This is a genomic window from Streptomyces sp. NBC_01431, assembly GCF_036231355.1.
Classification (GTDB): domain Bacteria; phylum Actinomycetota; class Actinomycetes; order Streptomycetales; family Streptomycetaceae; genus Streptomyces.
Genome location: NZ_CP109496.1, coordinates 2,295,243 through 2,410,585 on the forward strand (window position 1 = coordinate 2,295,243; position 115,343 = coordinate 2,410,585).

General features: G+C 70.3%; 94 protein-coding genes and 2 rRNA genes (2 of these 96 cut by a window edge). 35 read left to right on the forward strand and 61 right to left on the reverse strand.

Annotated features, from left to right (window positions below; translation table 11 throughout):
• The 5 genes from OG522_RS10490 to thyX form a co-directional block, all read right to left on the reverse strand.
• Nucleotides 1–2,895 (reverse strand): 23S ribosomal RNA (locus tag OG522_RS10490); it reaches 230 nt to the left of the window's first position.
• Nucleotides 2,896–3,200: 305 nt separating this feature from the next.
• Nucleotides 3,201–4,726, reverse strand: a 16S ribosomal RNA gene (locus OG522_RS10495).
• The 16S and 23S rRNA genes sit together here, the layout of an rRNA operon.
• A 534-nt stretch (nt 4,727–5,260) precedes the next feature.
• The gene (locus tag OG522_RS10500; RefSeq protein WP_329462688.1) at nt 5,261–6,946 is read right to left on the reverse strand and encodes a ribonuclease J; all 1,686 of its coding nucleotides are present in this window, start codon (nt 6,944–6,946) and stop codon (nt 5,261–5,263) included.
• A 126-nt stretch (nt 6,947–7,072) separates the two neighbouring features.
• A complete protein-coding gene (dapA, locus tag OG522_RS10505) occupies nt 7,073–7,972 on the reverse strand; it encodes a 4-hydroxy-tetrahydrodipicolinate synthase (protein WP_329462689.1) in 900 nt (299 codons plus the stop codon).
• A gap of 212 nt (nt 7,973–8,184) precedes the next feature.
• The gene (thyX, locus tag OG522_RS10510) at nt 8,185–8,925 is read right to left on the reverse strand and encodes an FAD-dependent thymidylate synthase (RefSeq protein WP_329462690.1); all 741 of its coding nucleotides are present in this window, start codon (nt 8,923–8,925) and stop codon (nt 8,185–8,187) included.
• 199 nt (nt 8,926–9,124) lie between these two features.
• On the opposite strand from thyX, the gene OG522_RS10515 reads away from it, so the two are divergent.
• Nucleotides 9,125–9,364 (forward strand): hypothetical protein, encoded by a 240-nt coding sequence (locus tag OG522_RS10515; RefSeq protein WP_329462691.1) that lies wholly within the window; start codon nt 9,125–9,127, stop codon nt 9,362–9,364.
• 127 nt (nt 9,365–9,491) lie between these two features.
• Nucleotides 9,492–10,052, forward strand: a complete 561-nt coding sequence (locus OG522_RS10520) for a hypothetical protein (protein WP_329462692.1) — start codon at nt 9,492–9,494, stop codon at nt 10,050–10,052.
• An 84-nt stretch (nt 10,053–10,136) separates the two neighbouring features.
• On the opposite strand, the gene OG522_RS10525 is transcribed toward OG522_RS10520, so the two are convergent.
• The 6 genes from OG522_RS10525 to eccD all read right to left on the reverse strand — a co-directional run bounded on the left by OG522_RS10525 (nt 10,137) and on the right by eccD (nt 17,402).
• Nucleotides 10,137–10,589 (reverse strand): hypothetical protein, encoded by a 453-nt coding sequence (locus OG522_RS10525; protein ID WP_329462693.1) that lies wholly within the window; start codon nt 10,587–10,589, stop codon nt 10,137–10,139.
• Between the two features lie 17 nt (nt 10,590–10,606).
• A complete protein-coding gene (gene dapB, locus OG522_RS10530) occupies nt 10,607–11,359 on the reverse strand; it encodes a 4-hydroxy-tetrahydrodipicolinate reductase (protein WP_329462694.1) in 753 nt (250 codons plus the stop codon).
• A 37-nt stretch (nt 11,360–11,396) separates the two neighbouring features.
• Entirely contained in the window at nt 11,397–12,776 is a 1,380-nt protein-coding gene (locus OG522_RS10535; RefSeq protein WP_329462695.1) for a M16 family metallopeptidase, read from the reverse strand.
• Complete coding sequence (locus tag OG522_RS10540) at nt 12,773–14,992, reverse strand: polyribonucleotide nucleotidyltransferase (RefSeq protein ID WP_329467535.1); 2,220 nt, start codon at nt 14,990–14,992, stop codon at nt 12,773–12,775. The genes OG522_RS10535 and OG522_RS10540 overlap by 4 nt, the downstream gene beginning before the upstream one ends.
• 340 nt (nt 14,993–15,332) lie before the next feature.
• Nucleotides 15,333–15,623, reverse strand: coding sequence for a 30S ribosomal protein S15 (gene rpsO, locus OG522_RS10545; RefSeq protein ID WP_267056737.1), 291 nt, complete (start codon nt 15,621–15,623; stop codon nt 15,333–15,335).
• Between the two features lie 195 nt (nt 15,624–15,818).
• Entirely contained in the window at nt 15,819–17,402 is a 1,584-nt protein-coding gene (eccD, locus tag OG522_RS10550) for a type VII secretion integral membrane protein EccD (protein ID WP_443074682.1), read from the reverse strand.
• A 167-nt stretch (nt 17,403–17,569) separates the two neighbouring features.
• Here eccD and eccCa point away from each other — a divergent pair, with 167 nt between their 5' ends.
• The 3 genes from eccCa (at nt 17,570) to OG522_RS10565 (ending at nt 22,337) form a co-directional block, all read left to right on the forward strand.
• Nucleotides 17,570–21,535, forward strand: coding sequence for a type VII secretion protein EccCa (eccCa, locus tag OG522_RS10555; RefSeq protein WP_329462697.1), 3,966 nt, complete (start codon nt 17,570–17,572; stop codon nt 21,533–21,535).
• 2 nt (nt 21,536–21,537) lie between these two features.
• Complete coding sequence (locus OG522_RS10560; RefSeq protein ID WP_329462698.1) at nt 21,538–21,723, forward strand: hypothetical protein; 186 nt, start codon at nt 21,538–21,540, stop codon at nt 21,721–21,723.
• Nucleotides 21,724–21,803: 80 nt separating this feature from the next.
• A complete protein-coding gene (locus OG522_RS10565; protein WP_329462699.1) occupies nt 21,804–22,337 on the forward strand; it encodes a hypothetical protein in 534 nt (177 codons plus the stop codon).
• Nucleotides 22,338–22,373: 36 nt separating this feature from the next.
• Here OG522_RS10565 and OG522_RS10570 read toward each other — a convergent pair whose 3' ends face one another.
• A complete protein-coding gene (locus OG522_RS10570; RefSeq protein ID WP_329462700.1) occupies nt 22,374–22,853 on the reverse strand; it encodes a hypothetical protein in 480 nt (159 codons plus the stop codon).
• A gap of 318 nt (nt 22,854–23,171) precedes the next feature.
• Between OG522_RS10570 and OG522_RS10575 the strand changes: the two genes are divergently transcribed.
• Entirely contained in the window at nt 23,172–23,744 is a 573-nt protein-coding gene (locus tag OG522_RS10575) for an ATP-binding protein (protein WP_329462701.1), read from the forward strand.
• 401 nt (nt 23,745–24,145) lie between these two features.
• Nucleotides 24,146–24,439 (forward strand): DUF397 domain-containing protein, encoded by a 294-nt coding sequence (locus OG522_RS10580; RefSeq protein ID WP_329462702.1) that lies wholly within the window; start codon nt 24,146–24,148, stop codon nt 24,437–24,439.
• Nucleotides 24,440–24,519: 80 nt separating this feature from the next.
• On the opposite strand, the gene OG522_RS10585 is transcribed toward OG522_RS10580, so the two are convergent.
• The 3 genes from OG522_RS10585 to OG522_RS10595 all read right to left on the reverse strand — a co-directional run bounded on the left by OG522_RS10585 (nt 24,520) and on the right by OG522_RS10595 (nt 26,463).
• Nucleotides 24,520–24,822, reverse strand: coding sequence for a WXG100 family type VII secretion target (locus OG522_RS10585; RefSeq protein WP_329462703.1), 303 nt, complete (start codon nt 24,820–24,822; stop codon nt 24,520–24,522).
• 72 nt (nt 24,823–24,894) lie between these two features.
• On the reverse strand, nt 24,895–25,260 hold the full coding sequence (locus tag OG522_RS10590; RefSeq protein WP_329462704.1) for a WXG100 family type VII secretion target: 366 nt from the start codon (nt 25,258–25,260) through the stop codon (nt 24,895–24,897).
• Nucleotides 25,261–25,362: 102 nt separating this feature from the next.
• Nucleotides 25,363–26,463 (reverse strand): S8 family serine peptidase, encoded by a 1,101-nt coding sequence (locus OG522_RS10595; RefSeq protein ID WP_329462705.1) that lies wholly within the window; start codon nt 26,461–26,463, stop codon nt 25,363–25,365.
• A 1,343-nt stretch (nt 26,464–27,806) separates the two neighbouring features.
• Here OG522_RS10595 and OG522_RS10600 point away from each other — a divergent pair.
• Together OG522_RS10600 and OG522_RS10605 are read left to right on the forward strand one after the other, a co-directional pair.
• Nucleotides 27,807–27,980 (forward strand): hypothetical protein, encoded by a 174-nt coding sequence (locus tag OG522_RS10600; protein WP_329462706.1) that lies wholly within the window; start codon nt 27,807–27,809, stop codon nt 27,978–27,980.
• 95 nt (nt 27,981–28,075) lie between these two features.
• Nucleotides 28,076–28,369, forward strand: a complete 294-nt coding sequence (locus tag OG522_RS10605; protein ID WP_329462707.1) for a hypothetical protein — start codon at nt 28,076–28,078, stop codon at nt 28,367–28,369.
• A 26-nt stretch (nt 28,370–28,395) separates the two neighbouring features.
• On the opposite strand, the gene OG522_RS10610 is transcribed toward OG522_RS10605, so the two are convergent.
• From OG522_RS10610 to eccB, 3 genes are all read right to left on the reverse strand, one after another.
• Nucleotides 28,396–28,824 (reverse strand): hypothetical protein, encoded by a 429-nt coding sequence (locus OG522_RS10610; RefSeq protein WP_329462708.1) that lies wholly within the window; start codon nt 28,822–28,824, stop codon nt 28,396–28,398.
• 326 nt (nt 28,825–29,150) lie between these two features.
• Entirely contained in the window at nt 29,151–30,404 is a 1,254-nt protein-coding gene (mycP, locus tag OG522_RS10615; protein WP_329462709.1) for a type VII secretion-associated serine protease mycosin, read from the reverse strand.
• 14 nt (nt 30,405–30,418) lie between these two features.
• A complete protein-coding gene (eccB, locus tag OG522_RS10620) occupies nt 30,419–31,945 on the reverse strand; it encodes a type VII secretion protein EccB (protein ID WP_329462710.1) in 1,527 nt (508 codons plus the stop codon).
• A 183-nt stretch (nt 31,946–32,128) separates the two neighbouring features.
• On the opposite strand from eccB, the gene eccE reads away from it, so the two are divergent.
• The 8 genes from eccE to OG522_RS10660 all read left to right on the forward strand — a co-directional run bounded on the left by eccE (nt 32,129) and on the right by OG522_RS10660 (nt 44,731).
• The gene (gene eccE / locus OG522_RS10625) at nt 32,129–33,490 is read left to right on the forward strand and encodes a type VII secretion protein EccE (protein WP_329462711.1); all 1,362 of its coding nucleotides are present in this window, start codon (nt 32,129–32,131) and stop codon (nt 33,488–33,490) included.
• Nucleotides 33,490–34,218, forward strand: a complete 729-nt coding sequence (locus OG522_RS10630; protein ID WP_329462712.1) for a hypothetical protein — start codon at nt 33,490–33,492, stop codon at nt 34,216–34,218. The genes eccE and OG522_RS10630 overlap by 1 nt, the downstream gene beginning before the upstream one ends.
• A gap of 370 nt (nt 34,219–34,588) precedes the next feature.
• Nucleotides 34,589–38,653 (forward strand): SCO5717 family growth-regulating ATPase, encoded by a 4,065-nt coding sequence (locus tag OG522_RS10635; RefSeq protein ID WP_329462713.1) that lies wholly within the window; start codon nt 34,589–34,591, stop codon nt 38,651–38,653.
• A 273-nt stretch (nt 38,654–38,926) separates the two neighbouring features.
• On the forward strand, nt 38,927–40,774 hold the full coding sequence (locus OG522_RS10640; RefSeq protein WP_329462714.1) for an ABC transporter substrate-binding protein: 1,848 nt from the start codon (nt 38,927–38,929) through the stop codon (nt 40,772–40,774).
• 3 nt (nt 40,775–40,777) lie between these two features.
• Nucleotides 40,778–41,842, forward strand: coding sequence for an ABC transporter permease (locus OG522_RS10645; protein ID WP_329462715.1), 1,065 nt, complete (start codon nt 40,778–40,780; stop codon nt 41,840–41,842).
• A complete protein-coding gene (locus OG522_RS10650; protein ID WP_329462716.1) occupies nt 41,839–42,747 on the forward strand; it encodes an ABC transporter permease in 909 nt (302 codons plus the stop codon). The genes OG522_RS10645 and OG522_RS10650 overlap by 4 nt, the downstream gene beginning before the upstream one ends.
• Nucleotides 42,744–43,691 carry an ABC transporter ATP-binding protein gene (locus OG522_RS10655; RefSeq protein WP_329462717.1) on the forward strand — a complete coding sequence of 316 codons (948 nt, stop codon included), beginning with the start codon at nt 42,744–42,746 and terminating at the stop codon, nt 43,689–43,691. The genes OG522_RS10650 and OG522_RS10655 overlap by 4 nt, the downstream gene beginning before the upstream one ends.
• Nucleotides 43,692–43,735: 44 nt before the next feature.
• Nucleotides 43,736–44,731, forward strand: coding sequence for an ABC transporter ATP-binding protein (locus OG522_RS10660; RefSeq protein WP_329462718.1), 996 nt, complete (start codon nt 43,736–43,738; stop codon nt 44,729–44,731).
• 44 nt (nt 44,732–44,775) lie between these two features.
• Here the strand turns inward: OG522_RS10660 and OG522_RS10665 are convergent, their stop codons facing one another.
• From OG522_RS10665 to rimP, 9 genes are all read right to left on the reverse strand, one after another.
• Nucleotides 44,776–45,735 carry a bifunctional riboflavin kinase/FAD synthetase gene (locus OG522_RS10665; RefSeq protein WP_329462719.1) on the reverse strand — a complete coding sequence of 320 codons (960 nt, stop codon included), beginning with the start codon at nt 45,733–45,735 and terminating at the stop codon, nt 44,776–44,778.
• A 44-nt stretch (nt 45,736–45,779) separates the two neighbouring features.
• The gene (locus OG522_RS10670) at nt 45,780–49,352 is read right to left on the reverse strand and encodes a serine protease (protein ID WP_329462720.1); all 3,573 of its coding nucleotides are present in this window, start codon (nt 49,350–49,352) and stop codon (nt 45,780–45,782) included.
• Nucleotides 49,353–49,541: 189 nt separating this feature from the next.
• Nucleotides 49,542–50,447 carry a tRNA pseudouridine(55) synthase TruB gene (gene truB / locus OG522_RS10675; RefSeq protein ID WP_329462721.1) on the reverse strand — a complete coding sequence of 302 codons (906 nt, stop codon included), beginning with the start codon at nt 50,445–50,447 and terminating at the stop codon, nt 49,542–49,544.
• Complete coding sequence (gene rbfA / locus OG522_RS10680) at nt 50,444–50,887, reverse strand: 30S ribosome-binding factor RbfA (RefSeq protein WP_329462722.1); 444 nt, start codon at nt 50,885–50,887, stop codon at nt 50,444–50,446. The genes truB and rbfA overlap by 4 nt, the downstream gene beginning before the upstream one ends.
• Nucleotides 50,888–50,920: 33 nt before the next feature.
• Nucleotides 50,921–51,214: a DUF503 domain-containing protein gene (locus OG522_RS10685; RefSeq protein ID WP_329462723.1), complete on the reverse strand. Its 294-nt coding sequence runs from the start codon at nt 51,212–51,214 to the stop codon at nt 50,921–50,923.
• Between the two features lie 153 nt (nt 51,215–51,367).
• Nucleotides 51,368–54,529, reverse strand: coding sequence for a translation initiation factor IF-2 (gene infB, locus OG522_RS10690; RefSeq protein WP_329462724.1), 3,162 nt, complete (start codon nt 54,527–54,529; stop codon nt 51,368–51,370).
• A gap of 148 nt (nt 54,530–54,677) precedes the next feature.
• Nucleotides 54,678–54,956 (reverse strand): YlxR family protein, encoded by a 279-nt coding sequence (locus OG522_RS10695; RefSeq protein WP_329462725.1) that lies wholly within the window; start codon nt 54,954–54,956, stop codon nt 54,678–54,680.
• 107 nt (nt 54,957–55,063) lie between these two features.
• A complete protein-coding gene (nusA, locus tag OG522_RS10700) occupies nt 55,064–56,062 on the reverse strand; it encodes a transcription termination factor NusA (RefSeq protein WP_329462726.1) in 999 nt (332 codons plus the stop codon).
• A 2-nt stretch (nt 56,063–56,064) separates the two neighbouring features.
• On the reverse strand, nt 56,065–56,583 hold the full coding sequence (rimP, locus tag OG522_RS10705) for a ribosome maturation factor RimP (RefSeq protein WP_329462727.1): 519 nt from the start codon (nt 56,581–56,583) through the stop codon (nt 56,065–56,067).
• Between the two features lie 191 nt (nt 56,584–56,774).
• Between rimP and OG522_RS10710 the strand changes: the two genes are divergently transcribed.
• From OG522_RS10710 to OG522_RS10720, 3 genes are read left to right on the forward strand one after another with little or no spacing between them, the layout of a single operon-like run.
• Nucleotides 56,775–57,284, forward strand: coding sequence for a hypothetical protein (locus OG522_RS10710; RefSeq protein ID WP_329462728.1), 510 nt, complete (start codon nt 56,775–56,777; stop codon nt 57,282–57,284).
• Nucleotides 57,281–57,730, forward strand: a complete 450-nt coding sequence (locus OG522_RS10715; RefSeq protein ID WP_329462729.1) for a ferritin-like domain-containing protein — start codon at nt 57,281–57,283, stop codon at nt 57,728–57,730. The genes OG522_RS10710 and OG522_RS10715 overlap by 4 nt, the downstream gene beginning before the upstream one ends.
• 18 nt (nt 57,731–57,748) lie before the next feature.
• On the forward strand, nt 57,749–58,648 hold the full coding sequence (locus OG522_RS10720) for an aminoglycoside phosphotransferase family protein (RefSeq protein WP_329462730.1): 900 nt from the start codon (nt 57,749–57,751) through the stop codon (nt 58,646–58,648).
• 55 nt (nt 58,649–58,703) lie between these two features.
• Here the strand turns inward: OG522_RS10720 and OG522_RS10725 are convergent, their stop codons facing one another.
• From OG522_RS10725 to OG522_RS10770, 10 genes are all read right to left on the reverse strand, one after another.
• Nucleotides 58,704–60,404: a proline--tRNA ligase gene (locus OG522_RS10725; protein ID WP_329462731.1), complete on the reverse strand. Its 1,701-nt coding sequence runs from the start codon at nt 60,402–60,404 to the stop codon at nt 58,704–58,706.
• 87 nt (nt 60,405–60,491) lie between these two features.
• On the reverse strand, nt 60,492–61,040 hold the full coding sequence (locus OG522_RS10730) for a GNAT family N-acetyltransferase (RefSeq protein WP_329462732.1): 549 nt from the start codon (nt 61,038–61,040) through the stop codon (nt 60,492–60,494).
• 15 nt (nt 61,041–61,055) lie between these two features.
• The gene (locus OG522_RS10735) at nt 61,056–61,898 is read right to left on the reverse strand and encodes a GNAT family N-acetyltransferase (RefSeq protein WP_329467536.1); all 843 of its coding nucleotides are present in this window, start codon (nt 61,896–61,898) and stop codon (nt 61,056–61,058) included.
• 168 nt (nt 61,899–62,066) lie between these two features.
• On the reverse strand, nt 62,067–63,224 hold the full coding sequence (gene ispG / locus OG522_RS10740; protein ID WP_329462733.1) for a flavodoxin-dependent (E)-4-hydroxy-3-methylbut-2-enyl-diphosphate synthase: 1,158 nt from the start codon (nt 63,222–63,224) through the stop codon (nt 62,067–62,069).
• A 210-nt stretch (nt 63,225–63,434) separates the two neighbouring features.
• On the reverse strand, nt 63,435–64,736 hold the full coding sequence (locus tag OG522_RS10745) for a M50 family metallopeptidase (RefSeq protein WP_329462734.1): 1,302 nt from the start codon (nt 64,734–64,736) through the stop codon (nt 63,435–63,437).
• A complete protein-coding gene (gene dxr, locus OG522_RS10750) occupies nt 64,733–65,983 on the reverse strand; it encodes a 1-deoxy-D-xylulose-5-phosphate reductoisomerase (RefSeq protein ID WP_329462735.1) in 1,251 nt (416 codons plus the stop codon). Before dxr ends, OG522_RS10745 begins: the two co-directional genes overlap by 4 nt.
• 230 nt (nt 65,984–66,213) lie before the next feature.
• Complete coding sequence (locus OG522_RS10755; RefSeq protein ID WP_329462736.1) at nt 66,214–68,136, reverse strand: acyl-CoA dehydrogenase family protein; 1,923 nt, start codon at nt 68,134–68,136, stop codon at nt 66,214–66,216.
• Nucleotides 68,137–68,317: 181 nt separating this feature from the next.
• On the reverse strand, nt 68,318–69,763 hold the full coding sequence (locus tag OG522_RS10760) for an aldehyde dehydrogenase family protein (protein WP_329462737.1): 1,446 nt from the start codon (nt 69,761–69,763) through the stop codon (nt 68,318–68,320).
• A 78-nt stretch (nt 69,764–69,841) separates the two neighbouring features.
• Nucleotides 69,842–71,389: a PucR family transcriptional regulator gene (locus tag OG522_RS10765; protein WP_329462738.1), complete on the reverse strand. Its 1,548-nt coding sequence runs from the start codon at nt 71,387–71,389 to the stop codon at nt 69,842–69,844.
• A gap of 112 nt (nt 71,390–71,501) precedes the next feature.
• A complete protein-coding gene (locus OG522_RS10770; RefSeq protein ID WP_329462739.1) occupies nt 71,502–73,856 on the reverse strand; it encodes an ATP/GTP-binding protein in 2,355 nt (784 codons plus the stop codon).
• A 257-nt stretch (nt 73,857–74,113) separates the two neighbouring features.
• On the opposite strand from OG522_RS10770, the gene gabT reads away from it, so the two are divergent.
• Nucleotides 74,114–75,448, forward strand: a complete 1,335-nt coding sequence (gene gabT, locus OG522_RS10775; RefSeq protein WP_329462740.1) for a 4-aminobutyrate--2-oxoglutarate transaminase — start codon at nt 74,114–74,116, stop codon at nt 75,446–75,448.
• Nucleotides 75,449–75,551: 103 nt separating this feature from the next.
• Nucleotides 75,552–76,349 carry a phosphatase PAP2 family protein gene (locus tag OG522_RS10780; protein WP_329462741.1) on the forward strand — a complete coding sequence of 266 codons (798 nt, stop codon included), beginning with the start codon at nt 75,552–75,554 and terminating at the stop codon, nt 76,347–76,349.
• Nucleotides 76,350–76,371: 22 nt separating this feature from the next.
• Here OG522_RS10780 and OG522_RS10785 read toward each other — a convergent pair whose 3' ends face one another.
• From OG522_RS10785 to OG522_RS10815, 7 genes are all read right to left on the reverse strand, one after another.
• Nucleotides 76,372–76,881: a hypothetical protein gene (locus OG522_RS10785; RefSeq protein WP_329462742.1), complete on the reverse strand. Its 510-nt coding sequence runs from the start codon at nt 76,879–76,881 to the stop codon at nt 76,372–76,374.
• Between the two features lie 188 nt (nt 76,882–77,069).
• Nucleotides 77,070–78,491, reverse strand: a complete 1,422-nt coding sequence (locus tag OG522_RS10790; protein ID WP_329462743.1) for an NAD(P)/FAD-dependent oxidoreductase — start codon at nt 78,489–78,491, stop codon at nt 77,070–77,072.
• Between the two features lie 29 nt (nt 78,492–78,520).
• Nucleotides 78,521–79,324 carry an ABC transporter permease gene (locus OG522_RS10795; RefSeq protein WP_329462744.1) on the reverse strand — a complete coding sequence of 268 codons (804 nt, stop codon included), beginning with the start codon at nt 79,322–79,324 and terminating at the stop codon, nt 78,521–78,523.
• Nucleotides 79,324–80,238 (reverse strand): ABC transporter permease, encoded by a 915-nt coding sequence (locus tag OG522_RS10800; RefSeq protein ID WP_329462745.1) that lies wholly within the window; start codon nt 80,236–80,238, stop codon nt 79,324–79,326. Before OG522_RS10800 ends, OG522_RS10795 begins: the two co-directional genes overlap by 1 nt.
• The gene (locus OG522_RS10805) at nt 80,235–81,386 is read right to left on the reverse strand and encodes an ABC transporter ATP-binding protein (RefSeq protein WP_329462746.1); all 1,152 of its coding nucleotides are present in this window, start codon (nt 81,384–81,386) and stop codon (nt 80,235–80,237) included. The genes OG522_RS10800 and OG522_RS10805 overlap by 4 nt, the downstream gene beginning before the upstream one ends.
• Before the next feature lie 149 nt (nt 81,387–81,535).
• Nucleotides 81,536–82,825, reverse strand: coding sequence for an ABC transporter substrate-binding protein (locus tag OG522_RS10810; RefSeq protein ID WP_443074683.1), 1,290 nt, complete (start codon nt 82,823–82,825; stop codon nt 81,536–81,538).
• A 53-nt stretch (nt 82,826–82,878) separates the two neighbouring features.
• Nucleotides 82,879–84,402: a gamma-aminobutyraldehyde dehydrogenase gene (locus tag OG522_RS10815; protein WP_329462747.1), complete on the reverse strand. Its 1,524-nt coding sequence runs from the start codon at nt 84,400–84,402 to the stop codon at nt 82,879–82,881.
• 181 nt (nt 84,403–84,583) lie between these two features.
• Between OG522_RS10815 and OG522_RS10820 the strand changes: the two genes are divergently transcribed.
• Nucleotides 84,584–85,147 (forward strand): NADAR family protein, encoded by a 564-nt coding sequence (locus OG522_RS10820; RefSeq protein WP_329462748.1) that lies wholly within the window; start codon nt 84,584–84,586, stop codon nt 85,145–85,147.
• Between the two features lie 75 nt (nt 85,148–85,222).
• Here OG522_RS10820 and OG522_RS10825 read toward each other — a convergent pair whose 3' ends face one another.
• A complete protein-coding gene (locus OG522_RS10825) occupies nt 85,223–85,975 on the reverse strand; it encodes a DUF4190 domain-containing protein (protein WP_329462749.1) in 753 nt (250 codons plus the stop codon).
• Nucleotides 85,976–86,000: 25 nt separating this feature from the next.
• Here OG522_RS10825 and OG522_RS10830 point away from each other — a divergent pair, with 25 nt between their 5' ends.
• The 5 genes from OG522_RS10830 to OG522_RS10850 all read left to right on the forward strand — a co-directional run bounded on the left by OG522_RS10830 (nt 86,001) and on the right by OG522_RS10850 (nt 91,242).
• Nucleotides 86,001–87,149: an adenosine deaminase gene (locus tag OG522_RS10830; protein WP_443074684.1), complete on the forward strand. Its 1,149-nt coding sequence runs from the start codon at nt 86,001–86,003 to the stop codon at nt 87,147–87,149.
• Nucleotides 87,150–87,206: 57 nt separating this feature from the next.
• Nucleotides 87,207–87,890, forward strand: coding sequence for a glycerophosphodiester phosphodiesterase (locus OG522_RS10835; protein WP_329462751.1), 684 nt, complete (start codon nt 87,207–87,209; stop codon nt 87,888–87,890).
• Between the two features lie 42 nt (nt 87,891–87,932).
• Nucleotides 87,933–89,159 carry a sensor histidine kinase gene (locus tag OG522_RS10840; RefSeq protein WP_443074685.1) on the forward strand — a complete coding sequence of 409 codons (1,227 nt, stop codon included), beginning with the start codon at nt 87,933–87,935 and terminating at the stop codon, nt 89,157–89,159.
• Nucleotides 89,156–89,815 carry a response regulator transcription factor gene (locus tag OG522_RS10845; RefSeq protein ID WP_329462752.1) on the forward strand — a complete coding sequence of 220 codons (660 nt, stop codon included), beginning with the start codon at nt 89,156–89,158 and terminating at the stop codon, nt 89,813–89,815. The genes OG522_RS10840 and OG522_RS10845 overlap by 4 nt, the downstream gene beginning before the upstream one ends.
• Nucleotides 89,816–90,030: 215 nt before the next feature.
• On the forward strand, nt 90,031–91,242 hold the full coding sequence (locus tag OG522_RS10850) for a serine hydrolase domain-containing protein (RefSeq protein ID WP_329462753.1): 1,212 nt from the start codon (nt 90,031–90,033) through the stop codon (nt 91,240–91,242).
• A gap of 10 nt (nt 91,243–91,252) precedes the next feature.
• Here OG522_RS10850 and OG522_RS10855 read toward each other — a convergent pair whose 3' ends face one another.
• The 3 genes from OG522_RS10855 to OG522_RS10865 form a co-directional block, all read right to left on the reverse strand.
• On the reverse strand, nt 91,253–91,762 hold the full coding sequence (locus tag OG522_RS10855) for a hypothetical protein (protein ID WP_329462754.1): 510 nt from the start codon (nt 91,760–91,762) through the stop codon (nt 91,253–91,255).
• Nucleotides 91,763–91,807: 45 nt separating this feature from the next.
• Nucleotides 91,808–93,004: a polyamine ABC transporter substrate-binding protein gene (locus OG522_RS10860; protein ID WP_329462755.1), complete on the reverse strand. Its 1,197-nt coding sequence runs from the start codon at nt 93,002–93,004 to the stop codon at nt 91,808–91,810.
• A gap of 150 nt (nt 93,005–93,154) precedes the next feature.
• Nucleotides 93,155–94,594 (reverse strand): gamma-aminobutyraldehyde dehydrogenase, encoded by a 1,440-nt coding sequence (locus OG522_RS10865; RefSeq protein ID WP_329462756.1) that lies wholly within the window; start codon nt 94,592–94,594, stop codon nt 93,155–93,157.
• 181 nt (nt 94,595–94,775) lie between these two features.
• Here OG522_RS10865 and OG522_RS10870 point away from each other — a divergent pair, with 181 nt between their 5' ends.
• The 6 genes from OG522_RS10870 to OG522_RS10895 all read left to right on the forward strand — a co-directional run bounded on the left by OG522_RS10870 (nt 94,776) and on the right by OG522_RS10895 (nt 100,964).
• Entirely contained in the window at nt 94,776–95,267 is a 492-nt protein-coding gene (locus OG522_RS10870; protein WP_329462757.1) for an Lrp/AsnC family transcriptional regulator, read from the forward strand.
• Nucleotides 95,252–96,637 (forward strand): aspartate aminotransferase family protein, encoded by a 1,386-nt coding sequence (locus OG522_RS10875; RefSeq protein ID WP_329462758.1) that lies wholly within the window; start codon nt 95,252–95,254, stop codon nt 96,635–96,637. The genes OG522_RS10870 and OG522_RS10875 overlap by 16 nt, the downstream gene beginning before the upstream one ends.
• Nucleotides 96,638–96,809: 172 nt before the next feature.
• A complete protein-coding gene (locus OG522_RS10880) occupies nt 96,810–97,547 on the forward strand; it encodes an ABC transporter ATP-binding protein (protein ID WP_329462759.1) in 738 nt (245 codons plus the stop codon).
• Nucleotides 97,529–98,686 carry a hypothetical protein gene (locus OG522_RS10885; RefSeq protein WP_329462760.1) on the forward strand — a complete coding sequence of 386 codons (1,158 nt, stop codon included), beginning with the start codon at nt 97,529–97,531 and terminating at the stop codon, nt 98,684–98,686. Before OG522_RS10880 ends, OG522_RS10885 begins: the two co-directional genes overlap by 19 nt.
• Before the next feature lie 103 nt (nt 98,687–98,789).
• Nucleotides 98,790–99,914 (forward strand): LOG family protein, encoded by a 1,125-nt coding sequence (locus OG522_RS10890; RefSeq protein ID WP_329462761.1) that lies wholly within the window; start codon nt 98,790–98,792, stop codon nt 99,912–99,914.
• A gap of 138 nt (nt 99,915–100,052) precedes the next feature.
• Nucleotides 100,053–100,964: a hypothetical protein gene (locus tag OG522_RS10895; protein WP_329462762.1), complete on the forward strand. Its 912-nt coding sequence runs from the start codon at nt 100,053–100,055 to the stop codon at nt 100,962–100,964.
• A 238-nt stretch (nt 100,965–101,202) separates the two neighbouring features.
• On the opposite strand, the gene OG522_RS10900 is transcribed toward OG522_RS10895, so the two are convergent.
• From OG522_RS10900 to rpsB, 9 genes are all read right to left on the reverse strand, one after another.
• Entirely contained in the window at nt 101,203–102,225 is a 1,023-nt protein-coding gene (locus OG522_RS10900) for an ABC transporter ATP-binding protein (RefSeq protein ID WP_329462763.1), read from the reverse strand.
• Complete coding sequence (locus OG522_RS10905; protein ID WP_329467539.1) at nt 102,225–103,838, reverse strand: ABC transporter permease; 1,614 nt, start codon at nt 103,836–103,838, stop codon at nt 102,225–102,227. The genes OG522_RS10900 and OG522_RS10905 overlap by 1 nt, the downstream gene beginning before the upstream one ends.
• Before the next feature lie 38 nt (nt 103,839–103,876).
• On the reverse strand, nt 103,877–104,968 hold the full coding sequence (locus OG522_RS10910) for a thiamine ABC transporter substrate-binding protein (RefSeq protein ID WP_329462764.1): 1,092 nt from the start codon (nt 104,966–104,968) through the stop codon (nt 103,877–103,879).
• Nucleotides 104,969–105,234: 266 nt separating this feature from the next.
• Nucleotides 105,235–106,341, reverse strand: coding sequence for a 23S rRNA (adenine(2503)-C(2))-methyltransferase RlmN (gene rlmN / locus OG522_RS10915; RefSeq protein ID WP_329462765.1), 1,107 nt, complete (start codon nt 106,339–106,341; stop codon nt 105,235–105,237).
• Nucleotides 106,342–106,431: 90 nt separating this feature from the next.
• Nucleotides 106,432–107,541, reverse strand: a complete 1,110-nt coding sequence (locus tag OG522_RS10920) for a phosphatidate cytidylyltransferase (RefSeq protein WP_329462766.1) — start codon at nt 107,539–107,541, stop codon at nt 106,432–106,434.
• Complete coding sequence (gene frr, locus OG522_RS10925; protein ID WP_329462767.1) at nt 107,541–108,098, reverse strand: ribosome recycling factor; 558 nt, start codon at nt 108,096–108,098, stop codon at nt 107,541–107,543. Before frr ends, OG522_RS10920 begins: the two co-directional genes overlap by 1 nt.
• Before the next feature lie 125 nt (nt 108,099–108,223).
• Entirely contained in the window at nt 108,224–109,012 is a 789-nt protein-coding gene (gene pyrH / locus OG522_RS10930; RefSeq protein ID WP_329462768.1) for a UMP kinase, read from the reverse strand.
• A gap of 160 nt (nt 109,013–109,172) precedes the next feature.
• The gene (gene tsf / locus OG522_RS10935; protein WP_329462769.1) at nt 109,173–110,009 is read right to left on the reverse strand and encodes a translation elongation factor Ts; all 837 of its coding nucleotides are present in this window, start codon (nt 110,007–110,009) and stop codon (nt 109,173–109,175) included.
• A gap of 120 nt (nt 110,010–110,129) precedes the next feature.
• Nucleotides 110,130–111,044, reverse strand: a complete 915-nt coding sequence (rpsB, locus tag OG522_RS10940; RefSeq protein WP_329462770.1) for a 30S ribosomal protein S2 — start codon at nt 111,042–111,044, stop codon at nt 110,130–110,132.
• A 294-nt stretch (nt 111,045–111,338) separates the two neighbouring features.
• Between rpsB and OG522_RS10945 the strand changes: the two genes are divergently transcribed.
• On the forward strand, nt 111,339–111,806 hold the full coding sequence (locus OG522_RS10945) for a M23 family metallopeptidase (protein WP_329462771.1): 468 nt from the start codon (nt 111,339–111,341) through the stop codon (nt 111,804–111,806).
• A gap of 46 nt (nt 111,807–111,852) precedes the next feature.
• On the opposite strand, the gene OG522_RS10950 is transcribed toward OG522_RS10945, so the two are convergent.
• The 4 genes from OG522_RS10950 to OG522_RS10965 form a co-directional block, all read right to left on the reverse strand.
• Nucleotides 111,853–112,410, reverse strand: a complete 558-nt coding sequence (locus tag OG522_RS10950; protein ID WP_329467540.1) for a TetR/AcrR family transcriptional regulator — start codon at nt 112,408–112,410, stop codon at nt 111,853–111,855.
• Nucleotides 112,411–112,493: 83 nt separating this feature from the next.
• Nucleotides 112,494–113,336, reverse strand: coding sequence for an RNA polymerase sigma factor WhiG (gene whiG, locus OG522_RS10955; RefSeq protein ID WP_329462772.1), 843 nt, complete (start codon nt 113,334–113,336; stop codon nt 112,494–112,496).
• Nucleotides 113,337–113,685: 349 nt separating this feature from the next.
• Nucleotides 113,686–114,852: a DNA-processing protein DprA gene (gene dprA / locus OG522_RS10960; protein WP_329462773.1), complete on the reverse strand. Its 1,167-nt coding sequence runs from the start codon at nt 114,850–114,852 to the stop codon at nt 113,686–113,688.
• Nucleotides 114,849–115,343, reverse strand: the 3' portion of a protein-coding gene (locus OG522_RS10965; protein ID WP_329462774.1) for a YifB family Mg chelatase-like AAA ATPase. 1,122 nt of this gene lie beyond the right edge of the window; 495 of the gene's 1,617 nt are visible here — the last part of the coding sequence; its start codon lies beyond the right edge, outside the window — the gene reads right to left on this strand; its stop codon occupies nt 114,849–114,851. The genes dprA and OG522_RS10965 overlap by 4 nt, the downstream gene beginning before the upstream one ends.

The window sequence follows — 115,343 nt, forward strand, 5'->3', positions numbered from 1 at the left end:
CCCGGTCCTCTCGTACTAGGGACAGCCCTTCTCAATGTTCCTGCGCGCGCAGCGGATAGGGACCGAACTGTCTCACGACGTTCTAAACCCAGCTCGCGTACCGCTTTAATGGGCGAACAGCCCAACCCTTGGGACCGACTCCAGCCCCAGGATGCGACGAGCCGACATCGAGGTGCCAAACCATCCCGTCGATATGGACTCTTGGGGAAGATCAGCCTGTTATCCCCGGGGTACCTTTTATCCGTTGAGCGACGGCGCTTCCACAAGCCACCGCCGGATCACTAGTCCCGACTTTCGTCCCTGCTCGACCCGTCGGTCTCACAGTCAAGCTCCCTTGTGCACTTACACTCAACACCTGATTGCCAACCAGGCTGAGGGAACCTTTGGGCGCCTCCGTTACTCTTTAGGAGGCAACCGCCCCAGTTAAACTACCCATCAGACACTGTCCCTGATCCGGATCACGGACCGAGGTTAGACATCCAGCACGACCAGAGTGGTATTTCAACGACGACTCCACAACCACTGGCGTGGCCGCTTCAAAGTCTCCCACCTATCCTACACAAGCCGAACCGAACACCAATATCAAACTGTAGTAAAGGTCCCGGGGTCTTTCCGTCCTGCTGCGCGAAACGAGCATCTTTACTCGTAGTGCAATTTCACCGGGCCTATGGTTGAGACAGTCGAGAAGTCGTTACGCCATTCGTGCAGGTCGGAACTTACCCGACAAGGAATTTCGCTACCTTAGGATGGTTATAGTTACCACCGCCGTTTACTGGCGCTTAAGTTCTCAGCTTCGCAACCCCGAAAGATCACTAACCGGTCCCCTTAACGTTCCAGCACCGGGCAGGCGTCAGTCCGTATACATCGCCTTACGGCTTCGCACGGACCTGTGTTTTTAGTAAACAGTCGCTTCTCGCTGGTCTCTGCGGCCACCCCCAGCTCACCGAGTAAATCGGATCACCAGTGATGGCCCCCCTTCTCCCGAAGTTACGGGGGCATTTTGCCGAGTTCCTTAACCATAGTTCACCCGAACGCCTCGGTATTCTCTACCTGACCACCTGAGTCGGTTTAGGGTACGGGCCGCCATGAAACTCGCTAGAGGCTTTTCTCGACAGCATAGGATCATCCACTTCACCACAATCGGCTCGGCATCAGGTCTCAGACTATGTGTTGTCCGGATTTGCCTAGACAACGTCCTACACCCTTACCCCGGGACAACCACCGCCCGGGCTGGACTACCTTCCTGCGTCACCCCATCGCTTACCTACTACAGATCCGGGTCACCGGCTCCACCACTCCCCTCAACTCCGAAGAGATCAGGGCGGCTTCACGGGCTTAGCATCGTCTGATTCGATATTGGGCGTTTCAAAGCGGGTACCGGAATATCAACCGGTTGTCCATCGACTACGCCTGTCGGCCTCGCCTTAGGTCCCGACTTACCCTGGGCAGATCAGCTTGACCCAGGAACCCTTAGTCAATCGGCGCACACGTTTCTCACGTGTGTATCGCTACTCATGCCTGCATTCTCACTCGTGAACCGTCCACCACTAGCTTCCGCTGCAGCTTCACCCGGCACACGACGCTCCCCTACCCATCCATACAGGCGTTGGCCCTATACGTATGAATGACACGACTTCGGCGGTACGCTTGAGCCCCGCTACATTGTCGGCGCGGAATCACTTGACCAGTGAGCTATTACGCACTCTTTCAAGGGTGGCTGCTTCTAAGCCAACCTCCTGGTTGTCTCTGCGACTCCACATCCTTTCCCACTTAGCGTACGCTTAGGGGCCTTAGTCGATGCTCTGGGCTGTTTCCCTCTCGACCATGGAGCTTATCCCCCACAGTCTCACTGCCGCGCTCTCACTTACCGGCATTCGGAGTTTGGCTAAGGTCAGTAACCCGGTAGGGCCCATCGCCTATCCAGTGCTCTACCTCCGGCAAGAAACACACGACGCTGCACCTAAATGCATTTCGGGGAGAACCAGCTATCACGGAGTTTGATTGGCCTTTCACCCCTAACCACAGGTCATCCCCCAGGTTTTCAACCCTGGTGGGTTCGGTCCTCCACGACCTCTTACAGCCGCTTCAACCTGCCCATGGCTAGATCACTCCGCTTCGGGTCTAGAGCGTGCAACTCAAACGCCCTATTCGGACTCGCTTTCGCTACGGCTTCCCCACACGGGTTAACCTCGCTACACACCGCTAACTCGCAGGCTCATTCTTCAAAAGGCACGCAGTCACGACTGACAGCACAAGTGCTGCCAGCGACGCTCCCACGGCTTGTAGGCACACGGTTTCAGGTACTATTTCACTCCGCTCCCGCGGTACTTTTCACCATTCCCTCACGGTACTATCCGCTATCGGTCACCAGGGAATATTTAGGCTTAGCGGGTGGTCCCGCCAGATTCACACGGGATTTCTCGGGCCCCGTGCTACTTGGGTGTCTCTCAAACGAGCCGTTGATGTTTCAGCTACGGGGGTCTTACCCTCTACGCCGGACCTTTCGCATGTCCTTCGCCTACACCAACGGTTTCTGACTCGCCTCACAGCCGGCAGACTGTGAAAGAGAGATCCCACAACCCCGCATGCGCAACCCCTGCCGGGTATCACACGCATACGGTTTGGCCTCATCCGGTTTCGCTCGCCACTACTCCCGGAATCACGGTTGTTTTCTCTTCCTGAGGGTACTGAGATGTTTCACTTCCCCTCGTTCCCTCCACATACCCTATGTGTTCAGGTATGGGTGACAGCCCATGACGACTGCCGGGTTTCCCCATTCGGAAACCCCCGGATCAAAGCCTGGTTGACGGCTCCCCGGGGACTATCGTGGCCTCCCACGTCCTTCATCGGTTCCTGGTGCCAAGGCATCCACCGTGCGCCCTTAAAAACTTGGCCACAGATGCTCGCGTCCACTGTGCAGTTCTCAAACAACGACCAGCCACCCATCACCCCGAACCAACCGGTTCGAGTGCACTGGGGCCGGCGACCGAAGACCAACAGGCAAAGCCCGTGCCTTCAGATACCCAACAGCGTGCCCGGCCCGACCGATCCATCCCCCACGTTCCACGCCGAAGCAGTACTAGTGAAGAACAACCAATCGTGCCGAATAGTCAACGTTCCACCCATGAGCGAGCCACCGCCGGACGTTTGCCGACGAAATGGCCTCTGACCAGGCGAACCTGGTAAGAAATGCTCCTTAGAAAGGAGGTGATCCAGCCGCACCTTCCGGTACGGCTACCTTGTTACGACTTCGTCCCAATCGCCAGTCCCACCTTCGACAGCTCCCTCCCACAAGGGGTTGGGCCACCGGCTTCGGGTGTTACCGACTTTCGTGACGTGACGGGCGGTGTGTACAAGGCCCGGGAACGTATTCACCGCAGCAATGCTGATCTGCGATTACTAGCAACTCCGACTTCATGGGGTCGAGTTGCAGACCCCAATCCGAACTGAGACCGGCTTTTTGAGATTCGCTCCGCCTCACGGCATCGCAGCTCTTTGTACCGGCCATTGTAGCACGTGTGCAGCCCAAGACATAAGGGGCATGATGACTTGACGTCGTCCCCACCTTCCTCCGAGTTGACCCCGGCAGTCTCCTGTGAGTCCCCATCACCCCGAAGGGCATGCTGGCAACACAGAACAAGGGTTGCGCTCGTTGCGGGACTTAACCCAACATCTCACGACACGAGCTGACGACAGCCATGCACCACCTGTATACCGACCACAAGGGGGCGACTATCTCTAGCCGTTTCCGGTATATGTCAAGCCTTGGTAAGGTTCTTCGCGTTGCGTCGAATTAAGCCACATGCTCCGCTGCTTGTGCGGGCCCCCGTCAATTCCTTTGAGTTTTAGCCTTGCGGCCGTACTCCCCAGGCGGGGAACTTAATGCGTTAGCTGCGGCACCGACGACGTGGAATGTCGCCAACACCTAGTTCCCAACGTTTACGGCGTGGACTACCAGGGTATCTAATCCTGTTCGCTCCCCACGCTTTCGCTCCTCAGCGTCAGTAATGGCCCAGAGATCCGCCTTCGCCACCGGTGTTCCTCCTGATATCTGCGCATTTCACCGCTACACCAGGAATTCCGATCTCCCCTACCACACTCTAGCTAGCCCGTATCGAATGCAGACCCGGGGTTAAGCCCCGGGCTTTCACATCCGACGTGACAAGCCGCCTACGAGCTCTTTACGCCCAATAATTCCGGACAACGCTTGCGCCCTACGTATTACCGCGGCTGCTGGCACGTAGTTAGCCGGCGCTTCTTCTGCAGGTACCGTCACTTTCGCTTCTTCCCTGCTGAAAGAGGTTTACAACCCGAAGGCCGTCATCCCTCACGCGGCGTCGCTGCATCAGGCTTTCGCCCATTGTGCAATATTCCCCACTGCTGCCTCCCGTAGGAGTCTGGGCCGTGTCTCAGTCCCAGTGTGGCCGGTCGCCCTCTCAGGCCGGCTACCCGTCGTCGCCTTGGTAGGCCATCACCCCACCAACAAGCTGATAGGCCGCGGGCTCATCCTTCACCGCCGGAGCTTTTAACCCCCCAAGATGCCCTGAGGAGTGTTATCCGGTATTAGACCCCGTTTCCAGGGCTTGTCCCAGAGTGAAGGGCAGATTGCCCACGTGTTACTCACCCGTTCGCCACTAATCCACCCCGAAGGGCTTCATCGTTCGACTTGCATGTGTTAAGCACGCCGCCAGCGTTCGTCCTGAGCCAGGATCAAACTCTCCATGAATGTTTACCCGATATCGGGTGCACACATCACGTAAGAGCGGGACGACCAAGCCGGAATAAGGCCGGTCGTCCACAGCGTCCTCGCTGTGTTGTTGCCTGCCCACCACAAGAGCGGAACAGGACTTTTCAAAGGAACCTCGATCCGCCGAAACGGATACGGGGTTGTCAATCTGGCGTTGACTTTTGGCACGCTGTTGAGTTCTCAAGGAACGGACGCTTCCTTTGTACTCACCCTCTCGGGCTTTCCTCCGGGCGCTTCCCTTCGGTATTTCGTGTTCCCGACTCTATCAGACGCTTTCGTGTCCGATTCCCCGCCGGAACTGGGGTTTGCTTCGAGTTCTTCGCTTTCGCGTTTCCCTTTCGGCGGACCCGACTTTATCAGAGATTCTGAGTCGGATTTCCCGCCCCGTCCGGGCGTCCCGTACGCACACGAGTGTGCCGGGTTCCCGTTCAGGCGGAGGCATAAACGTACTGGAGCGGGGCGCCCCGATGCAAATCGGGGCGCCCCGCTCCGGGCGTACCACTGCGGTGGGCGTCAGACCTCGACGACCACGGGCAGGATCATCGGGCGCCTGCGGTACGTGTCCGAGACCCACTTGCCCACCGAGCGGCGGATCAGCTGCTGGAGCTGGTGCGGCTCGACCACGCCGTCCTGGGCGGACCGGTTCAGCGCTTCCTCGATCTTCCCGACCACGGGGCCGAACGCCGAATCTTCGATGCCGGAACCGCGCGCCTGGATGTGCGGGCCACTGGTGATCTTGCCGCTGCTGGAGTCAACCACCACGTACACCGAGATGATGCCCTCGTCACCGAGGATGCGGCGGTCCTTCAGGGAGGACTCCGTCACGTCGCCGACCGAGAGGCCGTCGACGTACACGTAGCCCGCCTGGACCTTGCCGACGATCCGCGCGGTGCCGTCGACCAGGTCGACCACCACGCCGTCCTCGGCGATGACGATGTGGTTCTTCGGCACGCCCGTGAGGGCTCCGAGCTCCGCGTTCGCCCGCAGGTGGCGCCATTCGCCGTGGACCGGCATCAGGTTCTTCGGCTTGCAGATGTTGTAGAAGTACAGCAGCTCGCCGGCCGAGGCGTGACCCGAGACGTGCACCTTGGCGTTGCCCTTGTGGACGACGTTGGCGCCCCAGCGGGTCAGGCCGTTGATGACGCGGTAGACCGCGTTCTCGTTGCCCGGGATGAGGGACGACGCGAGGATCACGGTGTCGCCCTGGACGATCCGGATCTGGTGGTCGCGGTTGGCCATCCGGGACAGCGCGGCCATGGGCTCGCCCTGCGAACCCGTGCAGACCAGTACGACCTCGTCGTCCGGCAGGTCGTCCAGCGTCTTGACGTCGACGACGAGGCCGGCCGGGACCTTCAGGTAGCCGAGGTCGCGCGCGATGCCCATGTTGCGGACCATCGAACGGCCGACGAAGGCGACCCGGCGGCCGTACTCGTGCGCTGCGTCCAGGATCTGCTGGATGCGGTGCACGTGGCTGGCGAAGCTGGCCACGATGATGCGCTTGTCGGCGTTGGCGAAGACGGTGCGCAGGACGTTGGAGATGTCCCGCTCCGGCGGCACGAAGCCGGGGACCTCGGCGTTCGTCGAGTCGGAGAGGAGGAGGTCGATGCCCTCCTCGCTCAGCCGCGCGAAGGCGTGCAGGTCGGTGAGACGGCCGTCGAGCGGGAGCTGGTCCATCTTGAAGTCGCCGGTCGCGACGGCCATGCCCGCGGGGGTGCGGATGGCGACCGCGAGGGCGTCCGGGATGGAGTGGTTGACCGCGACGAACTCGCAGTCGAAGGGGCCCAGGCGCTCGCGGTCGCCCTCGGCGACCTCCAGCGTGTACGGGCGGATGCGGTGCTCCTGGAGCTTGGCCTCGATGAGCGCGAGGGTCAGCTTGGAGCCGATCAGCGGGATGTCCGGCTTCTCGCGGAGCAGGTACGGGACGCCGCCGATGTGGTCCTCGTGGCCGTGCGTCAGCACGATGCCCTCGATGTCGTCGAGGCGGTCCCGGATGGAGCTGAAGTCCGGCAGGATCAGGTCGATGCCGGGCTGCTCCTCCTCGGGGAAGAGGACGCCGCAGTCGACGATGAGCAGGCGGCCGCCGAACTCGAAGACGGTCATGTTCCGGCCGATTTCGCCGAGACCGCCGAGCGGTGTGACGCGCAGGCCGTTCTTGGGAAGCTTCGGCGGGGTGCCGAGTTCAGGATGCGGATGACTCAAAAGACTCTCCTCACCACACGCGCCACGTACCTATAGGGCACGTGGCGCGTATGTCATTCGTGCACTTGCTGTTGTGTATGGGTTTCGCGCGTTCGTCTGGCGCGTATTCAGTTGTGAAGTCTGTGGTTAGAGCTGTACCCCACCGGCCGCCAGATCGAGCGCCAGCTGGCGGGATTCTTCCGCCGTGAGCTCGACCAGGGGCAGGCGCAGCGGTCCGGCCGGCAGGCCCTGGAGGCCAAGGGCGGCCTTGGTGGTGATGACGCCCTGGGTGCGGAACATCCCGGTGTAGACCGGGAGCAGCTGCTGGTGGATCTCGGTGGCCTTGCTTACCTCGCCGGCGAGGTACGCGTCGAGCAGGGCGCGCAGTTCGGGGGTGACCAGGTGGCCGACCACGGAGACGAAGCCGCAGGCGCCGACCGAGAGGAGCGGCAGGTTGAGCATGTCGTCGCCGGAGTACCAGGCGAGGCCGGAGCGAGCGATGGCCCAGCTGGCGCGGCCGAGGTCGCCCTTGGCGTCCTTGTTGGCGACGATCCGGGGGTGCTCGGCGAGCCGGACGAGGGTTTCGGTGTCGATCGGTACGCCGCTGCGGCCGGGGATGTCGTACAGCATCACCGGGAGCTCGGTGGCATCGGCGATGGCCGAGAAGTGCCGGAACAGGCCCTCTTGTGGGGGCTTGTTGTAGTACGGCGTCACGGCGAGCAGGCCGTGGGCACCGGAGCGTTCGGCCGTACGGGCGAGTTCGAGGGTGTGGCGCGTGTCGTTGGTGCCGATTCCGGCCACGACGTGGGCCCGGTCTCCGACGGCTTCCAGTACGGCCCGTACGAGCTGGTCTTTCTCCGCGTCGCTGGTGGTCGGGGACTCGCCGGTGGTGCCGTTGACGATCAGCCCGTCGTTGCCTGCGTCGACCAGATGGGCGGCCAGTCGCTGGGCGCCGTCGAGGTCGAGTGCGCCATCCGCCGTGAAGGGCGTGATCATGGCGGTGAGGACCCGCCCGAAGGGGGTCTGCGGAGTGGAGATCGGAGCCATGGGTAACACGCTACTCGCTGCTCAGCGCCGGGTCCCCCCTCGGGGGCAGGTGGCAAAGGGAGCCCGGCACTGCCTGCTCGGGGGTTCAAGCAGTGCCGGGTCCGTTTGATCAGCCTAGATGAACTTCACGAAACGCCGCAATACGGACACTTTGCGCGGGGTAACCGCACATCTGTGCCGGTATGGTCGCGTCCGGCTGTCAATCCACGCGGCTACGGGGCCACCCTGCCGTTGGTGTTGAAGGCCGCGTAGGTGAGGGGCATCAGCCGGGCCCACTCCCGTTCCATCTTCTCGCCGACCATCTCGATCTCCCGCTGCGGGAAGGACGGGACCTTGGCCAGCTCGTGCTGGGTGCGCAGGCCGAGGAAGTGCATCAGCGAACGCGCGTTGCACGTCGCGTACATGGAGGAGAAGAGGCCGACCGGCAACGTGGCGCGGGCGACTTCGCGGGCGACACCGGCCGCCAGCATCTCCTGGTACGCCTCGTAGGAGCGGCGGTAGGAGTCCTCCATCACGCGCTCGGTCAGCTCCTGCTGGGCCGGCGAACCCTCGGTGAACTCGTACTTGCCGGGGCGGCCCTGCTGGACCAGCTTGCGCTCGGGGCCCGGGACGTAGAAGACCGGCTGGAGCTCCCTGTACCGGCCCGACTCCTCGTTGTACGACCAGCCCACGCGGTGCCGCATGAACTCGCGGAAGACGAAGATCGGGGCGCTGATGAAGAAGGTCATCGAGTTGTGCTCGAAGGGGCTGCCGTGCCGGTCCCGCATCAGGTAGTTGATGAGGCCCTTGGAGCGCTCGGGGTCCTTCTGGAGCTCTTCCAGGGACTGCTCACCCGCCGTGGAGACACGGGCGGCCCACAGCACGTCCGAATCGGACGCCGAGTGCTTCACCAGGTCGACGGTGACGTCGCTGCGGAAGCTGGGCTTGAGCTCTGGGGCGGGGGTGTCGGTCACCGGCGGGTCCTTCCGATTGCGTCGCTCGGGCGGCGCCCACTCTACGGGCCGCCACTGACAACTCTGTCCCTGACGGGTCGTCACCACATTCTTCGGCCAATTCGGCGAATTCGGGCACCAATCGGCAGTGCCGCGCGTCTGTACCAGTAAGCAGCAACAAGTTCGACAGCCCCTCGAGTTTCCAAGGAGATGCGCCCCCATGTTCCGCCGGCGTGAGCCCGTTCCGTTCGCATTCGTCGCCGAGGCCGACCGGTACCGCAGCAACGTCGAGCCACCGCCCCGCGAACGCGCGAGCGCAGGTCAGCTCGTCGGCCGGACCCTGGTCGGGCTCACCGTCATAGCCGGGCTCACCGGTGCGCTGCTCTTCGGGCTGCCCGCCATGGCGAGCCCCCAGTCCCCCGCGCAGAGCCAGCAGTCCGAGGCCTCCACCGGACGCTGACGGCCGTGGACCGGCGCCCCGAACGCGCCGACGCGCGCCCGGACCCCGGAGGTGGCCGCACGGTGACCTCCTGGGTAGCCTCACCCCGCACAGCCCAATCGAGCGTGCTTGTGAGTGAGGATCAGTCGTGCCCCTGCCCTTCCTGACGGCCGACCGCGCAGTTGACGCACCCGGTGAGTACTCCGACGACACCGCGCTGCCCTTCGACGACCACGATCGCTGGCGGCGGCCCTACCGGCCCGGCCCATGGCGGGTCGCCGGGGCGGCCGTCCTGCTGCTCCTCGCCTCGTTCGTCCTGCTCGCCGCCGTGATCATCGCCGCCGCCGGGGAGCCCGTGGGCGGTCTTGTCGTGCTGGGCGTCGCCGTGATCGTGATCGCTTCGTCGCTGCGGCTGCTGCGGGTCGGCGCCTGGGTCAGCCGGGCCGGTCTTCGGCGGGTCGCCTTCTTCTCCACCACCACGGTGGCGTGGCAGCAGATCCGGGGAGTACGGACAGTTCAGCAGCCGGTGCGCTGGCTCGGGCTGCCGCGGACCGTCCAGGGGCAGGCGCTGATCGCCGAGCGGCAGGACGGCCAGTTGTCGGCGCCGCTGCTCACCGATCACAGCGCGGACTTCCTGGCACGGAGCGAGGCCTTCGACCGTGCCGCGGACCTGGTGGAGGCCTGGGGCGACGAGTACCGGCACGCCTGACCGGCGGGCCCGGCTGCCGACAGTCCCCGAAAGCCCGGTTCCGACCTCCCAGACCGAAGGCCGGACCCGAAGGCCGGGTCGCGGCTAAGCCCCGGCCGGCTCGCGCTCGCGCAGGGCGATCGCCCGCTGCATGGCCTTGCGGGCCCGCGGGGTGTCGCGGGCGTCCTGGTAGGCGACCGCGAGCCGGAACCAGCAGCGCCAGTCGTTCGGGGCATCCTCCGTCTCCGCCTTGCGCCGGGCGAAGACGGCATCGGCCGAGTCCCGGTCAATGCGGCCGCCCGCCGTGCGGACCAACTCGTCGACGGGCAGGCCGCCTTCGGCGTCCAGCTCGGCCGCGAGCTTGTTGGCCTTGGTGACGAAGCGGGTGTTCGCCCAGAGGAACCAGATGCCGATCAACGGCAGGATCAGCACCGCCACACCCATGGTGACGGTGATCCAGGTGCCCTGTTCGATGAGCATCACGCCACGGCTGCCGGCCAGGACGAAGTAGAAGACCAGGACGGCGGCCGTGATGAGGTAGGTGATTTTCGCGCGCATGGGACCGACGGTGCCGCTCAGTTGAGGTCGAGGAAGTGTTCCAGGCCGAAGGTGAGGCCCGGAGTGGTCACCACGCGGCGGACGCCGAGCAGGATGCCCGGCATGAAGCTGCTGTGGTGCAGGGAGTCGTGGCGCACGGTGAGGGTCTCGCCCTCCGCGCCGAGCAGCACTTCCTGGTGGGCCAGGAGGCCGCGCAGCCGGACGGCGTGCACCGGGATGCCGTCCACGTCGGCGCCCCGGGCCCCGTCGAGGGCGGTGGCCGTGGCGTCCGGCGCGGGGCCCACGCCCGCCTCGGCGCGGGCCGCCGCGATCAGCTGGGCCGTACGCGTCGCGGTACCGGACGGGGCGTCGACCTTGTTGGGGTGGTGCAGCTCGACGACCTCGACCGACTCGAAGTACGGGGCCGCGAGCTGGGCGAACTTCATGGTCAGGACGGCGCCGATGGAGAAGTTCGGGGCGATGAGCACGCCGGTGGACGGGGAGCCGTCCAGCCAGGTGTTCAGCTGCGCGAGGCGGTCCTCGGTCCAGCCCGTGGTGCCGACGACGGCGTGGATGCCGTGGCGTACACAGAATTCCAGGTTGTCCATCACCGAGGCGGGGGTGGTCAGTTCGACCGCGACCTGGGCGCCCGTCTCGGCGAGCGTCTCCAGCTTGTCGCCGCGGCCGAGGGCCGCGACCAGCTCCATGTCGTCGGCGGCTTCCACGGCGCGTACCGCTTCGGAGCCGATCCGGCCCTTCGCGCCGAGGACCGCCACGCGCAGCTTGCTCATTCGCTTGATTCCTTAGGGGTTGCGAGACCGCTTCGGGTTACGAGACCGCTTCGTGGAGGCGGTCGGCCTGCTTGTCCTTCAGCGGGCCGATGACGGACAGCGAGGGACGCTGCCCCAGGACATCACGTGCCACCTCTCGGACGTCGTCCGGGGTGACCTCCGCTATCCGGGCCAGCATGTCGTCGACCGACATCTGGGAGCCCCAGCACAGCTCGCTCTTGCCGATACGGTTCATCAGCGCCCCGGTGTCCTCCAGGCCGAGGACGGTGGAGCCGGAGAGCTGGCCGACCGCGCGGCCGATCTCGTCGTCGGAAAGGCCCTCGTTCGCCACCCGGTCCAGTTCGTCGCGGCAGATCTTCAGGACGTCGTGGACCTGGCTGGGGCGACAGCCCGCGTACACGCCGAACAGGCCGCAGTCCGCGAAGCCCGAGGTGTACGAGTAGACGCTGTAGGCCAGACCGCGCTTTTCGCGGACCTCCTGGAACAGGCGGGACGACATGCCGCCGCCCAGGGCCGTGTTCAGCACTCCGAGCGCCCAGCGGCGCTCGTCGGTGCGGGCCAGGCCCGGCATGCCGAGGACGACATGCGCCTGTTCCGTGCGGCGGTTGAGCAGTTCCACCCGGCCGACGGTCTTCAGGGCGCGGGCACCGCCGCGCGGGGTGACCGGGACCGCGTCCGTGTGCGAAAGCGCGCCGGCCTTCTCGAAGGCCTTGCGGACCTGGCGTACGACGGTGGCGTGGTCGACGTTTCCGGCGGCCGCGACGACCAGGTGACGCGGATCGTAGTGCTTCTTGTAGAAGCGCGAGATCTGCGCCTGGGTGAGCGAGTTGATCGTGTCGACGGTGCCGAGGACCGGACGGCCGAGGGGGGTGTCGCCGAGCATGGTGTGCGCGAACAGGTCGTGCACGCAGTCGCCCGGGTCGTCCTCGGTCATCGCGATCTCTTCGAGGATCACGCCGCGTTCGGCGTCCACGTCCTCGGCAAGTATCAGCGAGTCCGTCAGCATGTCGCACACCACATCGATCGCCAGCGGCAGATCGGTGTCGAGCACCCGCGCGTAGTAGCAGGTGTACTCCTTCGCCGTGAAGGCGTTCATCTCGCCGCCGACCGCGTCCAGGGCGGAGGAGATGTCGAGGGCACTGCGCTTCTTGGTGCCCTTGAAGAGGAGGTGCTCCAGGTAGTGCGTGGCGCCGTTCAGCGTCGGCGTCTCGTCGCGCGAACCCACCTGGACCCAGATGCCGAAGGTCGCGGACCGGACGGAGGGAAGGGTTTCGGTGACGACCCGCAGGCCGCCGGGGAGGGTCGTACGGCGAACGGTGCCGATGCCGTTGTGACCCTTCAGGAGCGTTTGGGTACGGGCGACGGCCCGCCCCTCCGAAGAGGGGCGGGCCGTCGTCGCGGAACTACGGGACGTCACTTGGCGGCGTCGTCCTTCTCAGCCTCGTCGGCCGTCTCGCCCTCGATCACCGGGACAAGCGAGAGCTTGCCGCGGGAGTCGATCTCGGCGATCTCGACCTGGACCTTGGCGCCCACACCGAGAACGTCCTCGACGTTCTCGACGCGCTTGCCACCGGCGAGCTTGCGGATCTGCGAGATGTGCAGCAGACCGTCCTTGCCCGGCATCAGGGACACGAACGCACCGAAGGTGGTGGTCTTGACGACCGTACCCAGGTAGCGCTCGCCGACCTCCGGCATGGTCGGGTTGGCGATGCTGTTGATCGTGGCGCGGGCGGCCTCCGCCTGCGAGCCGACCTGGGCACCGATGTAGATGGTGCCGTCGTCCTCGATCGTGATCTCGGCGCCGGTGTCCTCCTGGATCTGGTTGATCATCTTGCCCTTGGGGCCGATGACCTCACCGATCTTGTCCACGGGGATCTTGACGGTGATGATCCGCGGGGCGTTGGGGGACATCTCGTCCGGGGTGTCGATCGCTTCCATCATCACGTCGAGGATGTGGAGGCGGGCGTCGCGGGCCTGCTTGAGGGCCGCGGCCAGGACGGAGGCCGGGATGCCGTCCAGCTTGGTGTCGAGCTGGAGCGCGGTGACGAACTCCTTCGTACCGGCGACCTTGAAGTCCATGTCACCGAACGCGTCCTCGGCACCGAGGATGTCCGTGAGGGCGACGTAGTGCGTCTTGCCGTCGATCTCCTGGGAGATCAGGCCCATGGCGATACCGGCGACGGGGGCCTTGAGCGGCACACCGGCGTTCAGCAGCGACATGGTGGAGGCGCAGACCGAGCCCATGGACGTCGAGCCGTTGGAACCGAGGGCCTCGGACACCTGACGGATCGCGTAGGGGAACTCCTCGCGGGTCGGCAGGACCGGCACGATGGCGCGCTCGGCGAGCGCGCCATGGCCGATCTCGCGGCGCTTGGGCGAACCCACGCGGCCGGTCTCGCCGACCGAGTACGGCGGGAAGTTGTAGTTGTGCATGTAGCGCTTGCGGGTCACCGGCGAAAGGGTGTCCAGCTGCTGCTCCATCCGGAGCATGTTGAGGGTGGTGACGCCCAGGATCTGGGTCTCGCCACGCTCGAACAGCGCGGAACCGTGCACGCGCGGGATGGCCTCGACCTCGGCGGCCAGGGTACGGATGTCCGTGATCCCACGGCCGTCGATGCGGACCTTGTCCTTGATGACGCGCTCGCGGACCAGCTTCTTGGTCAGCGCGCGGTACGCGGCGGAGATCTCCTTCTCGCGGCCCTCGAAGGCCGGGAGCAGCTTCTCGGCGGCGATCTCCTTGACGCGGTCCAGCTCGGCCTCGCGGTCCTGCTTGCCCGCGATGGTCAGCGCCTGCGCGAGCTCGCCCTTGACCGCGGCGGCGAGCGCCTCCAGGACGTCGTCCTGGTAGTCGAGGAAGACCGGGAAGTCGCCGGTCGGCTTCGCGGCCTTGGCGGCGAGGTCGGCCTGGGCCTTGCAGAGGACCTTGATGAAGGGCTTCGCGGCGTCCAGACCGGCCGCGACGACCTCCTCGGTCGGCGCCTCGGCGCCGCCCTGGACCAGCTGGATGGTCTTCTCAGTGGCCTCGGCCTCGACCATCATGATCGCGACGTCGCCGTCCTCAAGGGCGCGACCGGCGACGACCATGTCGAAGACGGCGTCCTCAAGCTCGGTGTGCGTCGGGAACGCCACCCACTGGCCGCGGATCAGCGCGACGCGGACGCCGCCGATCGGGCCGGAGAAGGGCAGGCCGGCCAGCTGCGTGGACGCGGACGCGGCGTTGATCGCGACGACGTCGTACAGGTGGTCGGGGTTGAGCGCCATGATCGTCGCGACGACCTGGATCTCGTTGCGCAGGCCCTTCTTGAAGGACGGGCGCAGCGGGCGGTCGATCAGACGGCAGGTGAGGATCGCGTCCTCGGAGGGCCGGCCCTCGCGGCGGAAGAAGGAGCCGGGGATCTTGCCGGCCGCGTACTGCCGCTCCTCGACGTCCACCGTGAGGGGGAAGAAGTCGAGCTGGTCCTTGGGCTTCTTGGAGGCGGTCGTGGCCGACAGCACCATGGTGTCGTCGTCCAGGTACGCCACGGCGGAGCCGGCGGCCTGCTTGGCCAGGCGGCCCGTCTCGAAGCGGATGGTGCGGGTGCCGAAGGAGCCGTTGTCGATGACGGCCTCGGCGTAGTGGGTCTCGTTCTCCACTAGCGTGTTCTCCATTTTGTTGGATGCAATGTCGTCTTTTCGTCCCCGGGCCCGTGTGGCGCGGGGACGGTGGGTGAGCGGCGGAGAAGCGCTCCTGAGGGCGGGCCGGTCTTCGATCGAAGCACCCGGTTTCCGTGCGTTCCGGGGGCCACTACCGAGGACCGGCGGCGGAGGAGGGCTTCTGCTCGCTCTCGCGCGGTGAAGCGCGTTGTGGTGAAGCGTCTTTCGGTGAAGCTTGTTCTGTTGTGCGTACCAGACTACTGAGCGTTCGGTACGTCTCGCATGTACAGCAAAGGGAGCGGCCCCCTAATAGGTGGGAACCGCTCCCTTCACAGCATGCTTACTTGGCGCCGCCGGCCGCACCGCGGCGGATGCCCAGGCGGTCGACCAGCGCACGGAAGCGCTGGATGTCCTTCTTGGCCAGGTACTGCAGAAGGCGGCGGCGCTGGCCGACGAGGATCAGCAGACCACGACGCGAGTGGTGGTCGTGCTTGTGGGTCTTGAGGTGCTCCGTCAGGTCCGAGATGCGGCGGGAGAGCATGGCGACCTGGACCTCGGGGGATCCGGTGTCGCCCTCCTTCTGACCGAACTCGGACATGATCTGCTTCTTCGTAGCGGCGTCGAGCGGCACGCTTACTCCTCAGTATTGTTCGATGCGCCCACGAGTGCCCCTGGTCTTGATCTCAGGGGAGCTTCCGTAACTCGGAGGCGAAGGTCCGATGAGCGCAGCTTCCAGATGAGCGGGGCTCTTCCGGGAGCGCGTACACAAACGGCCGTCACACAGCGTACCAGTGCCCCGGGTGACGGCTGACCCCGGGCGGCGCGGTCAGCTGGTCAGGGCGCGGGCCCTGGCGTACACGTCGAAGACGGCCAGGGTCAGCGGCAGCAGCGTGAGCAGGACGAATCCCTCGGCGATCTCCAGGAAGCGGCCCCAGAACGGGGTCACTCCGCGGCTGGGCACGATCAACGCGATGGCGGTGACCAGGGCCGCTGCGGCGGCGATCGCGGCGACCAGCCACAGGGTACGGATGTCCAGCGCCGCGGTGTCGCCCTTCAGCGCGTCCGCCATCAGGCCGCGCGGCGCCTTGACGCACAGGCCGAGGCCGAGCAGGACGAGGGCGCCGAGACCGGCGGCCAGGGTGGCGGCGACCTGGGCGGTGTAGCGGAAGAGGTGGGCCCGCATGAGCATGGCCACGCCGGTGGCCAGGGCGAGCAGGCGACCCCAGGTGTTGTCACTGAACCCGAGTACCGCGGCGCCGGCGGCCGCCAGGACGGCGCAGCCACCGACCAGACCGACGAGCAGTTCGTGGCCGCGCCGGGCCTGGGCGGCGATGCGCTCGGCGTCGACGGGCTCCTGCGGGGCGGGGTGGTCGCCGAAGTCGCGCTGGGAGGAGTGCGGGGGCTCGAAGCCGATGGGCAGCCGGGCGAAGCGCATGGAGAGACCGGGCAGGAAAGCGAGCGCGCCGACCGCGAGCTGGGTGCAGACCGCGGCGGTCTCGGTCGGCGTCATTCCGGTCAGGATCGCGGTGAACACGAGGAGCACGCCCACCGCGGAGGCCAGCCCGAACGCCACGAAGGGGCCGTCGCCGCGCGGCGAGAGCAGGGTGAGTACGAGCGAGGCGATCAGGACCGCGGCGCAGGCGAGCAGCGCCTGGAGCCGACCGACGCCGTCGTGGGTGGCGAGCGGCAGCAGGCCGGACCCGGCGACCGCGATGTTGGGCAGCGAGCCGAGGCCGAGCGCGACGGCGGAGAGCTGGTCGTCGTAGATCCGGGCACGTACGGCCGCGAGGGTGAGCAGCAGTACTCCGGCGACGGCGGCGAGGATGCCCGGCGCGCCGTGCATGTCGTGGCGCGGGTCGCCCGTCCAGGCGGCGAAGGCGAGCAGGACGAACAGCACGCCGCCGCCGATGAGGCCCGCGGCGCGGGTCAGCCCGGTGTTCCACAGTGTGCGGTCCTGGGTGACCGCGGAGGCGACGGCCTCGGAGACGTCGTCGAAGACGGCGGGCGGCAGCGACTGAGAGAAGGGGCGCAGGGTGAGCAGCTCACCGTCGAGGATCGCCTGGGCGGCGAAGGAGCGGGCGCTGTCGAGGACGGTGCCGTCGCGGCGCACCAGCGAGTAACCGACCGGGGCGCCCTCTTCCGGGCTCTGCTGGGCGAGCCGCAGGATCTCGGGGTAGATGTCGGCGACCGGGATGTCGTCGGGCAGCGCCACGTCGATGCGGCCGTCCGGCGCGACGATCGTCACCCGGCAGAAGCCGAGGCCCGCGCCGGTTGTCTGGCCGGGCCGGTTCGGTTCGGCGGCCGTCGTCGCGGTGGTCGTCGTGGTCACCTTCGGCTTCCCCTTCGCTGGCTTCACTGGTTGCGCTCGCGGTGCCCGGTCGCCCGGTGCCGGGTCGTTCGCCCGTCGCATCAAATGCCCAGATTGCTTCGCTCTGTTCGCGGGTGCTTACGCGAACAGACGGCACCCTATCGCCAGCCGATCACATCGGATGTCAGTAGGATCCCACCGCGGTCGGCGTTCGCCGGACACGGGGCGGCGGGCTGAACTTCTTCGACTGCCAAGAGAATTGGTGCGTTGTGAGCCAAATCATCGTCAAGCGCCTGCCACGGGCTCTGCCGTCCGAGGTGCCGACGGAGGAGGTCGTTCTCCAGCCCCCGCCGGAGCTGCCACGCGGACAGCAGGAGGGTGCGCTGATGCAACTCCTACCCATGCTGGGCATGGGTGGCTCCGTGGTGTTCTTCTTCATGCCGAATTCGCAGCCGTTCATGAAGGTCATGGGCATGGTGATGGTCGCCTCGACGGTGGCCATGTCGGTGGCGATGATCGTGCGCTACCGCAAGGGGTCCCAGGGTCAGTTGGCGGACCTGCGCCGCGACTACCTGCGCTATCTCGGCCAGACCCGGCGCGCGGCCGCCGCGGCCGCGCACAAGCAGCGCGACGCGCAGTACTACCTGCACCCCTCGCCCGAGCAGCTGTGGGCGCTCGTCGCCGAGGGCAGCCGGGTGTGGGAACGCCGGGCGGGCGACGAGGATTTCGGTCAGGTGCGCATCGGGCTCGGCCCCCAGGCACTCGCCACTCCGCTGGTGCCGCCGCAGACCGCGCCCGTCGACCAGCTGGAGCCGTTGACGGCGGGCGCCATGCAGCGATTTCTGGCCACCCACCAGACGGTGGAGGACCTCCCGATGGCGGTCTCGCTGCGCGCCTTCTACCACCTGACGGTCAGCGGGGAGCCGCAGACGGTACGCGCCACGGTGCGCGCCCTGACCGCCTCGCTCACCTCCCTGCACTCTCCGGAGGACCTGGTGATCGCGGTCGCCGCGTCCCCGTCCGCCTCGGCGCACTGGGAGTGGACCAAGTGGCTGCCGCACACCCAGGCCCCCGGTCTCAGTGACGGCGCGGGCAGTCGGCGCCTGATCAGCCGCAGCGCGGCCGAACTCGAAGAGCTGCTCGCACCCCGCCTCACCGGCCGCCCCCGCTTCCACCCGGAGGGCGCGCCGCTGCCGGAGGAGCCGCACATCGTCGTCGTACTCGACGGGGTGTCGCCGCCCCCGATGTCGGTCCTCGCCTCCGCCGAGGGCCTGCAGGGCGTCACGGTCGTCGAGGTGGTTCCCGGTGAACTCACCGGCGCCCGGGGCGATTTGGCGGTGGTCGTACACCCGCGCACACTCCGCCTGGAGTCGAGCCACGGCCTCGTGTACGAGGGCACGCCCGATCTCCTTTCCTACGAGTCGGCCGACGCGCTGGCCCGTCAGCTCGCCCCGCTGCGCATGGCCTCGGGTGGTGATGACGACGAACCGCTGCTGGCCAACCTGGAGTTCACCGATCTGCTGGGCCTGGGCGACGCGGCGGCGGTGGACACCGCGCTCACCTGGCGGCCCCGTTCCGCCTCCGAGCGGCTGCGGGTACCGATCGGCGTCGGCGAGGACGGCCGCCCCGTGATGCTCGACCTGAAGGAGGCCGCGCAGGACGGCATGGGCCCCCACGGCCTGTGCGTCGGCGCGACCGGCTCGGGCAAGTCGGAGCTGCTTCGCACCCTCGTGCTCGGCCTCGCCGTCACCCACTCCTCCGAGACCCTGAACTTCGTCCTCGCCGACTTCAAGGGCGGCGCGACCTTCGCCGGTATGGCGCAGATGCCGCACGTCGCAGCCGTCATCACCAACCTCGCCGACGACCTCACCCTGGTCGACCGCATGGGCGACTCCATCCGCGGCGAACTCAACCGCCGCCAGGAGATGCTGCGCGACGCGGGCAACTACGCCAACATCCACGACTACGAGCGGGCCCGCGTGGCCGGCGCCGCGCTCCAGCCGGTGCCCTCGCTCGTCCTGGTCATCGACGAGTTCAGCGAACTGCTTACCGCCAAACCGGACTTCATCGAGATGTTCGTGCAGATCGGGCGCATCGGCCGCTCGCTCGGCGTGCATCTGCTGCTCGCATCCCAGCGCCTGGAAGAGGGCAGGCTGCGCGGTCTGGAGACGTACCTCTCCTACCGGATCGGTCTGCGCACCTTCTCGGCCGCCGAGTCGCGCGCGGCCCTCGGCGTCCCCGACGCCTACCACTTGCCGAGTGTGCCCGGCTCGGGCTATCTGAAGTTCGGCACCGACGAGATGACCCGCTTCAAGGCGGCGTACGTCTCCGGTGTGTACCGCTCGGGCGGCTACCGGGCCGCGGGCATCGACGGGCCGGTGCCCGTCGACCGGCGGCCGGTGCTGTTCACCGCCGCCGAGGTTCCGGTGACGTACGCCCCGCAGACCGTGCCGGGCCCCCGCGCCGAGGCCGGGCCGCAGACCGACGACGCGCTCGCCGACACGGTGCTCGACGTCATCGTGCGCCGCCTCGAAGCGCGCGGGCCGGCCGCACACCAGGTGTGGCTGCCGCCGCTGGACAGTCCGCCGGCCCTGGACTCGCTGCTGCCGGGCCTCGCCCCGGTGCCGGGGCGCGGTCTCACTCAGCCCGACTACGAGGGTGCCGGACGGCTGGTCGTGCCGCTGGGCCTCGTCGACAAGCCGTACGAGCAGCGCCGCGACCCACTCTGGTGCGACTTCTCCGGCGCGGCGGGCCATCTTCAGATCCTGGGTGGCCCACAGTCCGGCAAGTCGACACTCGTACGCGCCCTGCTCGCGTCGTTCGCGCTCACCCACACCCCGCAGGAAGTGCAGTTCTACGGGCTCGACTTCGGCGGTGGCGGCATGGCCGCGGTCGCCGGTCTCCCGCACGTCGGCGGCGTCGCCTCACGCCTTGACCCGGAGCGGGTGCGGCGCACCGTCGCCGAGGTGTACGGGGTGCTGACCCGCCGCGAGGAGTACTTCCGCTCGGCGGGCATCGCCTCGATCGCCGACTTCCGGACCCGCCGGGCGCGCGGCACCATCTCCGTCGCCGACCAGCCGTGGGGCGACGTGTTCCTCGTCATCGACGGCTGGGGCAACTTCCGTACCGAGTACGAAGGCCTGGAGCAGGTCGTCCTGGACATCGCGGCCCGGGGGCTCGGCTACGGCATCCACCTGGTGCTGACCGCGTCGCGTTCGATGGAGGTCAGGGCCAACCTCAAGGACCACCTCATGAACCGCCTGGAGCTGCGGCTCGGCGACACCATGGACTCGGAGTTCGACCGCAAGGTCGCGGCCAACGTCCCGGTCGGGGTGCCCGGCCGCGGCCAGTCCCCGCAGAAGCAGCACTTCATGGCGGCCGTGCCGCGCATCGACGGCCTCCAGTCCGACACCGACCTCGCCGACGCCACGGCCGCCCTGGCCACCGAGGTCACCCGGCACTGGACGGCCCCTGGCGCCCCCGCGGTCCGCCTCCTCCCCCGCGAACTCCCGGCGGCCCAACTCCCGCCCGGCCACGCCTTCCCGGACCGCGGCGTGGCCTTCGCGCTGGACGAGAACAACCTGGAGCCGGTCTTCGTCGACTTCGAACAGGACCCGTTCTTCCTCATCTTCGGCGAGAGCGAGTCGGGCAAGTCGAACCTGCTGCGCCTCCTGATCACCCAGCTCACGCAGCGGTACGAGGGTGACGTGTGCAAGCTGTTCGTGGTGGACAACCGGCGGACGCTGCTCGATGTGACCCCGCCCTCGCACCTGGCCGAGTACATCCCCATGTCGAACGCCATGGACCACCACATGGACGCCCTGGCCGACCTCATGCAGCGCCGCGCGCCCAGCGCGGATGTGACCGCGCAGCAGCTGCGCGACCGCAGTTGGTGGCGCGGCCCCACGGTGTACGTCGTGGTGGACGACTACGACCTGGTGTCGACGTCCAGCGGCAACCCGCTCGCCAAACTCACCGAACTGCTGCCGTTCGCCCGCGATGTCGGCGTCCGCTTCATCATCGCCCGCTCCACGGCGGGCGCGGGCCGCGCCGCGTACGAGCCGTTCATGCAGCGCGTGAAGGAGCTGGGCGCCCAGGGCGTGGTCCTGGCCGGCGACCCGGCCGAGGGCGACATCCTGGCGGGCGTCCGCCCCCGCCCGATGCCGACGGGCCGCGGCATGTTCGTCTCCCGCAAGCGGGGGAAGCCGCTGGTGCAGACGGGGTTGATGGAGTAGGGGTGGCGACCGATGAGAACAGCAAGACATTCACCGCCCGCGAGAATCAGCTCCAGAGCCTCGCCCAAGTCTGGATGAACGCCAACCCCAGCCATCAAGGGGCCAATTCCTACACGATCACGTCGGAGATCGACGGGGCAGCATTCGACGGCAATGCGCGGGCGAAGGGACTGGCGGGGCAGCAGTGACCGCGACTCGTTCCACCCCGGCATCACGCACCGGGGCTCCGCGCAGTCCCCGGCCTCCACGAAAGAGCTCCGCCTTGACCATGCACAAACCGATCCGGAAGGCCATGCTGGCCACCGCAGCACTGGCACTAGCGGCGGCGGGCTGCGCGGAGTCGCACGACTACGCCATCCCGAAGGAGGCGTGCGGGGTCCCCATCGATTCGGCCCTCCTATCACCCCTGTTGCCGCCGGGGAAGAAGCTCACCCAGGACAAGTACGACGCGGGGGCGGGGAGCCCTCGCTGTCGCTTGGCGGTCGATACGGATCGTGTCGTCTACTTGAACGGGGACGTCATTTCGACCGATACCGACCCCATCAAGCTGGACCCCCGAGGGATGCAGCGCATGGGCCATCCCTCGGCAGTCAATTTGGGCGACGGCGCCCAGGTCGCCGACTGGGGCGCCATCGCCTTCGCCGACTGCACCCACCAGGGCAAGAAGCAACGCTTCGTCGCTCTGGTCCAGTTGGAGAAGCCCGTCCCCGAGAAGGTCTCCGAGCGCAGGGACGCTCTCGTCTCCTTCCTGCGGGCCTACCTCCCCGCGGCAATGAAGGCACAGGGCTGCACACGTCCGTAAGAGGCCGCCGTCGCCGCTCGTCAGGGGCAGGCGCCCTCAGAAAGTGAGGTCTGGCGTGGTCGTGCCTCGCGCGGTGGTCAAGATCTGTTCGTGGAAGTCGCGCGAAGCGGTCTCGCGGGGGTAGCGGGAGCGAAGTCCCTTGTCCAGCTCGTTGGCGACCAAAAGCAGAGACGGAAGCGACTTGCGATCCACTGCAAGGGCCGTGGTCCCCATGCCTACGGCCTCATCGATGTCGCCGGGGTGTGCGGCAGCGACTTCCAGTGTGAGACGGGCCTCTGCGGCGCGCATGGGAGAGATTTCGGTTCCGTCGGGGCCAGTGCTGATGCCGATGACAGATCGAGCGTGGGAGGCGGCGCGTTCATCGTCTCCGAGTAGCCGATACGCGTCCATCTCGTAGAAGTCCCATTTGTCCGGGTCGATGATGAAGTGGTGCTCGGGGTGGTCCGGTCGGGGCAGACGGTCCAGCCTCGCGCGGCCCGCGTCAAGGGAGTCACGGACCAGGCTGGCGTCCCCCATGCGTGCGGCGGCGCGCCTTGTGCGCGTACAGCTGCACGCCGACGGAGTGCGTCTGGTCGGCGACGTGCCCGGCTTCCACAGCGTGGAGCATGTCCTGCCATCGGCACTGAGTGAGCGAACCACGCCTCGATCTCCCACGCCCAAGCCTTGATCTCTCCGTGTTCGGCCTCGCCACCAATGCGAAGTGCGGCGGCCGTACTGAGGTTCGCGGCCTCGTGCTGTCCCCGGTCGTACTGGACGCATGCATTCAGCAGAAACAGCCATCCGGCGTCCACGAGAAACTCTCGGTGCTGGCGCCCAGAGATGGTGGCTTGTGGCATGGATACGAGAAGAGCGGAGCGGCACGAGCACGTGATGAACGAACTGGACGCGTTCGCCCACTGGTACGTCGAGCCCGACCCGTCCTCAGCCGGGAACCTCTTGCAGCTGACTCTCTTCGCAGAGTTCCCCGACACGCTCCGTGTGGCGCGTGACATGGCGACCACGTTCCTTCAGGGCTCGGTTGCGGATGAGACCGTGGCCGATGTCCGGCTGATCGTCTCCGAACTGGTCGGCAATGTGGTGCATCATGCGGTGCCGGACTGCTGCCTGGCTCGTCCTGGTGGGAGTCGGCGCAACGATGTGACCTTCAAGTTGTGGCCGAAGTGGTTGTTCGTCGGGGTCGCGGATGAGGACTCGACGCCTCCTCTGCTTCCTCTGGGAGACACCTTCTCCCTTTCCCTGGGCCTGCTGGGGGAACTGCCGGAAGCAGTGCTACCGGACAGCGGCCGGGGGCTGCTGCTCGTTCAGCGTGTGGCAGCGGCGGTCTGGTGGATGCCGAAGGAGCCGGGCGGCAAGACAGTGTGGTGTCGGTTCGACCTCGACGGCGAAACAGCAGACAGACGGCCTTGACGGTCTCCGGGCCGCCGCCTCCCAACTATTCCCGTGATCGAGAGCGGGCGGCTGGCTCGGGGCCAGAGCCAGCTCTCCGACCAACGGGGCGCTGCCTCTCGACGTCGCGGGCGCCGATTGCGCTCCGGGGGTGCCCCGTGCGCCAGGCGCGGGCACTCTTGCTGTCGATAGCCGGAGGGTGTCGTGTACCGGCCGGGTCGGCGAGCTGCCAGGGCAGACGGCGCTCAGGCCTGCACCGCCTGTGCGGGATTTTTGCCTCAGCCCCCCATGCACTCGATTCCCGCCCGCTCACCCGCGCGCACCTCACGCCGCCAAGTAGGCTGAGCGGACAGCTGGTTGATGTACCTATCGGCTGCGCTTGGCACGTCCGGGTCGGCACGTCTGGAAGGAATCGCTCCGTCATGGCTGAGGAACAGGACAGGGAACTCCAGGAGCGCAAGGAGCGCGAGAAGAACGAGCTGTACGCCCTCGACATCTCGGGGGTCGAGTGGCACAGCGCCCCGGGCACGTCCGAGGACGAGGAGCGCGTCGAGATCGCCTACCTGCCGGCCGGCGCCGTGGCCATGCGGTCCTCCGTGGACCCGGAGACGGTGCTGCGGTACACCGAGGCGGAGTGGCAGGCGTTCGTACTGGGCGCGCGGGACGGGGAGTTCGACCTGGAGCCGTCGGTGCGCAACGGGGGCATCGAGGCGTAGCAGTCACCGCTCCCGCGGACACAGAACGGGGTGGGCACCTCCCGCGCGTGCCCACCCCGTTCGCCGATTCCCGGCACTCCTCACTGGAAGTAGCCGGCCGCCTTGTGGTCCCCGGCGCGGTAGGTCGGGCCGGCCTCGGCTACGGCGTTGGCGATCTGCATCAGCGAGGTCTGAACGCTCTGGGCGGTGTTGTTCCAGTCCCGCTGCTTGGTGGCGTACACCTCGTGGGCCTGGCCGTGCCAGTTGGCGGCGGCCCTGTCGACCAGCTTGCCGATGTCCTCAAGGTCCTGCTGGAGCTTGCCGGCCTGGTTCTTGATGGCTTCGGCCGCCTGGTCCAGGCTGCCGTAGTGGACTCCGAGGACATCGCCGCTGTTGTCAGGCATGACTTCCCCAATCTCTTTGGTGAATAAGGTGGTTGTGGGCTGACGCCGCGAGGCGGGGCGAACCCGGCGCGACTAGTACGTGCTGAGGTTCGAGGTGATCGCGGTCGTGGCCCCCGCGTCACCGCTGTAACCGTCCACGACGTCGATGCCCATGAGGGCCTTGCGGACCTCCTCGTCGGTGTCGCCCTTGAGGGTGCGGGTCGCCTTCATCGCCTCAAGGAAGTCCAGGAGCAGCCGACCCATGTGGACCATCTGGTTGTTGATGTGGGTCTGCTTCTTGTCGAAGGCGTGGGCGCCGATGCCCTCCCAGGCCCCTTCGAGGCTGTTGATCACGTTCTGGAGTTGGTTGACCTGGCCCTTCACCGATTCGAACCGGTCGAGGATCTGCCCCTCCAACTTGGCCATTTCGCTGTCTGATACCCGCTGGTCCTGCGTCATGCCAGGCCTTCCCTTCGTGGTGGCGATGCTGGTGATAGTGGTGGTGCGGATGGCCGTACGTCAGCCGAGCGCCGCGGTGTGCCGGTGCCGGCGCCCCCGCGCTCAGGCGCCGCGGCGCCGCGTCCTGAGCACGGCGAACACGCCGCCCCCGATGACGACGAGCCCGACGAGGACCCCGCCGACGACCCAGGGCGTGCTTCCGCCGCCCTTGGCCCCGCCCGTACCTTCGCCTTGGCCTTCACCCCTGGCGACAGCCTCGCCCTTCGGGGCCGGCGAGGAGCTGGGCGCGGCCGGGGTGGCCGGGGGCGCGCCACTCCCCCCGTTCTCCTTGGCAAGAGGGTCGACGTCGGCGGGGCCGGGGTTGATGTTCGCCTGCTCCACGACGAGCCGGGGGCGGATCAGCCCGTAGCCGAGGTACTTACTGGGGGTGCTCTTGTCCCAGGACCGCCCGGCGGTGTCGATCATCGTGCGCAGCACTTGGTCGGCGGTCCAGGTGGGGTGAGCGGACCAGATCAGGGCGGCTGAGGCGGAGGCGATGGCGGAGGCGGCGCTGGTGCCGTCGGCAGTGCAATAGGCCTGGAACTCGGCGTTGCACCATCGCGAAACATTCAGGCCTGGCGCTGCCAGATCAACAGAGTCGCCTGAGTGGGAGAACTTTCCAACAGTGCCCTTGGCATCCGCAGCCGCAACGCCTACGACACCGGGCAACGCGGCAGGAAATTCGAGCAGGCCATTGTTCTCCTCGCCGTCATTGCCAGTTCCGGCAAACATCAACTTACCTTTTGACGCTGCATACCTAACTGCGTCCTCCAGGCCAGGATCTTTCGTATGCGCCCCGAAAGACATGTTGATGATCTTGGCATCCGAATCCGCAGCTGCCCGAATCGCCTGCGCCGGAAGTTTCGTAAGCTTCAACTCCGCAGGATCCTTCAACGTACTCAGCACGATCCTGAGAGGGATGATCTTAGCCCCCGGAGCCAACCCTTTGATCCCTCCGCCCTGGCCGGTTCCGGCGATCATCTCCGCCATCGTCGTACCATGGCCGTCATAATCCTTGGTTGCCCCGTATGCAGCAGCTGCCGGGACTTCCTGACTGAGCACTTGCCCCTTCAGGGAAGGTGTGTCCGCATTGACGCCGGTATCCACAACAGCAACTTTGACGCCCTTGCCGGTACTCACCTTCCACAAGTCTTCTGCGTGCATGGCGTCCAGGTACCATTGCTTGAGCGGGGCGTCATCAGCGGTGGCGTGAGGAGCCAATCCCACAGACCCGACAGCCCAGGCAGCGAGCGCTGCGCTAACGGAGACCACCCGTCTTCCAGCGCGCACCCCAAACATCGGGCTGCACTGCTTGCGTCCGCTCATTGGTGGCTTCATGCGCCTAACGTCCTCGCCCTGTCCCTGATCGAATCGGTAGTAGTAAACGCCTCGGCGACCAGAATGGGCGCTTAGTCGTCTCGGTCAATCAGTCCTCGAGTTCAGAGAATTCTTCGTCCTCTGAATCAGAAGGCCGCTCCCGCACCAGGCCTTCGCCACCCTTGGTAAAGGTATTACGCCCTGAACGAGCGCCAGCCGACCGCCCCATCGGGGAGCCGACCACGCCATCCGGCCCACCTGTGAGGCGTCGACCCTTCTGCGCTGCTCCGGAAGCAGTTGGGCCACGCGTTCCAACAACACCACGTGGACCAGGCCCGCCACTTGGCTTGATGTTTCCTGTCGTCGCTTCGCCGCCGACCACAGCACTCCTGCGTGTGTGGGAACCAGCGGAGTTCGGCGCTGCGGCATTCGGTCGCCCACCGACGATTCCGTTGCCCCGCCCTAGGATTCCTGCCGATCCGGCACGTGAAGGACCCGCCCCTGCAGCACGCGGAGTCCCTCCCGAGACACCTCGCCCTATCGGGGATTGTCCCGTTGGGGAGGCTGAACCTCTGCCCACCCCCTGGGCTGTATTGGCAGGACGCCCCACTGGATTCGAAGTTGAGGGCCCCGCACCAGTCGCCCCCGTAACTCCCTGGCGTGCTCCTGCGTGGGACTGCGCTGATTCAGAGATCCCGCCTACCGCTCTAACGGCTCTGGTCACGCTGTCGGCAGGCAGGTTCCAGGAGCCACTCGCAACGGGAGGAACAGACCCAAGACCAGGGTTGGTTGTGCTGGTAGGCGGAGGGGTCGTGGCCACTTGCCCCGCCGATGGCGCCGGAAGTGAAGTGACGCTGTTCAGCTCCGTGCCAGCATTGCGATCAAGGGCGGGGGCCGGGGAAGGTAACGAACCACCCACTAGCTGCCCGTAAGGGTTGAGGTTGGCTTCCAAGTGCCCAGGTGCCGACACTGATTCTGCAACGGCTCGGTGAGAGGTGCTCCCTCCATCTTCCGGGTGGAACCGAGTTGATTGCCCGGGCTCTGCCGCTCTGACCGGGATGATGGGATCGCCGGTGCCAGGCAGCGGCTGAGGCACTCCCACATTGGGCGGAGGCCCAAAAATAGGCGGCTGCTGCGCAGCCAGGGTCTGCTCTGAGACCGAGTAGAAGGACGACAGGCGGTTCATCTGGTTGATCGCCTCTTGGCGGTCCTTCTCCACCTTCACCGCCGCCTCGTACTCCGCGTTCCCCGCGATCCTCTTCGTCGGCGGAATATCTGCGACCTTGACCGGCTCGGTGCGGTGGTCGCGCTGGGGCATGGCCTTGCTCACCGATGCCAGGCCCGAGCCCGCGGCGCTGATCTGAACGGCCGCCACTTCGGCGAAGTCCGCCAACTGGTGTGTATTTCCAAAGAGGTTGTCGCCCCACGTGCGGAACGCGTCGCCCGACTCCCCCTCCCAGTGGACCGCGCCGACGTTCTTCTTGAGCTCGTCGGCTGCCTTCTTCATCGCATCCCGAGCTTTGAAAAGAGCATCACCAGCGTTGGTCAGGTGCGCCGGGTTGGCGTGCTCGACCAGGTCGATCATGTCGTTGAGCTGATGGCCCTCGAAATCGGTCTTTCCGAAGAAGCGGACCGCCCCCCCGAAGGGGAAGAGGCCCGACAGCGCCTGCGCCGCCTCAGTGGTCATGTCGGTGACGCCGACCTGCTCGCTCACGCGCTGCTTGTCCGTCAGCTGCGGAGCCGCAGGCTGTGAGGGCTGAGGCTTCTTGTCCGTCACCGCTACCACCCCGTCCCGGAAGTCTTGTCGTCCGTGCGCTGCGGCTTCGGCTTGCCGTCCTTTTCGCGCTGAGCCTGCTCGGCGTCGTAGTCGGTCGCGGACTTGATCGCCCAGAACCGCTGCCGCATCTCCTCATCCAGATTGTCGAACCCGATATCCGCCCCATGCGCAGCGATCCCCATCGCCTCGATCTGGTGGCCGAGCGATTTCGACAGCGACGTCAGGTGTTCGTGTACGCGGTGGTACTGGGTGAAGAGGCCGTCCGCCTCGGGGAAAGCGGCATTTCCGGAGCTGAAGGACGTGCGGGCGATCTGCTGGTCCGCGATCTTCGTGGAGCTGCCGTGCGAACCCTCGAACTCAGTGAGCATCGCGTCCACCCGCCTCTTAAAGGTCGTCAGCGCCTCCATGCCCTTTTCGAGGTCACCGCTCATCGCCGCCACCTCCGCCCATGTGGGCACAACGCCCCATGACACCCTCCCCGTAAACCAAAACCATTGCCGTTCACCCGCGCCGCGATCCGCCCCATTGACACCGCGTATCGCCCCGCTGTCACTCTAGCCAACGCCTGTCGCCCGCCCAACGGACTATCAGCGCGCCTGAGTTGACCCGGCCACCTCGACACTACGAGGGCTCACCGCACGCCGCATGAGTACGTCTACTCACTTCTGATCAGTTCTTCATCAGCATCGGTCGCCTGCTAGTCCACGGAGGCCAGATCTAGAACGCCCTTGACCCGTTCTGCACGAAGCCCTCGCATTCATTCCGCTCCCCGCAGCCCGGCCACCCTCTGGCTACGCCGCCGCGCATCCCGGGTCGCCACCGCTGCCCCGCTCAGGACCGCAACCAGAACCGCCGCCCCAGCCGCCACGTACGTGGCCAGGCGTTCCGTGCGCTGCTCGTCCGTTTCGCCGAGATGGAGGGCCGCGGGGGTCGGGGCCTTCGCCGGAGTGATGCCCTCGTGGGCCACCGGGGTCTCGATCGGGTGGTCGTCCTCCGTGAGGGCGCGGACCGGGTCGATCACGCCCCAGCCGACCAGGCGGTCGTGGCCGGACACCGAGCGTTCCGCGGTCTGTTCGATCTGGGCGACGACCTCGCGCTGGGTCCACTTGGGGTGCTTGGCCTTGATGAGGGCCGCGACGCCCGCGACGTACGGGGCCGAGAAGCTCGTACCGTTGTCGGCGCAGTGGCCGCCGCCGGGCACCGTGGAGACCATGTCGACGCCTGGCGCGGCCACGCCCACGAACTCGCCGGACTGCGAGAACGCCGCCCGCTCGTTGTTGCGATCCGAGGCCGCGACCGCGAGGACGCCGGGGTACGACGCCGGGTACGTCTGCTTGACGTTGCCGCCCAGACCGTCGTTGCCGGCCGAGGCGACCACCACGATGTTGTTCGCGAGAGCCGTGTCCACGGCCTGCTTCAGGGCGGGCGCCGGTTCCACCGCGTTCGCCGTGTCCTGGGAGATGTTGATGACATCGGCGCCCGCGCTGATCGCGTAGCGGATGGCGTCCGCCAGGGTCTGCGCCGTGCCGTGGCCGTCCGCGTCGTTCTGCTCGATCGGGATGATCGTCGCGTCGGGGGCGAGGCCCACGAAACCCGTTCCCTTGGCGGGGCGGGCCGCGATGATTCCGGCGACCTTCGTGCCGTGGCCGACGGTGTCTGTCGTGCCGTTCTCCGCACCGCGCGGGAGCGGCTGGCCGTTCTGGTCCTTGAGGTCCTTCTGCAGGAGGTTCTTGCCCCTGGACGCGTCCACCGCGCCCTTGAGCTGGGCGTTCTTGATGTCGACGCCCGTGTCGATCACGGCGACCTTCATGCCCCTGCCGGTCGACTGGCGCCACAGTTCGTCCAGAAGCACGCGCTGGAGCGCCCAGGGGCGGCCCGCGTACGCCTTGGACGGGAAGGTGCACTGGTCGCTGCCCCCGTCGTCGGCCGGGGCGGCGGCCGCCGGAGTGCCGCCGAGCACCGTGAGGGCCGCCGCGGCCGACAGGGCGAGCGCCTTGAGTGCGTACGCCATCGTGGTGCCGCCTCTCAGGAGCCCTGGGGCTGGCGGGCCGCCCCGGTCGACAGGCGAGGGCCGGTCGGCAGGAACGTGGACCAGCTGATCGGGATCGGGGCCGGCTCGGACTTGGCGTAGCCGAGCCGGGTCTGGGCCTGCTGGGCCTCCTGGTCCGCCTGCTTGCGCTGATCGGCGGTCAGGCCCATGGCCGAATCCCCGTCGGCGCTGTCGCTGTTGGACTGCATCGCGTAGCGCAGCCCCGTGTCGGTCACCAGGAAAACGCCGCCCGCCTTGGTTTCGGAGCCCTGGATCTGGCGGAAGAGCTGGCCCGAACCGGGCGTCACGTAAGCGCTGCTCGAACCGGTGGGCAGCGGCGCCGGGAAGTCGGTGCCGGCCCAAGTGCTCATCGTGGTCTCGCCGTTGTCCTTGTTGACATCGCGCAGCACGTTGCACACGGTGTTGCGGCTGCCGTTCCCGGTGCCCGCGTCGTTGACGGCCACCGGCATCTGGCGAGGCCAGTTCTTCTTGGCCTCGAACTCGGTGGCCTCGGGCGTGAACGCGGCCGCGTTGGTTTCCGCCGCGTGGCCGGTCGTCATGAGCCCGCGCAGATCGCGGCTGTAGAGAAGCAGGTTCGCGGTGAAGTCGGAGACCGGCGAGACCTTGCCCTGCTGGACCAGGTAGTACTGGGTGCCCGCGCCGTTGGGCGCCTTGAGGACCATCCCGATCCGGTTCGCCTCGGGGGCCAGGGTCCCCGGAACCTCCGCAGGGCTGCCGATCTTCCCCTCGACCTTGGGGAACGCGACCGGATCACCCGAACGAAGGGTCTCCAGCCACTCCTTGGACACCCGCTCGGGTTCGCGGCCGGCGCCGACCAGGGCGCGCAGCAGGAGTTCTTCGGAGCCGACCTGGTACTTGGTGCCCTGCGCGTCCACGACGTACCGGGTCTTGTTGTCGGGCCCCACGACGTACATCAGCTCGCCGCCGGTCAGCCGCTCGGAGCCGTCCGTCCGGCTCTTGTCGCGGTCGGCGAGGACGAACGCGGCCTTCTGGATGGCGCGGCCGCCGTCGGCGGGGCGTTCACAGACCGCCCAGCGCTTGGCGGACCCGGCCTCCTCGGTAGAGGGCAGCCGGTCGGGCGCGTACGGGATGCCGAGGGTGGCGCCGTGCGGCAGGTGGCCCTTGTCCAGGACGGACTCGTCCACGTTGACGACCTGCCCCTTGGTCGGGTCGAGCAGGAGCTTCGCGGACGCCATGTTGAGGACCGGGTGCAGCTCCTTCTTGCCGTCGGTGGTCAGTACGACGTAGCGGGTCGTGGACTTGCTGGCGATGATCACTTTCTCGCCCGGGGTGTCCCAGCCGGGCGGCGCGGTGGGCTTGAACATCCCCCACGCCCCGAACGCGGCGAGCAGTACCACCGCCGCGATGCTGCCCGGCAGCACGGCGCGCAACGGCCTGGGCGCCCCCTCTTCCGAGCCCGTCGGCGAGGGCTGGATGAACGATGCGAGCGTGCGACGCTTCGCGAAGGTGTACGCGTTGAGCTCGTCCCGGCGAGATGCCATGAGTGTCCGTGTTTCTCCGTTGTCCCCGTGCGGAGCCCCAGGGAGCCCGTCCCCCGCCCGCCGTTGTCAGACCGGCCCCCTACTATGCCTGTTACGTGATCGTACGCCTGGGCCGGGTAGGGTGAACGGGTCCCTCAAGAGCCCTACTGGCCCGGGGATTTCGAGGAGTTCGGGGGGGCAGGGATGGTTTCGTCGACTGGGACACGGTCGCGCTCCCGTGAACGATCCGGCGCGCCGAGCGGCGCGGGCCCCCGTCCCGGAGTGCGTACGGAGTCGTCCCCTCCGATCCGCCGGGCAGCGGCGTCCGTGGCCGTCGGGCCGGTGACGCCCCACCTCAAGTCCCGCTCCGGACGCTTGGGTTCGTTTCATCTGCAACAGCTAATTCTGATCGAGTCGGCAGCCGCCCTGCTACTCGCCGCGTGGGTCGTCGACACGATGGCGCTGGTGCTGGCGGGCGCCGTCGCTCTGGCGCTCGTGCTGCTCGCGGTGGTACGCCGACGGGGGCGCTCGCTGCCCGAATGGCTGGGCACCGCCTGGGCGCTGCGCGCGCGGTTGAGGCGTGCGAGCAACGCCGTCGTGCCGCCGGGCACTCTGCCGGGCCTCGCCCCGGCCGTGGAGTGCGACCCCACGCTGCGGACGTACGGCCACGGCGACCGCGACCGGCGCCCGATAGGAATGGTCGGCGACGGCGGGTTCCTCACCGTCGTCCTCCAGGTGGAGTCGGACGCGACGGCGCTGCGGGCGGACCGGGGTCAACGCCCGTTGCCCATAGGGCTGGTGCGGGACGCCCTTGAGGTTGACGACATCCGGCTCGAATCGGCGCAGATCCTGCTGCACACCCAGCCCGCCCCCGCGCTGCGGCTCCCCCAGCAGTCCCTGGCGGTCACCAACTACGCGCCTCTGCACGCTCAGACGGCCTCCCCCGCGGTCCGCATCACCTGGATCGCGCTGAAGCTGAACCCGGAGCTGTGCCCGGAGGCGGTGGCCGCGCGCGGCGGGGGCATCGGGGGCGCCCAGAAGTGTGCGGCGCGCGCCGCCCTCCATCTGGCAAGCCGACTGACCGGAGCGGGCCTGCACACCACGGTCCTGAACGAGGAGGAGCTGGCAGACGCCGTGGCCACCTCGGCCTGCGCCAACCCGCTGGTGACGGCTCAGGCCAGCCGCACGGAGACGCCGCAGCGGCGCACCGAGGAGTCCAGCCGTTCCTGGCGCTGCGACAACCGCCGCCACACCACGTACTGGATACGGCGCTGGCCCAGGATCGACGCGGGTTCCGGTACCGGCGGGCTGCCGCAGCTCGTGGCGCTGCTGACGGCGGTTCCCGCCCTTGCGACCACGTTCAGTCTCACCATCGCCCGCGCGAGCGCCCAGGAGATCGGCATCAGTGGCCACCTCAGGGTGACGGGCCGCAGCGAGGCCGAACTGAGCACGGCCCGCCAGGCCTTGGAGCGCGCGGCGCGCGAGGCGAAGGCCCAGATCGTGCCGCTGGACCACGAGCAGCTGCCCGGCGTGCTCGCCACGCTGCCCTTGGGAGGTGCGCGCTGATGGCCACGACGACTTCGGGTCCGCGTGGCGAGCCGCGCACCGGCTTCGGCCTCATCGGTCCCCGGCACCGTCGGCACACCCTGTCCGCCGAGCAGTTGGACAGCCTGGCGCTGCCCATCGGCGACGACGGCGTGGTCGTCGGCGTGGACGTCGAGGGGCATCCCGCGGTGCTCGGGGTGAACAGGCCGACGGCGTACGACATCGTGCTCATCGGCGGGCTGTGGACGGCGCAGGTGCTCGCGCTGCGGGCGGCCGCCACCGGTACCCGGGTCGCGGTGGAGACCGGTCGGCCCCAAGCGTGGGCCCAGTTGGTCCACGCGATCGCCAGCCAGAGCGGCATGACCGTGCACGACGTGGGCCGGGTGCCCCCGCTCGGCACCTCCGCCGGTGAGCCGGTGCTCGTGGTGCGGGACTGCGGCATGCGGCCCCCGCGCGGCCGCGTGGTGTCGGCGCCCTGGCAGGCGGTGCTCACCCTGCTCCCCTACCTCAGCCCGGTCGCACCCAGGCTGATCCGGCAGGCACGGCTCGTCGGCGTGCAGCGGGTGTCACCGGACGAGGCGGCGCAGCTGGGCCGCCTCATCAACCTGCCGCGCACCGAGCGGGAAACCCTCTCGACGCTTGCCGACGGGGTGACGCTGTGGTGCAACGAGCGGGACCGCGCCTTCGTGATGACCCAGGCGACCGACACCGAGACCGGATTGTTGGGGAACGCCCGGCGGGTCGACTGACCAACGCCACAGCGGCGCGAGTTGACCCGATCTGACCGTTTCGCCCGGCGCGCTACGCCCCAGGTCGGCCACTTCATCGTCACCCATGGGGCGAGGGTGACGAAAGGGACAGCCGATCGGGGTGGCCGGGCCTGCCGCGTCGGTATTGACGACGATTAGGGTGGGACGGAACGGGGGCAGGGCTCCGCGGCGAGGTGCGTCGTCCACACATCCGGACGCCGCGCCGCTCGCAGCGGCAGGTGTGGGTAGGGCGGGCGGGACGACGCGCTCGATTCTGCGAACACCGCACCAGGGCTTGCCTCGCCCCGGCTCATGGATGCCAATGAAACCCACGGCCTCCACCCGGTCACAGGCGAACGAAAGGAAACCGGTGAACAGCGACCAGGACCAGTTCCGCACCGGCGGGAACGCGCGCGACGAGAATCGGTCCGACGCCGATCCCGAGACCACGGGTGAGTTCACCATCGACTACACCCCGCCCGCCTGGTACACCCAGGGCGCGCAGGACACTCCGGCCCCGGCCGGTCAGCAGAGTGGGGGCGCGGGGGCTCCGCTGCCTCCTCCCCCGCCGCCGGCCGCTACGCCGGTCGACGTGCCCGGACTGCCGTCGGACGCCGGGTTCCAGCCCAACTGGGGCACCACCCCGCCGCCGCCTGGCCCGACCCCGGCTGCCCAGACGCCGCCCGCCCCGCCCTCCTTTCCCACTCCGACACCTCCGCCGCCCGCACCCGAGAGCCGCCTCGCGGACGAGGGCCAGGCCTTCGGCGGCGGCGACATCGAGAGCGGCGCGACGATGCGGTTCTCTCCGTCGGCGCTGAAGCGGGAGTTCGAGCAGCTCGAAGCGGCGGCTGCCGCGGCGCGCGGCGAGTCGGCATCGGCGCCCGTTTCTGACAGCGCGTCAGCCACGCCGCCCGCCACCGACGCGGACTCACCGGCCCCGGCCGAAAAACCCTCCGACGCCGGAGCGGTCGCTGAGACGGCGGAAGCGGGTACTGGTACGGGCCCGGAAACGGGTTCAGGTCCGGAATCAGGTACGGGTCCCGAATCGCGTACAGGTACGGGCGCGGGCGCGGGCGCGCACGAGGGTGCTGCCGATTCCTTCGACTCGGATGACTCGGATGACTCGGCCGATTCGTATGGTTCGGACGGTTCGGACGGTTCCGATGGTTCCGGCGGCTTCCCGGGTGAGCAGGTCGCGGGTACGTCCGCGCCGCGGCCCGGGGCCGACGAAGCTGCCGAGCTCGCGGCCGTCGCGCAGGCATCGTCCGGTGAAGGGGCGGCCGCCCCGGCCGAGGACACCTCGCCGAACGGCTCCGAACCGTCCGACGCCATCCCTTCCGACGCGCTTCCCTCCGACGCGCTTCCGTCCGATGTGCTTCCGTCCGATGCCACCCCTTCGGACGCCATTTCTTCGGATTCCACCCCCTCCGACGGCGCTCGCGCCGATGATCTGAGCGCGGACGCCGAGGACGCCGCCGACGCAGCCACCGACTCCGCCTCCGTTACCGATGCCGCGGCGCCGGACGCGCCTTACGGCGGGCCCGCACCGGCTGCGGTCCCGAGCGCGGAGCCCGCCGACGCGGTTCCGGCGGATGCGGTGCCCGAGGATGCGGTGCCTGAGGATGCCGTGCCCGCCGACGCCGCCACCCCGGAACCCGCGGCACACCCGGACGCACCGCCCGCACCGGTACCTGCCCCCGGGCCCGCGCCCGCCGATCAGCCGTGGGCCGCGGCTGCCGGGGCCCAGCCCGGGTTGCCCCCACTGCCGCCGGCGTTCCAGCCCGCCGCGCCCACCGCCGCGCCGCAGTGGCCGGTGCAGGGGCAGGGGCAGGGGCAGGGGCAGCCGATGCCGAACACGCCCCCGGCGCCTCCCGCGTGGCCGCAGTCGCAGGGGGCCCACGGGTTCCCCCAGCAGGGCGCCGCCTCGTCGCCCGCCCCCAACTCCCCGCTACCGCAGGGCAGTTACGGCTTCCCGCACCAGGGCCCGGCCCAGGCGGGCCCCCCGGCGACGCCGAACGCACCCGCGCCGCAACCCGCTTACGGCTTCCCCCACCCCGCGGCAGCCGCCCCTAACGCCCCGCAGTCCCCCGCCCCGGCCAACACCCCCAATCCGCAGGCCTCGCAAGCGGGCTACGGCTTCCCGCACCCAACGGCAGCCGCCCCTAACGCCCCGCAGGCCCTCTCCCCCGCCGACATGCCCAACCCCCAAGCGGCACAAGCCGGCTACGGCTTCCCGCACCCACCGGCAGCCGCCCCTAACGCCCCGCAGCCCGACGCCCCCGCCAATACCCCCAACCCCCAAGCCGCACAAGCGGGCTACGGCTTCCCGCACCCCGCGGCAGCCACACCCACCGACGCCCCACAGGCCCCCACCCCGGCCAACACCCCCAACCCCCAAGCCGCGCAAGCCGGCTACGGCTTCCCGCACCCACCGGCAGCAGCCAACCCTCCCAACGCCCCACAGGCCCCCGCCCCCACCCCGCAGGCCGCGCAGCCCGCACCGGCGGGCTACGGCTTCCCCCATCCCGCGGCAGCCACCCCTCCCGCAGCCCCGCAGACTCCCGCCCCCACCAACACCCCCAACCCCCAAGCCGCACAGGCCGGCTACGGCTACCCGTACCCCGGGGGCGGGCCCGCGGGCGGGCCTTCCGCCGCGCCCCAGCCCATGCCGGAGGCCGCGCCGCCCGTTGATCCGCGGGCCGGGGCCGCCTGGCCCTCGCCGGTGGCGCACGATCAGCGGGAGCGGTCCATGCCGGGGGCACCGCTCGGCTACACGGCCGCCGTCGAGCTGTCGTCCGACCGGCTGCTGCGCAACAACAAGCCGAAGCCGAAGAGCAGCCGCGGCCCGGCCGCCGGAGCCTCGCGGTTCAAGTTCGGGGCGAAGAAGGAGGAGGCCGAGCGGCAGCAGAAGCTCAACCTCATCCGGACGCCGGTCCTGTCCTGCTACCGCATCGCGGTCATCTCCCTCAAGGGCGGTGTCGGCAAGACGACCACCACGACCGCGCTCGGCGCGACCCTCGCCACCGAGCGACAGGACAAGATCCTGGCGATCGACGCCAACCCGGACGCGGGCACGCTCGGTCGCCGGGTGCGCCGAGAGACCGGGGCCACCATCCGCGACCTGGTCCAGGCGATCCCGTACCTCAACTCGTACATGGACATCCGCCGCTTCACCTCGCAGGCGCCGTCCGGGCTCGAAATCATCGCGAACGACGTCGACCCGGCCGTGTCCACGACCTTCAACGACGAGGACTACCGGCGCGCGATCGACGTCCTGGGCAAGCAGTACCCGATCATTCTCACCGACTCGGGTACGGGGCTGCTCTACTCCGCGATGCGCGGCGTGCTCGACCTCGCCGACCAGTTGATCATCATCTCGACGCCCTCGGTGGACGGCGCGTCCAGCGCCTCGACCACGCTCGACTGGCTCTCGGCCCACGGATACGCCGACCTCGTGCAGCGTTCGCTCACCGTCATCTCCGGGGTCCGCGAGACCGGCAAGATGATCAAGGTGGACGACATCGTGCAGCACTTCCAGACGCGCTGCCGCGGTGTGGTCGTGGTGCCGTTCGACGAGCACCTGTCGGCTGGTGCCGAGGTGGACCTCGACATGATGCGGCCCAAGACCCGGGAGGCGTACTTCAACCTCTCGGCGCTGGTGGCCGAGGACTTCGTACGCGCTCAGCAGCAGCAAGGCCTGTGGACCGGGGACGGTCTCAACCCGCCCCCGCACATGGCCCCGCCGATGCCGGGCCAGCAGGGCGCGCCCGCCCAACAGTTCCCCGGCCAGCCCGGCGCCCAGCCCGCCCAGCCGTTCCCCGGCCAGGCCGCCGGCGCCCAGCCGCGGCCCGATCAGCCCTTCCCGGGCCAGGGTCAGCCCGCGTCCGATCAGCCCTTCCCCGGGCAGGGTCAGCCCGCGTCCGGTCAGCCGTTCCCGGGGCAAAACCAGCCGCAGCCGGGCCAGCACTCCCCCGCACCGGGCCAGCCCTTCCCGGCCCCCGGTCAGCCGCAGCCGGGACAGCCCTTCCCCGCCCAGGCCCAGCCGTTCCCGCACCAGCCGCACCCCGCCCAGGGTCAACCCCAGCCGGGACAGCCGCACCCCGCCGCGCAGGGCCAACCCCAGCCGGGTCAGCCCTTCCCCGCGCAGGGGCAGCCCGCCCCCGGGCAGCCCTACCCGGGGCAGTTGTACGGAGGCCAGCCGGGCCAGCCGGGGCAGCAGCCTCAGCAACCCCAGCCGCCGCAGGGTCAGTTCGCGCCGGGCCAGCCGCAGGGTCAGCCCTACCCCGGCGCACCTCAGCCGCCCGCCGACTGGGAGCTTCAGGCTCCCGCACCCGAGGGCGCGCCGGGCCAGCCGGACGCGCAGGCACCCGTTGCGCCGCCCGGGTGGCCCGGGACCGAGGGCGTTCCGCAGCCTCCGTCAGCCCCTCAGCAGTAAGGCGTCAGAGGACTGGACCAATGAGGGCCCGCACCGTGCGAACGGTGCGGGCCCTCGCGCGTTTCCGCAGACCACCTGCCCTGCGAGGCGCCGTTGACACGTCTAGACCACCGCTGGTAGACCTTCGCCCACACCGGCCGCCACGCCCTGTTCAACCGAGATCAACCCGACGATCAGCCGGCGATCACCGGCGACCGCCCGGCGATCGTCCGCCGCTCACCCTGCGATCAACCCTGCTTTTCCGTGCGAGTGATGACGCGAGGTCACCGTCCCATGGCAAGAACAGTTCCATCGCGCAAGACCCTGCACCGGCCGCGGCCCCGGCGCCTGCTCGCCGCGGGCGCCGCCGCGTTCGCGCTGACGGCCGGGGCCCTGCTCCCCGCCCAGGGCGCGGCGGCCGACGACGCGAAGGGCGGGGACAAGGTGCTCACCGTCGCCGTCTCGCAGAGCGTCGACTCGCTGAGCCCGTTCCTCGCCCAGCGGCTGATCAGCACCAGCGTGCACCGGCTGATGTACGAGTACCTGACGAACTACGACGCCAAGGACGGCCACCCCGTGCCGGGTCTTGCCACCGCCTGGAAGACCTCGTTGGACAAGCTGACCTGGACGTACACCATCCGTACCAATTCGAAGTGGTCGGACGGGCAGCAGGCCACGGCCGAGGACGCAGCGTGGACGTTCAACAAGATGATGACGGACAAGTCCGCGGCGACCGCCAACGGCAGTTTCGTCTCGAACTTCAAGAAGGTGACGGCCCCCGACGCCACCACCCTCGTGGTCGAACTCAAGAAGCCGCAGGCCACCATGACCGCACTGGACGTCCCGATCGTGCCCCGGCACGTGTGGGACAAGGTCACCGACTTCTCGAAGTTCAACAACGACCAGCGGTTCCCCGTGGTCGGCAACGGGCCGTACGTCCTGACCGACTACAAGGTCGACCAGTACATCAAGTTCAGGCCGAACAAGAGCTTCTGGCGGGGTGCGCCCAAGTTCGACGAGCTGGTCTTCAAGTACTACAAGGACAATGACGCGGCGGTCGCGGCGCTCCAGAAGGGCGAGGTGTCCTTCGTGTCCAACTTGAGCCCGGCGCAGGCGAGTTCACTCCGGTCAGCGCCGGACATCAAGGTCAACGACGCCCCCGGCCGGCGTTTCTTCGCGCTCGCCACCAACCCGGGCGCCCAGTCCAAGGATGGCCAGAAGTTCGGCAACGGCAATCCGGCGCTGCTCGACCCGAAGGTGCGTCGGGCACTGTTCGCCGCGGTCGACCGCAAGGCGATCGTCGACAAGGTGTACCAGGGGCACGCCGTCGAAGGTCAGGGCTACATCCCGCCCCGGTTCGCCGACTACTTCTGGAAGCCGGCCGCGGACCAGAAGAACGCGTACGACCCGGCGAAGGCCGCCTCGCTGCTCGATGACGCGGGCTACCGCACGGGCGCCGACGGCAAGCGGCTCGGCAAGGACGGCAAGCCGCTCGGCCTGAGGCTGCTCTGCCACGCCATCGACCCCAACGACAAGGCGGTGAGCAAATACCTCCAGGAGTGGTGGGGCAAGCTCGGCATCGGTCTGACGGTGGACTGCGTCGACAACGTCACCGACCCGTGGACCGCCGGTGAGTACGACCTGGCCCTCGACGGCTACTCGGTGAGCCCCGACCCGGACTACGTGCTGTCCATCCACACCTGCGCCGCGCTGCCCGCCACCCCCAAGGCGACCGGCCAGACCGACAACTTCGTCTGCGACAAGCAGTTCGACGACCTGTATGCGCGGCAGTTGGCCGAGTACGACACCGCCAAGCGGGCGGACCTGGTCAAGCAGATGGAGTCACGGCTGTACGACACCGGGTACATCAACGTCATGGCGTACCCCAACGCGGTCGAGGCGTACCGCACCGACCAGATCAAGTCGATCACGACGATGCCCGAGGCCGCGGGCAACATCTACGGCCAGGACGGCTACTGGAGCTGGTGGTCGGCGGTCCCCGCGGGCGGCTCCGCCAAGGCCTCGGGTGGCGGCTCCTCGGCGATCGTCGTCCTCGGCATCGTGGCGGGCGTGGTCGTGCTGGCCGGGCTCGGCGGATTCCTCGCCCTGCGCCGCCGGGCCGGCGCCGACGACCGTGAGTAGCCGATGACGACGGCGAGCTCGGCCGACACACCCGCGGTGGTCGCCGAGGCGCGCACCGAGGCGCGCCGGCGCCCGGCCGCCACGGGGTCGGCACTGGCGTATCTGCGCTACGTGAGCGGCAAGCTGGCCGGGGCGGTGGTCTCACTGTTCGCCGTCCTCGTCACCAGCTTCTTCCTGTTCCGGATCATCCCGGGCGACCCGGTGCGCACCATGACCCACGGCCGCCAGGTCTCCACCGAGCAACTCGCCCATCTGAGAAGCCAGTTCGGGCTCGACCTGCCGGTCTGGCGGCAGTTCACCGACTACTGCGGCAAGGCGCTCACCGGCGACCTGGGCACCTCGTACCAGTTCCACGCCTCAGTGGGCTCGCTCATCGCTCAGAAGCTGCCCGCGACGCTGCTCCTGACCGGGACGGCCGTCGTGCTCTACTCGACGCTCGGCATCTGGCTCGGCACCCGTTCGGCCTGGCGCCACGGCCGGCTGGGCGACCGGTTCCACACGGGTCTCGCGCTGACCCTGTGGTCGGTGCCCTCGTTCTGGCTGGGGCTGCTGCTCATCATCACGTTCTCGGTGGGCGCGGGCCCGATTCCGGGTCTGTTCCCGACCGGGGGCATGGAGTCGGGCGACACGACGGGCTTCGCCCATGTCCTGGACGTGGCGCACCACATGGTGCTTCCGGTCCTGACGCTGGTCGCGGTGCAGTACGCGCAGACCCTGCTCGTCATGCGTTCCTCGCTGCTCGACGAGATGGGCGGCGACTATCTGACCACGGCCCGCGCGAAGGGCCTGCGCGACGACGCCGTACGCCGTCATCACGCGGTGCCGAACGCGCTGCTGCCGACGGTCACCATGCTGTTCATCAACCTGGGCCATGTGGCGGCCGGTTCGATCCTGGTCGAGACGGTGTTCTCCTGGCCGGGGCTCGGCGGACTGTTCTACCAGGCGCTGAGCGTGCCCGATCTCCCACTGGTGCAGGGCCTGTTCGTGGTCTTCGCGGGCGCCATGATCCTGATGAACCTGCTGGCCGACCTGCTCTATCCGCTGCTCGATCCCAGGGTGGGCCGATGACGACGACCGCAGTTGCCGACAGGCCGGACTCCCTGGCCTGGGCGCGCCGCCGCGATTCGCTGGCGCGGTTCTGGCGCGCCTACCGTGGGCACCGGGCCGGCCTGTACGGTCTGGCCGGCCTCGCCCTGATCGCGCTGATCGCGCTCACCGCGCCGCTCACGGTCGGCCAGGACGTCCAGAGCGTGACCGGTGCGAGCGGCACCGCCCTGGAGGCGCCGAGCGGTCGGTTCCCGCTCGGCACCGACCAGTTCGGGCGCTCGCTGCTCGGGCTGCTGATCTGGGGCGCCCGGGTCTCGCTCGCGGTGGGGCTGCTCGCGGCGGCGCTGAGCGTGGCGATCGGCACGCTGGTCGGAATCGTCGCCGGCCACTACGGCGGCTGGTTCTCGACGGTGCTCATGCGCATCACCGACTGGTTCCTGGTGATGCCGACGCTGGTGCTCGCCATCGTGCTCGCGACCGTGATGTCGCACAGCCTCTGGACGGTGATCCTGGCGGTCGGCGTGACGTCCTGGCCGACGACGGCCCGCCTCGTGCGGGCGCAGACCATCGCGGTCGAGTCGCGCCCCTACATCGAACGCGCCCGCGCGCTGGGCGGCGGCCACGGCCACATCATGTCCCGGCACGTCCTGCCGAACGTCATGCCGCTGGTCCTCGCGCAGACCACACTCGGTATCTCCAACGCCATCCTCACCGAGGCCACCCTCGCCTTCCTCGGCCTGGGCGATCCGACGGTGGTGTCGTGGGGCGGCATGCTCCAGGACGCCCGGGAGGCGGGGGCGGTCTCATCCGGCCACTGGTGGTACCTGGCGCCGCCGGGCATCGCGATCGCCCTGGTCGCCCTCTCCTTCACGCTCTGCGGCCGGGCCGTCGAGGCCGTACTGAACCCGAAGCTGGGGGCCCGGTGAACCTGCTGGAGATCAAGGACCTGTACGTCACGTACGGGACGGGCGCCGCCGCCGTGCGCGGGGTGGACCTGACGATCGCGCCCGGCCGGAAGCTGGGCGTCGCGGGCGAGTCGGGCTGTGGGAAGTCGACCCTGGCGATGGCGCTGCTGCGGCTGCTGCCGGCCTCGGCGAAGCTGACCGGTTCGGTGCTGCTTGACGGCGAGGACGTCCTCACCATGAAGTGGGGGCGGCTGCGGGCGGTCCGCTGGGCAGGCGCGTCGATCGTCTTCCAGGGGGCGATGCACTCGCTCAACGCGGTGCACCGCATCGGCGACCAGATCGCCGAGCCGATCCTGCTGCACGGCCTCGCCACCCCGGCCGCGGCCCGCACCCGCGTCGGCGAACTCCTCGAACAGGTCGGCCTGCCCGGGGCGCGCGCGGACTCCTACCCGCACGAACTGTCCGGCGGCCAGCGTCAGCGCGTGATGATCGCGATGGCCCTGGCGTGCGCCCCCCGGCTCATCGTGGCGGACGAGCCGACCACCGCCCTTGACGTGATGATCCAGGCCCAGATCCTGCGCCTGATCGAGCAGTTGGTGGCCGAGCAGGACATCGGCCTGCTGATGATCAGCCACGATCTGGCAGTCCTCGCCGACACCTGCGACCGGCTCGCCGTGATGTACGCGGGCCGCATCGTGGAGGAGGGCCCGGCCCGCGAGGTGTACGAGGCGGCCCGCCATCCGTACGGGCGGGCGCTGTCCGCCGCCTTCCCCCGCATCGGCGACGCGGCGTCGCGGCGCGCCCCCCGCGGCCTGCCCGGCGACCCGCCGGACCCGTCCGCGCTGCCGCCGGGCTGCACCTTCCACCCCCGCTGTCCGGTCGCCCTCGCCGCATGCGCCTCCGAGGACCAAGCGCTGCGCGCGGCCGGTCCGGGGCGCAGCGCGGCCTGCGTCCTGGTGGGCTGACCCTTCCGATCCCGGGGCCCCGCCCCCGACCCAGGAGCAACCCCATGACCACGACGACCCCCGCTCCCCTCCTCAGCGCCACCGGCTTGCGGGTCACCTTCCCCGGCCGGCGCGGGGCGCCGCCGGCCCGTGCGGTCGACGGCGTCGAACTCACCGTCGGCGCGGGCGAGATCGTCGCGCTGGTCGGCGAATCGGGCTGCGGCAAGACGACGCTGGCCCGCGCCCTGCTCGGTCTGGTCACCCCGACCGGGGGCGGCGTGGCCTTCGACGGCAGCCCGCTCGACCATCATCCGCGCGCGCTCAAGGCGTACCGCAGGCGGGCCCAGCTGGTCCTGCAGGACCCGAGCGGCTCGCTCAACCCCCGGCACACGGTGTACGACGCGGTCGCCGAGGGCCTGCGCATCCACGGCTCGGGCGACGACGAGCGGGAGCGGGTGGCCCAGGCGCTGTCCCGGGCCGGTCTGCGCCCGCCGGAGCGGTTCTTCCTGCGCTATCCACACGAGCTGTCGGGCGGCCAGCGCCAGCGCGTGGTCATCGCGGGCACCCTCGTCCTGAACCCCGAACTGATCGTCGCCGACGAGCCGGTGGCGTCCCTTGACGCCTCGGTACGCGGGGAGATCCTGGCGCTGCTGCTGCGCCTGCGGGACGAACTGGGCCTGTCCGCCCTCGTCGTGACCCACGACCTGGGGCTCGCCTGGAACATCGCGGACCGGGTGGCGGTGATGTACCTGGGCCGCATCGTGGAGACGGGCCCCGTCGAGGACATCCTGACGAACCCTCAACATCCTTACACCCAGGCCCTGTTGTCCGTTCTGCCGGAGTCCGTGGGCGAGCCGGTGGTCCTGACGGGCGAGCCCCCGGACCCGTCCCGCATCCCTTCCGGCTGCCGCTTCCACGCCCGCTGCCAGGTACTGGCCTGTGGTGCGGCGGACCGGGCGGGGGTGGCCGACCGCTGCCGTACCGAGGACCTCCCGGTCCTGGCGGGCGGCCCGGCCGCCCAGGTGGCCTGCCACTGGGCGGCGGCGGTCAGCGACGCGTGAGGGCCGGGCGGGCCCGGCCGCTGTGCGGATTAATGGGGGCGCCCCTAGTCCCGCTGGGCCTCGTACGCCTCGATCAGCTCGGTGGACCGCTTCACGTCGTTGCCGATCGCTTCGAGGAGGTCCTCGATCGAGTCGAACTTGGCCATACCGCGCACATAGGCGAGGAAGTCCACGGCGACGTGCAGGCCGTACAGGTCGAGCCCCACGCGGTCGATGGCGTACGCCTCGACGGTGCGCTCGGTGCCGTCGAACTGCGGGTTGGTGCCGACCGAGATCGCCGCGGGCATCCGCTCGTCGTCCGCCGTGAGCCAGCCCGCGTACACGCCGTCCGCGGGGATCGCGGTGTGCGGCAGGGTCTCGACGTTGGCGGTCGGGTAGCCGAGCTCGCGGCCGCGCTGCGCGCCGCGGACGACGACGCCCTCGACGCGGTGCGGGCGGCCGAGGATCTCGGCGGCCCCCTCGATGTCGCCGGTCGCGATCAGCCTGCGGGTCAGCGTGGAGGAGAACGGCTCGCCGCCACCCGCCTCGCCGCGCACCCGCAGGTCGATGACCTCGACCTCGTAGTCGTAGGTCCGGCCGAGTTCGGCGAGGACCTCGACGTTGCCCGCGGCGCGGTGGCCGAAGCGGAAGTTGGGGCCTTCGACGACGAGCTTGGCGTGCAGCTTGTCGACGAGCACCTTCACCACGAAGTCGGCGGCCGACAGCTTCGAGAACTCGCTGGTGAAGGGGAGGATGAGAATCGCGTCGACGCCGAGCTCCGCCATCAGCTCCGCGCGCCGGTGGTGCGGGGCGAGCAGCGGCGGGTGGCTGCCGGGGCGGACGACCTCGCTGGGGTGCGGGTCGAAGGTGACGACGACGCACGGCACACCGAGTTCGCGGGCGCGCTCCACGGCCCGGCCGATGATCAGCTGGTGTCCGCGGTGCACCCCGTCGTAGGAGCCGATGGTGACGACGCTGCGTCCCCAGTCCTGGGGGATGTCCTCCAAGCCACGCCAGCGCTGCACTGTGACCGCTCCTCGAACCCGTGTACGTCGTTGACCCTTACGCGTCATGCAGGTCTAAGACTGCCATGCCCGGCGCCCCGGGATGGCATCGGTATGGGACTGCCCAGCCTCTCCACCACCCGCCGGGCACTCGGCCCGACCACCGCCGACCACTCCTGCGGCGCCTGGAGCAGCCATCCGGCGACCTGCGCCGCGAAGCCCGGAACCTGCTGGCAGAGCTCGATGAGCCGCCGGTCGAAGGCGGCCGCGCCCTCGGGCGTACGGACCAGCAGGAGCGCGGTGCGGTGCACGAGGTCGCGGGTGCGCGCCTCGGGTCGCCGCCCCGATCCCTCGGCCGCGGCCGTCAGCAACGCGTCCAGCACGACCGGATCGCGCGATTCGTAGCGCTCGCCTTCCAGGAGTACGTCCAGGAGCTCGGCGCGCAGGGAACGAGAGGCGCTGGTGCCGGGTGCCGCGAGGACCGGGGCCAGGGCGCGGCGGACCGGGTGGGCCCGGCCCCGCAGCAGGCTGGTGACCATCGGGAAGAGGACCGCGCGGGCCACCGGACCGTACTCCAGGCGCCGCTCCACGAAAGCGGCCGCGTGCGGCGCGTCGCCGGGGCGGCGTTCCACATGGTCCTGGACGAGGGCCGCGGCCCGGCGGGCCAGTGCCGGGGTGTTGATCGCCGCGAGCGCGTCGATGGCCTCGGCCGCCGCGGCGCCGGACCCCTCAAGGCCGGCCCGGAAGGCGGCGAGGACGGGTTCGGGGTGGGTGGCCAGGGCGGTGACGAGCGCGGAGGCGGGGAGCATCGTGTCTCCGGCCGCGTAGCGCGCGAGGGCCCGGTCCAGATGCGGGCCCCGGGTGAGCGGGTCGCGGACGAGCAGGGCGAGCGCCGCCCCGTGCAGGGGCGCGTCCCCGGGGCGGGCGAGCAGCGCGAGGGCGGCGTAGCGCAGCAGGTCGCGGTCGGCGGGGGTGGCGGCATGGGGGGCTACCCGCACCGCGTAGGTAGCGGCGGCGGCCCGCCGCTCGGGCCGGTCGTCGTGGGCCCAGCGGTCCACGGCCCGGCAGAGCGCGGACGGCTCGTCCTCGGCGAGGGTGGTGAGGAGTTCGTCGGCACCCACGTGGTCGGTGGCGACGAGGGCCTCGGTCAGATCGTCGACGGCCAGCCTCCGCCGCGCGTACAGCAGGGCCTGCGCGGCCCGTGCGACGGTGGGCCGCACATCGCATCCCGGCGGCACGGGCAGCGGCCGCTCGTCGGTGAACCAGCGGCACAGCAGCGGCTGTACGCCGGTGGGATCCACGGCGAGCCGCCGGTCCACGGCGTCCAGGTACCGCGGCCGGCCGGGCGCCGAGCCGGGCACCCCGTCGGCGGGCACCAGGAGGCGGAGCAGTTCCAGTCTGCGGTCATCGCCGAGCCGCAGGCGCAGCCAGAACCAGGGCCCGAACTCCGCGAGCGCGCCCAGGTGCTGCGGCCCGCCGTCCCGTACGGAGCGCTCGCTGATCCGGTCCGCGAGCAACCGGAGCACCTCCAGGTAGGGGCGTACGTCAGGGACCCGCAGCAGGGTCTCGGCGAGCAGCCTGACCGCCCACCAGCGGGCGTCCGCGAGCCGGGCCGGGTCGCCGCCCGGCCAGGGTTCCCGGTCCAGGACCTCCACCAACTCCTTGAGTTTCAGGGCGAGTTGCGTGGAGCCGTGGTGGCTGCCGAGCAGCAGCATCGCCTGGAGCACGGGTCCGATGCGGTGTCGCGGCACCGGCAGGGAGCGCACGGCGGCGGGCCCGGAACCCGGCGCCGACGGCACCTGGCCGCCGGGCCCGGCGCCGACGTCGAGCCGCGCGGGGAGCCGCACCACGTTCCGCGGATCGCTCTCCTCGTACCAGCGGTGCACGAGCGCGTACAGCGCCTCATCGAGATCGAGGTGGGCGGCCTGCACCCAGTCGGCGAGTTCCTCGTGCGCGAAGCGGTAGCCGGAGCCGGCCGGTACGAGCAGCCCTTCGGTCAGCACCGCGGACGCGCATCCCGTGCGCCACGGGAAGATCTCCTCGAATGACTCCCGGTCCAGCTCGCCCTGGCCGGGGCCAAGACAGCGCCGCGCCGCCTCGTGCACCTGCCCGGCGACGTGGGCGGCGAGCCGGCGCACCGCGCCGCCGCGCACCGGCGGGCGGGCACCCGCGGCGATGCGGACCGCGATGCGCAGGCACATCAGGTCCAGATGGGCCGAGAAGACCTCCTCGCGGTCCGGCTTGCCCTCGATCTCGCCGGGCAGTGCCGCCCGCACCTCGGCGAGCAGCCGGAGTGTGAGGGGGTGGAGGGCGTCGCGCTCGGCGAGCGCGCCGTCGGGGATGGCGTAGCGTTCGCGGGCCCGCGCGGCCTCCTTGCGGCCGAGGTCGCCGACGCGCACGCCGTCCGGCAGCCGCGGCAGCCGGGCCGGGTGCAGGACGCCCTGCGGGTAGTGGGCGCCGGCCTGCTCCCAGTGCTCGGGCCGGCAGGCGACGACCATGCGCACCCCGGCCGCCCGGAGCCACCCGGCCGTGCCCGCGCTCCATTCGGCGAGCCGGTGGGCGAGGGCGGGCGGCATCTCCTCGGGTCCGTCGAGCAGCACGACCAGCGGCCGCCCGGCCTCGCGGGCGAGCCGTGCCACCCGGTCGGGGACGGCCGGATCCGGGTCGCCGGGCACCAGCGCGGCGGCGGCGATCCGCCCGGCCTGCCGCAGCGCGCGGGCCACGGCGTCGGCCACCGAGGTGTCGCCGGCGTGCAGGTCGGCGCCGCGCAGCCAGAGGGTGGGCGCGGGCTCGGCGCCGCTCGCCCGGCGCCGGGCGAACGCGGCGAGTTCGGTGGTGCGCCCGGTCCCGGGGTCCCCGACGAGCCCGAGCACCAGCGCCTCACCGGCGCAGAAGGCCGCCAACTCCTTGACCGTGGAACGCCGTTCCACCGGGTCCTGCCACCCGCCGGGCCCGCCGGCCGACCCCACGCAGGTGGCGGTGAGCTGGAGTGCGCCGGCCAGGTTCAGGTCACGGCCGTAGGCGGGCACGGTGGCGGCGTTGCGCCGCAGCAGATCGGCGAGCGGCCCCTGTTCGGCGCGCAGCGGCACCGCGAAACCGGACGCCCGGTGCGCGGCGTGCAGCGCGGTCCCGACCACGCCGAGGACCGCCCCGGTCACGGCGTCGAGAACCGGTCCCCCGCTGGCCTCGCCGCCCAGTCGCATGGCCTCGCTGCCGTCGGTGCCGATCGCCAACTCCAGTACGCCGCCCAGGAGATGGAAGCGGTCGGTGGCGGTGTAGGTGACGTCGGACGTGCCGAGCACCCGCGCCTCGCGCCACCCCCGCGCGGCGACCCGCACATAGGTTCCCGCGGCGATGTCCGCGCGGGCCGCGACGGGCAGCGGCCGCACCCCGAGCCCGTCGGTGCGGACCAGGGCGAGGCCCGCTTCGGGCAGCAGGGTGAGGTCGTCGGCCTCGGCGAGCCAGGTGCGCTCGCGCGGGGCGTGCAGCACCACTCGGGTCAGCCCGTCGACGGCTTCGTGACTGGTGACGACGGTCCCCCGGTCGTCGGCGACGAACCCGGTGCCCCGGGTCCGGCCTGCCAGATCACAGATCCGTACGAGGGTGTCCCGGTCCTCGCCCCCAGCCCCGCTTTCCATGGTCGAAACGGTAGTTCTGGGGTGATCCGCCCGAGAAGAACACCGGACGAAAGCGCCCCCTCGCGCTCCCGTGGTTCACTCCGAGCGCCTGCTCGAAGGGGTGAATCCCCCGGACCGGGCGGATAGACGCCTTGCGAGGGGGATCGTGGAGCGGGCCACCGGCCCGCTCCACGGTGGAGTCGGCACGGCTCAGCCGAAGACGGCGAGACTCTTGGCCTTGCCCTTCTGGTTCTCGACCAGGGCGAGGAAGGTGCCCTCGGGTCCGAACACACCGACCGCCTTCCCGGCCTCGTACTCGTCGGGCATGTCCAGGCGTACGCCGTTGAGGAGCAGCCCCCCGCGGCGCGCGTCGACGTCCCAGCGGGCGAACGCCGCGGCGGCGGCCTCGGCGACCGGCATCACGGTGAGCGACTCCTGGAGCTGGTCCAGGGTGCGGGCCGCGTCGATGCCGTACGGACCGACCCGGGTGCGGCGCAGCGCGGTGAGGTGGCCGCCGACGCCGAGCCCCGCCCCGAGGTCACGGGCGAGCGCGCGGATGTAGGTGCCGGAGGAGCACACCACGGAGACGACCAGGTCGACGACGGCCGTGCCGTCCTCGGCGACCGCCTCGCGGACGTCGTACACGCGGAAGGAGGAGACGGTCACCGGGCGGGCCGGGATCTCGAACTCCTCGCCGCCGCGCACCCGCGCGTAGGAGCGCTTGCCGTCGATCTTGATCGCGGAGACCTTGGACGGCACCTGCATGATGTCGCCGGTCAGCGCGGCGACCCCCGCGTCGATCCCCTCGCGGGTCACCTTGGAGGCGTCGGTGGACGAGATGATCTCGCCCTCGGCGTCGTCCGTGATGGTGTCCTGGCCGAGCCGGATCGTACCGAGGTACTCCTTCTCGGTCAGGGCGAGGTGCCCGAGCAGTTTGGTGGCCCGCTCCACTCCCAGGACGAGCACACCGGTCGCCATCGGGTCGAGGGTGCCCGCGTGGCCCACGCGGCGGGTCCTGGCGATGCCGCGCATCTTGGCCACGACGTCGTGCGAAGTGAAGCCCGACGGCTTGTCGACAATGACCAGGCCGTCGGGCGTCTTTGCTGCGGTGCTCATTCGGTGGCGTCGTCCTCGTCGCCGGGCTTCTTGTACGGGTCGGCGTCACCGGCGAACTTGGCGCCCGAGGACACCTCGCGCACCGCCGCGTCCGAGGCCCGCGCCTTGTCGAGGAGGTCCTCGATGGTCTTGGCGTTCTCGGGGAGCGCGTCCGCGATGAACGTCAGGGTCGGCGTGAACTTGGTACCCGCCGCGGAGCCGACCGCGGAGCGCAGGATGCCCTTGGCGCTCTCCAGGCCGGCCGCGGCCGCCGCCCGCTCCTCGTCGTCCCCGTACACCGTGTAGAAGACCGTGGCCTCCCGCAGGTCACCGGTGACCCGGGTGTCCGTGATGGTGACGTGCGTTCCCAGGCGCGGGTCCTTGACGCCACGCAGCAGCTTCTCGGCCACCACCTCCCGGATGAGGTCCGCCAGCTTCTTCGCCCGCGCGTTGTCGGCCACTGGTCCTTCTCCTTCTCAAGCCTTGCTCGGTGTTCAGTCTTCGTCGCTGTGGAGCCTGCGTCTCACCGAGAGCAGCTCCACCTCGGGCCGGGCGGCCACAAGCCGCTCGCACCGGTCGAGTACGTCTGTGAGGTGCCCCGTGTCCCCGGAGACCACCGCCAGGCCGATCTCGGCCCTGCGGTGCAGGTCCTGGTCGCCGACTTCCGCCACGCTCACCGCGTACTTGCGCTGGAGTTCGGCGACTATCGGCCGGACGACGGAGCGTTTCTCCTTCAACGACCGTACGTCGCCGAGGAGCAGATCGAAGGACAGCGTCCCCACATACATGAATGTCCGGATGTCCCGCCGGTCCGGGTTAGAGGACCCCGCCAAAAGCTTGGCAGGGACATCAGAACCGTACCGGAACGGCCGGGGCCGATCGACGGAAATATCTTCCCGCCGATCGGCCCCGACTGCTGAGGTACGGGTCAGCCTCGCGGACTAGCCGCGCGGCTTCTCGCGCATCTCGTACGTCGCGATGACGTCGTCGATCTTGATGTCGTTGAAGTTTCCGAGGTTGATACCACCCTCGAAGCCCTCGCGGATCTCGGTGACGTCGTCCTTGAAGCGCCGCAGACCGGAGATGTTGAGGTTCTCCGCGATGACCTTGCCATCGCGCAGCAGGCGCGCCTTGGTGTTGCGCTTGACCTCGCCGGAGCGGACCAGCACACCGGCGATGTTGCCCAGCTTGGACGAGCGGAAGATCTCGCGGATCTCCGCCGTGCCGAGCTCGACCTCTTCGTACTCCGGCTTGAGCATGCCCTTGAGGGCCGCTTCGATCTCTTCGATCGCCTGGTAGATGACCGAGTAGTACCGGACATCGACGCCTTCGCGGTCCGCCATCTGTGCCGCGCGGCCCGCAGCGCGGACGTTGAAGCCGATGACGATCGCGTCGGAGCCGGTCGCCAGGTTGATGTCGGACTCGGTGACCGCACCCACACCGCGGTGCAGGACACGGATGTCGACCTCGTCGCCGACGTCGAGCTGGAGCAGCGAGGCCTCCAGGGCCTCCACCGAACCGGACGCGTCGCCCTTGATGATGAGGTTGAGTTCCTGCACCAGACCGGCCTTGAGGGCCTCGTCCAGGTTCTCCAGGGAGAACCGCACACCCTTGCGGGCGAAGCGGACGTTGCGCTCACGGGCGGCACGCTTCTCGGCGATCTGACGGGCCGTACGGTCCTCGTCGACGACCAGGAAGTTGTCGCCGGCGCCCGGGACGTTGGTGAGACCGAGGACGAGGACCGGGGTCGAGGGACCCGCCTCTTCCACGTTCTCGCCCTTGTCGTCGAGCATCGCGCGGACTCGGCCGTACGCGTCGCCGACCACCATGGTGTCACCGACCCGCAGCGTGCCTCGCTGGACCAGGACGGTCGCAACGGCGCCGCGGCCGCGGTCGAGGTGGGACTCGATCGCGATGCCCTGCGCGTCCTGCTCCGGGTTGGCCCGCAGGTCGAGCGAGGCGTCGGCGGTGAGGACGACGGCCTCAAGGAGGGACTCGATGTTGAGGCCCTGCTTGGCGGAGATGTCGACGAACATCGTGTCGCCGCCGTACTCCTCGGCCACCAGACCGAACTCGGTGAGCTGACCGCGCACCTTGGTCGGGTCCGCGCCCTCGACGTCGATCTTGTTGACCGCGACCACGATCGGCACGTCGGCCGCCTTGGCGTGGTTCAGCGCCTCGATCGTCTGGGGCATCACACCGTCGTTCGCCGCCACCACGAGGATCGCGATGTCGGTGGACTTGGCACCACGGGCACGCATGGCGGTGAACGCCTCGTGACCCGGGGTGTCGATGAAGGTGATCCTGCGGTCCTCACCGTTGACCTCGGTGGCGACCTGGTACGCACCGATGTGCTGCGTGATGCCGCCGGCCTCGCCCGCGATGACGTTCGTCTTGCGGATCGCGTCCAGAAGGCGGGTCTTACCGTGGTCGACGTGACCCATGACGGTCACGACCGGCGGACGCGCGACGAGGGACTCCTCGCCGCCCTCGTCCTCGCCGAACTCGATGTCGAAGGACTCGAGCAGCTCGCGGTCCTCCTCCTCGGGGCTGACGATCTCGAGGATGAAGTTCATCTCGTCCGCGAGGAGCTTCAGCGTCTCGTCGGAGACGGACTGCGTGGCGGTGACCATCTCGCCGAGGTTCATCATCACGCCGACGAGCGACGCCGGGTTGGCGCCGATCTTCTCGGCGAAATCGGTCAGCGAGGCACCGCGCGACAGACGGACGGACTGTCCGTTGCCGCGGGGCAGCATGACGCCGCCCACCGACGGGGCCTGCATGGCCTCGTACTCCTGGCGCCTCTGACGCTTCGACTTGCGACCACGACGGGCGGGCCCGCCGGGACGGCCGAAGGCACCCTGCGTGCCACCGCGGCCACCCGGGCCACCGGGACGGCCCTGGAATCCGGGACGACCGCCGAAGCCGCCGCCACCACCGGGAGCGCCGCCACCCGGACGGGGGCCGCCGAAGCCGCCGCCGCCACCGGGACGACCGCCGCCACCGGGACCGGCCGGACGGCCCGCGAAGCCGCCGCCGCCACCGGGACGACCGGCACCGCCGCCGCCACCCGGACGGCCACCGGGGCCGCCGGGGCCACGGCCACCGGGGCCGCCGCCGGGACGCGGGCTCGCAGCGGGACGCTGCGGCATCATGCCGGGGTTGGGACGGTTACCGCCGGGAGCACCGCCAGTCCCTCCGGGACCGGGACGTGCGCCGCCCTGCGGACGGGGCATGCCGCCCGGACTCGGACGGGCGCCGCCCTGACCCTGCGGACGCGGAGCGCCACCGGGGCCACCCTGCGGACGCGGGGCGCCACCGGGGGCACCGGCACCGCCGGGACGGGGCGCGCCGCCGCCGGGACGGGGCGCCTGCGGGCGCGCCATTCCGGTGGAGCCACCCGAGGTGAAGGGGTTGTTGCCGGGGCGCGGACCGGCCGGACGGGCACCGCCCGGACGGGGTGCGCCCTGACCCGCGGGGCGGGCCGGACGGTCGCCACGCTGGCCACCGTCGCGCTGGCCACCCTCACGCTGACCGCCGGCCGGAGCCGGACGGGACGCTGCGGGGCGGGGGCCCGGAGTGGCACCGGCGGGACGCGGGGCCTGGGGCGCCGCGGGCTGGGCCGGGGCCGGAGCCGAGAACTCGGCCACGGGCACCGGGGTGACCGGGGCCGGCTTGGCCGGGGCGGGCTTCGGACCCGGGCGGGGGCCCGAGGCGGCCGGAGCCGGAGTGGAGGGGGTGCTGCTCGCCGGGGCCGGAGTGACCGGGGCGGCGGGCGCGGCGGGGGCCGGCTTGGGGGCCGGGGCGCCGGGCTTGGGGGCAGCGGGACGTGCCGCGGCGGGCGCCGCGGGCATGGGGGCACCTCCCGCGGCTTTACCCGCGGGGGAGGGCGCGGCCTTGCGGGGCGCGCCGGGCTTCGCAGCGGACTTGCCGGCGTTGCCGCCGGGACCCTGCAGTGCGTCTGTCAACTTGCGTACAACCGGCGCCTCGATCGTCGAGGACGCCGAACGGACGAATTCACCGAGTTCTTGGAGCTTGGCCATGACGACCTTGCTCTCCACCCCGAACTCCTTGGCGAGTTCGTATACCCGGACCTTAGCCACTTCGCTCCTTTTAGGTCCGGGTTACCGCCGGACCGTCGCTACTTCATGGGCGTACTCATCGCGTACTCATCGAGTGCTCATCGCAATCTCGACCTACTTCCAACTCGCGAGGTACCTGACCGCACGGGATTCCGTGCCGTACTTCTTCTTACGTTGCTGCCTGCTCGACGTACTCCCGCAGTGCCGCGGTGTCGAGCGCTTCCTTGACCTTGAAGGCCCTGGAGAACGCCCGGCGGCGGACCGCCAGGTCGAGACAGACCGAGGCGGGGTGCACATAAGCACCCCGGCCGGGCAGCGTACCGCGAGGATCGGGGGCGCAAGCACCCTCGACCGCCACGGTGCGCAGCAGATCGCTCTTGGCCGCTCGCTCCCGGCATCCCACGCAGGTTCGCTCAGGGCAGGCGCGGGCGTGCGTCCGGCCAGACACGTTTAAGTCTACCTCCCCGCACCGACCTCACCCCTTGGGGGCAAAAATCGAACGGTTGTTGTCCAGAAAGCTCACCCTCCCCCGAAGAACGGGGTCGGGGCCACTTGTTATTCCCCGGCGTCGTGAGCGGGCTGCTCGGTGTCCGGGCGGATGTCGATGCGCCAGCCGGTGAGGCGGGCGGCGAGCCGGGCGTTCTGCCCTTCCTTGCCGATGGCCAGCGAGAGCTGGTAGTCCGGCACGGTCACCCGGGCGGAACGGGCCCCCAGGTCCACGACCTCGACCTTGGAGACCCGGGCCGGGGACAGCGCGTTGGCCACCATCTCCGCCGGGTCGTCCGACCAGTCGACGATGTCGATCTTCTCGCCGTGCAGCTCGGCCATGACGTTGCGGACCCGGCCGCCCATCGGGCCGATGCAGGCGCCCTTGGCGTTGAGGCCGCTGCGCGTCGAACGCACCGCGATCTTGGTGCGGTGACCGGCCTCGCGGGCGATCGCCGAGATCTCCACCGAACCGTCGGCGATCTCGGGGACCTCCAGGGCGAAGAGCTTCTTCACCAGGTTCGGGTGGGTGCGCGACAGCGTCACGGAGGGACCGCGCACACCCTTCGCCACCCGGACGACGTACGTGCGCAGGCGCAGCCCGTGCGTGTACTCCTCGCCCGGCACCTGCTCCTGCACCGGGAGCATGGCCTCCATCTTGCCGATGTCGACCAGCACGTTCTTCGGGTCCTTGCCCTGCTGGACGACACCGGTGATGACGTCGCCCTCACGCCCGGCGAACTCACCGAAGGTGATGTCGTCCTCGGCGTCGCGCAGCCGCTGCAGGATGACCTGCTTGGCGGTGCTCGCCGCGATGCGGCCGAAGTCGGACGGGGTGTCGTCGAACTCCTTGGCCTCCTGCCCCTCTTCGAGGTCGGCCGGGTCTTCCTTCGCCCACACCGTGACATGACCGTTCTCACGGTCGAGCTTCACGCGCGCACGCCGGAAGCTGCCCTCGGTGCGGTGGTAGGCGATGAGGAGCGCCGACTCGATCGCCTCGACCAGCAGGTCGAAGGAGATCTCCTTCTCCCGGACCAGACCCCGCAGGGCACTCATGTCGATGTCCACGGCTACGCCTCCTCTTCGTTGTCAACGTCGTTCTTGATGTCTTTGTCTTTGCGGTTGAACTCGATCTCGACCCGCGCCTTGGCGATCTCCGAGAACGCGATCCGGCGGGCGGTGGGCTTGCGCCCCTTCACGCCCGGGATCTCGGCGTCGATGCCTTCGTCGTCGGCCTTGAGGATCCGCGCCACCAGCTCGCCGCCGTCGTGCAGGTGCAGCCTGGCCAGGCGTCCGGTGTTGCGTACGTAGTGGCGCGGTTCGGTGAGCGGGCGCTCGGCGCCCGGAGACGTCACTTCGAGGACGTACTCCTCATCACCCATCACATCGCTCTGGTCGAGCAGCTCGGACACGGCCCGGCTCAGCTCGGCGCAGGCGTCGAGTTCCACGCCCTCGTCCGAGTCGACCACGATCCGCAGCACGCGACGGCGGCCCGCCCGGGACACCTCGATCTCCTCGAGGTCGAGGTCCTCCGCGCCGACGAGCGGTTCAAGGAGACCGCGCAGCCTGTCGCTCTGGGTCGTGCTCATCCGGGTGACTCCTCGGCCGCGTCTGCTGTTGTGGGGATCGTCGCGTACGGCGGCCGTCATCGAACCGCCGCCGTCAGGTCAAAGGGTATCCGGTCCCGGGGGGTGTTGCCGTCCACGGCCCGGGGCCCGCGGGTACGCTCGCCTGCGGTGATCACTCGGTCACCGGCTGATCCGTACCCAGGGAGAGATTCGTGCCGCACACGGGGACCACGCGCAGACGTGTGCTGGCCGCGACGGGCGCGGCGGCGGCCGGACTGCTGGCCGGCTGCTCCGGTGGCGCGTCGCACGGTGGTACGCCCACGCCCGGCGTGCGCGAAGCCGCGGCCCGCGCGGAGGCGGCGCTGCGCGCGCGCACCTCGGCCGCGAGCCGGGCGCTCGTCGACCGGTACGACGCGGTCCTCGCGATGCACCCCACGCTCCGGGACCGGCTCGCGCCCCTGCGCGACCAGGCCGTCCAGCACACCACCGCGCTCGGGCCGGCCGCCGCGCCCTCCCCCGCGCCCTCGCCGCCGCCCGCCGTCTCGCCGGTTCCGGCCGACGCCGAGGAGGCCGTCAAACAACTCGCGGACGCCGAACGGCTCACCTCCGACGCCCAGTTGGCGGCGCTCGCCACCGCTCCGCCGGAACTGGCCCGGCTGCTCGCCTCGGTCGCGGCGTCCGGCGCCGGGCACGCTTATCTGCTCGCCGGAGGTGCGCGGTGACCGCTCGGGCACTTGACGCGGCACAGGCCGCGCTGGCCGCCGAACACGCCGCGGTGTACGGGTACGGGGTGCTCGGCGGCCGGCTCGCCGACGCCCGCGCCACCCAGGCCCGCGAGGCCTACGCCGCCCACCGCTCCCGCCGCGACCTGCTCGCCCGTACGGTGCGTGACCTGGGCGGATCGCCGGTGGCGGCGGCCGCCGCCTACGCCCTGCCGTTCGCCGTGCCGGACGCCGCCTCCGCGCTGCGGCTGGCAGCGGAGCTTGAGGACCGCGTCGCCGACGTCTACTCCGATCTCGTGCGGGCCACCGAGGGGGCGCTGCGTCAGGACGCCGCCGCGGCCCTGCGGGAGGCGGCGGTGCGGGCCGTTCGCTGGCGGGGCGGCAGCGTAGCCTTTCCTGGGCTCGCGGAACGCCCGAGCGCACCGGTTCCACCAGCTAGTACCTGAGCAAGGGGCACAACACGCATGGCTTTCGAACCGCCTGAGCGGCTGGTACGCGCGCTCGGCGAGACGTACGGGGAGGAGCTGGCCGGGCCGTGGCTCGGCCGGCTGCCCGAGCTGGCCGAGGAGGCGGCGGCCCGGCGCGGCCTCACCGTCGACCGGGTGCAGGCTCCCGGCGGCCGCTCCAGCCTGGTCGTCCTCGTACACCGTCCGGACGGCACTCCCGCCGCGCTCAAGGTCGCCCCGGACTTCGCCCGCCCGGACCTGGAGGGCGCGGCCCTGGCGCACTGGAACGGCTGGGGCGCGGCGCGGTTGCTCGACGCGCGGGCCGTGGACGGGACGCTGCTCCTGGAGCGGCTGCATCCCGAGGTGTCCCTGCGCTCGCTGCCCGAGGCGAAGGCGCTCCTGGAGGCGGCGGGCACGGTGCGGCGGCTGTGGGTGGAGCCGCCGGGGGGCCACGCCTTCGAGACGGTGGCCGAGCGCACGCGGCGGCAGTCCGTGCCGATGCGGGCGCCGCAGGATCCCGAACTCGCCCCGCTCGTCTCGGCCGCACTCGCGGCGCGCGATGAACTGGCCGCCTCCGCAGGCGAGTTGCTCCTGCTGCACGGCAACTTCCGCCAGAGCAAGGTGCTTTCGGGTGAGCGCGCGCCGTGGCTGACGGTGGGGCCGGAGCCGTTGGTGGGCGAACGGGCCTATGACCTGGCGCGGTTGGTCCGGGACCGGGTGGAGGACCTGATCGCGGCGCCGAGCGGGGCGTCCGCGGCTCGTCGCCGCGTCGGCAAACTGGCCGACTCGCTGGACGTCGACGCCGGGCGGCTGCACGGCTGGACCCTGTTCCGCGCGGTCGAGTCCGGCCTGCGCGCCCGAGCGGCGGGCCGCCACCGGGACGCGGAACTGCTGCTGGAGTTCGCGGGCTGGCTGTGAGCCCTCCCCTCCGCCCCCGGAGCGTGTACCGGGGGCGGAGGAGTGGGAGGGAAGGTCAGGCCGTCAGGCGGGCGATCGCTTCCGCCAGGGGGAGCTCTTCGCGGGTGCCCGTGCGGCGGTCCTTCAGCTCGAAGACGCCTTCCCCGACGCGGCGACCGGCGACCAGGATCTTCGGGACGCCGATCAGCTCCGCGTCGGTGAACTTCACGCCCGGCGACACCCCGGCCCGGTCGTCGACCAGGACCCGCAGCCCGGCCGCGCGCAGCTGCTCCGCCGCGTCGAGCGCGGCCTCGGTCTGGACCGCCTTGCCCGCGGCGACGACGTGCACGTCCGCCGGAGCGATCTCGGCCGGCCAGCACAGCCCCTTGTCATCCGCGCTCTGCTCGGCGAGGGCGGCAACGGCCCGCGAGACGCCGATGCCGTACGAGCCCATCGTGACCCGCACCGGCTTGCCCTCCTTGCCGAGCACGTCGAGCTGGAATGTGTCGGCGTACTTGCGGCCCAGCTGGAAGATGTGGCCGATCTCGATCGCGCGGTCGAGCTTGAGGCCCGCACCGCAGGACGGGCAGGGGTCGCCCTCCTCGACCACGACGACGTCGAGGTAGTCGTCGACCTCGAAGTCACGGCCGCAGACCACGTTGCGCGCGTGGGTGTCCGCCTTGTTGGCGCCGGTGATCCACGCAGTGCCGGGCGCGATGCGCGGGTCGGCGATGTAGCGGACCTTCTCCAGTCCCTGCGGGCCGACGTAGCCGCGTACCAGGTCGGGACGGTCCGCGAAGTCCTCGGCCGTCACGAGCTCCACGACCGCCGGGGCCAGGTGCTCGCCGAGCTTGCCGAGGTCGACCTCGCGGTCGCCGGGCACGCCGACCGCGACGATCTCGCCGTCGACCTTGACCAGGAGGTTCTTCAGGGTCGCCGAGGCCGGCACACCCAGGAGCGCGGCGAGGGTCTCGATGGTGGGGGTGTCGGGGGTGGCCAGCTCCTCGACCGGCCCGTGCGCCGAGCCGTCGACGGGCGCGGCCACGAACGTCACGGCTTCCGTGTTCGCCGCGTACTCGCACGCCGGGCAGTCCACGAACGTGTCCTCGCCCGCCGCGGCCGGCGCCAGGAACTCCTCCGAGGCCGAGCCGCCCATGGCGCCGGACACCGCGGAGACGATGCGGTAGTCCAGGCCGAGCCGCGCGAAGATCTTCTGGTAGGCCGCGCGGTGCAGCGCGTACGACTCGGCGAGGCCCTCGTCGGTGGTGTCGAAGGAGTACGAGTCCTTCATCTGGAACTCGCGGCCGCGCAGCACGCCGGAGCGCGGGCGGGCCTCGTCGCGGTACTTGGTCTGGATCTGGTAGAGCATCACCGGCAGGTCCTTGTAGGACGTGCACTGGTCCTTGACCGTCTGCGTGAAGATCTCTTCGTGCGTCGGGCCGAGCAGGTACTCGCCGCCCTTGCGGTCCTTGAGGCGGAACAGCAGGTCGCCGTACTCCTCCCAGCGGCCGCTCGCCTCGTACGCGTCCTTGGGCAGCAGCGCGGGCAGCAGGACCTCCTGCGCCCCGATGGCGTCCATCTCCTCGCGCACGACGGTGGAGATGTTGTCCAGGACCTTCTTGCCGAGCGGCAGCCAGGTCCAGATGCCGGCGGCGTTGCGGCGCACGTAACCGGCGCGGACCAGGAGCTTGTGGCTGAGCGTCTCGGCGTCCGCCGGGTCGTCGCGCAGTGTCTTGGCCATCAGACGGGACATGCGCTGGACGTGGGCGGCTGCCATGGATTTATCTCCTGTACGTGCACGGGGTGATGCCAGGAGGTTAGCCGGGTGGCCCGAGTGCGCGGAAATCCGTTTACCCGACGGCGTTCATCCGTGGCGCAGCAACGGAAGGTGCGCGCCCATCACCGCGTACGGTCGCGCCGCGCTGGGGAAGTGCACCCGCTCGGCCAGATCGACGTAGCCGAGCCCCCGGTACAGGGCGCGAGCAGGGCTCTCCGTGTCGATCGCGGAGAGGATCGAGCGGGGTTCGGTGGCGGTGTCGGTGATGGTGGTGATGAGCGCCCGGCCCAGGCCCCGGCCCTGAAATTCGGGGTGGACGTGGAGTTCGGTGATGACGAAGGAGTCGTCGAGCCAGTGGTCGGCGCCGTTGTTGCGCAGGTAGGGCTCGACGACGGTGGACCACCAGTGGGCACGGTCGTTGGGCATCCCGTACACGAACCCGGCCAGCCGCCCCTCGGGGGTGGTGGCTCCGAGCGCCCTCGCGCCGGGCTGGGACAGGTGACGCAGCACGATGTGGCGGCGGACCCCGACCTCGTCGGCGCTCAGGCCGAAGGCGACCGCCTGCACGGCGAGCGCTTCGTCCACGCGGGCCGCGAGGTCGAGCGGGCCGACCACTGCGTCAGAGTCAGGAGCCATGGGCGCACCCTAACCTCAGAACAGCACGCTCATGAACGCCCCGGTCTCACGGAATCCGACCCGCCGGTAGCAGGCTCGTGCGGGAGCGTTGAAGTCGTTGACGTACAGGCTCACGACGGGGGCGACGTCGGCGAGGGCGTAGCGCAGGACGGCCGCCATACCGGTGGCGGACAGGCCCCTGCCGCGGTGTTCGGGGGCGACCCAGACGCCCTGGATCTGGCAGGCCTGGGTGGTGGCGGCGCCGATCTCGGCCTTGAAGACGACCTTGCCGTCCTCGATGCGGGCGAACGAGCGCCCGGATCCCACGAGTTCGGCGACGCGGGCCTGGTAGAGCAGACCGCCGTCGCCCGCGAGCGGGGAGACGCCGACCTCCTCGGTGAACATGGCGACGCAGGCCGGCATGATCGCGTCCATCTCGTCCTTGCGGATCCGGCGGACGTACGGGTCGGGCTCGATGTCGTCCGGCATCCGCTCGGTGACCATGAGCGGCTGGTGCGGGCGTACGTCGCGGGCCGGTCCCCAGTGCGGTTCGAGCAGGCGCCACAGCTGGGCGGTGGATTCGGCGGGGCCGACGATCGAGGAGCAGCGGCGGCCGGTGCGGCGGGCGCGGTCGGCGAAGGAACGTACCGCCTCGGGGGTCGCGCAGATCGGTACGAGGTTGGCACCGGAGTAGCAGAGCGAGCGGAGCCGTCCGTCGGCGTACCAGCCCCACATCTCGCCGCCCAGGCGCCAGGGGTCGAGGCCGGCGATCTGCACGCGGGAGGTCACGAAGGCGTTGGCGACCGGGTCGCTCTCCAGGATGGCGAGCGCCGCGCCGAGGTCGCCGGGTTCGAGGACCCGGGTGGTGGTCTGCGTCAACACGAGGGGGCCTCACGGTACGGTCTGCTGATCTCCGCACTGTACCTGCCACCCCGGGGGCGGCGCCCCCATACCCCGCACCACCAAGGCTCCGCCGCCCGGGGCTTCGCGGGGGCGCGGGCCCGGGGGTGGTGCCCCCGGTTGGGAAGGTGCGGGGTGGGGAAGGCGTCAGCCCGCCACCGACACCTGCGGCTCGCCCGAGGCGATGCCGTCCTTCTCCATCTGCTCGGCGATCTTCATCGCCTCGTCGATCAGCGTCTCCACGATCTTCGACTCCGGCACGGTCTTGATGACCTCGCCCTTCACGAAGATCTGGCCCTTGCCGTTGCCCGAGGCCACACCCAGATCCGCCTCACGCGCCTCGCCCGGACCGTTCACCACACAGCCCATGACCGCGACCCTCAGCGGGACCTCCATGCCCTCAAGCCCCGCCGTGACCTCCTCGGCCAGCTTGTACACGTCCACCTGGGCACGACCGCACGACGGGCACGACACGATCTCCAGGCGGCGCTGGCGCAGGTTCAGCGACTCCAGGATCTGGATACCGACCTTGATCTCCTCCGCCGGAGGAGCCGAGAGCGAGACCCGGATCGTGTCGCCGATGCCCTCGGCCAGCAGCGCGCCGAACGCCACCGCCGACTTGATCGTCCCCTGGAACGCCGGACCGGCCTCCGTCACGCCCAGGTGCAGCGGGTAGTCACACTGCGCCGCGAGCTGCCGGTAGGCATTCACCATGACCACCGGGTCGTTGTGCTTCACCGAGATCTTGATGTCCCGGAAGCCGTGCTCCTCGAAGAGGGAGGCCTCCCACAGCGCGGACTCCACCAGCGCCTCGGGCGTCGCCTTCCCGTACTTCTTCAGCAGCCGCGCGTCCAGCGAGCCCGCGTTCACGCCGATCCGGATCGGCGTCCCGGCGTCCTTCGCGGCGAGCGCGATCTCCTTGACCTTGTCGTCGAACTGCTTGATGTTGCCCGGGTTCACCCGCACCGCGGCACACCCGGCATCGATCGCCGCGAAGACGTACTTCGGCTGGAAGTGGATGTCGGCGATCACCGGGATCTGCGACTTCCGCGCGATCGTCGCGAGCGCGTCCGCGTCGTCCTGCGTCGGGCAGGCGACCCGGACGATCTGGCAGCCCGACGCCGTCAGCTCCGCGATCTGTTGCAGCGTCGCCCCGATGTCCGAGGTACGCGTCGTCGTCATGGACTGCACCGAGACGGGTGCGTCCCCGCCGACCGCCACGGAACCGACCTGGATCTGGCGGCTCTTGCGACGCTCGGCCAGCTTGGTCGGTACGGACGGCATTCCCAGTGAAATCGCAGTCATCTGCTGTGCAACCCCAAGGTGTGGATCAAGGTCCCGAGATCGGCGGGCTCCAGCCTTCGAGGTTACGTCACCGCGAGCGCCCCGGGCACACGGTGCCTCGACAGTTCACGCTAAGGGGCGGCACGGGCACGCTGTGCGCCCGAGCCGCCCCCTCGCCCGAAGGAGACCGCGCACGCCGTCCGCGTACGGCGCAGCTGTCCCCCGTGTCCGTCAGGTGATCTTCACCGGATTCACCACGTCGGCCACCAGCACCAGCAGCGTGAAGCAGATGAAGATTCCGGCCACCACGTACGCGACCGGCATCAGCTTCGCCACGTCGAACGGGCCCGGGTCGGGCCGCTTGAGCACGCGGGCGACGTTGCGGCGCAGCGACTCCCACAGGGCTCCGGCGATGTGGCCGCCGTCCAGCGGGAGCAGCGGGAGCATGTTGAAGAGGAACAGCGAGAGGTTGAAGCCGGCCAGCAGGAACAGGAACGTGGCGATGATGTTCGGCGTCGGGGCGTCCAGGTTGAGCACCTCGCCGCTGATGCGGGCCGCGCCGACCACGCCCACCGGGGAGTCGGCCTTGCGCTCGCCGCCGTCGAAGGCCGCGTTCCACAGGTCGGGGATCTTGCCCGGCAGCGCGATGATCGAGTGCACGCCGTTGTCCACCATGTCGCCCATGCGGTTGACGGACTCGCCGAAGCCGAGCGGCTGGATCTCGGTCTTGGCGGCGAAGCCGAGGTAGCCGGCCGGAACGTACTGGTCCGGGACTGCCTGGCCGTCGGAGCCCTTCTTGGCCACCATGTTCTTGGCGAGCGTGGGGTGCAGGACGACCTGCTGACCGCCGCGCTCCACGGTGACCGTGGCCGGGCCGATGGTCTCGCGGATCCGGTCCGAGAGGTCGGACCAGTTCTTCACGGGCTTGCCGTCGAAGGCGACGATCTTGTCACCGGTCTTCATCCCGGCGGCTTCGGCGGGCGACACGGCGTCGCCCGCCTTGCAGGTCTCGCGCTTCTCGCTCTGCGCGATCACGCACTTCTGGACGCCGGCGACCTCGGTGGTCTGGGTCGCGGTGCCGAAGCCCATGAGGACGGCGAGGAAGATCGCGACCGCGAGCACCAGGTTCATGAACGGACCCGCGAACATGACGATGACGCGCTTCCACGGCTTGCGCGTGTAGAAGAGGCGGTCCTCGTCACCCGGCTGGAGCTCTTCGAAGGCCGCCGCCCTGGCGTCCTCGATCATGCTGCGGAAGGGCGAGCTGGAGCGCGCCTGGATGCGACCGTCCTCGCCGGGCGGGAACATGCCGATCATGCGGATGTAGCCGCCGGCCGGAATCGCCTTGATCCCGTACTCGGTATCGCCCTTCTTGCGCGACCAGATGGTGGGGCCGAAGCCGACCATGTACTGGGGTACGCGGATGCCGAAGAGCTTGGCCGTGGAGAGGTGGCCGAGCTCGTGCCAGGCGATGGAGATGAGCAGCCCGACGGCGAACAGCGCTATGCCGAGGACCGTCAACAGGATCGTCATGCGCGTGCCTCCGCTGTTGCCTTCACGGCGAGTTCCCGGGCCCGGGAACGTGCCCAGGTCTCCGCTTCAAGGACGTCCGAGACCGTGAGGGAGGTTCCCGAGGCGGGCCTGCCGTGCTCCGTCACCACGTCGGTGACGGTTTCCATGATGCCGCTGAACGGCAGCCGACCGGCCAGGAACGCGTCCACGCACTCCTCGTTCGCGGCATTGAACACCGCCGGAGCCGTCCCGCCCAGTTCCCCGACGTGCCGGGCGAGTCCCACCGAGGGGAAGGCCTCGTTGTCGAGCGGGAAGAACTCCCAGGTCGAGGCCTTGGACCAGTCGAAGGCGGGCGCCGCGTTCGGGACCCGCTCGGGCCAGCCGAGGCCGATGGCGATCGGTCCGCGCATGTCGGGCGGGGTTGCCTGGGCCAGCGTGGAGCCGTCGGTGAACTCGACCATGGAGTGGACGTAGGACTGGGGGTGGACGACGACCTCGATCCGCTCGAAGGGGATGTCGTACAGCAGGTGGGCCTCGATCACCTCCAGGCCCTTGTTGACCAGGGTCGCCGAGTTGACGGTGATGACGGGGCCCATCGCCCAGGTGGGGTGGGCGAGCGCGTCGGCCGGGGTGACGTCCGCGAGCTCGCTCCTGGTACGCCCCCGGAAGGGCCCGCCGGAGGCGGTCACGACGAGCTTGCGCACATCGGCCCGCTTGCCGGCGGCCAGCGCCTGGAACAGGGCGGCGTGCTCGGAGTCGACCGGGATGATCTGGCCGGGCTTGGCGACGGCCTTCACGAGCGGGCCGCCGACGATCAGCGACTCCTTGTTGGCAAGCGCGAGCGTGCGCCCGGCCCGCAGGGCGGCGAGCGTCGGGGCGAGCCCGATCGAGCCGGTGATCCCGTTGAGCACGGTGTGGCAAGGCGTCGCGGCCAGTTCGGTGGCGGCGTCGGGGCCCGCGAGGATCTCGGGCAGCGGCTCGCCGCCGTACTGTGCGGCGAGTGCCTCGCGCAGCGCGGGCACGGCGTCCTCGCGGGCGACCGCGACCGTACGCACCTTCAGCTGGCGGGCCTGCTCGGCCAGCAGCCCGACCCGGCCGCCGGCCGCGGACAGCGCGGTCACACGGAAGCGGTCGGGGTTGCGCAGGACCAGGTCGATGGCCTGGGTACCGATGGACCCGGTGGATCCGAGGACGACCACATCGCGTCGGCCTTCGGCCGGATCGAAGGCGATATGGGGGTCGGCGAGGGGGGCTGGGCTGTCGCTCATGCCCCCCATTGTTGCCGCATCCGCTGTGCGCCCGGACAGCGCTCCTGGCAATGGGCCCGCAACGAGTGCTGCGGGCCCGCCACAACCGCTGTCCGAGCCGGGCCTCGCCGAGCCGGGCCAGGTATGGATCGACGGTCTCGAAGAGCGCGTCGCAGGGCTGGTTGTCCCGGTCACCGACCGCGCACCGGAGCGGACCTCGGCCGCTCCGGTACCCCAACTGCCCTACGAAATCAGCGGATTGGCCGGTGGACGTTGTCGCGCTTGGCCGGGCCCGGGGTCGCGTCCGCGATCCAGGGGCCGTCGTCGGAGGGGTCGATGACGCCCTCCTCCAGCCAGGTGTAGGCACCGTCGAGCACCCCCTCGACGATCTTGCGGTCGAGGTCGTCGGTGTTGCTCCACAGCCGGGTGAAGAGTTCTTCGACGCGGATGCGGGACTGGCGGCAGAACGTGTCGGCCAGTTGGACCGCCTCGCGCCCGTGGTCGCCGGTGGTGCGCAGGTGCTCGGCCCGCACACAGGCCGCGCTCATCGCGAACAGTTCGGCCCCGATGTCCACGATCCTGCCCAGGAAGCCCTGCTTGGTCTCCATCCGGCCCTGCCAGCGCGACATCGCGTAGAACGTCGAGCGGGCGAGCTTGCGCGCGGCGCGCTCGGCGTACCGAAGATGCTGGGCGAGCGGCCCGAACTCGGCGTACGAGCGCGGGAGTTGACCGGGACCCGTGACCAGCTTGGGCAGCCACTTGGCGTAGAACCCGGCCGCGTTGGCACCCGCCTTCGCCTTGTCCTGGAGGGACTTCTCGGGGTCGATGAGGTCGCCCGCCACCGACAGGTGGGCGTCGACCGCCTCCCGGGCGATCAGCAGGTGCATGATCTCCGTGGAGCCCTCGAAGATCCGGTTGATCCGCATGTCGCGGAGCATCTGCTCGGCGGGGACGGCGCGCTCTCCACGGGCGGCCAGCGAGTCGGCGGTCTCGAAGCCGCGGCCGCCGCGGATCTGGACCAGTTCGTCCGCCATCAGCCAGCCCATCTCGGAGCCGTACAGCTTGGCGAGGGCCGCCTCGATGCGGATGTCGTTGCGGCTCTCGTCCGCCATCTGCGAGGAGAGGTCCGTCATGGCTTCGAGGGCGAAGGTGGTCGCGGCGATGAAGGAGATCTTCGCGCCGACCGCCTCGTGCCGGGCGACCGGCCGGCCCCACTGCTCGCGTACGCCCGACCATTCACGGGCGATCTTCAGGCACCACTTGCCGCTGCCCACGCACATCGCGGGCAGCGAGAGCCGGCCGGTGTTCAGCGTGGTCAGCGCGATCTTGAGGCCGGAGCCCTCGGGGCCGATCCTGTTGGCGGCCGGAACGCGGACCTGGTGGAAGCGCGTGACGCCGTTCTCGATCCCGCGCAGGCCCATGAAGGCGTTGCGGTTCTCGACCGTGACGCCCGGCGACGCCGTCTCGACCACGAAGGCCGTGATGCCGCCCTTGTGGCCCTCGGACTTCGGTACCCGGGCCATCACGACGAGCAGGTCCGCGACGACGCCGTTGGTGGTCCACAGCTTGACCCCGTCCAGGACGTAGTCGTCGCCGTCGGGCACCGCCGAGGTCGCCAGCCGCGCCGGGTCGGAGCCCACGTCGGGCTCGGTGAGCAGGAAGGCCGAGATGTCGGTACGGGCGCAGCGCGGCAGGAAGGTGTCCTTCTGCTCCTGGGTGCCGAACAGTTTCAGCGGCTGCGGTACGCCGATCGACTGGTGCGCGGAGAGCAGCGCCCCTATGGCCGGGCTCGCCGAGCCGGCCAGCGTGAGCGCCCTGTTGTAGTAGACCTGGGTCAGCCCCTGGCCGCCGTACTTCGTGTCGATCTTCATCCCGAAGGCGCCGAGCTCCTTGAGCCCGTTCACCACCTCGTCGGGGATCCGCGACTCGCGCTCGATGAGGCGGCCGTCGACCCGGTTCTCGCAGAAGTCGCGCATCTTGGCGAGGAAGGCCTCGCCGCGCGCCACGTCGTCGGGGGCGGGCTGGGGATGGGGGTGGATCAGGTCGAGGCGCAGGCGTCCGAGGAAGAGTTCCTTCGCGAAGCTGGGCTTGCGCCAGTCCTGCTCGCGGGCGGCCTCGGCGACCTGGCGGGCCTCGCGCTCGGAGACCTTGACGGTGTGCTGTGGTGCGGTCATGAGGGGTTCTCCTCGCCGCGGGCTGATGGCTGCGGGCGGCTGCCCGTTACCGAGTGGTGCTACCCGTCCGTATGTACCCGATTCCCGGCACTTGGACCACCCCTCGCGGGCACCCGGCGTACGACGGCGGCCGGAACCCCCGCACAGTGGGTTCCGGCCGCCGCTCTCGTCGCGCCGTCGGTTACAGCGCGAGGCCCGTCAGGACGAGGACGCGCTCGTAGGTGTAGTCGTCCATGGCGTAGCGGACGCCCTCGCGGCCGACGCCGGAGGCCTTGGCACCGCCGTACGGCATCTGGTCGGCGCGGTAGGACGGGACGTCGCCGATGATCACGCCGCCGACCTCCAGGGCCCGGTGGGCGCGGAAGGCGGTCTGCACGTCGTGCGTGAACACCCCTGCCTGGAGGCCGTACTTGGAGGAGTTGACCGCGGCGAACGCCTCGGCCTCGCCGTCCACCTTCTGCACGGTCAGGACCGGTCCGAAGACCTCCTCGCAGGCGAGGGTGGTGTCGGCGGGCAGCTCGGTGAGCACGGTGGGCGCGTAGGCGGCGCCGTCGCGCTTGCCGCCGGTGAGCAGCTTGGCACCCGCCTGTACGGCCTCGTCGACCCAGGACTCGACGCGCTTGGCGGCGTCCTCGCTGACCAGCGGGCCGACGTCGGTGGCGGAGTCGGACGGGTCACCGGTGACCTGCGCCTCGACGGCGGCGACGACCTTCGGGAGCAGCCGGTCGTACACGGCGGCGTCCGCGATGACGCGCTGTACGGAGATGCAGGACTGGCCGCCCTGGTAGTTGGAGAAGGTGGCGATGCGGGTCGCCGCCCAGTCCAGGTCCTGCTCCGAGGCCCAGTCGCCGAGAACGACGGCCGCGCCGTTGCCGCCGAGTTCCAGGGTGCAGTGCTTGCGCGGCACCGAGTCCATGATCGCGTAACCGACCTTGTCGGAGCCGGTGAAGGAGATGACCGGGAGGCGGTCGTCCTGCACCAGGGCCGGCATCTTGTCGTTGGCGACCGGCAGGACGCTCCACGAGCCGGCGGGCAGCTCGGTCTCGGCGAGCAGCTCGCCGAGGATCAGGCCCGAGAGCGGGGTGGCCGGGGCCGGCTTGAGGATGATGGGGGCGCCCACCGCGATGGCCGGGGCGACCTTGTGGGCGCACAGGTTCAGCGGGAAGTTGAACGGTGCGATGCCGAGCACGACGCCCTTGGGGAAGCGGCGGGTCAGGGCGAGGCGGCCCACGCCGCCGCCGTCGGTGTCCAGGCGCTGGGCCTCGCCGCCGTTGAAGCGCCGGGCCTCCTCGGCGGCGAAGCGGAAGACGGACACCGCGCGGCCGACCTCACCGCGGGCCCACTTGATCGGCTTGCCGTTCTCGGCGGAGATCAGCTGGGCGATCTCCTCGGTGCGCTCGGTGAGCCGCTTGGACACGTGGTCGAGGGCGGCGGCGCGTACGTGTGCGGGGGTCGCCGCGAACTCCTCCACGACGGCGTGGGCAGCGGCCACCGCCTCCTCGACCTGGGTGTCGGTCGGGACCGAGACCGTGCCGACGAGGCGGCCGTCCCAGGGCGAAGTGACGTCGAAGCTGTCGTCGCCGGTGGCCTCGCGGCCGGCGAGCCAGAAGGCGTGGGTAGAAGTCATGCCCTCACGGTAGGCGGGGGCGGCGCGGTGTGTGTTTGTCCGGGGTGGAGTGGTTCAGCCCCGCGGCACGCCGCTTTGTCATCCGTCCGGGGCCGACGTCGCCTTCAGGGCCAGCCACAGCTCCATGCGGACGTCCGGGTCGTCCAGGGAGCGGCCCAGGATCTCCTCCACCCGGCGTATCCGGTAGCGCAGCGTGTGCCGGTGCACCCCCAGGTCCGCCGCCGCCGCGTCCCACTGCCCGTGCCGCGAGAGCCAGGCCCGCAGCGAGGCCACCAGATCCCCCCGCCCCGTGGCGTCGTGCTCGTACAGCGCGCGCAGCATCCCGTCCGCGAAGGCCCGCACCGCGTCGTCGGCGAGCAGCGGCAGCACGGATCCCGCCACCAGGTCCTCGTGCTCGACGAGCGGCTTGCCGCGCCGCCGGGCGACCGACAGCGCCTGCTCGGCCTGCTTGTAGGCGGAGGCCGCGGCGATCGGACCGGCCGGGGCGGAGAGCCCGATGACGAGTTCCTCGCCCTCGGCGCACTCGTGGGCCAGGCAGGCCGCGACCGCCTCACCGCCGTCGGCCGCGAGGACGACGAGCCGCCCGGCCTCCGGCACCGCGAGGACCGCCTCGCCCGCGCGGGACGCGGCCGACTCCATGGTCTCGGCGAGCACCGCGAGCCCGCCGTCGCCCTCGCCCGCGACCTCGGCGATGACCAGGCGGAACGGTGCGTCGAGCAGCCCGCCGTACAGGTCACCGGCGACCGCGCGGGCGTGGTCCTGCTGGCTGGAGAGCAGCATCCGCAGGATCGCGGCGCCCAGGCGCTGCTCGGCGGCCTGGAGGGCGCGGGAGCGTTCGGTGGTGAGGGTGAGCAGGGCGACCGCGGAGTGGACGGCGTAGCGCTCGGCGGTGCCGAGCGGCGCGCCCGTCCCGACGGCGAGCGCGCCGCGCATGCGGCGTCCGGTGCCGAGCCACTGGAGCTCCACACGGTCGCCGGACGCCTCGTCGGCGCCGCCGACCACCGCGCTGGAGGGGGTGGCGCGTTCGCGCAGCCGGGCGACGTCCGCGGTGAGCCGGGCGGCCCGGCGGGCGGCCCATTCGGGGGCGGCGGCGACGACCGCGCCGGAGGCGTCGTACAGCGCGGCCCAGCCGTCGACGTGCGCGGCGAGCCGGGCGATGAGGTCGGCCGGTCCTTCGGAGAGCGCCGCCCGGGTCAGCTCGCGCTGGGCCTCGAACCCGGCGGTGACCGCGCGGTACTGGTCGGCCGAAATGGCTGCCGAGACGGCCTTGGAGATGGCCAGGAACGGCGTGCGCCGCGGGACTTCGAGCAGCGGGAAACCCTCGTCGCGGGCCGCCGCGAGCAGCGCGTCCGGTACCGAGTCGTAGTTCACGCCCACCGCGAAGCCGAGCCCGACCACCCCCGCCTTGGCCAGCCTGCGCACATAGCGGCGCATGGTGTCGGGGTCCTCGGCGTCCAGCGTCATGGCGGTGATGAGCAGCAGTTCGCCGCCCTCCATGTACGGGACGGGGTCGGCCAGTTCGCTGACGTGGGCCCAGCGCACCGGGCGGTCCAGCTGGTCCTCACCCGCGCGCACGGTGAGTTTCAGCGCCGAGTGCTGGACGAGCGAGGCGAGCGTGGGCGGCATGGGACCGGTTTACCTTCGGCAGGGGATTGCTACGTCCCGTATGAACGGAGCACTCCCATTTTGCCAGCTCGGCCAGGTCCCGCGGAGCCCTTCGCCCGCGCGGGACCCGCTCTCAGCCACGCAGGTCCACCAGGAGCGGCGGCGCGTGCTCGCCCTTGACGGTCGTCAGGGAGAGCACGGCGTGCCCTGCGGGCACCTGATGGGCGAGTTCCGAGGCGGACCAGCGTTCCCGCTCGACCTTGCGCACGGTGACCGCGTCCGTGGTGACGGCCTTGCCGGTGACGAGTTTGCGCAGTGCGTGGACCGCGCGGGTGAGCGGCTGGTCGGCGAAGACGGTGTGCTTGGCGACCTCGGTGGTCTCCACCCACTCGGTGCCCCAGGCCTGCGAGAAGAGCCGCCCGTCCCAGGTGGTGACCCCGCAGAACGTCATGTGGCAGCCGACCGAACCGAGCAGCGAGGTGTGCAGCTGTTCCGGTACGTCACCGAGCGCGCGCAGCGTGAGCAGCACTCCGGCGTTGCAGTTCCGCAGCCGCTGGAGGGCCCGTACCGACTCGGCGGTGACGGCGTGGGTGGCATCGTCCACGGCCAGGAAGGCGAAGAGCGAGCGGTCCCTGCGGGCGGCCGCACCGGCGGTGAACTGGGCGAGGACGAGCCGGGTGAGCAGGCGCGCGGCCTCGGGGTGGGAGCGTTCGGGCAGGTCGACGCGGACCCGCAGCGGGTGTTCGAGGGAGCGCAGCGCGAAGGGGCGGGTCTCGCCGGTGGTGTCGAAGAACCCCTCGAAGGCCGGGCGGTCGAGCACCGCGACGCGGGCCGCGAGGGCGAGTCCGGGATCGCCCGGGGTGCCCAACTGCCGTGCGCGGGCGTCGAGTTCGCGATGGTAGGCGCGGTGTCCCTCGGAGTCGAGGCGGGCCCGCAGCTCCTCGATGGCGCCGGGTGACCCGTCCAGCAGCTCGCGCAGCACGGGCACGGAGGGGAAGCGTCCGTGGGCAGCGCGGTAGGGGCCGAGCAGCTGGGCCAGGGCGGTGGCGGCCCGCCGCGAGTCGACCTCGGACAGGTCGCCGGCGAGGGCCTCGGCCAGCAGGGCCGCGGCCTCGTCGGGGTCGGCGGCGGCGCCGTACAGGTCGAGGTCGTACGCCGACGCGGGATCGCCGGGCTTGATCACCACGTCGTAGCCCTCGTCGGCCCCGAGCGGGGTGCCCGCCGCGCACACCGCGACCACGGCGGCCTTTCCGGCGAGGGCCTGGAGCGCGAGCGACTCGACCACGGGGCGCACCAGGTGCCGGGTCTTGCCGGAGCCGAAAGGACCGACCGCGAGCAGCGAGCAGCCGAGCGCGGCCGGGTCGATCGCGGCGCCCGCGCCCCTGCGGCCGGGCGGGGTGCGTTCGGCGTCGGGGTAGCGGCCGATGCGGACCTGCGAGGTGAGCAGGTCGTGGGTGGCCGCGCGGGCGGGCAGATCGCGTTCGCCCGAGGGGTGCAGACAGGCCCGCGCGCCCTGCCCGGCGACCGCTTCGGTGAACGCTCCGAGCCGGGAGGGGTCGGCCTTCACGGTCGCCCAGGCACGCCGGATGCGCACACAGTCGACGTCGTTCATCCGCCCGGCCCGCTCCTCGGCCACGAGCCGGTCGGCGGCGACGTCCTGGCCGGCGGCGCGCAGCTGGGGCCAGTCGGCCGGGGAGGGTGCCGCGGGCGCGAAGGGCGCGGCCTGCGGCGGGGCGTCGGGCCGGTGGCCGCGGGCGCGGCCGCGTACGTACTCCAGCCAGCCCCCGGCTCTGGCGAAGGGCCACAGGACCGCGCCGCCGACCAGGACGTACAGGGCGTAGTTGACGAACGTGGCCACCGCCCGGTCGCCGTTGCCGGTGGTCCACGAGAGCGGGAACAGGCTCCAGACGGTGAAGAAGAACGGGAACAGGCTGGTCCCGATCACCAGCCAGACCGCGACCGCCCCCGCGAGGCCGGTGCGCAGGGTCCGCTCGGGCTGCGGGCAGTCCACGGCGTACCGCCGGAACACCTCCAGCCAGTTGCCCATCCGGCCGAAGACGTAGATCAGCAGGGCGGCGAAGAGGCTGTTGTAGACCTCGATGGCGGTCAGCGCGGCGGGCGGCCGCGGGTATGTCCACCAGCCGGTGGGCGTGAACAGTTCGAGCAGCACCCTGCTGTGCGGGATGTAGCCGTTGGTCCACAGCGACCAGACGAGGGTGGCGGCGAGCAGCGCCACGAGCGCGCCGACGAGCAGCGCCCGGTCCGGCACCCGGTCCGGGTCGGCGTCCGGGCGCGGCTTGTGGCCGTAGCGCCACAGGCCCGGTTCGGCGGGGGCGCGCGGGGTGCGCAGCCAGTCGCCGAGGGCGGGGCCCGCCGCCGGCGCCTCGACGGGCCGGGGCGGGAGCGCCGGGCGCGGCGGCGGCCCTGCCGGGCGCGGGACCGCCCCCGATCGGGTGCCGCGTGCGTCGTGCGTGCCTTCGGTGTCCATCGACCCCTTGCCCCCCTGACCAGCCGGGTCCGTACTGAGCGGTGCGAACGCCAATCTAGTGGCAGCGCGCGGCGGTTCACCGGTACCGCGCGGCACCGGAGCGCGCGGCGGTGCCCGGGACAACTGTCCGCCGAGGACAAGGGACACACCCCCACCACTACCGAACGGCGCATGCCACACCCCGCCCGCGCGCCCTAGCCTGCCAAGAAAGCCAAGGAAGCGTCCGAAATCCCCCAGGAAAACCCCAGGAGCCCCGCATGAGCGCCATCCCGCAGGAGCGCCGCGTCGTCACCGCGATCCCCGGACCGAAGTCGCAGGAGCTGCAGGCCCGCCGTCTGGCGGCGGTCGCCGCCGGTGTGGGCTCCACGCTGCCGGTGTTCACCGCGCGCGCGGGCGGCGGCATCATCGAGGACGTCGACGGCAACCGCCTGATCGACTTCGGTTCCGGCATCGCCGTGACGTCGGTCGGCGCCTCCGCCGAGGCCGTGGTGCGCCGCGCGACCGCCCAGCTCGCCGACTTCACCCACACCTGCTTCATGGTGACGCCGTACGAGGGCTACGTCGCCGTCGCCGAGCAGCTCGCCGAGCTGACCCCGGGCGACCACGCCAAGAAGTCCGCGCTGTTCAACTCGGGCGCCGAGGCCGTCGAGAACGCCGTCAAGATCGCCCGTGCGTACACCAAGCGCCAGGCCGTCGTCGTCTTCGACCACGGCTACCACGGCCGCACCAACCTGACGATGGCGCTGACCGCCAAGAACATGCCGTACAAGAACGGCTTCGGCCCGTTCGCGCCCGAGGTCTACCGGGTGCCGGTCGCCTACGGCTACCGCTGGCTGACCGGCCCGGAGAACGCCGGCGCCGAGGCGTCCGCGCAGGCCATCGACATGATCAACAAGCAGATCGGCGCGGACAACGTCGCCGCGATCATCATCGAGCCGGTGCTCGGCGAGGGCGGCTTCATCGAGCCGGCCAAGGGCTTCCTGCCCGCGATCAGCCAGTTCGCCAAGGACAACGGCATCGTCTTCGTCGCCGACGAGATCCAGTCCGGCTTCTGCCGCACCGGTCAGTGGTTCGCCTGCGAGGACGAGGGCATCGTCCCGGACCTGATCACCACCGCCAAGGGCATCGCGGGCGGCATGCCGCTCGCCGCCGTGACGGGCCGCGCCGAGATCATGGACTCCGCGCACGCGGGCGGCCTCGGCGGCACCTACGGCGGCAACCCGGTGGCCTGCGCCGCCGCGCTCGGCGCGATCGAGACGATGAAGGAGCTCGACCTCAACGGCAAGGCCAAGCGCATCGAGGAGGTCATGAAGGGCCGCCTGGCGACGATGGCCGAGAAGTACGACATCGTCGGCGACATCCGCGGCCGCGGCGCCATGATCGCCATCGAGCTGGTCAAGGACCGCGCGTCCAAGACCCCCAACCCGGAGGCCGCCGCGGCGCTCGCCAAGGCCTGCCACGCGGAGGGGCTGCTCGTCCTCACCTGCGGTACCTACGGCAACGTGCTGCGCTTCCTGCCGCCGCTGGTCATCGGCGAGGACCTCCTGAACGAGGGCCTGGACATCATCGAGCAGGCCTTCACCGGCGTGTGACGCTCCGTAGCGAACTGTGACTGTGAAGAAGGTGTGGGGGGGCGATGGCGGGATGGAGTTCCCGCTGTCGGTCCCCCCACTGTCTGCCGTACGGTTTCTGCAGATGAGAGAAACACCTCGTCCGCAGGGGACTGCGGGCGACTCCAGGGCCGAGCATCCCCAGCCTTGCCCTGGTCGTGCCCTCGCGCACACCACTGGAGCCTCCGGCTCCGGAACTCCTCACCGATCGGATGGCCGTCCGCCCCATACCCCCCGGGGCGCGCGGTTCGCCGGTCAAGGCGGCGGCCCCGGAACCACCCCCCCTGTTCCGGGACCGCCGGCTTTCCTCTTCGCCACGCTGCTCTGCGTGTTCGCGGTCATCACCTGGCAGGTCGCGTCCGGCGGCCCGCTGCGCCGTCTCGACGAGCGCCTCGACCGCACGCTCACCGGCCACGGCCCCGCAGCACTGAGCCAGTTCCTCTCCGACCTCGGCAGCATGCCGGTCGCGCTGCCCGTCCTCGCCCTGGCCATCGGCTACGCCGCGTGGCGCGGCAGCCGTCGCCAGGCGCTGATCGCCGCACTGACGATGGCCCTCGTGCCGCTCCTTGTGGTGCCGCTGAAGGACTGGATCGCCCGGCCGGGTCCACTGGAGGCCGCCACCGGCTACTACCCGTCGGGCCACACCGCGACCGCGATGGTGGCGTACTGCGGCGCGGCCCTGCTGCTCGCCCCGCACGTGCGCCGCAGGTGGCCGCTGTCCGCCGCCGCGGGCGCGCTGACGGCGGCGACGAGCATCGGCCTGGTTCTGCGCGGCTACCACTGGCCGCTGGACGTGATGGCCAGTTGGTGCCTGTGCGGGGCGCTCCTGGTGGTCAGCTCCACGGTTATGCGTCGAAGTTCTTCGAGAACTCCCCGCCCTTGAAACGGTCCCCGTTGATGGACCCTCAATCCTCGTTGTGCGGCTTCTCCGGCAGATTCAGGTGCGGCGGGTGATCCGGCTTGCTCCGCTCCCGTGCCATACCGGCCGCCGCTTCGTGCATCGCCAGCTCCAGCAGGGCCGGGTCGGTGAGGGTGCCCGAGCCGTCCGGCAGCACCGCCCAGCGCACCCCGCCGGTCGCGCGGCCGGGGTGCGGCACCACGATCCAGGTGCCGCGGCCCGCGCCGCGCACCCCCGTGCCGAGCCACCGCGTGGCGGTCCCGGGCGGCACGAAGAAGCCGACGCGCTCGTCGCCGGAGTCGGCGAGCACCGGACCCGGCCGGTCCACGAGCCGGGTCAGCACGTCGAGCGTGCCCCGCCCGAGCTCGCCCGGCAGGATCAGTACGTCCCAGCCCCTGCCGGCCGGAAGGAGAGCGACCCCCAGGGGGTTTCGCTCCCATTCCCACCGGCAGGCGTCGGGATCCGGCGCCACCGACGCCAGCCATTCCACCGCGGCCTTCGACCCCGAGGCAGCCATTGCCCTTCCTCCCATCCCAGCCCACTCCGCAGGGCACGGTCAGTGCGTGCACGAGGGAGAGGGGGGCGGGGCCGGACTATGACGCCACTTCGGCCGGTTATCGGTGGTGAACGGGAGCACTCCATGATCAAAAGGAGTGCGCCCCCGGCGTGACCGGGGGCGCACTCGATGATCAAGCCATCAACGGGTCAGCTGTCGAAGCCGAGTCCGACCCGGTCCATGGCCTTGAGCCACAGATTGCGCCGCCCGCCCCTCTCGTCGGCGCGGGCGAGCGACCACTTGGTGAGGCCGATGCCCGCCCAGGCGACCGGTTCGGGCGGGAAGGGCAGCGGCTTGGTGCGCACCATCTCCAGTTCGGTGCGCTCGGTGTGCTCCCCCGCCAGGAGGTCGAGCATCACATCGGCGCCGAAGCGGCTCGCGCCCACCCCGAGCCCGGTGTACCCGGCGGCGTACGCGACCCGTCCCGCGTGGGCGGTGCCGAAGAACGCCGAGAACCGCGAGCAGGTGTCGATCGCCCCGCCCCAGGCATGACTGAAGCTCAGCCCCTCCAGTTGCGGGAAGCAGTGGAAGAACTGCTCGGCCAGCTTGGCGTAGGTCTCGGGCCGGTCGTCGTACTCGGTCCGCACCTTCCCGCCGTACGGGTAGATCGCGTCGTAGCCGCCCCACAGGATGCGGTTGTCGGCGGACAGCCGGAAGTAGTGGAACTGGTTGGCCGAGTCGCCGAGCCCCTGGCGCCGGTGCCAGCCGATCGAGGCGAGCTGGGCGGCGTTCAGCGGCTCGGTCATCAGCGCGTAGTCGTACACCGGCACCGTGAACGGCCGCAGCCGTTTGACCAGCGACGGGAAGACGTTGGTGCCGAGTGCGACGTGCTCGGCGCGGATCTTCCCGTACGGGGTGCGCACCCCCATGCCGGTGCCGACCCGGGCCAGCGAGAGGCCGGGGGTGTGCTCGTAGATCCGTACGCCCAGAGCGAGGCAGACGCGCTTGAGACCCCAGGCGAGCTTGGCCGGGTGGAGCATCGCGACGCCGCGCCGGTCCCAGAGCCCGCCGAGGAAGGTGGGCGAGTCGACCTCGGCCCGCAGGCCCTCCTCGTCGAGGAGTTCGAGGCCGCCGAAGCCGAGCTTGCTCGCCTCCTCGTACATCTCGTGAAGCTCTTCGAGCTGGTGGGGCTCGGTGGCGACATCGATCTCGCCGGTCCGCTCGAAGTCGCAGTCGATGGCGTAGCGGGCGACGGCCGCCTCGATGGCGTCGAGGTTGGCCGCGCCCAGCTCTTCGAGCGTGGCGAGCTCCCCGGGCCAGCGGGCGAGCCCGTTGCCGAGGCCGTGGGTGAGGGAGGCGGCGCAGAAGCCGCCGTTGCGCCCGGAGGCGGCCCAGGCGATCTCCTTGCCCTCGATGAGCACGACGTCGCGGCCGGGCTCGCGCTCCTTGGCGATGAGCGCGGTCCACAGTCCGCTGTAGCCGCCGCCGACGACGAGCAGGTCGCACTTCTCGTCGCCGGTCAGGGCGGGCAGCGCCTCGGGACGGCCGGGGTCCTCCAGCCAGAAGGGAACGGGCTTGGCGCCCGCGAGAGATTTCGTTGCCGCACTGCTCATGGCTCGGGTCACGGCCATGATTTCAACTCCCTCAAGAATTGCGTGGGTTACGCTTTCGCGCTGTTGTTGCGCCGGTTCGCAATGAATTGTCCGGCAGCGACCACCACTACGGCGATGATGAACATGGCCGTACCGATGACGTTGATCTGCACGGGCGTGCCACGCTGCGCCGAGCCCCACACGAACATGGGGAAGGTCACGGTGGAGCCCGCGTTGAAGTTGGTGATGATGAAGTCGTCGAAGGAGAGCGCGAAGGCGAGCAGCGCGCCCGCCGCGATGCCGGGCAAGGCGATCGGCAGCGTCACCCGCAGGAACGTCTGGGCGGGACCCGCGTAGAGGTCGCGCGCGGCTTCCTCAAGGCGCGGGTCCATGGACATCACGCGGGCCTTGACGGCGGTGACGACGAAGCTGAGGCAGAACATGATGTGGGCGATCAGGATCGTCCAGAACCCCAGCTTCGCGCCCATGTTGAGGAAGAGCGTGAGCAGGGACGCGGCCATCACGACCTCGGGCATCGCCATCGGCAGAAAGATCAGCGAGTTGATCGCGCCGCGCGCCCGGAACCGGTAGCGGACCAGGGCGAACGCGATCATCGTGCCGAGCGCGGTCGCGCCGATCGTCGCCCACAGGGCGATCTGGAGCGACAGCGAGAGCGAGCCGCACATGTCGGCGACCCCGCACGGGTCCTTCCAGGCGTCGGTCGAGAACCGCGTCCATGAGTAGTTGAAGCGCCCGTTCGGCTTGTTGAACGAGAACACCATCACGACGACGTTGGGCAGGATGAGATACGCGAGCGTCGCGAGCCCCGCGATCACCACGAGATTGCGGCGCAGCCACTTGAGAAGGGCCATCAGACCAGGTCCTCCGTCCCGGCTCGGCGGATGTAGACGGTGACCATGACCAGGACGATCGCCATCAGGATGAACGAGAGGGCGGCGGCCGTCGGATAGTCCAGGACCCGCAGGAACTGGGACTGGATGACGTTGCCGACCATCTTCTGGTCGGTGGAGCCGAGCAGTTCGGCGTTCACGTAGTCGCCGCTCGCCGGGATGAAGGTGAGCAGGGTCCCGGAGACGACGCCGGGCATCGACAGCGGGAAGGTCACCTTGCGGAAGGTGGTGGCAGGTGTCGCGTACAGGTCGCCGGCCGCCTCATGCAGCCGGGAGTCGATGCGCTCCAGGGAGGTGTAGAGCGGAAGGATCATGAACGGCAGGAAGTTGTACGTGAGTCCGCACACCACCGCCATCGGCGTGGCCAGGACCCGGTTGCCCTCGGTCCAGCCCAGCCAGTTGGTGACGTCCAGGACGTGCAGCGAGCCGAGCGCGTGCACCACCGGACCGCCGTCGGCCAGGATCGTCTTCCAGGCCAGGGTGCGGATCAGGAAGCTGGTGAAGAACGGCGCGATGACCAGGACGAGCACGAGGTTGCGCCAGCGGCCCGCCTTGAACGCGATCAGATAGGCCAGCGGGTAGCCGAGCAGCAGACACAGGACGGTCGCGGTGCCCGCGTAGAGCAGGGAGCGGACGAACTGCGGGTAGTACTCCTTGAAGGCGTCCCAGTACGTCTGGAAGTGCCAGGTGACCTGGAAGCCCTTCTCAAGTGACCCCGTCTGCACGGACGTTGAGGCCTGGTACACCATGGGCAGCGCGAAGAACACGATCAGCCACAGGATGCCGGGCAGCAGCAGCCAGTACGGCACGAGCCGCTTGCGGGCGGACGTCTTGCGCACCGGCAGCTCCGCCGGGGCTTCGGCCAGGGCGGTCACGCGGCGTCCTCGACCTTCTCCACGCCCGCGTCGATCGCCTGGGCCGCGTCGAGGCCGAAGGTGTGCGCCGGGTTCCAGTGCAGGACGACCTCGGCGCCGGGAAGGAGTCCCGCGCGCCTGTCGACGTTCTGCTCGTACACCGAAAGGCCCTGGCCCGCCGGGGAGTCGACGAGGTACTGGGTGGAGACGCCGATGAAGGACGAGTCCACGATGCGGCCGGTGACGCGGTTGCGGCCGTCGGGGACGGCGCCCTCGTCGTCGCGGTGGGCGAGCGAGATCTTCTCGGGGCGCACGCCGACCAGGAGCTTGCCGCCGCTGCTGGTGGGCGCCGAACATCGCCCGCTGGGCAGCCTCAGCTTGGCGCCGCCCGCGGTGACCACTATGTCGTCGCCGCTCTTCTCGGCGACCTCGGCCTCGATGAGGTTGGAGGTGCCGAGGAAGTTCGCGACGAACGTGGTCTGCGGGTTCTCGTACAACTCGGCCGGTGCGCCGAGCTGTTCGACTCGGCCGCCGTTCATCACCGCGACCGTGTCGGCCATCGTCATGGCCTCCTCCTGGTCGTGGGTGACGTGGATGAAGGTGATGCCGACCTCGGTCTGGATGCGCTTGAGCTCAAGCTGCATCTGGCGGCGCAGCTTGAGGTCGAGGGCGCCGAGCGGCTCGTCCAGGAGCAGCACCTGGGGGTGGTTGATGAGCGCGCGGGCTACCGCGACGCGCTGCTGCTGACCGCCGGAGAGCTGGTGCGGCTTGCGGTGGGCGAAGTCGCCGAGCTGGACGAGCTCCAGCATGTCGTCGACCTGCTTCTTCACCGACTTGATGCCCCGCCGGCGCAGGCCGAAGGCGATGTTCTCCGTGACGTTCAGGTGCGGGAAGAGGGCGTACGACTGGAAGACGGTGTTCACCGGCCGCTTGTACGGCGGCAGGTCGGTGACGTCCTTGTCGCCGAGGAAGACCGTGCCGGTGGTCGGCTCCTCCAGGCCCGCGATCATGCGGAGCGTGGTGGTCTTGCCGCAGCCGGACGCGCCGAGCAGGGCGAAGAACGAGCCCTGCGGCACGGTCAGTTCGAGCGGATGGACGGCGGTGAAGGAGCCGTACGTCTTGCTGATCCCGGTGAGGCGAACGTCGCCGCCGGCGGTGCTGTCAGTCATGGGTGGGATCCCAGGGAGTCGAGAGGAAGGGGAGTAGGGGGCTGACGCCTTTGAGGGTGCTGAGGCCGAGCGCCCTGAAGGGGCGCGGGGAACTGCGCGACCGGCCAGAGCGGACCCGCACCTGAAGGACACCCACCCCCGCGGAGCGCTTACGCGCCGATGAGCTTGGAGAACTTCTGCTCGTACGCCGTCTCCTCGGCCTCGCTGAGCGAGCGGAAGGAGTGGGACTTCGCGGTCATCGCCCGGTCCGGCAGGATCAGTTCGTTCTGCGCGAGCGCCGGGTCGATCTTGGCGAGGTCGTCGCGGACCCCGTCGACCGGGCACTGGTAGTTGATGAACGCGGCGAGCTTGGCCGCCACCGGCAGATCGTAGTAGTAGTCGATCAGCTTCTCCGCGTTGCTCTGGTGCCGGGCCTTCGCCGGGACCAGCAGGTTGTCGGTGGACGTCATGTAACCGGCCGCCGGGATCGCGTACTTGATGTCCGGGTTGTCGGCGCGCAGCTGCGTGACGTCGCCGCCCCAGGCGACACAGGCCGCGAGGTCGCCCTTGACCAGGTCGCCGGTGTAGTCGTTGCCGGTGAACCGGCGGATCTGCTTGCTGTCGACGCCCTTCTGGAGCCGGCCGATCGCCGCGTCGAAGTCGGCGTCGGTGAAGTTCCCCGGGTCCTTGCCGAGGTCGAGCAGGGTCATTCCGATCGAGTCGCGCATCTCGGACAGGAAGCCGACGCGGCCCTTGAGGCTCGGGTCGTCGAGCAGCTGGGTGATCGAGTCGACCTTCTTGCCGCCGGTCGCCTTGGCGTTGTAGGCGATGACGGTGGGGATGCCGGTCCAGGGGTAGGAGTAGGCGCGGCCCGGGTCCCAGTCCGGCATGCGGAACTGGGGCGAGAGGTTGGCGTAGGCGTGCGGCAGGTGCGAGGGGTCGAGCTTCTGCGCCCAGCCGAGCCGGATGAGCCGGGCGGCCAGCCAGTCGGTGAGCACGATGAGGTCCCGGCCGGTGTCCTGGCCGCCCGCGAGCTGCGGCTTGATCTTCCCGAAGAACTCGACGTTGTCGTTGATGTCCTCGGTGTACTTGACCTGGATCCCGGTACGGCGGGTGAACTCGTCCAGCGTCGGATGGTGCTTCTTGTCGTCGCTGATGTCCATGTACTGCGTCCAGTTGGAGAAGTTGATCTCCTTCTCCTGGGCGGAGTGGTCCGTGTTGGACGGTCCGGTGCCGTTCTCCTTCGTGGCGGCCGGGATGCCGCAGGCGCTCAGCGTGGCGAGAGAGCCGACGGTGAGCGCGCCGACACCCGAGGCGCGCAGCAGCGACCGGCGGGTCAGGGCGCCCCTGCCGTTGGTGACGCTGCGCCCGATGGCGGCCAGTTGAGCCGCGGAAAGGAAGCCCCTCCCCGCTGTGACGGAGTGGAGAGCGTGGGGGAGGTCGGGCTCGTACTGCTCCATGCGCTGTGTGCCCTTTCGGGTGGGTTCGTCGGCCGCTGGTCGGGCGGCCTCTTCTATCGGTCCCCGAAGATCGTGCGGTGCCAGTCCTTCCTGGCGACCGCTGTGTTGTCGTACATCACGTGCTTGACCTGCGTGTACTCCTCGAAGGAATACGTCGACATGTCCTTTCCGTAGCCGCTCGCCCGGTAGCCGCCGTGCGGCATCTCGCTGATGATCGGGATGTGGTCGTTGACCCAGACGCAGCCCGCCTTGAGCTCGCGGGTGGCCCGGCCCGTGCGGTACACGTCGCGGCTCCAGGCGGAGGCGGCGAGTCCGTAGGGGGTGTCGTTGGCGAGCGCGATGCCCTCGTCGTCGGTGTCGAAGGGCAGCACGACCAGGACCGGGCCGAAGATCTCGGCCTGGACGATCTCGCTGTCCTGTGCGGCGTCCACGACGAGGGTGGGCCGGTAGTACGCGCCGTCGCCCTTGGGGGCCTCGCCGCCGGTGACGATCCGCGCGTAGTCGCGGGCCCGCTCCACGAACTCGGCCACGCGGTCGCGGTGGGCGTGGGAGATCAGCGGGCCGAGGTCGGTGTCCGCGCCGAACGGGTCGCCGAGCCGGACGGTCTCCATGAGGGCCGCGACCTGCTCCACGAAGGCCTCGTAGAGCGGGCGCTGCACGTAGGCGCGGGTGGCGGCGGTGCAGTCCTGGCCGGAGTTGATGAGCGAGGCGGCGACCGCGCCGTGCACGGCGGCCTCCAGGTCGGCGTCGTCGAAGACGAGGAAGGGGGCCTTGCCGCCGAGTTCGAGGTGGAGGCGCTTGACGGTGGCCGTGGCGATCTCGGCGACCCGCTTGCCGACCTGGGTGGATCCGGTGAAGGAGGTCATCACGACGTCCGGGTGGCCCACCAGGTGTTCGCCAGCGTCCTGGCCGGCGCCCGTGACGATGTTGACCACACCGTCCGGAATCCCGGCCTCCTTCGCGGCCTCGGCGAACAGGAGCGAGGTCAGCGGGGTGATCTCGGCGGGCTTGAGGACGATGGTGTTGCCCGCCGCGATCGCCGGCAGGATCTTCCACGCGGCCATCTGGAGCGGGTAGTTCCAGGGCGCGATGGACCCGACGACCCCGATGGGCTCGCGGCGCACGTACGAGGTGTGGTCGCCCGAGTACTCCCCGGCCGACTTGCCCTCCAGGTGCCGGGCGGCGCCCGCGAAGAACGCGGCGTTGTCCACCGTGCCGGGCACGTCGAACTCCCGGGTCAGCTTGATGGGTTTGCCGCACTGGAGGGACTCGGCCTGCGCGAACTCCTCGGCCCGCTCGGCCAGGACACCGGCGAGGCGGTGCAGGGCCGCCGAGCGGTCGCCCGGGGCGGTGGCGGCCCAGCCGGGGAAGGCCTCCTTGGCCGCGGCCACGGCGGCGTCGACGTCGGCGGGCCCCGCGAGCTCGTACGCGTACACCGCTTCGCCCGTGGCCGGGTCGACGACCTCGTGCCGCCGCCCGGAGGTGCCGGGGCGCAGCCGACCGCCGATGTACTGGGCACCGGCCGCGAAGCGGTCCTGGGGCCGGAAGCGATTGCTGTTGCCGTTGTCGGTGTCCATCTCGCCCACGTTCTTCGTAGCTTCAGCTCGATTTGAGTGACGATCCTGGCAGAGGCACACCTGACCAACAAGTGATTCCGTTGTTGCCTTTTGGTTACGCGACGGAATCTGTCGACCATGTGTCGCGTCGGGGCGGGAATGGCCCGACGGAGTGTCAGTGGCGCGTGCCAGACTCGCGTGCATGACAGGGGTCACGGGGAACGAGGACCGCCTGGGCGAGCTGATCGCCCAGGCCAGAAGCGGTGCGCGCATCAAGTTCCTGCACTTTTGGGGACACACGCCGCAGCGGGACGGCTCGCTCGGGCCGAGCTGCTTCAGCCAGTGGTGGCCCTCGCCGTTCACGGTCGAGGGCGTCGAGTACGCGACGGCCGAGCACTGGATGATGGCGTCCAAGGCTCGCCTGTTCAAGGACGCGGACGCCGAGCGGGCGGCGCTCACGGCGGCGAATCCGGCGCTGGCGAAGAAGGCCGGGCGGCTGGTGCGCGGCTTCGACGAGAGCGTGTGGCAGCGGGAGCGGTACGGCATAGTCCTGGCCGGCAGCCTGCACAAGTTCGGCCAGGACGCGGCGCTGCGGGAGTATCTGCTGGCCACCGGGGACCGGGTGCTCGTCGAGGCGAGCCCGATGGACCGGATCTGGGGCATCGGCCTGGCGGCCGATGCGCCGCAGGCGGCGGATCCCGAGCGCTGGCGGGGGCTGAACCTGCTGGGCTTCGCGCTGACGGAGGCCCGCGAGCGGCTGCGCTGAGCCGCGGGTGCACGGCGAAGGGGGCCGCGGTGGGCCCCCTTCGCCCGGGTGACGCTGTTTCCCGGCCGGCTCTGCTCAGCGGGCCGAGGCCGCCAGCGACAAGAAGGTCCCGTAGTCGTCGTAGTTGGTGGTGGTGTGGTGGACGGGGGCGTTGACCACGAGCACGATCATCGCGATCAGGATCAGGACGCCGAGCACGATGCCGATCGCGCCCATGATGATGCCCGCGAGGGCCTGGCCCCGGTTGTTCGCCTCACCTCGGGTGACCCGGCCCTTGCCGAGCAGACCGAAGATCAGGGCCAGCACACCGAGCACGATGCCCGCGACGCCCCAGGTGCACACCATGATCGCCAGAGCGGCGATGCCGAGCACCATCGCCGCGGTGCCGAAGCCGTTCTGCGGGGCGGGCATCCCGGTCCAGCCGGGATAGCCGTAGGAGGGCTGGCCCGGGTAGCCGGGGTAGCCCTGGGCGGGCTGCTGCGGGTAGGCGGGGTAGCCGTAGTTGCCGGGGGCGGGCTGGCCGGGCATCTGCGGCGGTCCCATCGGCATCTGCCGGCCGGAGGCGGGCGGCGGTCCCATGGGTCCTCCGAAGCCGGGACCGGGGGCGTTCTGGCCGGGCGCGGCCGGGTGGGCGCCGGGCGCCGGGGCCTGCGGGGTGGCTCCCTGGGCCGGGGCACCGCTCTGGCCGTCACCGGGGGTTCCGGGTATGGAGAGGACGGTCTGCTGGTCGTGCACCGGCGGCTTGTCCAGCGGGACCTTGCGCTCCGGCGGAGCCCAGGGGTCGCGGGGCTCCGGGCCTCCCGACGGCTGCTGGGTGTTGTCTGACATGGGCCTCCCCCATCGTGGTTCCGTCATGCTACGGCCCCGGTCTGCGGCGGGCCGCCCCCGGCCTACCATGATCCCCGTCCGGCGAAGGCCGACGACGCCGACCGCGCGAGGACCGCCGCGCCAGACCCCATGGAGGACCCCCATGACCGATCTGCACCCCTTCATCGCGGGGCTGCCCAAGGCGGAGCTCCACGTGCACCACGTCGGCTCCGCGTCCCCGCGCATCGTGGCCGAACTCGCCGCCCGTCACGCCGATTCGAAGGTCCCCACCGACCCCGAGGCGCTCGCCGACTACTTCACGTTCACCGACTTCGCGCACTTCATCGACGTCTACCTCTCGGTGGTCGACCTGATCCGCACGCCCGAGGACGTGCGCCTGCTCACCTACGAGGTCGCCCGGGACATGGCCCGGCAGAACATCCGCTACGCCGAGCTGACCATCACGCCGTACTCCTCCACCCGCCGCGGCATCGACGAGCGGGCCTTCATGGCGGCCATCGAGGACGCGCGCAGGGCCGCCGAGGCCGAGTTCGGCACGGTGCTGCGCTGGTGCTTCGACATTCCCGGCGAGGCCGGCCTCGAAGCCGCCGCCGAGACGGCACGCCTGGCCACCGAGGACGGCGTACGCCCCGAGGGCCTGGTGTCCTTCGGGCTCGGCGGCCCGGAGATCGGGGTACCCCGCCCGCAGTTCAAGCCGTACTTCGACCGGGCCATCGCCGCCGGCCTCCACTCCGTTCCGCACTCCGGCGAGTCGACCGGCCCGCAGTCGGTCTGGGACGCGCTGATCGAGCTGCGGGCCGAGCGCATCGGCCACGGCACCAGCGCCACCCAGGATCCGGCGCTCCTGGCGCACCTCGCCGACCACCGGATCGCCCTGGAGGTCTGCCCGACCTCCAACCTGGCGACCCGGGTGGTGCCGGACCTGGACGAGCACCCGATCAAGGAGATGGTGGCCGCGGGCGTCCTGGTGACCATCAACAGCGACGACCCGCCGATGTTCGGCAGCGACCTCAACAACGAGTACGCCGTCGCCGCCCGCCTCCTGGACCTGGACGAGCGGGGCCTCGCCGACCTCGCGAAGAACGCCGTCGAGGCGTCCTTCCTCGACCCGTCGGGCAAGGCGAAGCTCGCCGCCGAGATCGACGACTACACGGGGAAGTGGCTGGGCCGCTGATCTGCCGCCGCCAGGCGCCGACTGGCCGCCGCCTGCGCCCCTCACGACAATGACCCCATGCGCACCGTGACAGTCGTGGGCCACCGCGGCGACCCGTACCGCGTCCGCGAGAACACCCTCGCCTCCATCGCCTCGGCCCTGGAGCGGGGCGCGGACGCGGTCGAGATCGATGTCCGGCCGACCCGGGACGGCGTGCCCGTGCTGCTGCACGACGGGACGCTGAAACGGCTGTGGTACTTCGACCGCCCGCTGGGCGCGCTTCCGTACGAGGAGGTGCGGGAGGTGTCCGGCGGCGGGATTCCCACCCTGCGCGAGGCATTGACGGTGGCCGGCCCGCACCGGCTGATGATCGATCTGCCCGGAGCCACCGAGGAGTCGGTGCGCGAGGTGGTGGGCACCGTTGGCGAGTGCGGTGCGGGCGAGCGCGTCTACTACTGCGCGGGCCCCCTCGCCATGCTGAGGGTCCGCGCCGCCGACCCGGGCGCCGAGATCGCGCTCAGCTGGACCTCCCCGGTCCCGCCGCGGCCGGTGCTGATCGACGCGGTGCGGCCGCGCTGGCTCAACTACCGCTTCGGGCTCGTGAGTTCGGAGCTGGTGGAGCGGATCCACCGGGACGGGATGCTCGTCTCGGCGTGGACCGCGGACACCGGGCGCACCATGCGCCGCCTGATCGAGCGGGGCGTGGACTCGATCACCACCAACCGGGTGGACGCACTGTGCGCCATCCTGTCCCAGCGGTGAACGGCCGCGTTTCGAGGGGGACGTTTCGAGGGGGGACACCGGGTGGGCACGGAACGCCTGACGGCACGGCTGCGGGCGGCGAACGGGTGGGCCGTCGACATCGGGCTCGCCCTGCTGGTGCAGGTGGCGATGTCGATCCCGTTCGTCGTGGCGCGGCCCGACGGGCTGCGCCCGGCCACCTGGGCGGACTACGCCCTGACCTCGCTGGCGGTGCTGCCGCTGGTGTGGCGGCGCCGGGCCCCGGTCGCGGTGACGCTCGCGGTGCTTGCGGCCGGAGCGACGTACAAGCTGACCCTGGACGGGCCCGGTCAGCCGCTGCCCTACCCGGGGCTCGTCGCCCTCTACTCGGTGGCCGCGCTGTCCCCGGTGCGCAAGCGGGTCTCCGTCGCGGTGCTGGTCGCGGTGCTGATCGTGCCCTCGGTGGCGCTCAACACCGAGGACGCCAAGGAGTTGATGTTCTCCTTCTTCGTCTTCGGTGCCGCGTACGTGCTCGGGCGGCTGACCCACACCCGGCAGGCCTACACCGCGGCCGTCGAGGACCGCGCGGCGCAGCTGGAGCGGGCCAACCGGATCGAGGCCGAGCAGGCCACGGCGCGTGAACGGGCCCGGATCGCGCGGGAGATGCACGACATCCTGTCGCACGCCGTCAGCATCATGATCGTGCAGGCGGAGGCGGGCCCGGTCGCAGTGCGGGCGGCGCCGGCGCGGGCGGAGGCGGCGTTCGAGGCGATCTCCGAGACGGGCCGGGACGCGATGGTGCAGCTGCGCCGGATGCTGGGGGTGCTGCGGGAGGAGACCACTCCGGATGCCCCGCGTGACCCGCAGCCGGGCACGGCGGCGCTGCCCGCACTGGTCGAGCGGGTCTCGCTGGGCGGCGGCCCCTCGATCGCGTACGAGACGAAGGGCACGGCCCGCCCGCTCCCCCAGGCCACCGAGACGACCGTGTACCGGATCGTGCAGGAGGCTCTGACGAACGCGGTGAAGCACGCGACGGCCACGGCCGTCTTCATACAACTGAAGTACTCCGCACGGGAGTTGACGATCACGGTCCGGGACGACGGAGGCGGACCCGGCACCACACCCGCGCCCGGCACCGCGCCGGGCCCCGGTACCGGCCACGGCCTGATCGGCATCCGCGAACGCGCGGCGGCGCACGGCGGGACCGCTTCGGCGGGCCTGGGCCCGGACGGCCGGGGGTTCGAGGTCAGGGCCGTGATCCCACTGACCACCACCGCCTCGATAGCCTCCTCGGCGGAGGTGGGGAGATGACGATCCGTGTGGTGGTGGCCGACGACCAGGAGCTGGTGCGCAGCGGCTTCGCCCTGATCCTGGACGTGCAGCCGGACATCGAGGTGGTCGCGGAGGTGGGAGACGGCGCCCAAGCCGTCGACGCCGTACGCCGGTTGGCGCCCGATGTGGCGCTGCTCGACATCCGGATGCCGCACCTGGACGGCATCGAGGCGTGCCGGGTGATCAGCGCGGCGAGCGCCTGCCGCACCGTGATGCTGACGACCTTCGACTCGGACGAGTACGTGTACGAGGCGCTGCACGCCGGGGCGAGCGGCTTCCTCCTCAAGGACGTCCGGCGGGACGATCTGGTGCACGCGGTACGGGTGGTGGCGGCCGGTGACGCGCTGCTCGCGCCGTCGGTGACGCGGCGATTGGTCACCGAGTACACCTCAAGGCCCGCCGCACCGGTCCCCTCCGGCCGCCTCGGCGTCCTGACCGCCCGCGAACGCGAAACGCTGCTCCTGCTCGGCCGGGGCCTGTCCAACGCCGAGATCGCGGGCGAACTGACGGTCTCCGAGCACACGGTGAAGACGCACGTGGGCAATGTGCTGGCGAAGCTGGGCCTGCGCGATCGCGTCCAGGCGGTGATCTGCGCGTACGAGACGGGGCTGATCTCGGCGGGTTCCCCTTCGTGAAGGGCGCCCGCTCCTGAGGGGGAGGCCTCCCCGGAGGCTCTGCCTCGCGAGGGCCGCCTCCCTCCCGGGAGGGAGGCGGCGACCGCCCAACTCCCCCGCGCAGGCGAGGAGTCGCGGTCGGCGGAACCCCCCGCCACGGCGATCCGCGCGAGCCTCGTGATCAGCAGGATGGGATCCATCAGCACGACGGACCGCCTGATCACGGAGACCCCCTCATGAACGCCCGCACCCGCACCACGCTCATGGCCACCACCCTCGTCCTGGGGATGTCGGCAGGCCCGGCCCTCGCCGCCGCCCCGGCACCGACCGCGAGCCGGACCGCCGCCCGCCACATCACCGACACCCTCGACACCGCGGCCGTGCGCGCGGCCATCGCGGGCGTCGGGAAGCCCGGCGCGGACGCGACGGCCGCGCTGGTTCGGATCGGCGGCACCGAAGGCGCCTGGCTCGGCAGCGCCGGGGTGCACGACCTGGCGGGTGGCACCCCGGCGGACCCGGACGGCCGCTTCCGGGCGGGGTCGGTCACCAAGGTCTTCACCGCGGCCATGGTCCTCCAGCTCGCGGGCGAGGGCAGGGTCGACCTGAACCGCCCCGCGCGCACCTACCTGCCCGACCTGATCCCGGCGGCGTACGCGAAGGTGACGGTACGTCAACTCCTGAACCACACCAGCGGCATACCGTCCGTCGGCTCGCCCGACGACTCCCTGGACCACCTGTACGCGCACCGCTTCGACGGCCGCGACCCGGCGGACGTGGTGCGCGAGGCGACCGCCCGGAAGCCGGACTTCGCGCCCGGCACCGCGCAGCACTACGACAACATCGGCTACACCGTGGCGGGCCTGCTCATCGAGCGGGTCACCGGCGACTCCTACGCCCACCAGCTCGCCACCCGCATCACGCGGCCGCTCCACCTCAAGGACACGTATGTCCCCGGCGCCGACCCCACCATCCGCGGCCCGCACAACCACGGCTACCAGGTTTTCGCCGAGCCGGACGGCTCGACCACGCTGCGGGACGTGACGGTGTGGGGCGCCGGTGACACCTTCGCCGCGGGCGATCTGATCTCCACCACGGCCGACCTGGAGCGCTTCACCCGGGCGCTGTTCACCGGCCACGTGGTGCGCGCCGCGCAGCTGAGGGAGATGTTCACGCTGCCCGGCCCGTCGGTGCGCGACGTGAAGACGGGCAAGCCGGCGGCGTACAGCGTGGGTCTGTCGACGATGCGGCTCGGCGGTCACGAGGTGTGGGGCAAGACGGGCGGGCGCTGGGGTTACAACACGGTGATCGCGGCGACGTTGTCGCCCGCCGGGACGCTCACGCGGACCCTTGTCTACAGCGTCAATTCCACGGACGCGAAGGGCTCGGACATGAACCCCACCGCCATGCACGTCATGACCGCCACCTTCGGCACCCCGGACCCCTCCTGACCGTCCCGCCTCACGCCGGTGCGGGCACCCCCATCCCCTCCAGCACCTTGATCTTGCGCCGCACCACGTACAGCGGGATCACGCCGAACACCCCGAAGGACATGTCGATCACCGACCACCAGAAGGGAATGCCCCTGACGGGCCCGCAGATCAGGGCGAGCGGGACGATCCCGGCGCAGGCGATCATCCCGAACTCGACGACCCACACGTTCCGTACGGGATCACGCACCACTCCGTAGAAGGCGACGGCGATGACGAGGTGCGCGAAGGCCAGCCAGTCCGTGCCGTACAGCAGGAACGGATACTCGGCGTCGGCGGAGTCCAGCCCGTCGCGCACCCGGTCGATCCACGCACTCAGCCCCGGCGGCCAGTCGCCCAGCGGGGTGGCCTGCAACAGGGACTGCGTCCAGTGCAGTTCATGGACCAACGGAAAGGCCGTCAGACCGCTCAGCACCAGACAGACGACGAACACGGCCAGCCATGTGCGGATACGCCTCAGCAGGGCGTTTCGCTCGCTCATGATCGCAGCGTACGCCCTGTTGAACACGTTCAAAACCTGGGTCGGCTACAACCCCGCGATCGCGTTCCAGCGCTTCGCGAACTCCACCCGCTCCTGCGAGGTGATGTCCCGCGCGATGGCGAGCCGTCCCCGCATGGCGTCGTCGGGGAAGATCAGCGGGTCCTCGGCGAGTTCGGCTTCGCCCTTGTCCTTGGAGGAGGCGAGGACGTCGCGGGCGGCCGGGACCGGGCAGACGTAGCTGACCGAGGCGGCGAGCTCCGCGGCCACGTGCGGGTCGTAGTAGTAGTCGACCAGCGCCTCCGCGTTGGCCCTGTGGCGGGCCAGGTTGGGGATCATCATCGACTCCGCCCACAGCTCGCCGCCCTCCTCGGGCACCACGAACTCGATGTCGGGGTTGTCCGCCTTCAGCTGGAACACGTCGCCGCTGTAGGCCTGGCAGGCCAGCACATCGCCCTTGTTGAGGTCGCTGGTGTAGTCGTTGCCGGTGAAGCGCCGGATCTGCCTGTTCGCCACCAGCTTCTCGATCTGGTCGCACATCCGGTGGAAGTCGGCCGCGGTCCACTTCGTGATGTCGACGCCGTTGCCCTGCATCAGCAGCGCGAACGACTCGTCCAGGCCGGAGAACAGCGTCACCTTGCCCGCGAGCCGGGGGTCCCACAGATCGCTGACGTGCTTCAGCTCGCGTCCGAGCTTCTTCTTGTTGTACGCGATGCCGGTGATCCCGGACTGCCACGGGACGCTGTGCAGGCGCCCGTTGTCGAAGGCGGGCGTGCGCAGCTGGGGGTCGAGGTACTTGGCCACGTTGGGCTGCTTGGCCCGGTCCATCCGCTGCACCCAGCCGAGCCGCACGAAGCGGGCCGCCATCCAGTCACTGATGACCATCAGGTCCCGGCCGGTCTCCTGATGGTTCATCAGCGCGGGGCTGATCTTCCCGAAGAACTCGTCGTTGTCGTTGATCTCCTCGGTGTACGTCACGGATGTCCCGGTGCTCTTCGTGAACGCGTCCAACGTGGGCCGCCTGGAGGCGTCCTTGTTGTCGACGTCTATGTAGAGCGGCCAGTTGGCGAAGGTGAGGCTCCTGTCGTCCGCCGAGCGGTCGCGCCCCGCCCGCTCACCGGGTTCGACGTACGCCGCGGGGACCCCGCAGCCGGCCAGCGCGGCAAGCGCGGCCCCGCCGCCGAGGGCGCGCAGCAGGTGGCGGCGGGTGAACGGGCGGCTGGCGCGGGGCGCGGTCGGTGGCATTCCCGCAGGATGCCCGCCCGCGCCCACCCGCTTCAATGGACGCTGCGTACAGGCCTGCGCCCCAGGCCGGACACCCTGTCGGGGCGCGGGGGAACACACAAGGGGCGGGGGATCAACTCCCCCGCCCCTTGTGGTCGTTCAGGCCGCGGCTCAGCCCTCGATGGACGTCATCACGTGCTTGATGCGGGTGTAGTCCTCGAAGCCGTACGCGGAGAGGTCCTTGCCGTAGCCGGACTTCTTGAAGCCGCCGTGCGGCATCTCGGCCACCAGCGGGATGTGGGTGTTGATCCACACGCAACCGAAGTCGAGGTTCTTGGACATCCGCATGGCACGCGCGTGGTCCTTGGTCCACACCGAGGAGGCGAGCGCGTACTCGACGCCGTTGGCGAACTCCAGCGCCTGGGCCTCGTCGGTGAAGGACTGGACGGTGATGACCGGTCCGAACACCTCGTTCTGGATGATCTCGTCGTCCTGCTTGAGGCCCGAGACGACGGTCGGGGCGTAGAAGTAGCCCTGCTCGCCGACCCGGTGGCCGCCCGCCTCGACCTTGGCATGGGCCGGGAGGCGGTCGATGAAGCCGGTGACCTGCTTCAGCTGGTTGGCGTTGTTGAGCGGCCCGTACAGCACGTCCGCGTCGTCCGGCCGGCCGGTCTTGGTGTCGGCGGCGGCCTTGGCGAGCGCGGTCACGAACTCGTCGTGGATCGACTCGTGCACGAGCACGCGGGTCGCGGCCGTGCAGTCCTGGCCGGCGTTGAAGTACCCGGCGACCGCGATGTCCTCGACGGCCTTGGCGATGTCGGCGTCCTCGAAGACGACGACCGGCGCCTTGCCGCCCAGTTCCAGGTGGACGCGCTTGACGTCCTTGGAGGCGGACTCGGCGACCTGCATGCCGGCGCGTACCGAACCGGTGATGGAGGCCATCGCCGGGATCTTGTGCTCGACCATCGCGCGGCCGGTGTCCCGGTCGCCGCAGACGACGTTGAAGACGCCCTTGGGGACGATCGCGCCGATGATCTCCGCGATCAGCACGGTCGAGGCCGGGGTGGTGTCCGAGGGCTTGAGGACGACCGTGTTGCCCGCGGCGAGCGCCGGGGCGAACTTCCACACGGCCATCATCATCGGGTAGTTCCACGGTGCGACCTGCGCGCAGACGCCGACCGGTTCGCGGCGGACGATCGAGGTCATGCCCTCCATGTACTCGCCGGCGCTGCGGCCTTCGAGCAGTCGGGCCGCGCCCGCGAAGAAGCGGATCTGGTCCACCATCGGCGGGATCTCTTCGCTGCGGGTGAGCTCGATCGGCTTGCCGGTGTTCTCCGACTCGGCGGCGATCAGCTCCTCGGCGCGCTCCTCGAAGGCGTCCGCGATCTTGAGCAGGACGCGCTGGCGCTCGGCCGGGGTTGTGTCGCGCCAGGCCGGGAAGGCCCTGGCCGCGGCCGCCATGGCGGCGTCGACGTCCTGCTCGCCGGAGAGCGGCGAGGTGGCGTAGGGCCGGCCCGTGGCCGGGTTGACCACCTCGATGGTCCGCCCGTCGGCAGCATCGCGGAACTCTCCGTCGATGTAGTTGCGCAAACGACGCAGTTCGGTGGTCACTTCGCTGGCCTCCCGGTCCGATGTCCGATGGATGAGACAGCCCACCCTAGTCGGTGAGGTGACGCTTTCGACAGACCCGACGCCCGTGAACTTCGGATTCAGTTCCCTGGAGGTCACGGAACAACGAATTTCATCGCTTCAGGGTTGCGGGACGGAGCGAGTCGGGTGCAGAGTGGGCTCCGTGGCCAGCCGAAGCACAGACCCCAGGATCGCGAACGGATCCTCCCCATCGATCGACGCCGTCTCCCTGGCGATCATCGAGCAGCTCCAGGAGGACGGGCGCCGCCCGTACGCCGCGATCGGCAAGGCCGTGGGCCTGTCGGAGGCGGCCGTGCGCCAGCGCGTCCAGAAGCTGCTCGACCAGGGCGTGATGCAGATCGTCGCCGTCACCGACCCGCTCACCGTGGGATTCCGGCGCCAGGCGATGGTCGGCATCCGCGTCGAGGGAGACCTCGACCCCGTGGCGGAAGCACTGACGGCCATGGCCGAATGCGAGTACGTGGTGATGACCGCGGGCTCCTTCGACCTGATGGTGGAAGTCGTCTGCGAGGACGACGACCACCTTCTCGAAGTGATCAACAAGAGGATCCGCGCCCTCCCCGGCGTGCGCTCCACCGAGAGCTTCGTCTACCTCAAGCTGAAGAAGCAGACCTATATGTGGGGAACCCGATAGCCGTGAGCAAGGACCTCAGCCAGACCGCCTACGACCACCTGTGGATGCACTTCACCCGCATGTCGTCGTACGAGAACGCGCCCGTTCCCACCATCGTCCGTGGCGAGGGCACCTACATCTACGACGACAAGGGCAAGAAGTACCTGGACGGCCTGTCGGGCCTGTTCGTCGTCAACGCCGGCCACGGCCGTCACGAGCTCGCCGAGACCGCGTACAAGCAGGCGCAGGAGCTGGCCTTCTTCCCGGTCTGGTCCTACGCCCACCCCAAGGCCGTCGAGCTCGCCGAGCGTCTCGCGAACTACGCGCCGGGCGACCTCAACAAGGTCTTCTTCACCACCGGTGGCGGCGAGGCCGTGGAGACCGCGTGGAAACTGGCGAAGCAGTACCACAAGCTCACCGGCAACCACACGAAGTACAAGGTCATCTCGCGCGCGGTCGCCTACCACGGCACCCCGCAGGGCGCCCTGTCCATCACTGGTCTGCCCGCCCTGAAGGCGCCCTTCGAGCCGCTGGTCCCCGGCGCGCACAAGGTGCCCAACACCAACATCTACCGCGCGCCGAGCCACGCTCACGCCGATGATCCTGTCGCCTTCGGCCGCTGGGCCGCCGACCAGATCGAGCAGGAGATCCTCTTCGAGGGTCCCGAGACCGTCGCCGCCGTCTTCCTGGAGCCGGTGCAGAACGCGGGCGGCTGCTTCCCGCCGCCGCCCGGGTACTTCCAGCGGGTCCGCGAGATCTGCGACAAGTACGACGTGCTGCTCGTCTCCGACGAGGTCATCTGCGCCTTCGGCCGCCTCGGCACGATGTTCGCCTGCGACAAGTTCGACTACGTCCCGGACATGATCACCTGCGCCAAGGGAATGACGTCGGGCTACTCCCCGATCGGCGCCTGCATCATCTCCGACAGGCTCGCCGAGCCGTTCTACAAGGGCGACAACACCTTCCTGCACGGCTACACCTTCGGCGGCCACCCGGTCTCCGCCGCGGTGGGCCTGGCCAACCTCGACATATTCGAGCGCGAGGGCCTCAACCAGCACGTGCTCGACAACGAGGGCGCCTTCTTCGACACCCTCAAGAAGCTGCACGACCTGCCGATCGTCGGTGACGTCCGCGGCAACGGCTTCTTCTACGGCATCGAGCTGGTCAAGGACAAGGCCACCAAGGAGTCCTTCAACGACGAGGAGACCGAGCGCGTCCTGTACGGCTTCCTCTCCAAGGCGCTCTACGACAACGGCCTGTACTGCCGGGCCGACGACCGCGGTGACCCGGTCGTCCAGCTCGCCCCGCCGCTGATCTCCGACCAGGGAACCTTCGACGAGATCGAGGGCGTTCTGCGTCAGGTCCTCACGGAGGCCTGGACGAAGCTCTGACGCTGCGAGCCCACGGCCCGGCCGCGCCCATCCGAGTGAGATGGGGGCGGCCGGGCCGCGTGCTGTTGGGACAGCCACAGCCCACTGCCTAGCGTGCCCAGTGACCGATCGGCCCTGCCTTCGTTCCCCCGTGCGGGGAGCAGGAAATCTGATCCGAACCGAGGTGTGCACCATGGCGGCTCCGCCGGACAACGACGTGCTGTGGGCGCGTTCCCTGCACCACGCCCACAGCGGCTCCCCCGCGCTGAGCGCCGTCAGCGTAGAGGTCCGCGAGGGTGAGATCCTCGCCATCGGCGGCCCGCGCGGCTGCGGCAAGACGACGCTGCTGCGCTGCCTGTCGGGCCAGCTCGTGCCGGACGAGGGCGAGGTGTGGTTCAACAGCAGCCCCGTGCACACCATGGGCCCCGTCGCCCGGGAGCAGCTGCGCCGCGACCGCTTCGGCTGGATCGACCCCGAGGCGAGCCTGGTCCCCGAGCTGAACGCCTGGGAGAACGCGGCCCTGCCGCTGCTGCTGCGCGGCATCGCGCACCGCGCCGCGAAGAAGGCGGCCCTGGAGTGGCTGGAGCGCCTCGACATCGGCACGTGCGCGAAGCGGCGCCCGCACGCCCTGCTCCAGTCGCAGCGCCAGCGCGTGGCGATCGCCCGCGCGCTGGTGACGGCCCCGGCCGTACTGTTCGCCGACGAGCCGACCGCGACGCTGCACCGCGCGGATGGGGCCCAGGTGCTGCGCACCCTGCTCAACGCGGCCCGTTCGCACCGCATCACGACGCTCATCGCCACCCATGACACCGAGGTGGCCGCGCTCGCCGACCGCACGGTGGTGCTGATCGACGGCCGCCGGGTCAACTCCCGTGCAAACATGGGGAGTTCGGATGCGGAGGGCCTTCAGGCGTGCTCGCTCTCCGTCTAGCCCGCGGCACCCATCCCCTGGTCCTGCTGCGCCGCCTGCTGGTGTCCGCGGCTTCGGCAGGGGTCGCCTTCCTCCTGCTGTGCACGCTCGGTTACGCGGTCGACCACCCCTCGGGGGCGCTGCTGCGGCTGATGTGGTGCGTGGTTCCGCTGGCGACCACGGTGCACTTCGCGGTCGCCGTGGCCCGCACCGACCCGAGCACCCGACCGCGCGCCGGACTGTCCGCGGTGGGCCTGGGCCCGGCCCGGCTGACCGCGATCGCCGCCGCGTCCACGGCGGTGGCCTGCACGCTCGGCTCGGTGGTGGCGCTCCTTGTGTATCTGCATCTGCGCGGCGACATCACCGGGCTGCCCTTCGACGGCACGGCCGCCGGTCTGCTCGCCGCCGACCGGCCGATGCCGCTGCCGGGCGCCCTGACGCTGCTGACCGTTCTGCCGGTGTCGGCCTCGGCGGCGGCCGGTCTTGCGCTGCGCCCGCGCACCCGGCGCCCGGCCGAAGTGAGCGATCCGGCACACCCGGAGGAGCCCGCGGCCGCGCCGAGCGGGCTGCCCTGGGGCGTCACGCTCGTCGTGGCGGGCCTCGCCGTCGAAACGTACCTGAGCCGTGGGGCCGGGGGTTCGGCGTTCCCGACGCCGGGCCATCCGCAGGGCAGTCGGGCCGGAGTGCTCGCCGGGTGGGCGCTGACGGCGCTCGGCCTCGCGGTCGCCGGCCCCGGTCTCGCACACTTCAGCGGGCGGCTGCTCCAGCTGGCACGGCCGGGCGCGGCCCGGCTGCTCGCGGGCCGGGTCCTGATGGCGGAGGCCCGCCGCATCGGTCGCCCGCTTGGCGTGGTGAGCGCGGTGGCCTCCGGCGCGATCGCGGCGGCCGCGCTGTACGGCCGGCCGGGCCCGCACCCCTTCGGCCCGCTGACCGGCCTCGGGGCGACCCTGGTGATCAGCTGCACGGTGGCCACCTTGCTGACCGCCACCCTGGAATCCCGGCACGCCCGCGCGAAGACGACGGCCGCGCTACTGAGTCTGGGCACCCCGACGACACTGCTGCGCGCCGCCGCGTCACTCAGGGCACTCGCCCTGCTCGCGGTCTTCGCACCCCCTACCGTGGCGATCGGCGAACTGGCCGCGCTGCCGCTGTGGAACTGAGCGGGGGCGGGAGTCGGAAGCCAGGAACGGGGCCAGGTCCGCGAGGCCCGGTGACGGCCGCACCCGGGGTCTGCCCGTCGAGCGGCGCGCTTAGCATGACGAGATGTCGAACGAAGACGTGCAGTTCCCCGCGGGCAGCGACACCGAGATCGCGTCGCTCGACAAGTTCGACGCGGCCGTCGCCCGCGGCCCGCTGGCCGGGTTCCGGGTGCAGTCCGTCGATCTGACGGCCCGTACGGACGCCCTGCTCGCCACCGGCACGGCCGGCGCGGTCTTCCTCGGCTGCGCGATGGAGCCGGACGCGGCCGCGAAGGTCCGCGCCGACGGCGCCCTGGTCTTCCCGCCCGTCCCGCAGTTGCCCTTCGACCCCTACCGGGGCGGGCTCTACTCCCCCTCCGAGCTCTTCGAGGGGCTCACCGAGGGGTACGAGCGGACGCCCGACGCGCTCGCCTACGCCTGGTTCCAGCGGACCAAGGGGGACGGCGACGTCTTCTCCTCGATGCTGCGCTCCGTCCACGACGACGCGATCTCCGACGCCCTGGACGAACACCTCGCCGGGAAGCGCGTGGTGGGCGTGATGGGCGGCCACGCGATGGCCCGCGGCACGGCCGAGTACGAGGGTGCCGCCGTGCTGGGGCGCACGCTGGCCCGCGCGGGGTTCACGGTGGCGACGGGCGGCGGTCCGGGCGCGATGGAGGCCGCGAACCTCGGCGCGTACGCGGCGCCGTTCAACGACGCGATGCTCGGCTCGGCGCTCGAACTCCTCGCCAAGGAGCCGTCGTTCAGGCCGTCGGTGTCCCACTGGGCGCGGGCCGCCTTCGACGTCCGTACGCGGTGGCCGCACGGCGGCCCCTCGGTGGGCATCCCCACCTGGTTCTACGGTCACGAGCCGCCCAACGCCTTCGCGAACACGATCGCCAAGTACTTCGCCAACGCCATCCGCGAGGACGGCCTGCTGGCCCGTTCCACGGCGGGCGTCGTGTTCCTGCCGGGCGCGGCCGGCACCGTACAGGAGATCTTCGACAACGCGACGCCGAACTACTACGAGTCGCACGGCGGGCCGACGCCGATGGTGCTGGTCAACCGGACGCACTGGACGGAGCGCCTGCCCACGTGGCCGCTGCTTCAGGCGCTGGCCCAGGAGCGTCCGATGGCGGCGCGGATCGCCCTGGTCGACTCGGTGTCCGAGGCGCCCGAGGCGCTCGCCCGCATGTCCGGCGCGGTCTGAGGCGACGGCGCTCCGGGACGACGATCGCGACAGGTCGTCCGAAAAGTTCGGGGCACCAGGCAACTCCCAAAGACCGGTAAACGTCTGGTAAAGCGGAGTGGGGTGAACCGGTTGCCCCCGCCATGAACGGAGTCGCCCGTGCTGCTCGGCCTGCTGACCGCCATCGCCGCCTCGGTCTGTTACGGCACGGGCTCGGTCCTGCAAGCCGTCGGATCCCGCAAGGCCGCCCTGCGCGACGCGGCCGCAAGCGACCGGACCCAGCACGGCGGCCCCAGTCTCTCCTCCACCGCGAAGGCGGCCACGACCTGGGAATTCGTCGTCGGCACGATCCTCGACTTCGTCGGGTTCGGGCTGGGCGCGCTCGCCGCCCGCCTCCTCCCGCTCTTCCTCTCCCAGACGGTGATCAGCGCGAACCTGGTCATCACGGCCGTCCTCAGCGTCAAGCTCCTGGGGATACGGCTGAGCCGCGCGGAGTGGACCTCCATCGGTGTGGTCTGCTCGGCTCTGGTGCTGCTCGCGTCGGCGGCGGGCCACGAGGGCAGCGGGCACACCGAGAGGGCCACGCACTGGTGGCTGCTCGCGGTCTCGCTCGGCCTGATGGCCACGGGCACGGTGGCCGTACGCCTCCTGGGTGCCCGCGCCGCGATCCTCGCGGGACTTCTGTCCGGCCTCGGCTTCGGCGCGCTCGGCGTCGGCGTCCGCATCCTGAGCGGCATCGACCCCTTCGACGCGGGCACCCTGCTCACCGACCCGGCGCTGTACGCGATCCTCGTGGCCGGCGTCGGCGGCATGTATCTGCACACGGTGGCCCTCCAGATCGGCTCGGTGAACGGTGCGACGGCGGCGCTTGTGGTGGGCGAGACGGTGCTGCCGGGCGCGATCGGCGTCCTGTGGCTGGGCGACGCCTCCCGGGCGGGCCTCGCCTGGATGGCGGTCCTGGGCTTCGTCCTCGCGGTGGCGGGCGCGGTGGCGGTGGCATGGTTCGGCTCCCCGGCCTCGCACGGCACGGCGAAGCCGACCCACGAGGAGGAGCTGACACCGGCAGGGTAGAAGGGCCGCGCTGACCCCACCCCAGCAGCGGTCCGGCGTGTGAGGCCGAGCGCGGTTCAGGGGCGGAGCCCCCAACAGGGGGGCAGGGGACGAGACCCCCGCGCGGCCCGGGGCGAAGCCCCAACACGGATACGGGGAACGAAGCCCCCGCGGGGTCCGGGGCGGAGCCCCGTGAAAGACAACCTTCCCCCTACCCCCACCCCCCGGAGGGTTTCGGGAAGGGGCGGGGTGGGGGAAGTCAGCCCACCGGCAGAACCACCACCGCCCCCGCCGCGAAGGCGACCCCCACCGAGTCGCCCACCTCCGGCGCCGCCTCCAGCGCGCACTCCGCCTCCACCAACGGCCCTGCCGCAGGCTGCAGTTGGAGGGTCACATGGTTGCCGCGGAACGTGCGCGCGACCACCGCGCACGGCAACCCGTCCCGCTCCGGCACCAGACGTACGCCCGCCGGGCGGATCAGCAGCCGCCCGGCGCCCTGCGGCGAACCGGAAGGCACCGGCACCTTCCCCCACTCCGTGTCCGCCACCCCCGCCGACACCGTCGCCGCCACCACGTTCTCGAAGCCGAGGAAACGGGCCACGAATTCCGAGGCGGGGCGCTGCCAGACCTCCAGGGGCGTGCCGGTCTGCGCTATGCGGCCGTCCCGCATCACCACCACCCGGTCGGCCAGCGCGAACGCCTCACCCTGGTCGTGCGTGACGGCCAGCACCGTGGTGCCCAACCGGCCGAACAGGGAACGGAGTTCGACCACCAGGCGCTCGCGCAGGGTGCGGTCGAGCTGGCCGAGCGGCTCGTCCAGCATCAGGAGCCGGGGCGAGGGTGCCAGCGCCCTGGCGAGCGCGACGCGCTGCTGCTCGCCGCCGGAGAGCGCGGCCACCGCCCGCTTCTCGGCACCGGGCAGCCCGACCAGGTCCAGCAACTCGCCGACCCGGCGGGTCTGTTCGCCGCGCGGGGCCCGGCGCATCCGCAGCCCGAACGCCACGTTCTGGCCGACGTCGCGCTGCGGGAAGAGCTGGTGGTCCTGGAACATCAGGCCGAGCCCGCGTTTATGGACGGGCACCCCGCCCTGGTCGGCCCCACCGAGCAACACCCGTCCCGCGTGGGCGGGTTGGAGACCGGCCACCACGCGCAGCAGGGTCGACTTGCCGCTGCCGCTGGGTCCGAGCACGCACACCGTCTCGTGCTCGGCGACCTCCAGGTCGATGGCGTCAAGGACGGCCCGGTCCCCGAAACGTACCGTCACACCGTCCAGTTTCAGCATCAGAACTCCCCGCTGTGGTCGGTCCGCAGGCGTTCGAGGACGAGCAGCGACACCGCGCACACCACCATCAAAATCGTGCTGAGGGCCATCGCCTGGCCGTAGTTGAGGTCGCCGGCCCGGCCGAGCAGGCGGGCCACGGCGACGGGCAGCGTCGGGTGGTCGGGCCGCGCGATGAAGACGGTCGCGCCGAACTCGCCGAGCGAGACCGCGAAAGCGAAGCCCGCCGCGATGAGCAGAGCCCGCCGCACCAGCGGCAGGTCCACCTCGCGCCAGGCCCGCAGCGGGGACGCGCCAAGGACGGCAGCCGCCTCGCGCAGCCGGCCGTCCACCGCACGCAGCACCGGAAGCATGATCCGTACGACGAACGGGACGCCCACCAGTGCCTGGGCGAGCGGCACCAGGATCCAGGAGGTGCGCAGGTCGAGCGGCGGATGGTCGAGGGTGATCAGGAAGCCGAAGCCGACGGTGACGGCGGAGACGCCCAGCGGCAGCATCAGCAGCGCGTCGAAGGCCCGCACGAGCCGCCCGCCGCCGCGCCGGGTGAGGGCGGCCGCCGCGAGCGCGCCGATGAGGAGGGCGATGGCGGTGGCGGCGAGGGCGTACTGGAGCGAGTTCCCTATCGCCTCGATGGGCGGCACGAGGAAGCTGCCGTTGTCCCCGGCGTCCTGGAGCGCCCGGTAGTAGCCGAGCCCGTAGCCGTCGGGGGTGTCCAGGGAGCGTTCGATCAGCACGCCGACGGGCAGCAGGATGAGCAGCGCCACGACCGCGAGTACCGAGGCGAGCAGGGTCCACTGGCCCGCTCCGCGCGGGCGGCGGGCGGTGTGGGCGGGGTCGACCAGCTTCAGCGCCGTCTCGCGGCGGCGTACCGTCCAGGCGTGCACGGCCAGGACCAGGCCGACCGCCGCGAACTGGACGATGGTCAGGACCGCCGCTGTGGGCAGGTCCAGGAGTTCGGCGGTCTGCCGGTAGATCTCCACTTCGAGGGTGGAGAAGGTGGGGCCGCCGAGGATCTGGACGACGCCGAAGGAGGTGAAGGTGAACAGGAAGACCATGAGGGCGGCCGCGGCGACCGCGGGGCCGAGCGCGGGCAGGGTGATGGTGCGCCAGGCGGCGAGGCGGGAGGCGCCGAGGACGCGGGCGGCCTCCTCCTGGCGCGGGTCGAGCTGCGACCACAGGCCGCCGACGGTGCGTACGACCACCGCGTAGTTGAAGAAGACGTGCGCGAGCAGGATCGCCCACACCGTCGTGTCCAGCCGGACGCCCCACAGCTGGTCGAGCAGTCCGCCGCGGCCGAGCAGCGCGAGGAACGCGGTGCCCACGACGACCGTCGGCAGGACGAACGGCACGGTGACGATCGCCCGCAGCAGCTGTTTGCCGGGGAAGTCGAAGCGCGCGAAGACGTATGCGCCGGGCAGCGCGATCAGGAGCGTGAGCGCGGTGGAGGCGAGCGCCTGCCAGGTCGTGAACCACAGAACGTGCGCGATGTCCGGGTCGCTCACCACCTCACCGAGGCGGGCGAACTGCCAGACGCCGTCCGCCTTGAGCCCGCGGCCGACGATGGCGGCCACGGGCCAGGCGAAGAACAGGGCGAAGAACGCGGCGGGCAGGGCCATCAGGCCCAGCCGCACCGCGCCGCCCCGCACCTTGGGTCCTACTTCAGGACGAGCGAGGACCACGTCTTGACCCACTGGTCACGGTTCTTGGCTATCTTGTCGGGCGCGACGGAAGCCGAATTGGTGATCTTCGCGCCGAACTTGGTGAACTCGGCCGGCACCGCCGCGTCCTTGGCGACCGGGTCCACGAACATCTGGAGCGGCATGTCCTCCTGGAACTTCTTGGAGATCAGGAAGTCAAGGAGCGCCTTGCCGCCCGCCTCGTTCTTGGCACCGTTGAGCAGGCCCGCGAACTCGGTCTGGCGGAAGCAGGTGCCGGTGGCGACGCCGGTGGGGGCCTCGGTCGGCTTCGGGTCGGCGTAGATCACCTCGGCGGGCGGGCTGGAGGCGTACGAGACGACCAGCGGCCGGTCGCCCTTGGCCTTCTTGCCGCCGGCCGAACCGGAGAAGTCCGTGTTGTAGGCCTGCTCCCAGCCGTCGACCACCTTGACGCCGTTGGCCTTCAGCTTCGTCCAGTAGTCCTGCCAGCCTTCGTCGCCGTACTTGGCGACCGAGCCGAGCATGAAGCCGAGCCCCGGCGAGGACGTCGCCACGTTCTCCGTGACGAGGAGGTCCTTGTACTCGGGCTTGATCAGGTCGTCGAAGGACTGCGGAGGGCTGAGCTTCTTGTCCGCGAAGTACTTCTTGTCGTAGTTGACGCAGATGTCGCCGGTGTCGATGGGCGTCACACGGTGCTTGGCCCGGTCGAGCTGGACATCGGCGGACACCCGGTCCAGGCCCTTGGCCGTGTACGGCGTGAAGATGCCGTTGTCGAGGGCACGCGAGAGCAGCGTGTTGTCGACGCCGAAGAAGACGTCGCCGCGCGGGGAACCCTTGGTGAGGATCTCCTGGTTGAGGGCGGCTCCCGCGTCACCGCTCTTGAGGACCTTCACGGTGTAGCCGGTCTGCGCGGTGAACGCCTTGAGCACCGCGTCCGACGCGGCGAAGGAATCGTGGCTGACCAGCGTCACGGTCTTGTCGCCGGTGGCGCCGGACGCCTTCTTGCCGTCCGAGCCGCCGCAGGCAGCCAGCGTGGCGACGCCGAGGACGGCGGCGAGCGCACCGGCCGCGAGCCTCTTGGTACTGCGCATGTGTTCATTCCTCCTGGAGATGACCAGGAAGAGACGCGGCCCTGCCCGCACGACACCAGGTCGTGCGGGCAGGGCGCAACAGCTTGAGTAATCGCCGAACTTCCTACCCCGAATGACCGGGGCAAGGTTCAGAGGGTCTGCGGGCCGTTCCCTGAAGCGGGCCCCGCACTCTCAGCGCTGTGGCGCTCCCCTGTCGGAATATGCAGATGTTTCCAGCCAGGCTACACGGGGCCCGTGACAGGCCCCCGACCGTTTTACCCTTCGGACTACCGCTCGGAGGCGGCGAGCTGGCCGCAGGCTCCGTCGATCTCCTGGCCCCGGGTGTCGCGGACGGTGACGGGCACCCCGTGGGCCGCGATGGCCTCGACGAACGCCTTCTCGTCCTCGGGCCGCGAAGCCGTCCACTTCGAGCCCGGCGTCGGGTTCAGCGGGATCAGGTTGACGTGCACCCGCTTGCCCTTGAGGAGCCGGCCCAGCAGATCGCCGCGCCACGCCTGGTCGTTGATGTCGCGGATCAGGGCGTACTCGATGGAGATCCGGCGCCCCGACTTCTCGGCGTACTCCCAGGCCGCGTCGAGGACTTCGCGGACCTTCCACCGGGTGTTGACCGGTACGAGGGTGTCGCGCAGCTCGTCGTCGGGGGCGTGCAGGCTCACCGCGAGGCGGCACTTGAAGCCCTCGTCGGCGAAACGGTGCATGGCGGGCACCAGGCCCACCGTGGAGACGGTGATGCCGCGCTGGGACAGGCCCAGGCCGTCGGGCTCGGGGTCGGTCAGGCGGCGGATCGCGCCGACGACACGCTTGTAGTTGGCGAGCGGTTCGCCCATGCCCATGAAAACGATGTTGGACAGGCGGGCGGGCCCGCCGGGGACCTCCCCGTCGCGCAGCGCGCGCATGCCGTCCACGATCTGGTGCACGATCTCGGCGGTCGACAGGTTGCGGTCCAGGCCCGCCTGGCCGGTGGCGCAGAACGGGCAGTTCATGCCGCAGCCGGCCTGCGAGGAGATGCACATGGTCACCCGGTCCGGGTAGCGCATCAGGACGGACTCGACCAGCGTCCCGTCGTGCAGCTTCCACAGCGTCTTGCGGGTGGTGTCGTCATCGCAGGAGATGTGCCGCACGACCGACATCAGGTCGGGCAGCAACTCCTCCTGGAGCCGGGCGCGCGCGCCGAGCGGAATGTCCGTCCACTCGGCCGGGTCGTGGGCGTACCGCGCGAAGTAGTGCTGCGAGAGCTGCTTGGCGCGGAACGGCTTCTCGCCGATCGCGGCGACGGCTTCCTTGCGCTCGGCGGGCGAGAGGTCGGCGAGGTGCCGCGGCGGCTTCTTGGCTCCGCGGGGGGCGACGAAAGTGAGTTCTCCGGGCTTGGGCATGGTTCCTCAAGTGTCTCAGACGTACGGAAAAGGGCTCGCCGTCCTGTGGACGACGAGCCCTCACCGTTCAAAACCCTACGAAAACGCAGGTCAGCTGGTTCCTACGAAGATCGCGAGCAGCAGCCACACCACCGGCGCGGTAGGCAGCAAGGAGTCCAGGCGGTCCATGATGCCGCCGTGGCCCGGCAGCAGCGTGCCCATGTCCTTGATGCCCAGGTCCCGCTTGATCATCGACTCGCCGAGGTCGCCGAGCGTGGCGCTCGCCGCGACCGCGAGGCCCAGCAGCAGGCCCTGCCACCACGAGCCGTCGTCGATCAGGAACTGCATGCACAACGCGCCCGCCACCATCGCGAACGACACCGCGCCGAACAGGCCCTCGCGGGTCTTTCCCGGGCTGATGCGCGGCGCCAGCTTGTGCTTGCCGAAGCGCCAGCCGACCGCGTACGCACCGGTGTCGCTGACCACCGTCAGGAGCAGGAACGTCAGGACCCGCCAGGGACCGTCGGCGGCCGTCAGCAGCATCGCGACGAACGTGGCGAGGAACGGCACGTAGAACGCGGCGAACACACCCGCCGTGACATCCCGCAGGTAACCCTCGGGCGGCTCGGTCATCCGCCACACCAGCACCGCGAGCGAGGTGAGCGCCATGGCGACCCACGCCCCCTCGGCACCGCTGACGTAACCGGCGACGACCATCGCGGCGCCGCCGACCGCAAGCGGAACCAGCGGCGCCTTGATCTGCTTGCGCTCGTCAAGGCGGCTGGTCAGCTCCCACAGGCCGACGACGACGGCCACCGCGATGACGCCGACGAAGACGGCCTTCACGATGAACAGCGACGCCAGGATCACGGCGCCCAGTCCGACGCCGACCCCTATCGCGGCCCGCAGATCGCGGCCTGCCCGCTTCTTCTCCGGCTGCGCGGGCACGGGCGGGGTGGGCGGAGGGCTGGCCATGGGCTCCTGCGGCGTCTCGGCGCGGAACAGGGGACCGCCCGTCCGAGCGGCCCCCGGGTCGCGGTGGTCGCGGTCTTCGGCGTCTGTGCCCGCGTCGGGCACGATGGGCATCTGCTGCGTCCTCGACAACGGCGGGGCGTCATACGCATCGTATGCAGGCCCCGCCGGGAACGCCCCCTGGGAAGGCCCCTCGGGGGTTCCCCAGAATTCGGGTCTCGGCGGAGCCCCCCAGGAAGAGTCGTTCATCAGACCTCGAGCAGCTCTGCTTCCTTGTGCTTGAGCAGCTCGTCGACCTGCGCCACGTACTTGGCGGTGGTGTCGTCGAGCTCCTTCTCCGCACGGCGGACCTCGTCCTCGCCGGACTCCTTGTCCTTGACGAGCTTGTCGAGGGCGTCCTTCGCCTTGCGGCGCACGGCGCGGATCGACACCTTGGAGTCCTCGGCCTTGGTGCGTGCGACCTTGATGTAGTCGCGGCGGCGCTCCTCGGTGAGCTCCGGGAAGTTCACGCGGATGATGCTGCCGTCATTGCTCGGGTTGACGCCCAGGTCCGAGTCGCGGATGGCCTGCTCGATGTTGCGCAGCGCCGTCTTGTCGAACGGGGTCACCACCGCCATGCGCGGCTCCGGCACCGAGAACGAGGCCAGCTGGTTGATCGGCGTCAGAGCGCCGTAGTAGTCCGCCACGATCTTGTTGAACATCGCCGGGTGCGCACGCCCGGTGCGAATCGCGGCGAAGTCCTCCTTGGCCACTACGACGGCCTTCTCCATCTTCTCCTCGGCCTCGAGGAGGGTCTCTTCGATCACGCTTTGCTCCTGCATGTCTTGGGTGGGCCGGGAGTCCTCAGTACGACCTGAGGCCTCGGGCCCTGGATAACCAGCGTCATTTCCCTGCACGGTGTCCGACCGGCGGGGGATTGTCCATCCCCCGGTCAGGCCCGGGTGTTCTGGTCGCTCACGAGCGTGCCGATCTTCTCACCCTTGACGGCGCGCGCGATATTGCCCGCCGTGAGCAGCTCGAAGACGAGGATCGGGAGGTTGTTGTCCCGGCACAGGGTGATGGCGGTCATGTCGGCGACCTTCAGGTCGCGCGTGATGACCTCGCCGTACTCCAGCGCGTCGAACTTCACCGCGTCGGTGTTGACGCGCGGGTCGGAGTCGTAAACCCCGTCCACGCCGTTCTTGCCCATCAGCATGGCCTCGGCGTCGATCTCCAAGGCGCGCTGGGCGGCGGTGGTGTCGGTGGAGAAGTACGGCATGCCCATACCGGCGCCGAAGATGACGACACGGCCCTTCTCCAGGTGGCGCACGGCCCGCAGCGGAATGTACGGCTCGGCGACCTGCCCCATCGTGATGGCGGTCTGGACGCGCGAGTCGATGCCCTCCTTCTCCAGGAAGTCCTGGAGCGCGAGGCAGTTCATGACCGTACCGAGCATGCCCATGTAGTCGGAGCGCGCCCGGTCCATGCCGCGCTGCTGGAGCTCGGCGCCCCGGAAGAAGTTGCCGCCGCCGATCACGACGGCGATCTGCGCGCCGTCCCGGACGACCGCGGCGATCTCGCGGGCGATGTTGTGCACGACGTCGGGGTCGACACCGAGCCCCCCACCGCCGGCGAACGCCTCACCGGAAAGCTTCAGCATGAAGCGCCCGGCGACCTTGTCGTCATCGCGCTTGTTGTCGGCCGAGTGATCGGCCTTGGCGGCGTCCGCGCCCTGATTCATGGGGATCTCCTCGTGCACATACGAAGAAGGCCATTGCCGGTGGGTACTCGTAGTCCCTAGCGGCAATGGCCTCCTCGTCAGATCTGCGGTCGTCCGTCGCGTGCGCGGCCGACGACTGCCTCAGACCCTAGCGGGGTCTAGTGTCGAACGCTGAACAGACTCAGATGCCGACCTTGATGCGCGTGAAGCGCTTCAGGGTGACACCGGCCTCCTTCAGAACCTGCTCGACGGACTTCTTGTTGTCGAGCGCGTACGGCTGGCCAAGGAGCGTGGCCTCCTTGAAGAAGCCGTTGACGCGACCCTCGACGATCTTCGGGAGCGCGGCCTCGGGCTTGCCCTCGGCGCGAGTGGTCTCCTCGGCGACGCGGCGCTCGGTCTCGACGACCTCGGCCGGGACGTCCTCGCGGGACAGGTAGCGCGGCGCGAAGGCGGCGATGTGCTGCGCGATGCCCTTGGCGACCTCGGCGTTGTCCTTGTCGAGCTCGACCAGAACACCGATCTGCGGGGGCAGGTCGGGCATCGTGCGGTGCATGTACGCGGAGACGAAACCGTCGGAGAACTGCGCGAAGCGGTCCAGGACGATCTTCTCGCCGAGGTTGGCGTTGGCCTCGTCGACGTACGCCTGAACCGTCTTGCCGGCCTCGATCTCGGAGGCGAGCAGCGCGGCCAGGTCGGCCGGGGAGGTCGCGGCGACGTGCGCGGCCAGCGCGGCGGCGACGGCCTGGAACTTGTCACCCTTGGCGACGAAGTCCGTCTCGCACTTCAGCTCCAGCAGGACGCCGGAGGTCTTGTCGTCGGCGATGAGGGAGACGACAGCGCCGTTCTCGGCAGAACGGCCCTCGCGCTTGGCGACGCCCTTCTGACCCTTGATGCGCAGGGCCTCGACGGCCTTGTCGACATTGCCGTCGGCCTCGTCGAGGGCCTTCTTGCAGTCCATCATGCCGGCGCCGGTGAGCTCACGGAGCTTCTTGACGTCAGCGGCGGTGTAGTTCGCCATGAGTCTGTGTTTCTCTCTCGGAGTCTAGAAAGATCTACGAAGATCTGCGGGGCTACGGGTTGACGGCGGGGGCTTGTGGCCCCCGCCGTCAACTACCGAACCTGTGGGTCCCGGTGAGGGTCAGGCCTGCTCGGCGTCCGCGGCCGGAGCCTCGGTGGCCTCGGCGGCCGGAGCCTCAGCAGCGGCCTCGGCCGGCTTCTCGGCCTCGGCGGCCGGAGCGGCGTCAGCCGCGGGGGCCTCGGCCTCGTCGGCCTTCTTGTCACCCTCAAGCAGGTCGCGCTCCCACTCGGCGAGCGGCTCGCCGGCCGCCTTCTCGCCCGGCTTCGAGTCACCGGTGGCCGCGCCGGAACGGGCGATGAGGCCCTCGGCGACGGCGTCGGCGATCACGCGGGTGAGCAGGGTGACGGAACGGATCGCGTCGTCGTTGCCCGGGATCTTGTAGTCGACCTCGTCGGGGTCACAGTTCGTGTCGAGGATCGCGACGACCGGGATGTGGAGCTTGCGCGCCTCACCGACGGCGATGTGCTCCTTCTTGGTGTCGACGATCCAGACGGCGCTGGGAACCTTCGACATCTCACGGATACCACCGAGGGTCTTCTCCAGCTTGGCCTTCTCACGCGAGAGGACCAGGAGCTCCTTCTTGGTGAGACCCGAGGCCGCGACGTCCTCGAAGTCGATCTGCTCAAGCTCCTTGAGGCGCTGCAGACGCTTGTAGACAGTGGAGAAGTTGGTCAGCATGCCGCCGAGCCAGCGCTGGTTGACGTAGGGCATGCCCACGCGCGTCGCCTGCTCGGCGATCGCTTCCTGCGCCTGCTTCTTGGTACCGACGAACATGATGGAGCCGCCGTGCGCGACGGTCTCCTTGACGAACTCGTAGGCGCGGTCGATGTACGACAGCGACTGGAGCAGGTCGATGATGTAGATGCCGTTGCGCTCGGTGAAGATGAAGCGCTTCATCTTCGGGTTCCAGCGACGGGTCTGGTGACCGAAGTGGACGCCGCTTTCCAGCAGCTCCCGCATCGTGACGACGGCCATGGCCGTACTCCTTGAGGTACTCGGTTACCGCGGCCGCCGGTCGGCTGCCGCGCCTGACGCCCCGGTGCGCCATGCCCTGAACCCTTGACAGGCGAAGGACCGAGAGGCGCGGCCAGCGATGATCGTGAGACCACTGGCGGGGCGTGCGAAGTCGACCCGGTGACCCGGATCGCCACAAGAAGTGTACGGGACCCGCACAGTGCCGGGTGACGGCGTTGTCCACAACCGCCCAGTACTCCACAGACCAGCGCCAAGATCCACACGCCAGGCCCCGCCAACGAGACCCTGTGCCACATGTACCGAGCACTCCTCGCCCTCGCCCTGACCGCAGCCACCTGGCCAGTCATCCCACCGGCCATCGTCCACCCCTGGGCCCCGCCGGCCACCCCCTACGGCCCCGGCCACCGCGGCATCGACCTCGCCGCACCCCCGGGCACACCCATCCGCGCGACCGCCGCCGGCCGCATCACCTTCGCGGGCCAAGTAGCCGGACAAGGAGTCCTGACCATCACACTCCCCGGCACGACGACCCCACCCCTGAGAACCACCTACGAACCAGTACACCCCCGAGTCACCCAAGGCACCCAAGTAACCGCGGGCGAAGTGGTGGCCAACACCACCGAAGGCCCGTCCCACTGCCCCACCGGCTGCCTGCACTGGGGCCTGCTGAGAGGCCAGACCTATCTGAACCCGCTGCTCCTGCTGCACCGAGCCGCGCCCTCACGGCTGCTGCCAGTGACGGGAGTGGCGGAGGCGGGGTGAGGGGGGAGGGGGCCGGGGGCCGGGGGGGGGGGAGCCCCCCGAAGGTTCAGCCTCTGACGCCGCGCAGGGCCATGGCCACCGCGGCGTCCGCGATGGCGGACGGGGGTTCTGTCGGGCTCTGTTCGATGCGGCGGACCGCTGCGTCGACGATGCCTTGCAGAAGCAGGGCGGCGAGGCGGGGCTGGTCGTGGTCCAGGTCGGCCAAGGCTTCGACGATCATGGCGATGAGGCCACCGTGGGCGGCGCGGATCTTTTCGCGGGCGCCGGCGTCGAGTTCGCTGGCGGAGATGGCGACGACGGCCCGGTGGCGCTGGTCGCCGACCAGGCCGAGCTGGTGGCGTACGTACGCCTCGACTTTGGCTTCGGGGGTGTCGGCCCGCTGCATCGCGCCTTCGATCTCGGCGGCCCAGAGCGGGAAGTCGACGGCGCAGAGTTCCTCGACCACCGCGGCGCGGGAGCGGAAGTATTCGTACACGGATGAGCGGGCGAGGCCGGTGCGCTCGGCGAGGGCGGGGAAGGTCAGCGCTTCCGTGCCGCCTTCGGACAGCAGGGAGCGTGCGGCGTCAAGGAGGGCGTCGCGCTGCATGGTGCGGTGCTCGGCCACGGAGGCCGCTCGGATCCTGGGCACTGCTCCACTTTACGGCCGGGGCGGCGGGGCCATCGGCGGGGGCGATTCACCGGTGCCCCTCATCGCCCGACGTCCGCCAGTTTGGCCCTGAGCTGGAGCACCGACTTGGTGTGGATCTGGCTCACCCTGCTTTCGGTGACGCCGAGCACGTTGCCGATCTCGGCGAGGGTGAGGCCTTCGTAGTAGTAGAGCGTGACGACCGTCTTCTCGCGTTCGGGCAGTGTGTTGATGGCGCGGGCGAGCAGTCGGCGCAGTTCGCGGTCCTCGGCGACTTCGACGGGGTCGTCGGCGGACGTGTCCTGCAGAGTGTCCATGAGGCTGAGTCGATCGCCGCTCTCGCCGCCGACGTGCAGCAGTTCTTCGAGGGCGACGACGTTGGCGAGCGACAACTGGCTGAAGACGGCGTGCAGTTCCTCGACGCCGATGCCCATTTCGGTGGCGACTTCACTCTCGGAGGGGGTGCGTCTCAGCTCCGCTTCGAGGGTGGCGTAGGCACGCTCGACGGCGCGGGCTTTTTGGCGTACGGAGCGCGGGATCCAGTCGAGGGCCCGGAGTTCGTCGATCATCGCGCCGCGGATGCGGGTGATCGCGTACGTCTCGAACTTGATGGCTCGCTCGATGTCGAACTTCTCGATGGCGTCGATGAGCCCGAAGACCCCGGAGGACACGAAGTCGGCCTGTTCGACGTTGGGCGGCAGGCCCACGCTCACGCGTCCCGCGACGTACTTCACCAGCGGTGAGTAGTGCAGGATCAACTGCTCGCGCAGCCGCTCGTCGCCGGTGGCCTTGTACGACCGCCACAGCTCGTCGACGGACGAGGGCGCCGGTGGCCGCACGGTGCCGCTGCCGCGGGCAGCGGGCGGTGCTGCCGTGCGGTCAGACCCGGAGATGTGCTGGGGCATGCGTTGCCTTGAGCCGTTCTGCTGTGACGTGAGCGGGGGGCGTTGCTTCCGGTTGGGGGCCCTCGCGAGCGTAGCGTGACTGAGCCGTCGCGGTGCGCGATGGTCGGATGGTCGGGTGGGGTCGCTCCCGTGGGGGTGGGCACATGTGCAGGTGGGGGCCGCCGTGCTGAATACCGCCCCGAAAGCGCTGCGGTGCGGCCCGCGGTGGACGGCGCGTTTCGGGGCCTGTGGCTCAACCCGACCCGGACCGGCGGCGGCCGACGGGCACGCTCGCACGTACCGGATGCCGCGGGCCGGTCCGGACCGGGTTCAGACTCAGGCTCTCACCCTGTCACCCGAATGCCCCAGGTCAAGCACCGCCTCGCCGTGCGCCCGCGGGGCGCAGCGCTTGGGCCGTCAACCTCCAGTTGTCGCCCGTACGCTCGACGAAGCCGAGCGCGTGGAGTTCGTAGAGCCTGCCGAGTGCTTCGTCGGTGCTGGTGCCGGCGTCGCGGGCGAGGTCGTGGACGGCGGCGGTGCCGCGGGCGGGGAGGGCTTCGAGTACGCGGGCGGCGCCGGGGGCGAGCAGATCGCGGGGCAGCACGGGGCCGCGGCGGGCGGGGGCGAGTTCGCCCATGTCGCCGACGAGTTCGGCGACTTCGGCGGCGTCGGTGACCAGGACGCCCTCGCCGCGTAGTAGTTCGTGCACTCCGGCGGAGAGTCCGCTGGTGGCGGGGCCGGGTACGCCCATGGTGAAGCGGCCGAGTTTCTGGGCGGCGCGGGCGGTGACGAGGGAGCCGCTGCGGTATTCGGCTTCCACGACGACGGTTCCTCTGGTGAGGGCGGCGATGATGCGGTTGCGCAGGATGAATCTGCTGGGTGTGGGGTGACCGCCGGGTGGTAATTCACCGATGAGGAGGCCCTGTTCGGCGATGCGTCCGATCAACTCGGCGTGCCCGCGGGGGTAGACGACGTCGACTCCGCAGGCGAGGACGGCGATGGTGGCTCCCCCGGCGGCTAGGGTGCCGCGGTGGGCGGCGCCGTCGATGCCTGCGGCGGCGCCGGAGACCACGACCCAGCCTTTTTCGGCGAGTCCGGAGCCGAGGACCGCGCCCATGTGGGCTCCGTAGGGCGTGCAGGCTCGGGCGCCGACGACGGCGACCGAGCGCAGCGCCCACATCCGCAGGTCGGGGTGGCCTCGGACCCAGAGTCCGACGGGGCGGGCGTCCGCGAGGTCGTCGAGTTGTCGTGGCCATTCCTGGTCGCCGGGGACGAGGAAGCGGGCGCCTGTCGCGGCGGCGCTTGCCAGGTCGTGTGCGGGGTCGGCCGCGGCGGCCCGGCGGCGGTGGCTGTCGAGTCGTGCGGGACTGGCGCCGGGCAGGTCGTCTTCGGGGCCTTGGGGCGTGGTGAGGCGGCGCATCAGTTCGACGGGGCCATAGGTGCGCAGCCAGCGGCCGACGCGTTCGTCGCCGGGTTCGATGACGCGGGTCAGGGCTGCTCTGGCCAGGCGTTCGGCGCCGGCCGCCGCGGCGTTCACGGAGTGCTCCGGGTCGGCATGCGGGCGCCGCGGGAGATGCCGGTGCGCAGTTCCAGGGCCAGGGCGACGTGGCCCGCGTCGGGGCGGTCGTCTCCGGCGAGGTCGGCGATGGTCCAGGCGACGCGCAGTACGCGGTCGAGGCCGCGGGCGGTGAGCAGGCCGCGTTCCATGTCGCGTTCGGCGCCGGTGAGGGCGCCGGGGGCGGTGAGCCAGCGGGTGCGCAGTTCATGTCCGGGGACTTCGCTGTTGCTGGTCCAGGGGGTGCCGTCGAGGCGGGCGGCGGTGCGTTCGCGGGCGGCCAGGACGCGTCCTGCGACGGCGGAGCTGGGTTCGCGGCGGCCGCCTCCGCCGAGGAGGTCTTCGCGGCGTACGGGTTCGACTTCGACGCGCAGGTCGACGCGGTCGAGGAGTGGGCCGGACAGGCGTGCCTGGTAGCGGCGGATCATGGAGGCGGGGCATTCGCAGCCGGCTCCGTGCAGGGTGTGTCTGCC

Excerpts from the sequence above, each read along its gene's own strand:
- dapA (WP_329462689.1), bottom strand. The coding sequence starts at position 7,972 with ATGGCTCCGATCTCCACTCCGCAGACCCCCTTCGGGCGGGTCCTCACC.
- OG522_RS10515 (WP_329462691.1), top strand. The coding sequence starts at position 9,125 with ATGTTCCGCCGGCGTGAGCCCGTTCCGTTCGCATTCGTCGCCGAGGCC.
- OG522_RS10525 (WP_329462693.1), bottom strand. The coding sequence starts at position 10,589 with ATGCGCGCGAAAATCACCTACCTCATCACGGCCGCCGTCCTGGTCTTC.
- dapB (WP_329462694.1), bottom strand. The coding sequence starts at position 11,359 with ATGAGCAAGCTGCGCGTGGCGGTCCTCGGCGCGAAGGGCCGGATCGGC.
- eccD (WP_443074682.1), bottom strand. The coding sequence starts at position 17,402 with ATGCGACGGGCGAACGACCCGGCACCGGGCGACCGGGCACCGCGAGCG.
- OG522_RS10565 (WP_329462699.1), top strand. The coding sequence starts at position 21,804 with ATGCACAAACCGATCCGGAAGGCCATGCTGGCCACCGCAGCACTGGCA.
- OG522_RS10570 (WP_329462700.1), bottom strand. The coding sequence starts at position 22,853 with ATGGGGGACGCCAGCCTGGTCCGTGACTCCCTTGACGCGGGCCGCGCG.
- OG522_RS10575 (WP_329462701.1), top strand. The coding sequence starts at position 23,172 with ATGGATACGAGAAGAGCGGAGCGGCACGAGCACGTGATGAACGAACTG.
- OG522_RS10580 (WP_329462702.1), top strand. The coding sequence starts at position 24,146 with ATGGCTGAGGAACAGGACAGGGAACTCCAGGAGCGCAAGGAGCGCGAG.
- OG522_RS10585 (WP_329462703.1), bottom strand. The coding sequence starts at position 24,822 with ATGCCTGACAACAGCGGCGATGTCCTCGGAGTCCACTACGGCAGCCTG.
- OG522_RS10590 (WP_329462704.1), bottom strand. The coding sequence starts at position 25,260 with ATGACGCAGGACCAGCGGGTATCAGACAGCGAAATGGCCAAGTTGGAG.
- OG522_RS10595 (WP_329462705.1), bottom strand. The coding sequence starts at position 26,463 with ATGCACGCAGAAGACTTGTGGAAGGTGAGTACCGGCAAGGGCGTCAAA.
- OG522_RS10610 (WP_329462708.1), bottom strand. The coding sequence starts at position 28,824 with ATGAGCGGTGACCTCGAAAAGGGCATGGAGGCGCTGACGACCTTTAAG.
- mycP (WP_329462709.1), bottom strand. The coding sequence starts at position 30,404 with ATGGCGTACGCACTCAAGGCGCTCGCCCTGTCGGCCGCGGCGGCCCTC.
- eccB (WP_329462710.1), bottom strand. The coding sequence starts at position 31,945 with ATGGCATCTCGCCGGGACGAGCTCAACGCGTACACCTTCGCGAAGCGT.
- eccE (WP_329462711.1), top strand. The coding sequence starts at position 32,129 with ATGGTTTCGTCGACTGGGACACGGTCGCGCTCCCGTGAACGATCCGGC.
- OG522_RS10630 (WP_329462712.1), top strand. The coding sequence starts at position 33,490 with ATGGCCACGACGACTTCGGGTCCGCGTGGCGAGCCGCGCACCGGCTTC.
- OG522_RS10640 (WP_329462714.1), top strand. The coding sequence starts at position 38,927 with ATGGCAAGAACAGTTCCATCGCGCAAGACCCTGCACCGGCCGCGGCCC.
- OG522_RS10645 (WP_329462715.1), top strand. The coding sequence starts at position 40,778 with ATGACGACGGCGAGCTCGGCCGACACACCCGCGGTGGTCGCCGAGGCG.
- OG522_RS10650 (WP_329462716.1), top strand. The coding sequence starts at position 41,839 with ATGACGACGACCGCAGTTGCCGACAGGCCGGACTCCCTGGCCTGGGCG.
- OG522_RS10660 (WP_329462718.1), top strand. The coding sequence starts at position 43,736 with ATGACCACGACGACCCCCGCTCCCCTCCTCAGCGCCACCGGCTTGCGG.
- OG522_RS10670 (WP_329462720.1), bottom strand. The coding sequence starts at position 49,352 with ATGGAAAGCGGGGCTGGGGGCGAGGACCGGGACACCCTCGTACGGATC.
- truB (WP_329462721.1), bottom strand. The coding sequence starts at position 50,447 with ATGAGCACCGCAGCAAAGACGCCCGACGGCCTGGTCATTGTCGACAAG.
- OG522_RS10685 (WP_329462723.1), bottom strand. The coding sequence starts at position 51,214 with ATGTATGTGGGGACGCTGTCCTTCGATCTGCTCCTCGGCGACGTACGG.
- rimP (WP_329462727.1), bottom strand. The coding sequence starts at position 56,583 with ATGAGCACGACCCAGAGCGACAGGCTGCGCGGTCTCCTTGAACCGCTC.
- OG522_RS10720 (WP_329462730.1), top strand. The coding sequence starts at position 57,749 with ATGGCTTTCGAACCGCCTGAGCGGCTGGTACGCGCGCTCGGCGAGACG.
- OG522_RS10725 (WP_329462731.1), bottom strand. The coding sequence starts at position 60,404 with ATGGCAGCCGCCCACGTCCAGCGCATGTCCCGTCTGATGGCCAAGACA.
- OG522_RS10730 (WP_329462732.1), bottom strand. The coding sequence starts at position 61,040 with ATGGCTCCTGACTCTGACGCAGTGGTCGGCCCGCTCGACCTCGCGGCC.
- ispG (WP_329462733.1), bottom strand. The coding sequence starts at position 63,224 with ATGACTGCGATTTCACTGGGAATGCCGTCCGTACCGACCAAGCTGGCC.
- OG522_RS10745 (WP_329462734.1), bottom strand. The coding sequence starts at position 64,736 with ATGACGATCCTGTTGACGGTCCTCGGCATAGCGCTGTTCGCCGTCGGG.
- dxr (WP_329462735.1), bottom strand. The coding sequence starts at position 65,983 with ATGAGCGACAGCCCAGCCCCCCTCGCCGACCCCCATATCGCCTTCGAT.
- OG522_RS10755 (WP_329462736.1), bottom strand. The coding sequence starts at position 68,136 with ATGACCGCACCACAGCACACCGTCAAGGTCTCCGAGCGCGAGGCCCGC.
- OG522_RS10760 (WP_329462737.1), bottom strand. The coding sequence starts at position 69,763 with ATGACTTCTACCCACGCCTTCTGGCTCGCCGGCCGCGAGGCCACCGGC.
- OG522_RS10765 (WP_329462738.1), bottom strand. The coding sequence starts at position 71,389 with ATGCCGCCCACGCTCGCCTCGCTCGTCCAGCACTCGGCGCTGAAACTC.
- OG522_RS10770 (WP_329462739.1), bottom strand. The coding sequence starts at position 73,856 with ATGGACACCGAAGGCACGCACGACGCACGCGGCACCCGATCGGGGGCG.
- gabT (WP_329462740.1), top strand. The coding sequence starts at position 74,114 with ATGAGCGCCATCCCGCAGGAGCGCCGCGTCGTCACCGCGATCCCCGGA.
- OG522_RS10780 (WP_329462741.1), top strand. The coding sequence starts at position 75,552 with ATGAGAGAAACACCTCGTCCGCAGGGGACTGCGGGCGACTCCAGGGCC.
- OG522_RS10785 (WP_329462742.1), bottom strand. The coding sequence starts at position 76,881 with ATGGCTGCCTCGGGGTCGAAGGCCGCGGTGGAATGGCTGGCGTCGGTG.
- OG522_RS10790 (WP_329462743.1), bottom strand. The coding sequence starts at position 78,491 with ATGGCCGTGACCCGAGCCATGAGCAGTGCGGCAACGAAATCTCTCGCG.
- OG522_RS10795 (WP_329462744.1), bottom strand. The coding sequence starts at position 79,324 with ATGGCCCTTCTCAAGTGGCTGCGCCGCAATCTCGTGGTGATCGCGGGG.
- OG522_RS10805 (WP_329462746.1), bottom strand. The coding sequence starts at position 81,386 with ATGACTGACAGCACCGCCGGCGGCGACGTTCGCCTCACCGGGATCAGC.
- OG522_RS10810 (WP_443074683.1), bottom strand. The coding sequence starts at position 82,825 with ATGGAGCAGTACGAGCCCGACCTCCCCCACGCTCTCCACTCCGTCACA.
- OG522_RS10815 (WP_329462747.1), bottom strand. The coding sequence starts at position 84,402 with ATGGACACCGACAACGGCAACAGCAATCGCTTCCGGCCCCAGGACCGC.
- OG522_RS10820 (WP_329462748.1), top strand. The coding sequence starts at position 84,584 with ATGACAGGGGTCACGGGGAACGAGGACCGCCTGGGCGAGCTGATCGCC.
- OG522_RS10825 (WP_329462749.1), bottom strand. The coding sequence starts at position 85,975 with ATGTCAGACAACACCCAGCAGCCGTCGGGAGGCCCGGAGCCCCGCGAC.
- OG522_RS10830 (WP_443074684.1), top strand. The coding sequence starts at position 86,001 with ATGCTACGGCCCCGGTCTGCGGCGGGCCGCCCCCGGCCTACCATGATC.
- OG522_RS10835 (WP_329462751.1), top strand. The coding sequence starts at position 87,207 with ATGCGCACCGTGACAGTCGTGGGCCACCGCGGCGACCCGTACCGCGTC.
- OG522_RS10845 (WP_329462752.1), top strand. The coding sequence starts at position 89,156 with ATGACGATCCGTGTGGTGGTGGCCGACGACCAGGAGCTGGTGCGCAGC.
- OG522_RS10850 (WP_329462753.1), top strand. The coding sequence starts at position 90,031 with ATGAACGCCCGCACCCGCACCACGCTCATGGCCACCACCCTCGTCCTG.
- OG522_RS10855 (WP_329462754.1), bottom strand. The coding sequence starts at position 91,762 with ATGAGCGAGCGAAACGCCCTGCTGAGGCGTATCCGCACATGGCTGGCC.
- OG522_RS10860 (WP_329462755.1), bottom strand. The coding sequence starts at position 93,004 with ATGCCACCGACCGCGCCCCGCGCCAGCCGCCCGTTCACCCGCCGCCAC.
- OG522_RS10880 (WP_329462759.1), top strand. The coding sequence starts at position 96,810 with ATGGCGGCTCCGCCGGACAACGACGTGCTGTGGGCGCGTTCCCTGCAC.
- OG522_RS10890 (WP_329462761.1), top strand. The coding sequence starts at position 98,790 with ATGTCGAACGAAGACGTGCAGTTCCCCGCGGGCAGCGACACCGAGATC.
- OG522_RS10900 (WP_329462763.1), bottom strand. The coding sequence starts at position 102,225 with ATGCTGAAACTGGACGGTGTGACGGTACGTTTCGGGGACCGGGCCGTC.
- OG522_RS10905 (WP_329467539.1), bottom strand. The coding sequence starts at position 103,838 with ATGGCCCTGCCCGCCGCGTTCTTCGCCCTGTTCTTCGCCTGGCCCGTG.
- OG522_RS10910 (WP_329462764.1), bottom strand. The coding sequence starts at position 104,968 with ATGCGCAGTACCAAGAGGCTCGCGGCCGGTGCGCTCGCCGCCGTCCTC.
- rlmN (WP_329462765.1), bottom strand. The coding sequence starts at position 106,341 with ATGCCCAAGCCCGGAGAACTCACTTTCGTCGCCCCCCGCGGAGCCAAG.
- OG522_RS10920 (WP_329462766.1), bottom strand. The coding sequence starts at position 107,541 with ATGAACGACTCTTCCTGGGGGGCTCCGCCGAGACCCGAATTCTGGGGA.
- pyrH (WP_329462768.1), bottom strand. The coding sequence starts at position 109,012 with ATGAATCAGGGCGCGGACGCCGCCAAGGCCGATCACTCGGCCGACAAC.
- tsf (WP_329462769.1), bottom strand. The coding sequence starts at position 110,009 with ATGGCGAACTACACCGCCGCTGACGTCAAGAAGCTCCGTGAGCTCACC.
- rpsB (WP_329462770.1), bottom strand. The coding sequence starts at position 111,044 with ATGGCCGTCGTCACGATGCGGGAGCTGCTGGAAAGCGGCGTCCACTTC.
- OG522_RS10945 (WP_329462771.1), top strand. The coding sequence starts at position 111,339 with ATGTACCGAGCACTCCTCGCCCTCGCCCTGACCGCAGCCACCTGGCCA.
- whiG (WP_329462772.1), bottom strand. The coding sequence starts at position 113,336 with ATGCCCCAGCACATCTCCGGGTCTGACCGCACGGCAGCACCGCCCGCT.